The organism is Streptomyces sp. NPDC005263, assembly GCF_042872365.1.
Classification (GTDB): domain Bacteria; phylum Actinomycetota; class Actinomycetes; order Streptomycetales; family Streptomycetaceae; genus Streptomyces.
The window spans coordinates 229,055-332,770 of record NZ_JBIAKJ010000010.1; the positions used below are offsets into that span (position 1 = coordinate 229,055).

Here is a 103,716-nt window from a genome sequence, read left to right on the forward strand (position 1 = left end):
GACGCCGGACGCCGTCGTACTCGACGAGATGGTGCAGCTGGCGAAGGAGTTCTCCACCGACGAGTCGCCCTCGTTCGTCAACGGACTGCTCGGCCGGCTCAAGGACATCAAGCCCTCACTGCGCCGGGACGAGGCGTAAGGCACGACAGCCACTAGCGCGCCACAGGCACGAGACGCCCGAGGGCCCGCAGCGAGACCGCTGCGGGCCCTCGGGCGTGCGGGGAGACTCACGGAGACCCATGGGGACCCCGGAGGTCACGGAAGGGCGCACAAAGCCGCCGGGGTGGCGGGAACCGTGAAGTTCCAGCCACCCCGGCGGCACGTTTCTGCTGGGAAGGGGAGCGGTTCAGCTCTCCTCGTGGGACGCCACCGCACGGCGCGCGTCCGCGTCCAGCACGCCCCAGCTGATCAGCTGCTCGGTGAGGACCGAGGGCGACTGGTCGTAGATGACGGCGAGTGTGCGCAGGTCGTCCTGGCGGATCGAGAGCACCTTGCCGTTGTAGTCACCGCGCTGGGACTGGATCGTGGCGGCATACCGCTGCAGCGGGCCCGCCTTCTCGGCCGGTACGTGGGCCAGCCGCTCCAGGTCCAGGACCAGCTTCGGCGGCGGCTCGGCGGCGCCGCCCGGCGTGGTGCCCGGCAGCAGCTCCTGCACGGGAACGCCATAGAAATCGGCCAGCTCGGCGAGACGCTGCACGGTCACGGCGCGGTCGCCGCGCTCGTAGGAACCGACCACGACGGCCTTCCAGCGCCCCTGGGACTTCTCCTCGACACCGTGGAGGGAAAGGCCCTGCTGGGTGCGGATGGCCCGGAGCTTGGCCCCGAGCTGTTTGGCGTATTCGCTGGACATATAGCTCCCCGGACACTGTGTCGACGCGGCTGGGTCTTTTCCGTGCCGCGCGGCTGGTAACTCACTGTGAGGTTACGCAGCGTTACTCTGCCGCGTCAAGCCGAATGGTCCGCACCGATGCTTCCGTGGTAACGGTCACCGATTGAGCCATAGGGGTGAATGAGAGGCGCCGTTCGGGCCTGCTACCGTGGATGGCGCAATTCCGACGTCCTTTAAGGTCCGTCCCGTGAGGCGGAGAAGGAGGTCCGTTTCATATGGACACCGAGCACGGCTCCCAGCACACCACCCACCCCTCCGATGCGCGGCCCGTTCTCGAAGGCCCCGACATCGCGCGGGTGTTGACCCGCATCGCCCACGAGATCGTCGAACGCGCCAAGGGTGCCGACGACGTGGTGCTCCTCGGCATCCCGACCCGGGGCGTTTTCCTCGCCCAGCGGCTCGCGGCCAAGCTGGAGCAGATCACCGAGCGCAAGATTCCCGTCGGTTCGCTCGACATCACCATGTACCGCGACGACCTGCGCATGCATCCGCCGCGCGCGCTGGCCCGCACCGACATCCCCGGCGACGGCATCGACGGCAAGCTGGTCGTCCTCGTCGACGACGTGCTCTTCTCCGGCCGCACCATCCGCGCCGCCCTCGACGCCCTGAACGACATCGGGCGCCCGCGTGCCGTGCAGCTCGCGGTGCTGGTCGACAGAGGCCACCGCGAACTGCCCATCCGCGCCGACTACGTCGGCAAGAACCTCCCCACGTCGTTGCGGGAGACGGTCAAGGTCCAGCTCGCCGAGGAGGACGGTCGCGACACCGTGCTGCTCGGTGCCAAGCGGACCGCTCCGGGCGCGCCGCACTAGCTCCCCGGCGTACGTCACTGTCGTACGCCCCGCTCCAGCGCCCCCGCCTGCCCGGATTCTCCCGAAACTGAACTGCCTTACGGAGCCTGAAAGATGCAGCGTCATCTCATCTCGGCCGCCGACCTCACCCGCGACGACGCCGTCCTGATCCTCGACACCGCCGAGGAGATGGCCCGGGTCGCCGACCGGCCGATCAAGAAACTGCCGACCCTGCGCGGCCGGACCGTCGTCAACCTCTTCTTCGAGGACTCCACCCGGACCCGGATCTCCTTCGAGGCCGCCGAGAAGAGGCTGTCCGCGGACGTCATCAACTTCTCCGCCAAGGGATCCAGCGTCTCCAAGGGCGAGTCCCTGAAGGACACCGCCCAGACCCTGGAGGCCATGGGCGTCGACGCCGTCGTCATCCGGCACGGCGCCTCCGGAGCGCCGTACCGCCTGGCCAACTCCGGCTGGATCGACGCGGCCGTCATCAACGCCGGCGACGGCACCCACCAGCACCCCACCCAGGCGCTGCTCGACGCCTTCACCATGCGCCGCCGGCTGGTCGGCCGGGACGCCGGCATCGGACAGGACCTCGACGGCAGGCGCATCACGATCGTCGGCGACATCCTGCACAGCCGGGTCGCCCGCTCCAACGTCGACCTGCTGCACACCCTCGGCGCCGAGGTCACCCTCGTCGCCCCGCCCACCCTGGTGCCGGTCGGCGTCGAGACCTGGCCCTGCGAGATCTCCTACGACCTCGACAGCACACTGTCGAAGTCCGACGCGGTGATGATGCTGCGCGTGCAGCAAGAGCGCATGAACGCGGCGTTCTTCCCGACCGAGCGCGAGTACGCGCGGCGCTACGGCCTCGACGGCGAACGCATGGCGCGGATGCCCGAGCACGCCATCGTGATGCACCCCGGTCCGATGGTCCGCGGCATGGAGATCACCGCCGAGGTCGCCGACTCCGAGCGCTGCACCGTCGTGGAGCAGGTCGCAAACGGAGTCTCCATCCGGATGGCCGTCCTGTACCTGCTTCTGGGCGGCAACGAGCCCGCCGTAAGCCACGCCCGTACCGAGGAGAAGTAAGTCACATGAGCAAGATCCTGATCCGTGGTGCCAAGGTGCTCGGCGGCGAGGCGCAGGACGTCCTGATCGACGGAGAGGTCATCGAGGCCGTCGGTACGGGACTGTCAGCCGGGGGTGCCGAGGGCGCGGAGATCGTCGAGGCCGACGGCAAGGTGCTGCTGCCCGGTCTGGTCGACCTGCACACCCACCTGCGTGAGCCGGGCCGCGAGGACTCCGAGACGGTGCTGACCGGTACCCGCGCGGCCGCCTCCGGCGGCTTCACCGCCGTGTTCGCCATGGCCAACACCTTCCCGGTCGCGGACACCGCCGGTGTGGTCGAGCAGGTCTACCGGCTGGGCCGGGAGAGCGGCTACTGCGATGTGCAGCCGATCGGCGCCGTCACGGTCGGTCTGGAGGGCCGCAAGCTCGCCGAGCTGGGCGCCATGCACGAGTCGGCGGCCGGTGTCACCGTCTTCTCCGACGACGGCAAGTGCGTCGACGACGCGGTGATCATGCGCCGGGCGCTGGAGTACGTGAAGGCCTTCGACGGGGTCGTCGCGCAGCACGCCCAGGAGCCGCGGCTGACCGAGGGCGCCCAGATGAACGAGGGCGTCGTCTCCGCCCAGCTGGGGCTCGGCGGCTGGCCGGCGGTGGCCGAAGAATCGATCATCGCCCGGGATGTCCTGCTCGCCGAGCACGTCGGCTCCCGCGTCCACATCTGCCATCTGTCGACCGCGGGCTCGGTGGAGATCGTCCGCTGGGCCAAGTCCCGCGGCATCGACGTCACCGCCGAGGTCACCCCGCACCACCTGCTGCTCACCGAAGAGCTGGTGCGGACGTACAACCCGGTCTACAAGGTCAACCCGCCGCTGCGCACCGAACGGGACGTGCACGCCCTGCGCGAGGCGCTCGCCGACGGCACCATCGACATCGTCGCCACCGACCACGCCCCGCACCCGCACGAGGACAAGGACTGCGAGTGGGCCGCGGCCGCCATGGGCATGGTCGGCCTGGAGACCGCGTTGTCGGTGGTCCAGGAGACGATGGTGGACACCGGGCTGCTCGACTGGGCCCAGGTCGCCGACCGGATGTCCGTCACACCCGCGCGGATCGGCCAGGCCAGGGGCCATGGGCGTCCCGTCTCGGCAGGTGAGCCCGCCAACCTCACGCTCGTCGACACGGCATACCGTGGGTCCGTGGACCCCGCGGGCTTCGCCTCGCGCAGCCGCAACACCCCGTACCAGGGGCGTGAGCTGCCGGGTCGTGTCACGCACACGTGGCTCCGGGGCAAGGCCACGCTCGTCGACGGGAAGCTCACGTGACACCTGAAATCCTGCTGGCCGCCGAGAAGGAATCGGCCGAGGTCACCGACTGGGCCGCCCGGGTCGGCTGGCTCGTCGGACTCGCTCTCTTCGTGGCCCTGGTCTACTGGCTGATGCGCGAGGGCTGGAAATGGCGCGGCACGCTCCAGGGCGACCTGCCCGAGCTGCCCGCGGCGCCGGACGAGCCCGGCGAGGCCAGACTGACGATGAGCGGCCGGTACCACGGCTCCACCACCGCCGGACACTGGCTCGACCGCATCGTCGCGCACGGCCTCGGCACCCGCAGCCGGGTCGAGCTCACCCTGACCGACGCGGGACTGGACGTCGTACGACCTGGAGCGACGGACTTCTTCGTCCCGCTCGAGTCCCTGCGCGAGGCCCGGCTCGACAAGGGCATCGCCGGCAAGGTCCTCACCGAGGGCGGCCTGCTCGTGGTCACCTGGGCGCACGGCGACCGGCTGATCGACTCCGGGTTCCGCTCCGAACGCGCGGCCGAGCACAACGCGTGGGTCGACCTCATCAACTCCATGATCGAAACAACCACCACGGAAGGCGCCGAACGATGACGACCTCCATCCAGGGAGCCGCCTCGCAGAGGCGCAAAGCAACTCCCGCCGCACTCGTCCTGGAGGACGGCCGGGTCTTCCGCGGCCGGGCCTACGGGGCCGTGGGGTCGACCTTCGGCGAAGCCGTGTTCTCCACCGGCATGACCGGCTACCAGGAGACCCTCACCGACCCCTCGTACCACCGCCAGGTCGTCGTGATGACCGCCCCGCACGTGGGCAACACCGGCGTCAACGACGAGGACCCCGAGTCGGGGCGGATCTGGGTCGCCGGATACGTGGTGCGCGACCCCGCGCGCGTGCCGTCCAACTGGCGCTCCCGCCGCTCCCTCGACGAGGAGCTGCGCGAACAGGGCGTCGTCGGCATCTCCGGCGTCGACACCCGCGCGCTGACGCGCCACCTGCGCGAGCGCGGCGCCATGCGCGTCGGCGTCTTCTCCGGCGACGCGCTGCCCGACGAGGCCACCATGCTCGCCGAGGTGCGCCAGGCCCCCGAGATGAAGGGCGCCGACCTGTCGGCGGAGGTCGCCACCAAGGAGGCGTACGTCGTCCCGGCGATCGGTGAGAAGAGGTTCACCGTCGCCGCGATCGACCTCGGCATCAAGGGCATGACGCCGCACCGGATGGCCGAGCGCGGCATCGAGGTGCACGTGCTGCCCGCCACGGCGAGCGTCGAGGACGTGTACGCCGTCCAGCCCGACGGCGTGTTCTTCTCCAACGGCCCCGGGGACCCGGCCACCGCCGACCACCCGGTCTCCGTGATGCGGGCGGTCCTGGAGCGCGGCACCCCGCTCTTCGGCATCTGCTTCGGCAACCAGATCCTGGGCCGCGCGCTCGGCTTCGGCACCTACAAGCTGAAGTACGGCCACCGCGGCATCAACCAGCCGGTGCAGGACCGCACGACCGGCAAGGTCGAGGTCACCGCGCACAACCACGGCTTCGCCGTCGACGCCCCGCTCGACCAGGTCTCCGACACCCCCTACGGCCGCGCCGAGGTCTCCCACGTCTGCCTCAACGACAACGTGGTGGAGGGACTCCAACTCCTGGACCGGCCGGCCTTCAGCGTCCAGTACCACCCCGAAGCGGCAGCCGGCCCGCACGACGCCGCCTACCTGTTCGACCGCTTCACGTCTTTGATGAGCACCGTCCTGATGGAGGGCCAGCGTGCCTAAGCGCACCGATATCCAGTCCGTCCTGGTCATCGGCTCCGGCCCGATCGTCATCGGCCAGGCCGCCGAGTTCGACTACTCCGGCACCCAGGCGTGCCGCGTCCTGAAGGCCGAGGGCCTCAGGGTCATCCTGGTCAACTCCAACCCGGCGACGATCATGACCGACCCGGAGATCGCCGACGCCACCTACGTGGAGCCGATCACCCCGGAGTTCGTCGAGAAGATCATCGCCAAGGAGCGGCCCGACGCGCTGCTGCCGACGCTCGGCGGTCAGACCGCCCTCAACACCGCGATCTCCATGCACGAGCAGGGGGTGCTGGAGAAGTACGGTGTCGAGCTGATCGGCGCCAACGTCGAGGCGATCAACAAGGGCGAGGACCGCGACCTCTTCAAGGACGTCGTCGAGGCCGTCCGCGAGAAGATCGGGCACGGCGAGTCCGCCCGCTCCTACATCTGCCACTCGATGGACGACGTGCTGAAGGGGGTCGAGCAGCTCGGCGGCTACCCCGTCGTCGTGCGCCCCTCCTTCACCATGGGCGGCGCCGGCTCCGGCTTCGCCCACGACGAGGAGGAACTGCGCCGCATCGCCGGCCAGGGCCTGACCCTCTCGCCGACCACCGAGGTGCTCCTGGAGGAGTCCATCCTCGGCTGGAAGGAGTACGAGCTGGAGCTGATGCGCGACAAGAACGACAACGTCGTGGTCGTCTGCTCCATCGAGAACTTCGACCCGATGGGCGTCCACACCGGCGACTCGATCACCGTCGCGCCCGCGATGACGCTGACCGACCGCGAGTACCAGCGGCTGCGTGACATCGGCATCGCGATCATCCGCGAGGTCGGCGTCGACACCGGCGGCTGCAACATCCAGTTCGCGGTGAACCCGGACGACGGCCGCATCATCGTCATCGAGATGAACCCGCGCGTCTCGCGCTCCTCGGCCCTCGCCTCCAAGGCGACCGGCTTCCCGATCGCCAAGATCGCCGCGAAGCTCGCCGTCGGTTACACCCTCGACGAGATCCCGAACGACATCACGGAGAAGACGCCCGCGTCCTTCGAGCCGACCCTCGACTACGTGGTCGTCAAGGCTCCGCGGTTCGCCTTTGAGAAGTTCCCCTCGGCCGACTCCACGCTGACCACGACCATGAAGTCGGTCGGCGAGGCCATGGCCATCGGCCGGAACTTCACCGAGGCCTTCCAGAAGGCGCTGCGCTCCCTGGAGAAGCAGGGCTCGCAGTTCACCTTCGTCGGCGAGACGGGCGACAAGCAGGAGCTCCTGGAGGCTTCGGTCCGCCCCACCGACGGCCGGATCAACACGGTCATGCAGGCGATCCGCGCCGGTGCCACGCCCGAGGAGGTCTTCGCGTACACGAAGATCGACCCCTGGTTCGTGGACCAGCTCTTCCTGATCAAGGAGGTGGCGGACGAACTCGCCGCCGCCGAGCGCCTGGACGCCGAACTGCTCGCCGAGGCCAAGCGGCACGGCTTCTCCGACCAGCAGATCGGCGAGATCCGGGGCCTGCGCGAGGACGTGGTGCGCGAGGTGCGACACGCGCTGGGCGTACGCCCGGTGTACAAGACGGTCGACACCTGCGCCGCCGAGTTCGCCGCGAAGACGCCGTACTTCTACTCCTCCTACGACGAGGAGAGCGAGGTCGCCCCGCGCGAGAAGCCGGCCGTCATCATCCTGGGCTCGGGACCCAACCGCATCGGCCAGGGCATCGAGTTCGACTACTCCTGCGTCCACGCCTCCTTCGCGCTGTCCGACGCCGGGTACGAGACGGTGATGGTCAACTGCAACCCGGAGACCGTCTCCACGGACTACGACACCTCCGACCGCCTGTACTTCGAGCCGCTGACCCTCGAGGACGTGCTGGAGATCGTCCACGCGGAGTCGCTGGCCGGTCCGATCGCGGGTGTGGTGGTGCAACTCGGCGGCCAGACCCCGCTGGGCCTGTCGCAGGCGCTGAAGGACAACGGCGTGCCGGTCGTCGGCACGCCTCCCGAGGCGATCCACGCCGCCGAGGACCGCGGCGCCTTCGGCCGTGTCCTCGCCGAGGCGGGCCTGCCGGCCCCCAAGCACGGCACCGCCACCACCTTCGCGGGCGCCAAGTCCATCGCCGACGAGATCGGCTACCCGGTGCTCGTCCGGCCGTCGTACGTCCTCGGCGGGCGCGGCATGGAGATCGTCTACGACGAGACCCGGCTGGAGGCCTACATCGCCGAGTCGACCGAGATCAGCCCGTCCCGGCCGGTCCTGGTCGACCGCTTCCTCGACGACGCGATAGAGATCGACGTCGACGCGCTCTACGACGGCACGGAGCTCTACCTCGGTGGCGTCATGGAGCACATCGAGGAAGCCGGAATCCACTCCGGCGACTCCGCCTGCGCGCTCCCGCCGATCACTCTCGGCGGCTTCGACATCAAGCGCCTGCGGTCCTCCACGGAGGCCATCGCCAAGGGCGTCGGGGTGCGCGGACTGATCAACATCCAGTTCGCGATGGCGGGCGACATCCTGTACGTCCTCGAAGCCAACCCGCGTGCCTCCCGCACCGTCCCCTTCACCTCGAAGGCGACCGCGGTGCCGCTGGCGAAGGCCGCCGCCCGGATCTCCCTGGGCGCGACCATCGCCGAACTGCGCGCCGAGGGACTGCTCCCGGCGGCCGGCGACGGCGGCGAACTCCCGCTCGACGCGCCGATCTCCGTCAAGGAGGCCGTCATGCCGTGGTCCCGCTTCCGTGACGTCCACGGCCGCGGCGTCGACACGATCCTCGGCCCGGAGATGCGCTCCACCGGCGAGGTCATGGGCATCGACTCCGTCTTCGGCACGGCGTACGCCAAGTCGCAGGCGGGCGCCTACGGCCCGCTGCCGACGAAGGGCCGCGCCTTCATCTCGGTCGCCAACCGCGACAAGCGCTCCATGATCTTCCCGGCCCGCGAGCTGGTCGCGCACGGCTTCGAGCTGCTCGCCACCTCCGGCACGGCCGAGGTCCTCAAGCGCAACGGGATCAACGCCACCGTGGTGCGCAAGCAGAGCGAGGGCACCGGCCCCAACGGCGAGAAGACCATCGTCCAGCTCATCCACGACGGTGACGTCGACCTCATCGTCAACACCCCGTACGGCACCGGCGGCCGCCTCGACGGCTACGACATCCGTACGGCGGCCGTGGCGCGGTCCGTGCCGTGCCTCACGACGGTCCAGGCGCTCGCCGCGGCCGTCCAGGGCATCGACGCCCTCAACCACGGCGACGTGGGTGTCCGTTCGCTCCAGGAACACGCGGAACGTCTGATCGCGGCCCGCGACTAGCAGCCCTGAGGGGGACACCGGAAACGGTGTCCCCCTCTTCATGAGGACCCCTGTCCTCATGAGGACTCCCGAGGACTTCTGAGGACTCCCGAGATGTACAAACAATTCTTCCGCCTGGTTTTCACCCGGATGGACCCGGAACAGGCCCACTACCTGGCCTTCCGCTGGATCCGGCGAGCCGTCCGCGTCCCCGTGCTGCGCACCTTCCTGGCCGCCGCCCTCGCACCCCGGTACCGGGAACTGCGTACGGAGGCGTTCGGGCTGCGGATGCACGGCCCCTTCGGGCTCGCCGCGGGCTTCGACAAGAACGCCCTCGCCGTCGACGGCATGGCGATGCTCGGCTTCGACCATGTCGAGATCGGCACGGTCACGGGCGAGCCGCAGCCGGGCAACCCCAAGAAGAGGCTGTTCCGCCTCGTGCAGGACCGTGCGCTGGTCAACCGCATGGGCTTCAACAACGAGGGCTCGCTGGCCGTCGCCGCGCGCCTGGCGTCCCGTACGCCCGTCTTCAGGACCGTCGTGGGCGTGAACATCGGCAAGACCAAGGCCGTCCCGGAGGCCGAGGCCGTCGGCGACTACGTGAAGTCGACCGAGCGGCTGGCGGCGTACGCGGACTACCTGGTCGTGAACGTGTCGTCGCCGAACACACCCGGGCTGCGGGATCTGCAGGCCACCGAGGCGCTGCGCCCGCTGCTGAGCGCCGTGCGCGAGGCCGCCGACCGTACGGTCACCTCGCGCCGGGTGCCGCTGCTGGTGAAGATCGCACCCGACCTCGCCGACGAGGACGTCGACGCGGTCGCGGACCTGGCCGTCGAACTCGGTCTGGACGGGATCATCGCCACCAACACCACCATCGCCCGCGAGGGCCTCGGCCTGACGTCCGAGCCCTCGCTGGTGAAGGAGACCGGCGGCCTCTCCGGAGCACCCCTGAAGGCACGCTCCCTGGAGGTCCTGCGCCGCCTCTACGCCCGCGTGGGCGACCGGATCACCCTGGTGGGCGTCGGGGGCGTCGAGGACGCCGAGGACGCCTGGCAGCGCATCCTGGCGGGCGCCACGCTGGTCCAGGGGTACAGCGCCTTCATCTACCAGGGGCCCTTCTGGAGCCGCGCCATCCACAAGGGCCTCGCCGCCCGGCTGAGCGCGAGTCCCTACGCCACCCTCGCCGACGCGGTCGGCGCGGACGTGAGGAGGACGGCATGACCGAGCCCTTCGGCGCGCGCCTGCGCCGCGCCATGGACGAACGCGGCCCCCTGTGCGTGGGCATCGACCCGCACGCCTCCCTGCTCGCCGAGTGGGGCCTGGACGACGACGTGAGGGGCCTGGAGCGGTTCAGCCGCACCGTCGTGGAGGCGATGGCCGACCGGGTCGCCGTGCTCAAGCCGCAGAGCGCGTTCTTCGAGCGTTTCGGATCACGCGGGGTGGCCGTCCTGGAGACGTCGGTCGAGCAGGCCCGGGCGGCCGGCGCGCTGGTCGTGATGGACGCCAAGCGCGGAGACATCGGCTCCACCATGGCCGCCTACGCCGAGTCCTTCCTCCACCGGGACGCCCCGCTGTTCTCGGACGCCCTGACCGTCTCGCCGTACCTCGGCTACGGGTCGCTGTCGCCCGCGGTGGCGCTGGCGCGGGAGAACGGCGCGGGCCTGTTCGTGCTGGCGCTGACCTCCAACCCGGAGGGCGGGGAGGTCCAGCACGCGGTCCGCGCGGACGGCCGGACCGTCGGTGCCACGATGCTGGCCCATCTGGCGGCCGAGAACGCGGGGGAGCGGCCGCTGGGCTCCTTCGGGGCGGTCGTCGGCGCCACGCTGGGCGACCTGTCGTCGTACGACTTGGACATCAACGGTCCGCTCCTGGCTCCGGGCATCGGAGCTCAGGGGGCGACTCCGGCGGACCTGCCCGAGGTCTTCGGGGCCGCGGTGCGCAATGTCGTCCCCAACGTCAGCCGGGGTGTTCTACGTCACGGTCCCGACGTCACGGCGCTGCGAGCGGCCGCGGACCGGTTCGCGGAGGAGATCCGGGCTGCTGTGGACGCCACCTGAGGGTTTCCCGTCCTTCGGTTCAGACCTCCGATGAGTGCTTGGAGGACCACTTGAGTCTGAATACATGCTCAAATCCGGGGCAGTATGTTCGAAATGTCCGACCTGGCAAAGGCTGACCAGGACTTTTCCGCTGTTCTCGCTGACTCTGGCGGACTTGCCCGCTAGTCTCCGACGAGAGTCAACGGGCAAGCGTGTTGCTCGTAGCTCCCCAGGTGTGGGGCGAATAGGTTCCTCACCGGTCCGTATCCGACAGTTCGACATCCGAGGTGACGTAGGCGTGGCTCTTCCGCCCCTTACCCCTGAACAGCGCGCAGCCGCGCTCGAAAAGGCCGCCGCGGCTCGCCGGGAGCGGGCCGAGGTCAAGAATCGACTCAAGCACTCCGGCGCCTCCCTGCATGAGGTCATCAAGCAGGGCCAGGAGAACGACGTCATCGGCAAGATGAAGGTCTCCGCCCTGCTTGAGTCCCTGCCTGGCGTGGGCAAGGTCCGCGCCAAGCAGATCATGGAGCGACTCGGCATCTCCGAGAGCCGCCGCGTGCGTGGTCTCGGTTCCAACCAGATCGCCTCCCTGGAGCGTGAGTTCGGCAGCACCGGTTCCTGAAACCCGGGTGCTCGGGACAGGGCGTCCCGGGCACTCCGGGACAGCTGGAATAATCGCTGCATGAGTGAACGTCCTCGGCTGACCGTGCTCTCCGGCCCCTCCGGGGTCGGCAAGAGCACGGTCGTCGCCCATATGCGCAAGGAACACCCCGAGGTCTGGCTCTCGGTGTCGGCGACGACCCGCAGGCCCCGCCCCGGCGAGAAGCACGGAGTCCAGTACTTCTTCGTCACCGACGAGGAGATGGACAAGCTGATCGCCAACGGCGAGCTGCTCGAGTGGGCCGAGTTCGCCGGCAACCGGTACGGCACGCCGCGTGCGGCCGTGCTGGAGCGCCTGGAGGCGGGGGAACCCGTCCTGCTGGAGATCGACCTCCAGGGCGCCCGGCAGGTCCGGGAGTCCATGAAGGAAGCCCAGCTGGTGTTCCTGGCTCCGCCCTCCTGGGAGGAGCTCGTGCGCAGACTGACCGGCCGGGGCACCGAGCCGCCCGAGGTGATCGAGCGGCGTCTGGACGCGGCGAAGGTCGAACTGGCGGCCGAGCCGGAGTTCGACGTGACCCTGGTCAATACCTCCGTCGAGGACGTGGCGCGTGAGCTGCTAGCCTTGATGGATGTTGTGTGATCGCTCTTGATGTGATCACTGCCGATCTTTTCCCATCCATCGGAAGGTAGAGCGTGTCCTCTTCCATCTCCGCGCCCGAGGGCATCATCAACCCGCCGATCGACGAGCTCCTCGAGGCCACCGACTCGAAGTACAGCCTCGTGATCTACGCGGCCAAGCGGGCCCGCCAGATCAACGCGTACTACTCGCAGCTCGGCGAGGGCCTCCTCGAGTACGTCGGTCCGCTCGTCGACACCCACGTCCACGAGAAGCCGCTCTCGATCGCCCTGCGCGAGATCAACGCGGGTCTGCTGACGTCCGAGGCCATCGAGGGCCCGGCGCAGTAATATTTTCGGCTTGCAGTTGACTTTTCCACAGGCCCGGCAGCGCGACTGCCGGGCCTGTGGTGTGCTCGGGGTGCGGGGATCGGCCCCGCGATGATGATGCAGCATGGAGCCGAACGCCGGGATTCACGGCGTACCTGTTCCGAGGTCCGGGGAGAGACGGTGGACAAGCCCAAGGTCGTTCTGGGGGTCAGTGGCGGTATCGCCGCCTACAAGGCCTGTGAGCTGCTGCGCAGACTGACCGAGTCGGGGCATGAGGTGCGCGTCGTCCCCACCGCCTCCGCCCTGCACTTCGTCGGCGCCGCCACCTGGTCCGCCCTCTCCGGCAACCCCGTCTCCACCGAGGTCTGGGACGACGTGCACGAGGTCCCGCACGTTCGCATCGGCCAGCACGCCGACCTGGTCGTCGTCGCCCCCGCCACCGCGGACACGCTGGCGAAGGCCGCCCACGGCCTCGCCGACGACCTCCTCACCAACACCCTGCTCACCGCCCGCTGCCCGGTCGTCTTCGCGCCCGCCATGCACACCGAGATGTGGGAGCACCCGGCCACCCAGGAGAACGTGGAGACATTGCGGCGCCGCGGCGCGGTCGTCATCGAACCGGCCGTCGGCCGCCTCACCGGCGTCGACACCGGCAAGGGCCGGCTGCCCGACCCCGCCGAGATCTTCGAGGTCTGCCGTCGCGTCCTGGCCCGGGGCGTCACCGGTCCCGACCTCTCAGGCAAGCACGTCGTCGTCAGCGCCGGCGGCACCCGCGAGCCCCTCGACCCGGTCCGCTTCCTCGGTAACCGCTCCTCCGGCAAGCAGGGCTACGCCCTCGCCCGCACCGCCGCCGCGCGGGGCGCGCGGGTGACGCTGGTCGCGGCGAACGCCGGGCTGCCGGACCCGGCCGGAGTGGATGTGGTTCCGGTCGGCACGGCGGTGCAGTTGCGGGAGGCGGTCCTGAAGGCCGCCGCGGACGCCGACGCGGTGGTGATGGCCGCGGCGGTCGCCGACTTCCGCCCGGAGACCTACGCGGCCGGGAAGATCAAGAAGAAGGACGGTCAGGACCCGGACCCGGTCGTGCTCGTACGGAATCCCGACATCCTCGCGGAGATCTCCGCCGACCGTGCCCGCCCGGGCCAGGTGGTCGTCGGTTTCGCCGCCGAGACGGACGACGTGCTCGCCAACGGTCGCGCGAAGCTGCGGCGCAAGGGCTGCGATCTGCTCGTGGTGAACGAGGTGGGGGAGCGCAAGACATTCGGCTCCGAGGAGAACGAGGCGTTGGTCCTGGGGGCCGACGGCAGCGAGACGCCGGTCCCGCACGGGCCCAAGGAAGCCTTGGCCGACATCGTGTGGGACCTGGTCGTCGAGCGCCTGAACTGAGGGTTTGTCTCTGCTCGGAAATCGCTGAGACCTCGCACATTGGGGCGTGGCGCCGCTGGCCAAGTCCGCTCGGGATTGGGCAGAATGCCCGTGCCGCAGGTCACAGCACTCCCGAGAGGCGAGACAGGGGGCCCGCTGGCATAGTGCGACCGATAAACTGTTCTCGGACGACGCCGGGCGCAGCCCCCGTCCCGTCCGCCAATGATCAGCCAGCAGCCGCTGCAACCCCAGGGAGCGTTGTGTCCCGTCGCTTGTTCACCTCGGAGTCCGTGACCGAGGGCCACCCCGACAAGATCGCTGACCAGATCAGCGACACCATTCTCGACGCGCTTCTGCGTGAGGACCCGACCTCCCGGGTCGCCGTCGAGACGCTGATCACGACCGGCCTGGTGCATGTCGCCGGTGAGGTCACCACCAAGACCTACGCCCCCATCGCGCAGCTCGTGCGCGACAAGATCCTGGAGATCGGCTACGACTCCTCGAAGAAGGGCTTCGACGGCGCCTCCTGCGGCGTGTCGGTGTCCATCGGCGCGCAGTCCCCGGACATCGCCCAGGGCGTCGACACGGCCTACGAGAACCGCGTCGAGGGCGACGAGGACGAGCTGGACCGCCAGGGCGCGGGTGACCAGGGTCTGATGTTCGGCTACGCGACGGACGAGACCCCCACCCTGATGCCGCTGCCGATCTTCCTGGCGCACCGGCTCTCCAAGCGCCTGTCCGAGGTTCGCAAGAACGGCACCATCCCCTACCTGCGCCCGGACGGCAAGACGCAGGTCACCATCGAGTACGACGGTGAGAAGGCGGTCCGTCTCGACACGGTCGTGGTCTCCTCGCAGCACGCCAGCGACATCGACCTGGAGTCGCTGCTGGCCCCCGACATCCGCGAGTTCGTGGTGGAGCCGGAGCTGAAGGCGCTGCTCGACGAGGGCATCAAGCTGGAGACCGAGAACTACCGTCTCCTGGTCAACCCGACCGGCCGTTTCGAGATCGGCGGCCCGATGGGCGACGCCGGCCTGACCGGACGCAAGATCATCATCGACACGTACGGCGGCATGGCCCGCCACGGCGGCGGTGCCTTCTCGGGCAAGGACCCGTCCAAGGTGGACCGCTCCGCGGCGTACGCGATGCGCTGGGTCGCCAAGAACGTCGTGGCCGCGGGTCTTGCCTCGCGCTGCGAGGTCCAGGTGGCGTACGCGATCGGCAAGGCCGAGCCGGTCGGCCTGTTCGTGGAGACCTTCGGCACCGCCAAGATCGACACCGACCGGATCGAGAAGGCCATCGACGAGGTCTTCGACCTGCGTCCGGCCGCCATCATCCGCGACCTCGACCTGCTCCGCCCGATCTACGCCCAGACCGCGGCGTACGGCCACTTCGGCCGTGAGATCCCCGAGTTCACGTGGGAGAACACGGACCGTGTGGAGGCGCTGCGGAAGGCTGTGGGTCTGTAGACCCACCGCTCGCCGCGAGGCCCGGTCCCCTGGTGGGGGCCGGGCCTCGGTCTGTTTCCCTCGCGGCCCCAGGTGCTGAGCCGGCCGCGGGCAAAGGGGGAGCCACCGCGGAGCCCCGGGCCCGGTCGAATGTCAGTGGGGTCTGGTACCAATGATGCTGTGAGCAGCGAGAACGAGGGTCCGGAGCGTGCGGCGCAGGACGCGCCGCCCGAGCAGCTCGCGCTCATCCGGGAGAGCGTGCGCAGGGGCAAGGCGCCGCGGGCGAAGCCACGGACCTGGCGGGGGGCCGCGCTGGCCACCGAGCTGCCCGTCGCCCGGGTACTGGTGGACAAGGGGGTGCTGCACCTCGACCGGTACTTCGACTACGCGGTGCCCGAGGAACTGGACGCCGACGCACAGCCGGGGGTGCGGGTGCGGGTGCGGTTCGGGGCCGGGCGGCATCGGGTGCGGGACGGGCGGCGTGAGGGCGGCGGGCTGATCGACGGGTTCCTCGTCGAACGGCGCGCCGAGTCCGACTACTCCGGGCCGCTGGCCGCACTGGCCCAGGTGGTGTCCCCCGAGCCGGTGCTCGACGAGGAACTGCTGGGGCTGGCCCGGGCCGTCGCCGACCGGTACGCGGGCAGTCTCGCCGATGTGCTGCAACTCGCCGTGCCGCCGCGCAACGCGCGAGCCGAGCAGCGGCCCTCGCCCGCTCCGCTGCCGCCCCCCGGCGCGCCGGACGTGGGGACCTGGGGGCGGTACGAGCGCGGGGCCGCGTTCCTCCAGTCGCTGGCCGCCGGAGGCGCCCCGCGCGCGGTGTGGAACGCGCTGTCGGGGCCGGAGTGGGCTGACGAGCTGGCGCGCGCCGTGGTGGCGACGTTGGCCTCCGGACGCGGTGCGCTGGTCGTCCTTCCCGACGGCAGGGCGGTCGCACGCGTCGACGCCGCGCTGACAGAGCTGCTGGGGGAGGGGCGGCACGCGGTGCTCACCGCCGACGCCGGGCCCGAGAAACGGTATCGGGAGTGGCTGGCGGTGCGGCGCGGGAGCGTGCGGGCGGTCGTGGGGACCCGGGCTGCCATGTTCGCCCCGGTGCGGGACCTCGGTTTGGTCGCCATGTGGGAGGACGGCGACGACAGCCACAGCGAGCAGCATGCGCCCCAGCCGCATGCGCGGGAGGTGCTGCTGCTGCGGGCCGCTCAGGACAAGTGCGGCTTCCTGCTCGGAAGCTGGAGCTGCACGGTGGAGGCCGCACAGCTCGTGGAGAGCGGGTGGGCGCGGCCGCTGGTCGCCGGGCGGGACCAGGTGCGGGCCGCCGCGCCGCTGGTCAGGACCGTGGGAGACGGGGACCTCGCGCGGGACGAGGCGGCGCGGGCCGCGCGGCTGCCGACCCTCGCCTGGCAGGCCGTCAGGGAGGGCCTGCGGCACGGGCCGGTACTGGTGCAGGTGCCCCGGCGGGGGTACGTCCCGAGGATGGCGTGCGCCAGTTGCCGGGCGCCCGCGCGGTGTCGGCACTGCTCCGGGCCCCTGGAGGCACAGGAGTCCGGGGCCGCGCTGCGCTGCGGGTGGTGCGGCCGCGAGGACGGCGCCTGGCACTGTCCGGAGTGCGGGGGGTTTCGGTTGCGGGCGCAGGTCGTCGGGGCGCGCCGCACCGCCGAGGAGTTGGGGCGGGCGTTTCCGGCGGTGCCGGTGCGGACGTCGGGACGCGAGCATGTGCTGGACACGGTGCCGGCGGCGCCCGCCCTGGTGGTGAGCACACCGGGGGCCGAACCCGTCGCCGAGGGGGGCTATGCGGCGGCTCTGCTGCTGGACGGGTGGGCCATGCTCGGGCGGCCGGACCTGCGCGCCGGTGAGGAGGCGCTGCGGAGGTGGATCGGGGCGGCCGCTCTGGTACGCCCGCAGGGCGCCGGGGGCACCGTCGTGGTGGTCGCCGAGCCGACACTGCGGCCCGTGCAGGCGCTGGTGCGGTGGGACCCGGTGGGGCATGCGGTGCGGGAGCTCGCCGAGCGGGCCGAGCTGGGTTTCCCGCCGGTGTCGCGGATGGCGGCCGTGTCGGGGAGCGCGGAGGCGGTCACGGAGTTTCTGCGGGCGACGGAACTGCCGCCGGACTCCCAGGTGTTGGGGCCCGTACCGCTGCCCGTGGTGGCCGCGGGCCGCCCGCGCAGGGCGGGCGGGCCGCCTCCCGGGGAGCACTGGGAGCGGGCGTTGATCCGGGTGCCGCCGGGAAGCGGGGCGGCGTTGGCGTCCGCGCTGAAGGCGGCGCAGGCGGCGCGGATGGCGCGCGGGGGTGCGGAGGCGGGGGTCCGGGTGCGGATCGATCCGCCCGACATCGGGTGAGCGGGAGATCGCGGTCAGGCCCGGCCCGGCGACCGTCCTGAGGACGCTGTGGGCGGCGGCCACCGGGAAGTCGCTGTGCAGGTCGGGCGTGGCCGTGGCAGGAGGCCGGTCGCCCGCCCGGTGGCGTGCTCGCCGGAGTCGTCGGTCGGCCGGGACCGTGTGACCCGGTGTCACCCCCGCGGCCCGCTCGGTGGATCGCGGTGGCATACGTCTGCCCTCCCGGAGACGTGCCGGGAGGGCAGGGGGAAGGGGGCGGAACGGGTCAGCCGTTGCGGGGGGCCGGGAAGGCGGTGGGCCTGGGTTCCTCGCGGAGGGACGGGCTGCCCGCCGTCGGCTGGGTCGGCATGGAGCGGGCGGCGGGCACGGTCGGCACCGCGGAGATGCCGGAGCCCACGTTGACCGTGCGGGAACCCGTGGATTCCGTGGCCCGCTCGGTCTCGGCGGCCGCCTGGGCGGCGGCACGGCGGGCTCCGTAGCGGCGGTGCACCGCCTGCTTGGTGACGCCGAGGGCGGATCCCACGGCGTCCCACGAGAAGCCGAGTGAACGGTCGAAGTCCACGGCGGCCGTCACCAGGGTCTCGACACTGTCCCGCAGTTCCTGGGCGAGACGGACCGTCGGGGCGGGGGCGCGTCCGTAGACGACGAAGCCCGTGGAGGGGCCGGAGCGGCGCGGGCGGTAGACGTTGCCCAACTGGGCGGTGAGGGTGCGAAGTGCGTCCACCTGCCGGCGGACCCGCTCGATGTCCCGCACCAGCAAGTGCAGGCTGGCCCGTGCCTGGGCGTCGTGGGTTGCGTGGTCGGCCATGAACAAGCCTCTCGAACCGGCGTTGAAAAGGATCGGACCGCGTGCGTGCGGCCCATTGCGGTCAACTCTTTCTTGACCAACGCGGATTCGCTCCGCTGGTCACGCATCGGGGGCGTGTACGCATATTCGTACGCCCCTGGAGGCAGGGATCGCGCCTCGACCCTGGGTCTCGGACGCGTTTCCCGCCCTGTTCCCCACCCGCGCCCCGGTCGTCGTCAGTTGACCGCGGACCGGCCTCGGCTGTGGGGTGCCGACCGTCGGCGGCTGTTCCGTACGAGGTCATAGACTGGGGCGTTGGCCGTGTCCGCCCCCCGCCCGAGAGGCCCCACCCCACCCATGAAGCTCGTCTTCGCCGGTACCCCAGAGGTCGCCGTTCCCGCTCTGGACGCTCTGCTCGCCTCCGGGCGGCACGAGGTGGCCGCCGTCGTCACGCGACCCGACGCGCCGGCCGGGCGTGGGCGGAGGCTGGTCGCCTCTCCCGTCGCCGAGCGGGCCGAGGAGGCCGGGATCGAGGTGCTGAAGCCCGTCAAGCCGCGGGATCCGGACTTCCTGGAGCGGCTGCGCGAGATCGCCCCGGACTGCTGTCCCGTCGTCGCCTACGGAGCCCTGCTGCCCCGTGTGGCCCTGGACGTCCCCACCCACGGCTGGGTCAACCTGCACTTCTCGCTGCTGCCCGCCTGGCGCGGCGCCGCTCCGGTGCAGCACTCCGTCATGGCGGGCGACGAGATCACGGGGGCGACCACCTTCCTCATCGAGGAGGGCCTCGACTCCGGCCCCGTCTACGGGACGTTGACCGAGACCGTCCGGCCCACCGACACCAGCGGGGACCTGCTGACCCGGCTGGCTTTCGCAGGCGCCGGCCTGCTGACCGCCACCATGGACGGGATCGAGGACGGCTCCCTGAAGGCCGTACCGCAGCCGGCCGAGGGCGTCACCCTGGCCCCGAAGATCACCGTCGAGGACGCCCGGGTGGACTGGCACGCGCCCGCGCTGCGGGTCGACCGGGTGGTGCGCGGATGCACCCCGGCCCCCGGCGCCTGGACCACCTTCCGCGGTGAGCGGCTCAAGCTCGTCCAGGTCCGGCCCGTCCCCGAGCGCACCGACCTCGCACCCGGGGTGCCGGCCGTCGGCAAGAACGACGTCCACGTGGGCACCGGCTCCTACGCCGTCGAGCTGCTGTGGGTGCAGGCCCAGGGCAAGAAGCCGATGAAGGCCGCCGACTGGGCCCGGGGCGTACGCATCGGCGACGGCGAGACCCTCGGCGCGTGACGTGAGGCCGCGGACTTAGGCTTGGCGCGTATCCCTACCCGTAATCCGGAGCACCTTTTTCGTGAGTGACCAGCCCCGTCGGCCCGGCAGGCCCGGCAAGACCGGCAAGCCCTACCGTCGGCCCCAGAAGGACCCCGTCCGCATGCTCGCCTTCGAGGCGCTGCGGGCCGTGGACGAGCGGGACGCGTACGCCAACCTCGTCCTGCCGCCCCTGCTGCGCAAGGCGCGGGAGAAGGGCGGCTTCGACGGGCGGGACGCGGCCCTCGCGACGGAGCTGGTGTACGGGACGCTGCGGTGGCAGGGGACGTACGACGCCGTCATCGCGGCCTGTGTCGACCGGCCGCTGCGGGAGGTCGACCCCCCGGTGCTCGACGTGCTCGGTCTCGGCGTGCACCAGCTGCTGGGGACGCGGATCCCCACCCATGCCGCGGTGTCCGCCTCCGTCGAGCTCGCCCGGGTCGTGCTCGGCGACGGGCGGGCCAAGTTCGTCAACGCGGTGCTGCGGAAGGTCGCGCAGGACGACCTGGACGGGTGGCTCCAGAAGGTCGCCCCGCCCTACGAGGACGACCCCGAGGACCATCTGTCCGTCATGCACTCGCACCCCCGCTGGGTCGTCTCCGCCTTGTGGGACTCGCTCGGCGGCGGGCGGGCCGGGATCGAGGACCTGCTGGAGGCCGACAACGAGCGGCCCGAGGTGACCCTGGTCGCCCGGCCGGGGCGGTCCACCACGGAGGAACTGCTGCGCCAGGACGCGGCGCTGCCGGGGCGCTGGTCGCCGTACGCCGTGCGGCTGGCCGAGGGCGGCGAGCCCGGTGCCGTGGAGGCCGTACGGGAGGGCAGGGCCGGGGTGCAGGACGAGGGCAGCCAACTCGTCGCGCTGGCGCTCGCGAACGCGCCCCTGGAGGGGCGGGACGAGAAGTGGCTCGACGGATGCGCCGGGCCGGGTGGCAAGGCCGCGCTGCTCGCCGCCCTCGCCGCGGAGCGCGGGGCCTTCCTGCTCGCCTCCGAGAAGCAGCCGCACCGGGCCGGTCTTGTGGCCCGGGCGCTCACCGGGAACCCCGGGCCGTACCAGGTAATCGCCGCCGACGGGACCCGCCCGCCGTGGCGGCCCGGGTCCTTCGACCGGGTGCTGATGGACGTGCCGTGCACCGGGCTCGGCGCGTTGCGGCGGCGGCCCGAGGCGCGGTGGCGCAGGCGGCCCGAGGACCTCGACGGGTTCGCGCCGCTGCAGCGCGGCCTGCTGCGGACCGCCCTGGAGTCGGTCCGCGTCGGCGGGATCGTCGGCTACGCCACCTGCTCGCCGCACCTCGCCGAGACCCGGGCCGTCGTCGACGACCTGCTCAAGCAGCGGACCGATGCCGAACTCATCGACGCCCGCCCGCTGTTGCCCGGAGTGCCGGATCTCGGCGAGGGTCCCGACGTACAGCTGTGGCCGCATGTGCACGGGACCGACGCGATGTACCTGGCGCTCATTCGGCGGACCGGCTGACGCCCGCCTGAAGCGACTCGGATGCCGGTGGCTCGCCGTCCTGCCGGGACAGCGGGTGCGGCCACCACACCGTCGGGCCGACGTCCAGGAACAGGGACGGGACCAGCACCGACCGCACCACGAAGGTGTCGATCAGCACGCCGAGGGCCACCGCGAAGCCGATCTCCGCGAAGGCGACCATGGGGAGGGTGCCGAGGGCGGCGAAGGTGCCGGCCAGGACCAGGCCGGCCGAGGTGATGACCGCGCCCGTCGTCGCGAGGCCCGTCACCACACCCCGGCGGGTCCCCTGACGGGCCGCCTCCTCGCGGATCCGGGTGGTCAGGAAGATGTTGTAGTCGATGCCCAGGGCGACCAGGAAGACGAACACGAACAACGGGAAGTCGGTCGACTCGCCCGCGTAGTCGAACAGGTGGCGGAACGCGAGCGCGCTGAGGCCGAGTGCTGCCGCGAACGACAGGATCACCGTCCCGATCAGCAGCAGCGCGGCGACCAGTGCACGCAGCAGCAGGCCCAGGATCAGCAGCACGACGAGCAGCACCAGCGGGATGATCAGCAGGTTGTCGTGGGTGGTCGCCTGGTCCGCGTCCAGCAGGGCGGCCGTGCCGCCGCCCACCTTCGCGTCCGCGTCCGGCACCGCGTGCACGGCGTCCCGGACCCGCTCCACGGTCTGTTTCGCCGCCTCGCTGTCGGCCGGGTCGCTCATGGTGGCCTCGAACAGCACCTTGCCCTCGAGGAAGGGCTTCGTGCCCGGTGGCCGGCCGAGCGAGGTGGGGACCACGCCCCGGGTGGCGGCGACCGTATCGGCGACCTGCCGGGCCTGTGCCTGGTCGCTGACGACGACCAGGGGATCGCCGCTGCCCGCCGGGAAGTAGCGTGCCGAGACCTCCTGGCCGACGATCGAGTCCGGTTTCCCGGTGAAAGCGTCCGCGTTGCTGATGCCCTCCGCGCGCAGCTGGATCAGGCCGAGCGAGCAGAGCGCGAGCACCAGCGCCGTCACGCCCCAGATCATGCGCGGACGCCGGGCCATCCGGCGGCCCAGCCGGGCCCACACGCCCCGCTCGGTCGGGTCGGGGGCGCCGAAGTGCGGGATCACCGGCCAGAAGATCCAGCGGCCGAAGATCACCAGCAGCGCGGGGAACAAGGTCGTCATCGCCAGCAGGGCGACCGCCACGCCGATCGCGGCGACCGGGCCGAGACCGCTGGTCGAGTTCATCTCGGCGGCCAGCAGCATCAGCATGCTCAGCACGACCGTCCCGCCCGAGGCCAGCACCGCCGGACCGGCGCGGTGCAGCGCCAGCGCCATCGCCTCGTGCCGGTCCTCGTGACGGCGCAGCTCTTCTCGGTAGCGGGCCACGAGCAGCAGCGCGTAGTCCGTTCCCGCGCCGAAGACGAGGACGGTGAGAATGCCGGCGCTCTGGCCGTTGACGGTCAGGCCCGCGTGCTGTGCCAGCAGGTAGATCAGCGCCTGCGCGGTGAACAGGGCGACGATCACCGACACCAACGGGACCAGGATGAGGGTGGGGCTGCGGTAGGTGAGGAGCAGCATCACGATGACGACGCCCATCGCCGAGACCAGCAGCGTGGAGTCGATGCCCTCGAAGGCCTTGGAGAAGTCCGCCGAGGTGCCGCCCGGGCCGGTGATGTGCACGGCGAGGCCTCCACCGCTCTCCCCGACGACGTCCCGGATCGAGTCGACGGCGGGCGCGATCCGCTGCCAGCCCTTCTCGTCCATCGTGATCGGTACCAGGATCTGGGCGGCGCGCGGATCGGTCGGCCGGTCGTAGACCGGGCCCCGGGTCTCGGCGCCGCGGATGCCGTGGTCCGTCAGCTGCCTGAGCCGGGCCGCGTCCGCGGTGATCCGCGCCCGGTCCTGGGCGTTCAGGCCGCTCTCGCGGGCGTACACGACGGCGGCCGGGATCTGCTCCGGCCTGAAGTCCTCGGAGATCTGCAGGACTTGGGTCGACTCGGCGGAGCCGGGCAGCCAGGAGGCCGCGTCGTTGTCCTGGGCGTCGGTCAGCTTCTGGGCGAGCGGTGCCGTCAGGAACAGCGCGACCAGCCACAACACCAGCACCAGCCACTTGGCACGCCGCCCGCACACCAGGTGCGCGACGCCTCGCCTCCCGTTCATCGGCGACCCTGGAATTCCGTTCATCGGCGACCCCGGAAAAGGGCCGCCGACCGTGCCCGGGACCGGACACCGGACGGGGCGCGGGACGCGGTTGGGTGCGGCCCGCTCACACCGGCGCGCCCAGCCACGCACGGTGCGCGGCGTTCATCCGACGGTATCCACATCGGACCGATGCCACCGACCCCCACCGGGCATGGCAGGCTTGGGGCATGGCCGCGCAGATCAACCCCAGCATCCTGTCCGCCGACTTCGCCCGTCTCGCGGACGAGGCGAAGGCGGTCGAAGGAGCCGACTGGCTTCATGTCGACGTCATGGACAACCATTTCGTCCCGAACCTCACGCTCGGTGTGCCGGTCGTGGAGTCGCTGGCCCGTGCGACGGACACTCCGCTGGACTGCCATCTGATGATCGAGGCTCCCGATCGGTGGGCGCCTCAGTACGTCGAGGCGGGGGCTTCTTCGGTCACCTTCCATGTGGAGGCGGCCGCCGCTCCGGTCCGGCTCGCCCGGGAGATCCGCGCCAAGGGCGCCCGCGCCTCCATGGCGCTGAAGCCCGCGACGCCCATCGAGCCGTACGAGGATCTGCTTCCCGAACTCGACATGCTGCTGATCATGACGGTCGAGCCGGGCTTCGGGGGACAGGCGTTTCTCGACATCATGCTCCCCAAGATCCGCCGCACCCGCGAGTTGATCAGCAAGCACGGTCTCGAGCTGTGGCTCCAGGTGGACGGCGGAGTCTCGGCCTCCACCATCGAGCGCTGCGCGGACGCGGGCGCCGACGTGTTCGTCGCGGGGTCGGCGGTCTACGGGGCATCGGACCCGGCCGAGGCGGTACGTGCATTGCGCACCCAAGCTGAGGGGGCGGCCGCCGGGGCGAGCTGGGCGTGCGACCACTGAACCAAGGGAACGTGAACGGCTCCCATCAGGGCCGATCGAGTGCGCCGGATCTGCAAGGATGAAGGCGAATCCAGAATGTGAACAGTGAACAGCAGTGAGGAGATCGCCGTGTCGGGTATGTCGGCGGGCCGGTCAGCCATGCGGATGGGGCCCGCTGAGCTGGTGCAGGCGGCGGCCATGGCCCGCCGTTTCTACCTTGAGGGCAAGTCCAAGATCCAGATCGCGGAGGAGTTCGGCGTCAGCCGCTTCAAGGTGGCCCGGGTCCTGGAGACCGCTCTCGAAAGGGATCTCGTACGGATCGAGATCCGGGTGCCGGCCGAACTGGACGCGGAGCGCTCCGACGCGCTGCGCGCCCGTTACGGCCTCAGGCACGCCGTCGTGGTGGAGTCCCCGGCCGAGGCCGAGGAGACACCCGACCCGGAGAACCTGGGAGAAGTGGCCGCCGAACTGCTCGGCGAGCTGCTGAACGAGGGCGATGTGCTGGGCCTGGCCTGGGGCAGGTCCACCATCCACATGGCGGCGGCGCTGGACCGGCTGCCGCCCTGCACGGTCGTGCAGCTGACGGGTGTGTACGACGCCGGGACGGCGGAACGCGGCTCGGTCGAGGCCGTCCGTCGCGCCGCCCAGGTGTCCGGCGGCGACGCCCACCCCATCTACGCGCCGATGCTGCTGCCGGACGCGGCCACCGCCCAGGCGCTGCGCCACCAGACCGGGATCGCCCGGGCCTTCGAGTACTTCGACAAGGTCACGGTCGCCTGTGTCTCCATCGGTTCCTGGGAACCGGGCATCTCCACGGTGCACGACATGCTCAGCGACGAGGAGCGCTCGCACTACGCCTCGCTCGGTGTCGCCGCCGAGATGTCGGCGCACCTCTTCGACGCCGAGGGCCGCCGGGTCGGGCGGGACCTGGGGGAGCGGTGCATCACCGTCAAGGCCGACCAGCTCCGCCGTATCCCGGAGGTCGTCGCGATCGCGGGCGGGCAGCGCAAGGCCGCGGCCATCGACGCGGTACTGCGGTCGGGACTCGTCACCAGCCTGGTGACGGACACCTCGGCGGCGGACTACCTGCTGGCGGCGGGGCCGACGCCGAAGTCGGCCTTCAACCGGACCGATCCCGACGGGATCTGATCAACCGTCACCGTGGGCGGCCGTGGCGGCACAACCGCCGCGGCCGCCTTCCGCGTGGTGGAAATGCCCCGCACCGGCGTGCGCCCCTGTGGCGCCCCCTTGGAGGTTCCTCCCAAAGGCCCTCTGACCTGCCTGGACGATTCGACCGGGGACCGCTTTCCAGCCGACATGGGACAATGAGGTACGTGCTCTTCCCCCTGGCTGACCTGTCCGGGGCCACCTCTGATCGACTGGGATGTGCAGCACGTGCGTTTCCTCAACGACATCCAGCCCCCGTACGACCTGACGTACGACGACGTGTTCATGGTGCCGAGCCGCAGCGCGGTCGGCTCCCGGCAGGACGTGGACCTCAGCTCCCCGGACGGTTCGGGCACCACGATCCCGCTGGTCGTCGCCAACATGACCGCCATCGCCGGGCGCCGCATGGCGGAGACGGTCGCCCGGCGCGGCGGTCTGGTCGTCATCCCGCAGGACATCCCGATCGAGGTCGTCGCCGAGGTCGTCTCCTGGGTGAAGAGCCGCCACCACGTCCTGGACACGCCGATCGAGCTGGCCCCGCACCAGACCGTCGCCGACGCGCTGTCCCTGCTGCCCAAGCGCGCGCACAACGCCGGTGTGGTCGTCGACGGGGACCGGCAGCCGATCGGTGTGGTCACCGACCGGGACCTGGCCGGTGTGGACCGCTTCACCCAGCTCGAAGTGGTCATGTCCAAGGACCTGTTGCTGCTCGACGCGGACATCGACCCGCGCGAGGCCTTCAACCGGCTGGACGCGGCCAACCGCCGCTACGCGCCCGCCGTCGACCGGGACGGCCGCCTCGCGGGCATCCTCACCCGCAAGGGCGCCCTGCGCGCCACGCTCTACACCCCGGCCGTGGACGCGCGCGGCGGGCTGCGCATCGCCGCCGCCGTCGGCATCAACGGCGATGTCGCGGGCAAGGCCGAGGAACTGCTCGACGCGGGCATCGACGCCCTCGTCATCGACACCGCGCACGGCCACCAGGAATCGATGATCAGCGCGATCAAGCTGGTGCGCGACCTCGACCCGCGGGTGCCGATCGTCGCGGGCAACATCGTCGCCGCGGAGGGCGTCCGGGACCTGGTCGACGCGGGCGCCGACATCATCAAGGTGGGCGTGGGCCCCGGCGCCATGTGCACCACCCGCATGATGACCGGCGTCGGCCGCCCGCAGTTCTCGGCGGTCCTGGAGTGCGCCGCCGAGGCACGCAAGTACGGCAAGCACGTGTGGGCGGACGGCGGCGTCCGGCACCCGCGCGATGTCGCCATGGCGCTCGCCGCCGGTGCCTCCAACGTGATGATCGGGTCCTGGTTCGCGGGCACCTACGAGTCCCCGGGCGACCTCCAGCAGGACGCCGACGGCCGCCCCTACAAGGAGTCGTTCGGCATGGCGTCCGCGCGTGCCGTCGCCCACCGCACGTCCGAGGAGTCGGGGTACGACCGGGCCCGCAAGGGCTTGTTCGAGGAAGGCATCTCCACCTCCCGGATGTTCCTCGACCCGGCCCGGCCGGGCGTCGAGGACCTGATCGACTCGATCATCGCCGGCGTCCGCTCCTCCTGCACCTACGCCGGCGCCGGCTCCCTGGAGGAGTTCGCCGAGAAGGCCGTCGTCGGTATCCAGAGCGCCGCCGGCTACGCCGAGGGCAAGCCCCTGCACGCCAGCTGGGGCTGAGCGGCTCGGCGCACGACCGTCCGCACGCAACGGTCGAAAGCCCCCGCGCAACGAACATCCGCCCAGCCCCGAGGAACGCAATGATCTTGCGTGGGTGCGCAAAGTTGCCACAGTACACGGGCAACGCCATCCCATAGGGTCATGCCCTGTACATGGCGTGGCGGGGACCCCGCTCGGTGGGCCCCTGCTGTCAGGGGTGTGCCACCGGTCCCCGTCGCACCGACAGGCAGCTACAAAGGAGCCAGCGCGTGCTCGACCAAGGCGCACCCCCGCACAACCGTGGCCGTACAGCCCCCTCGTCCCCCGGCCTCGGTACGCGTCTGATGCGTCGCAAGCCGGTGGAGAACCTGGTCGCCGAGGGCGGCCAGGGCGAGGGCGGCAGCCTCCGCCGCTCCCTCGGGCTGTGGCAGCTGACCATGATCAGCATCGGGGCCACCCTCGGCACCGGCATCTTCGTGGTCCTCGGCGAGGCCGTTCCCAAGGCGGGCCCTGCGGTCACCCTGTCCTTCGTGATCGCGGGTCTCACCGCGGTGTTCTCGGCGCTGTCCTACGCCGAACTGGCGGGCACCATCCCGGTCGCCGGCTCCTCGTACTCGTACGCATACGCAACGATGGGCGAACTGGTCGCCTGGGTGTGCGGCTGGTGTCTGGTCCTGGAGTACGGCGTCTCGGTCGCCGCCGTGGCGGTCGGCTGGGGCGAGTACCTGAACGAGTTGCTCGACGGGACGATCGGCGTCACCATCCCCGACGCGCTGTCCGCCCCGCCCGGCGACGGCGGCGTCTTCAACCTGCCGGCACTGATCGTCGTCCTGCTCGCGATGGCCTTCCTGCTGGGCGGTGCCCGCGAGTCGGCCCGCGCCAACACCGTCATGGTCACCGTGAAGATCGCCGCGCTGGTGCTGTTCTGCGCCATCGGCCTCCAGGGCTTCCGCTCGGGCAACTACGACAACTTCATGCCGCTCGGCATGGCCGGCGTCAGCGCCGCGGGCGCCACGCTCTTCTTCTCGTACATCGGCTTCGACGCCGCCTCCACCGCCGGTGAGGAGGCGAAGAACGCACAGCGCGACCTGCCGCGCGCGATCATGCTCTCGCTGGTCGTCGTGACCGCCCTGTACGTCCTGGTCGCCGCCGTCGCGGTCGGTGCCAAGCCCTGGCGGCAGTTCACCGACTCCGAGGCCGCGCTCGCCCAGATCATGCGCGAGGTCACCGGGCAGGGCTTCTGGGGCACCCTCCTCGCGTTCTGCGCGGTCGTCGCCATCGCGAGCGTCGTCCTGACCGTCCTGTACGGCCAGACCCGCATCCTCTTCGCGATGTCCCGGGACGGCCTGGTGCCCAAGGTGTTCGCCCGCGTCCACCCCAGGACCGGCACGCCCCGCGCCAACACGCTGATCGTGTCCCTGTTCTGCGGTGTGCTGGCCGCCGCCGTGCCGCTGGGACAGCTCGCCGACGCCACCAGCATCGGCACGCTGTTCGCCTTCGCGCTGGTCAACGTGGCCGTGGTCGTCCTGCGGCGGACCCGACCCGACATGTCCCGCACCTTCCGGGTACCGCTGTCGCCCGTCCTGCCGATCGTGGGCTTCGGCCTGTGCGTCTGGATGATGGGCAGCCTGTCCGCCGTCACCTGGGTCGTCTTCGGGGTCTGGATGGCCGTCGGGCTCGTGGTCTACTTCGGGTACGGCCATCGCCGCTCCCGTCTCGCCACGCCCGGAACGAAGTGAACCACCCGCAGTGCTGAACGATCTCGACGAACGCATCGTCCACGCCCTCGCCGAGGACGCCCGCCGCTCCTACGCGGACATCGGCCAGTTGGTCGGCCTCTCCGCGCCGGCGGTGAAACGGCGGGTCGACCGGCTGCGCGCCACCGGCGCCATCACCGGCTTCACCGTCCGGGTGGACCCGGCGGCGCTCGGCTGGAAGACCGAGGGGTTCGTCGAGATCCACTGCCGCCGCAACACCTCGCCGGAGACCATCCAACGAGGCCTGGAGCGTTACCAGGAGGTCGTCGCCGCGTCGACCGTCACCGGCGACGCGGACGCGATCGTCCAGGTCTTCGCCTCCGACATGCGGCACTTCGAGCGGGTCCTGGAGCGGATAGCGGGGGAGCCGTTCGTGGAACGGACCAAGTCCGTGCTGGTGCTGTCGCCACTGCTGCGCCGCTTCTCGTCGGGCTCGCCGACCTAGGGCGTGTTGCGAAAGTCCCGCCTGCCTCGCGACGCCATGCACGCACTCTCGCCGCACCGGGCGAAAGCCCAAGTACATCCAGTACGAGGCCTTCCGCCCGGCACGCCGAGAGCACGCACCTGACGCCGCGAGGCCCGCCCTTCGGGCGAACGACGAGACTTTCGCAACACGCCCCAGCCGCGCTACTCGGCGTCGCGCCGGACGGCCGAGAGCAGCCGCCGTACCGCGGCCGCGTGCCCGCCCGTACCGATGACCAGCAGCCGGTAGGGGCGGCCCAGCGGGCCGGGGAACCTCGCCCGGGTCTCGGCCCGCAGCCGGGTCCGCCCCGGCCCGGCCTCGTCGAGGCGGAAGACCAGGGCGTACGTCGAGAAGCGGTGGCGTCCGACGAGGACCAGTTCCCGGCCCGGGTGCGCCGAGGCCACGCGGAGCCCCGTGAACGTCGAGCCCTCGGCCACCGGGCGCGGCCCGGACGCCGTGCGGTCGGCACTGCCGAGCAGGCGCCCGTAGCGGGCCGCCCGGCCGCTCCCGAACGACCGGTCCAGGGCGTCACCGAGACCTCGCCAGACGGCGGCGGGCTCCGCCGCGACGACCGTCGTGTGCTCGTCCACGTGTGGTAACGCGGCGATCTCCATACGTCCTCCCCGGTTCGGCGATGACTTCCACCGTAACCGCGGCGGGCCGACGGGCCGATGGGGCGCCGACGGGTAATCCACTCGGCCCCACGCCCCACCCCGACTACCATCGGTGGCATGACCTGGCGACATTGATCCACCAGCCGTGCCTCCCGAGGGCCACCTCGGACGCCGCACCTCCGGCGTCCGATTCGTCCCTTCGGGAAGGCCTCATGACACTCTCACCTACGCGTGTGCCCGCCACCGGCGTCCGTCGCCTCACGGCCACGCTGTACGGCTACGCGTTCCTCGACGACTTCGTCCTGCTCTACCCGGTGTACGCGCTGCTGTTCGCCGACACCGGCCTGTCGATCTGGCAGATCTCCTCCCTGTTCGCCCTGTGGTCCCTCACCGGCGTGCTGCTGGAGGTCCCCTCCGGCGCCTGGGCGGACGCGGTCTCCCGCCGGCTGCTGCTGTGGCTCGGCCCGCTGCTCACCTCGGTCGGCTTCGCCCTGTGGGTCCTGGTCCCGTCGTACTGGGCCTTCGCGGTCGGCTTCGTGCTGTGGGGCGTGCGCGGAGCGCTGGGCTCCGGTGCGCTGGAGGCCCTGCTGTACGAGGAACTGGTCCGGCTGGGCGCGGGCGACCGGTATGCCCGCCTCATGGGCCGGGCCAGGGCCGCGGGACTGCTGGCCGTGATGGCTTCGATGGCGGCCGCCGGGCCCGTGTTCGCCTTCGGCGGCTACCTGGCGGTCGGCGCGGCGAGTGTCCTGGCCTGCCTGCTCTCCGCGGTGACCGCGACCCGGTTCCCGGAGCACCGGACACCGGGAACCGGCGGTGACAGCTGGGCCGCGACCCTGCGGGACGGACTCGCCCAGGCCCGCGGTGACCGGTCGCTGCGCCGGGCGCTGCTGTTGGTCCCGGCCGTCGGCGCCGTGTGGGGCGCGCTCGACGAGTACACGCCACTGCTGGTCCGGGACACCGGCGTACCGGACCGGATGGTCCCGTATCTGCTTCTGCTGGTCTGGGCGGGTGCCACGGCCGGGAGCCTGCTGTCCGGTCCCGCCGAGCGGCTCGGCAGCCGCGGGCTGGGACTCCTGCTCGGGGGCGCCGCGCTCGCCCTGGCCGTGGGCGCGGGTGCGCGGACACCGACCGGCCTGGTCCTGGTGGCGCTCGCCTTCGGCGGTTTCCAGCTGGCGACCGTGCTCGCCGACGTCCGCCTCCAGCACCGCATCGAGGACACCGGGCGGGCCACCCTGACCTCGGTCGCGAGCCTGGGCACCGAACTGGCCACCGTCGCCGTGTACGGCGCGTACGCGACCCTCGCCCAAAAGGCCTCCCACGGCACCGTGTTCGCGCTGTTCGCGGTGCCGTACCTGGTCACGGCCCTGCTGCTGACCAACGGCACGCGGACGGCCACGACGCGAGGGTGGCCCGGCCGGTGAGTTGAAGTGAAGTGAGGTGAGGTGAAGGGCCGGGCCGTGTGGTCGGCTCAGGGCGGTGGCCGACCGGGGCACGCAACGAATCGCCGCCGTTCGCCCCCAGCGCGCAACGATCGGCGCAGGAGCGCGCAACGGCTGCTCCTTGTCGGGCCGAGCGCGCCGCCCGTACCGTCTACGTGGCCCCCACAACCACCCTTCCGCCCGGTGAGGAACACGCATGCGCACCGCCCTGCTCCAGAGCTCCGGCCGCCCCGGCTCGATCGCCGCGAACCTCAAGGTTCTCGACGAGGCCGCGGGCCGCGCCGCCGCCGCGGGCGCCGGGCTGCTGGCCGCGCCGGAGATGTTCCTCACCGGGTACGCGATCGGCGACGACATCGGCCGCCTCGCCGAGCCCGCCGACGGCGACACGGCGGACGCGGTCGCGGAGATCGCCACCCGGCACGGCCTCGCCCTCGCCTACGGCTACCCCGAGCGGGCCGGCGAGGCCGTCTTCAACTCCGCCCAGCTGATCGCCGCCGACGGCACCCGACGGGCCAACTACCGCAAGACCCACCTCTTCGGCTGCTTCGAACGCGACCACTTCACGCCGGGCGACCAGCCCGTCGTACAGGCCGAACTGAACGGCCTCCGCGTCGGCCTGATGATCTGCTACGACGTGGAGTTCCCGGAGAACGTCCGGGCCCACGCCCTCGCCGGTACCGACCTCCTCGTGGTGCCGACCGCGCAGATGCACCCGTTCCAGTTCGTCGCCGAGTCGGTCGTGCTGGTGCGGGCCTTCGAGAACCAGATGTACGTCGCGTACGTCAACCGGGTCGGTCAGGAAGGGGAGTTCGAGTTCGTCGGGCTCTCCACCCTCGCCGGACCCGACGGCATCGCCCGCACCCGGGCCGGCCGCACCGACGAGCTGCTGCTCGCGGACGTCGACCCCGCCTTCCTCGCCGCCTCCCGCGAGGCCAACCCGTACCTGCGGGACCGGCGGCCCGGCCTGTACGGGGCCCTGGTCCGAAACCCCTGAACTTCCCCGAGTTCCTCCCGCTTCTCTCACCTCCCCCGAGTTCTTACGCGCAAGGAGTCCGTACCCCATGACGTCCACCGTGCCCAACGCCGTCGAGCACGTAGACGAGCAGCAGCCGCCGATCACCATGTTCGGCCCGGACTTCCCGTACGCGTACGACGACTTCCTCGCCCACCCGGCGGGCCTCGGTCAGATACCGGCGACCGAGCACGGCACCGAGGTCGCGGTCATCGGGGGCGGGCTGTCCGGCATCGTGGCCGCGTACGAACTGATGAAGATGGGCCTCAAGCCCGTCGTCTACGAGGCCGACCGGATCGGCGGGCGGCTGCGGACCGTCGGTTTCGACGGGTGCGACCCGTCCCTCACCGCGGAGATGGGCGCGATGCGCTTCCCGCCGTCCTCCACGGCCCTCCAGCACTACATCGACCTCGTGGGCCTGACGACCCGGCCCTTCCCCAACCCCCTGGCGGAGGTGACCCCTTCGACCGTCGTCGACCTCAAGGGCGAGTCCCACTACGCCGAGACGATCGACGACCTGCCCCAGGTCTACCGGGACGTCGCCGCGGCCTGGAACACGTGCCTCGAAGAGGGGGCCGACTTCTCCGACATGAACCGCGCCATCCGGGAGCGGGACGTGCCGCGCATCCGGGAGGTCTGGGCGAAGCTCGTCGAGAAGCTCGACAACCAGACCTTCTACGGCTTCCTCTGCGACTCCGAGGCGTTCAGGTCCTTCCGGCACCGTGAGATCTTCGGCCAGGTCGGCTTCGGCACCGGCGGCTGGGACACCGACTTCCCCAACTCCATTCTGGAGATCCTGCGCGTCGTCTACACCGAGGCCGACGACCACCACCGCGGCATCGTCGGCGGCTCCCAGCAGCTGCCGCTGCGGCTGTGGGAGCGCGAGCCGGAGAAGATCGTCCACTGGCCGTACGGGACCTCGCTCGCCGCCCTGCACGTGAACGGCGAGCCCCGCCCGGCCGTGACCCGGCTGCACCGCACCGCGGGCGACCGGATCACCGTCACCGACGCGGACGGCGACATCCGCACCTACCGGACGGCGATCTTCACCGCCCAGTCCTGGATGCTGCTGTCGAAGATCGACTGCGACGACTCGCTCTTCCCGATCGACCACTGGACGGCGATCGAGCGGACGCACTACATGGAGAGCTCGAAGCTGTTCGTCCCGGTCGACCGGCCGTTCTGGCTGGACGAGGCCGTCGACGACCGGGGAAACCCGACCGGCCGGGACGTCATGTCGATGACCCTCACCGACCGGATGACCCGCGGGACCTACCTCCTCGACGACGGCCCCGACAAACCGGCCGTCATCTGCCTCTCGTACACCTGGTGCGACGACAGCCTGAAGTGGCTGCCGCTCTCCGCGAACGAGCGGATGGAGGTCATGCTGAAGTCGCTCGGCGAGATCTATCCGAAGGTGGACATCCGCAAGCACGTCATCGGGAGCCCGGTGACGGTGTCCTGGGAGAACGAGCCCTACTTCATGGGCGCCTTCAAGGCCAACCTGCCGGGTCACTACCGTTACCAGCGGCGCCTGTTCACCCACTTCATGCAGGACCGGCTGCCCGAGGACAAGCGGGGGATCTTCCTCGCCGGCGACGACATCTCCTGGACGGCCGGCTGGGCCGAGGGGGCGGTGCAGACCGCGCTCAACGCGGTCTGGGGCGTCATGCACCACTTCGGAGGGACGACCGACGCGACCAACCCGGGTCCGGGAGACGTGTACGACGAGATCGCGCCGGTCGAACTGCCCGAGGACTAGCAGGATTCGGTGGACCCGGGAGGTTCAGTAGGTCCGGTAGGTCCAGGACCTGTCACCGGTCGGGCAGCGGGGTGAGCAGCATCCGCCCCGCGAGGCCGACCGCCGCGTCCAGCCGTTCGGTGAACTCGCCCGCGACATCGGGGAGTCCGCGCAGCGCCCACAGGGCCCGGGCCGCGGTCCAGGTGGCGTCCCGGGCCCGCTCCAGGCTCCACGAGCCGAGCAGATGGGTGAGCGGGTCGGCGATCTGGAGGAGGTCGGGGCCCGGCATCAGCTCTTCGCGGATGCTCTCCTCCAGCGAGACGAGGAGATCGCCCACCCGGTCGAACTCGTCCTCCACCTCGGCGGGTTCGCAGCCGAGCGTACGACAGGTGTCCACGACGGCGAGCGCCAGATCGTGCCCGATGTGCGCGTTGATGCCCGCGAGCGCGAACTGCAGCGGTCGTACGCCGGGATGCCGGCGCATCTGGAACAGGGGCCGCCAGCAGGCGGGCGGCCGCCGCTCGTCCCGCACCGTCTCCACGGCGGCCAGATAGCGCTCCGCGAACCGCACGTCCAGCGTGATCGCGGCCCGCGCGTCCTCGAAGTGGCCGCTGTCGATACGCCGGTCGACCGCCTCCGTGACGGCGAGGTAGACACGGTTGAAGACGGCGACCCCGTCGGCTGCCGGGAGCGTCGCGTCGAGCGCGCGCATACGGGAGATGACCGCGTCCACAGGGGTGGTGAATTGTTCGCATTGCACCATGGGGGCAGGGTCGCAGCTTTAGTCTGACCCGGGTACCGGTGGGCCCGGCGCTTCCCCAGAACGGGGGAACGCGCGCCCGCCGTGGGGGAGGGGGAGCACGACCGTGTCAGGCTTACGGGCCAGGCGGCAGGCGGCGCACCGGGCCGTGCGCGGGCGGACCGCGCGGCGCGGTGTGATGGTCGCCGCGGCATCCCTCGTCGTCGCGATCGGCACGGCGGCCGGGATGCTGACCGCCCTCGACGACCGGCGCGTCCACGGCGAGGCCAGGCCCGAGGCGACCGCCACTGCCTACCTGGCGTCGCCCGCCGTACCGACGCCGTCCGCCTCAGCGAGCCCGAGCGTCTCCGCCTCCCCGAGCCTCTCCGCCTCGCCGTCCCCGAGGGAGACACCGAGGGCCACGCCCACGCCGACGTCCACAGCGACGGAGCAGAAGGAGCCGGACCTGAGCGCCTTCGAGTCCACCCGGATCTACCGTCACCCCGAGTCCCAGGTGCTCGACTGGGTGCGCGCCAACGGCGCGGACCCGCGGCGGGCGGTCATCGAGTCCCGGATCGCCGACCGGCCCGCGGCCCTCTGGTTCGCGGACTTCACGCCGTCGACCATCACCTCCCGGGTCCGCGCGGTCACGTCGGGCGGCGCCGCCCAGGGCCGGGTCCCGGTACTCGTGGCGTACACGATCCCGGGCCGCGACTGCGGCGGCGCCTCCGAGGGCGGGGCGCCCGACCTCGACGCCTACGACGCCTGGATCGACGCCTTCGCCGCCGGGCTGGGCTCCGGCGAGGTCGTGGTGATCCTGGAGCCGGACTCGGTCGCGCAGGCCGACTGCCTGTCCGCGGGCGAACGGTCCCGCCGCTTCGCCTCGTTGGCCCGCGCGGGCCGGGTCCTCAAGGCCGCCGACCCCAGGGCGCGCGTCTACTACGACGCAGGCCACTCCGGCTGGAACCCGGCCGCGAAACAGGCGAGTTGGCTCAGGCAGGCCGGTGCCGCCTCGGCCGCGTCCTCCGACGGTGTCTTCAGCAACGTCTCCAACTTCCACCGCACGTCCGACGAGATCGCCTACGACCGACGAGTCCTCGACGCGCTGGGCGGCCCGCCCGGCCTGGGCGCCGTCATCGACACCAGCCGCAACGGCAACGGTGCCCCGGCGGACGGCGAGTGGTGCGACCCGCCCGGCCGCGGGATCGGCCGGGCGCCCACGCTCAGCACCGGGCAGGACCGGATCGACGCCTTCCTGTGGGTGAAGCTGCCGGGGGAGTCGGACGGCTGCAAGGGCTCGCCCGGGACGTTCTCGCCGTCCTACGCCTACGAGTTGGCGCGCTGACCGTTCTCGTCGTAGGTACTGGTGCCCTCGTCGAGCAGGGGCCGCCCCGCCTTGAGATGGGCCGGCGCGAACACCCGCAGCGCGTGGTAGCCGGTGATCACGACGACGGTGCCCAGCGCGATGCCGCTCAGCGAGAAGGTGTCGGTGAACTTCATCGTCACGTCGCCGATGCCGATGATGATGCCCGCCGCGGCCGGTACCAGGTTGAGCGGGTTGCGCAGGTCCACCCCGGCGTTGAGCCAGATCTGGGCGCCGAGCAGGCCGATCATGCCGTACAGGATGACGGTGATGCCGCCGAGGACTCCGCCCGGGATCGCGGCCACCACCGCCCCGAACTTCGGGCACACGCCGAACAGGAGGGCGAAACCGGCGGCGGCCCAGTACGCGGCCGTCGAGTAGACCCGGGTCGCGGCCATCACGCCGATGTTCTCGGAGTAGGTGGTGTTGGGCGGGCCGCCGACCGCGGTGGAGAGCACGGAGCCGATGCCGTCGGCGGAGATCGCCGTACCGAGCCTGTCGTCCAGCGAGTCGCCGGTCATCTCGCCGACCGCCTTGACGTGCCCGGCGTTCTCGGCGACCAGGGCGATCACCACGGGCAGCGCGACCAGGATCGCCGACCACTGGAAGGACGGCCCGTGGAAGGACGGCAGCCCGACCCAGTCGGCCCGGCCGACGCCGGACAGGTCGAGCCGCCAGTGGTCGGTGAGCTTGCCGCTCGCGTCCACCGAGTGGATCCGCCCGAAGATCCGGTCGAACGCCCAGGAGACGCCGTAGCCGAAGACCAGGCCCAGGAAGATCGCGATCCGGGACCAGAACCCACGCAGGCAGACCACGGCCAGCCCGGTGACCAGCATGACCAGCAGGGCCGTCCACTGGTCCTGCGGCCAGTACGTGGTGGCGGTGACCGGGGCCAGATTGAAGCCGATCAGCATCACCACCGCGCCGGTGACGACCGGCGGCATCGCCGCGTGGATGATCCGCGCACCGAACCGCTGCACGGCGACACCGACCAGGAACAGCGCGACACCGACGACCAGGACCGCGCCGGTCACCGTGGCACTCGTCCCGCCCTGCGCCCGGATGACCGCGGCGACACCCACGAAGGACAGCGAGCAGCCCAGGTAGCTGGGCACCCGGCCGCGGGTGGCGAGCAGGAAGATCACGGTTGCCACGCCCGACATCATGATCGCGAGGTTGGGATCAAGACCCATGAGGACGGGCGCGACGAACGACGCACCGAACATGGCCACCACGTGCTGAGCGCCGAGACCGACCGTGCGGGGCCAGGAGAGCCGTTCGTCGGGGCGGACCACCGCTCCCGGTTCCGGAGTCCGTCCGTCGCCGTGCAGCTTCCAGCCGACGCCAAGATCCATGGTGCGGTTTCGCTTTCGTCGTGCCTGCGGTTGTTCGAGGTGCCCGGGGTTCGGGGGCGGGTGCCCCGCTCATTGTCCAGGGAACGGACGCTGAGCCTCCGCTCAGGGTGGGGAGGGTGGTCCCACCCAGGCACTCCGTTCAGGGCGGGGAGGTGACCGTCCCACCCTGAGCGACCCGTTCAGGCCCGCGGGCTCGTCGCCGCAGCGGTCTCGGCACTCAGCTTCGGACGGTCCCGGTCGCCCGCCCGCAGCACGCCCGCGAAGGCCACCAGCCCACAGGCCAGTACCGTCACCAGACCGAAGGACGCCGTCAGGCTGGTGGCCTGGGCGAGGCCGCCGATGGCGCTCGGCGCGACCAGACCCGAGGTGTACGTGATGGTCGCGACGCCCGCGATGGCCAGGCTGGGGTTCGGGCCGCTGCGACCCGCCGCGGCGAAGCACAGCGGTACGACGACGGCGATGCCCAACCCCATCAGCGCGAACCCCGCCATGGCCACCGCCGGATGGCCCGCCACCACGACCAGCAGCCCGCCCAGGGCGGCCAGCACCCCGCCCACCCGGACCGTGTACACCGAGCCGAACCGGTCCACCACCTTGTCGCCGACCAGCCTCGCGATCGCCATGGTGAGCGTGAAGCCCGTGGTGCAGGCGGCCGCCAGCCCCGCCGAACTGTCCAGCCGGTCGCGCAGATAGACCGCCGACCAGTCCAGGCTCGCGCCCTCGGCGAACACCGCGCAGAACCCGACCGCACCGATCAGCAGCGCCGACTTCGGGGGCAGCGCGAACCGTGGCGGCGGCTCCTCGTCGTCGGCCGGCTGGATGTCGAGAACCCAGGTGCACGCGGCAAGGCCCAGCACGGTCAGGACGGCGGCGGCCAGCGCGTGGTGCAGCCGGGCGTCCGATCCGAGGTGCGCGGCGAGTGTGCCCGCCGCCGAGCCGACCAGGGCGCCCGCGCTCCACAGACCGTGCAGGCCGGACATGATCGACCGTCCCAGCCGGTTCTCGATCTCGACGCCCAGCGCGTTCATCGCCACGTCTGCCATGCCCGCCGAGGCGCCGTAGACGAACAGCGCCCCGCACAGGGCCCACAGGTTCGGGGCGAGGGAGGGCAGGATCAGCGACAGCGTCCACAGGGCGATCAGGCCGCGCAGGGCGTTGCGCGCGCCGAAGCGGTGACTGACGCGGCCCGCCAGCGGCATCGCCACGGAGGCGCCGAGCGCGGGGAAGGCCAGCGCGAGCCCCAGTTGACCCGCACCGACCGAGGCGTGCTCCTGGATCCACGGCACGCGGGTCGCGAACGAGCCGGTGACGGCACCGTGCACGGCGAACACGGCGGCCACGGCGTACCGGGCCCGTCGCACCTCGCGTCGGTCATAGACCACATCGCTCATTCTCCGGCCCCTCCAGGTCTCCGGGTCCCCGCCCGCGACGGCGTAAACTATCAGGAACCCTGCCTGATAGAAAGCGCTTTACCGGCCGCCCGCCGTGCGGCCCCGCCGATCTGGAAGGATCCCGGCATGCCCGCATCCCCGAGCACCGCCCGGGCCATCAACGACCGGCTCGCCCTGCGCCTGCTCCAGGAGGAAGGGCCGCTGACGGCAGGGCGGTTGAAGCAGCTCACCGGCCTGTCCCGGCCGACCGTCGCCGACCTCGTCGAGCGCCTCACCGCCTCCGGTCTGATCGAGGTGGTCGGGGAGTCGGGCGAGCAGCGACGCGGGCCCAACGCCAAGCTGTACGGGATCGTCGCCGAGCGCGCCCATCTGGCCGCCCTCGACGTCCGCACCGAGGGCGTCGCCGTGGTCGTGTCCGACCTGCTCGGGCGGGTGCTCGCCGAGGCGTCCGTGCCGATCGACGACGACGCCGGGACCGGGCCCGCGGTCGAGCAGGCGGTCACTCTGGTCGAGCGGGTGGCGAAGGAGGCGGGGGCGGACCGGCTGCACACCGTCGGCATCGGCGCGCCCGGGCTCATCGACCCCGCCGGCGGCGAACTGCGCGACTCCTCCGGGCTGCCCGCCTGGCATCGGCGCCTGGTGGCGGCCCTGCAGGAGCGGCTCCCCGAGGCCCGGTTCAGCGTGGAGAACGAGACCAACCTCGCCGCCCTCGCCGAACAGCGCGACGGTGCCGCCCGAGACCGGGACACCTTCGTACTGCTGTGGCTCGGCATGGGCATCGGCGCCGCGTTGGTCCTCGACGGGACGCTGCGCCGGGGGGCTTCCGGCGGCGCGGGCGAGATCGGCTTCCTGCCGGTGCCGGGGACCGCCGGGCTCCCGTCGGCGACCGGCTGCGACGGAGGCTTCCACTCCCTCGCCGCGGCCGGGGCGATCGCCGCCCTGGCGGCGGAGCACGGTGTGACGGCCACGGCGGCGGCGCACGAGCCGCACGCGGCGGCGCTGGTTCGGGCGGCGGTGACGCGGACGGCGGTGGTGCCGGAGACTTCGGGCGGCGTGCGTCGGGAGGCCCCCGCCGAGGGCGGTCCCGCCGCCCCGCGCACCCACCCGGATCCCGCCACCCCGCACACCGACCCGGACCCCGCCGCCGACCGTTTCCTCGACGTCCTCGCCGACCGGGTCGCCCTCGGTGCCGCCGCCGTCGTCTCCGTCCTGGACCCGGGCTGTGTGGTGCTGGCCGGCGAGATCGGCCGTGCGGGCGGCGACACCCTGGCCCGGCGCGTCCAGGACCGCCTGGCCCGGCTGTCCCCCCTGCCCACGGAGGTGCGGCCCAGCGCGCTCGGCGGGGGAGCGGTGCTGCGCGGGGCGCTGCTCACGGCCCGAGACCGGGCGCAGGACGACCTGTTCGCGCCCCGGAGGACGAGCTAGCCCGGTACCGAAGCGTGGCCGGTCACGGGGGAAACGGGTTGTGTGTCCGCGCGTGCCCCGCCGCCAACTCGGCTGACCGTTCGGCCACTTGCGTGCGGACGCCGGAGCGGAGACCCGGCGGCGGGCAAGGGCCGTCGTCACCGCCACCGGGTCCGTCCCTACGGGTGACCACGCAGGCCGACCCTAAAAAGGCCTAGACCAATACGTCAAGGGTGCGGACCGGTGCAACAACGCGCCCAGCGGCGCGGGTTGGGGCTGTCGCGGCCCACACGAGAAGTCCATCGGCACTCCCTGTGAGCCACCCCACACCGTTCACCCGTATGGTCGCCGATCGGGCGTGGCACACTGACCATGTACCAGAAGCAGCGCACTCCGGGGTCGGTGAAAGTCCGAACCGGCGGTTACAGTCCGCGACCCGGTCACTTCCAGTGGCCGGTTGACCAGGTGAAATTCCTGGACCGACGGTTAAAGTCCGGATGGGAGGCAGTGCGCGGCGGGCGGGCATTCGTGCGCGCCGCCGTATCGGTTCGTCCATGGGGCGAACCCTGTTCGGCGTCGCCCCCGGTGTTCTCGCTCGTACGTTCTGTCGTCATCGACAGCCCCGGAGTCCGTGCCCGAAGAGGCAGGAGGACCCGGGAAGTGTTCACCGGAATCGTCGAAGAGCTGGGTGAGGTCACCGCCGTCGAGAACCTCGGCGACGCCTCCCGCTTCCGGCTGCGCGGCCCCGTCGTCACGGAAGGCGCGAAGCACGGCGACTCCATCGCCGTCAACGGTGTCTGTCTGACCGTCGTCGACCACGAGGGCGACGAGTTCACCGCCGATGTGATGGCCGAGACCCTGAACCGTTCCAGCCTGGGCGTCCTCGCCGTGGGCTCCCGCGTCAACCTGGAGCGCCCCACCGCCGTGGGCGCCCGCCTCGGCGGCCACATCGTGCAGGGGCACGTCGACGGCACCGGCCGGGTACTGGAGCGCAAGCCGTCCGAGAACTGGGAGATCGTCAAGATCGAGCTCCCCGCGGACCTCACGCGCTACGTCGTGGAGAAGGGCTCCATCACCGTCGACGGCATCAGCCTCACCGTCGTCGACGCCGGCCCCGACCACTTCACCGTGAGCCTCATCCCCACCACCCTCGACCTGACCACGCTCGGCCGCAAGCAGCCCGGCGACCCGGTCAACCTCGAAGTCGACATCATCGCCAAGTACGTCGAGCGGCTGCTGACCAGTCAGGGGGCGACCCGGTGAACTGGCTGAACTCCGAGGCGTTCGTCCTCCTCGACCAGCACATCCTCTGGTCCGACATGGTCGGCAACATCTTCGGACTGATCGGCCTCGCGCTCGGCTGGCGCCGCTCCATCTGGAGCTGGCCGGTCCAGTTCGTCTCCGGCCTGATCCTCTTCGGTGCCTTCTTCGGCCACCTGACCGGCAGCGCCGGCAAGCAGGCCGTCGTGATGGTCGTCGCCCTGTACGGCTGGTGGCAGTGGAACCGCGGCAAGGACGGGGCCGGCGACGGCCACATCACCCCGCGCTTCGCCACCTGGCCCGAGCGCGCGGCGATGGTCGCCGCCGCCGCCGTCGGCACGGTCGCGGTGGCCCTGCTCTTCAAGGCGTACCCGACCCTGTCCTGGGACCCCTGGCCCGACGCCTACATCTTCGTCGGCACCGTCGTCGCCATGTACGCGCAGGCCCGCGGCATGGTCGAGTTCTGGTTCGCCTGGCTCCTCGTCGACCTCGTCGGCGTCCCCCTGAACTTCGCCAACGGCTACGCCTTCTCCGGCTTCGTCTACGTCATCTACGGCGCGCTCGTCCTGTGGGGCATGCGCGACTGGTGGCTGCGCTCCCGCAAGGCCTCGCAGCCCTTCCTGGAAGGAGCGCCGGCATGACGGCGGCACCGATCCTGTACAGCACCGAAGGACCCGAGGAGTTCACGCTCGACCCGATCGAGCAGGCCATCGCGGACATCGCGGCCGGCCGGCCGATCGTGGTCGTCGACGACGAGGACCGGGAGAACGAGGGCGACCTCGTGGTCGCCGCGGAGAAGGTGACCCCCGAGATCGTCGCCTTCATGATGAGCGAGTGCCGCGGCCTGATCTGCGCCCCCATGGAGGGCGACGAACTGGACCGGCTCCAGCTCCCGCAGATGGTCGACGCCAACACCGAGCAGATGAAGACCGCGTTCACCGTCTCCGTGGACGCCTCCGCCGCGCACGGCGTGACCACCGGGATCTCGGCCTCCGACCGCGCGGCCACCCTGCGGCTCCTCGCCGGCGGTACGGCGCAGCCGTCGGACCTGGTCCGTCCCGGCCACATCTTCCCGCTGCGCGCCAGGCCCGGCGGTGTGCTCGTCCGCGACGGCCACACCGAGGCCGCCGTCGACCTCGCCCGTCTCGCAGGCCTGCGCCCGGCCGGCGCCATCGTCGAGATCGCCGGCGAGGACGGCAGCATGCTGCGGCTGCCCGAACTGATCCCCTTCGCCCGCAAGCACAACCTGACGATCATCTCCATCGAGGACCTGATCGCCTACCGGCGCTCGTCCGAGCCCACCGTCCGCCGCGAGGCCCAGACCCGGCTGCCCACCTCCCACGGCGAGTTCACCGCGTACGGCTACCGCTCCACCGTCGACGGCGTGGAACACGTCGCCCTGGTGCACGGCGAGATCGGCGACGGCGAGGACATCGTCGTCCGTGTCCACTCCGAATGCCTCACCGGCGACATCTTCGGCTCCGCGCGCTGCGACTGCGGCCCCCAACTGGACGCCTCCCTGGACCGCGTCCAGGCCGAGGGCAGGGGAGTGGTGGTCTATCTGCGCGGCCACGAGGGGCGCGGCATCGGCCTGCTGTCCAAGCTGCGCGCGTACGAGCTCCAGGAGCAGGGCCACGACACCCTCGACGCCAACCTGGAGCTCGGCCTGCCCGCCGACGCCCGGGACTACGGCGCCGGCGCGCAGATCCTCCAGGACCTCGGCGTCCGCAGCCTGCGCCTGATGACCAACAACCCGGACAAGACCGACGCGCTCGTCCGGCACGGCCTCAGGGTCACCGGCCGGGAGCCGATGCCGGTCCACGCGGGCGAGCACAACCTCCGCTACCTGCGCACCAAGCGGGACCGGATGGGGCACGACCTGCCCTGGCTGGAGACCACCCCCGTCTCCACCTGCGGCAACCAGTAAGAAAGACCATCGAGGAGATACGAGACGTGAGCGGCAAGGGTGCACCGGAACTGTCCGTGCGAAACGTCGGGGACCTCAGGGTCGCCGTCATCGCGGCGCAGTGGCACGAGAAGGTGATGGACGGTCTGGTGGACGGCGCCCTGCGCGCCCTGCGCGACCTGGGCATCGACGAGCCGACCCTGCTGCGGGTCCCCGGCAGCTGGGAGCTCCCGGTCGTCGCCAAGGTCCTCGCGGGCCGCGGCTACGACGCGATCGTCGCCCTCGGCGTCGTCATCCGCGGCGGCACCCCCCACTTCGAGTACGTGTGCCAGGGCGTCACCCAGGGCCTCACCCAGGTCTCCGTCGACACCGGCGTGCCCGTCGGCATGGGCGTGCTCACCTGCGACACCGAGGAACAGGCCCTGGACCGGGCCGGCATCGAGGGCTCCAACGAGGACAAGGGCCACGAGGCGGTGACGGCGGCGGTGGCTACGGCGGCCACCCTCCGCTCAGTATCCGAACCGTGGCGATGAGCCGCCCGGCACACGCGTAAAGTGGGCGCCACCATGTCCAATAAGACGTTCGAGGAGCTCTTCGACGAGCTCCAGCACAAGGCCGCCAACGGCGATCCCGCCACCTCCCGCACCGCAGAGCTGGTCGGCAAGGGCGTCCATGCCATCGGCAAGAAGGTCGTCGAAGAGGCCGCCGAGGTATGGATGGCCGCCGAGTACGAGGGCAAGGAAGCCGCCGCCGAGGAGATCTCGCAGCTGCTCTACCACGTCCAGGTGATGATGGTCGCCCGCGGGATCTCGCTGGACGACGTCTACGCCCACCTCTGAGCCGTAACCCGAACCCCACCACGTACGCACGAACCGCCGTACGTACGAACCACAGTACGCACGAACGAAGGAAGCCGACCTCATGCTGCGCATCGCCGTCCCCAACAAGGGTTCCCTGTCAGGACCTGCGGCGGAGATGCTGCATGAGGCCGGCTACCAGCAGCGCCGCGAGTCCAAGGAACTGCGGATCGTCGACCCGACCAACGAGGTCGAGTTCTTCTACCTCCGCCCCCGTGACATCGCGATCTACGTCTCCTCCGGCAAGCTCGACATCGGCATCACCGGCCGCGACCTGCTGATCGACTCGGGCGCCAACGCGGAGGTCATCCTCCCGCTCGGCTTCGCCCGCTCCACCTTCCGCTTCGCCGCCAAGCCCGGCACCGCGAGCGGCATCGCGGACCTGGCCGGCATGACGGTGGCCACCTCGTACGAGGGGATCGTCGCCAAGCACCTCGCCGACAACGGCATCGACGCCTCCGTCGTCCACCTCGACGGGGCCGTGGAGACCGCGATCGAACTGGGCGTCGCCGAGGTCATCGCGGACGTCGTCGAGACCGGCACCTCGTTGCGCAACGCGGGCCTCGAAGTGTTCGGCGACCCGATCATGAAGTCCGAGGCCGTGGTCATCCGCCGGGTCGGCGCCGAGGCCGAGGAGACCAAGGTCCAGCAGTTCCTGCGCCGCCTCCAGGGCGTCCTGGTGGCCCGGACCTACGTGATGATGGACTACGACTGCCGCGTCGAGCAGCTCGAGAAGGCCGTCGCCCTCACCCCCGGCCTGGAGTCCCCGACCGTCTCCCCGCTGCACAACGAGGGCTGGGTCGCCGTCCGCGCGATGGTGCCGTCCAAGGAGGCCCAGCGGATCATGGACGACCTGTACGAGATCGGCGCCCGGGCCATCCTGACCACGGCCATCCACGCCTGCCGTCTCTGACAGCCGTACGAGAGCCGAAGACCATGTCGGACCTGCCCCCGCTCCCCGTCACGTTCCGGCCGAGCCGGACCCGTGCCGTTCTGCTGACCGCCGGTGTCGCGATCTTCGTGGTCATCACGACGGTCGCGATGCTGCTGGAACAGCTCAGCCCCGGCGAGCGCCTCAGCTTCGTCTTCACCGCGGCCCTCCTGGCCGGCGTGCTGTTCCTGCTGTCCCGGCCGAAAGTCGTCGCCGACGAGACCGGTGTCACAGTCGTCAACATCGCCGGCCGGCGCCGTCTGGACTGGGCCGAGATCATCCAGGTGAACCTCCGTCCCGGTGATCCCTGGGTGTTCCTCAACCTCAGCGACGGCACCAGCCTGCCGGCCCTCGGCATCCAGCCGGGCATCGCCAAACAGCGCGCCATCGCGGACGCCCGAGCCCTGCGAGCGCTCGCCGAAGCGCGCTCCACAGCCCGCTCCGACGAAGATCAGAACTGACTCGGGGCTGTCCACCCTGCCGCACAAGCGGCAGTCTTGATTAATCTGGTGGCGGAGGCGTATTCGCTGCGCCTCCGCCCCTGCGCGCCGACCGGCGAGGCAGGGGTTCCAGCTACGCGAGGAGTGAACCTCTCCGGCGATGGACGGATCGTCCTGTAGTACCTGCGCCGCCCCCTGCCGACATACCGCGGACCCGCTCCGCGTGTGCGCTCAGGCGGCGGCATCATGACCACCCCCCTGCTGCTCCTCGGAGCGGCGTTCCTGCTGATTCTCGCCAACGGATTCTTCGTGGCGGCCGAGTTCGGCCTGGTGACGGTCGAGGCGACCGACGCCGAGAAGGCCGCCGCCGAGGGGGACCGACGGGCCCGCACGGTCGTCGAGTCCCTCAAGGAGCTGTCCTTCCAGCTCTCCGGCACCCAGCTCGGCATCACCATCACCTCACTCGTCGTCGGCATGCTCGCCGAACCGGCGCTCGCCGAGCTGCTGAACGGCCCCATCACCGCGACCGGCATCCCCGAGGGCGCCGTCTCCGGTGTCGCCGTGATCGTCGGCATGCTGCTGGCCTCCGCCGTGCAGATGGTGATCGGCGAGCTGGTGCCCAAGAACTGGGCCGTGTCCAAGCCCCTGCAGGTCGTGCGCTTCGTCGCGGGCCCGCAGCACGCCTTCGCCCGCCTCTTCCACCCGGTGATCGCGGCCCTGAACGCGGTCGCCAACCGGCTCGTGCGAGCCCTGGGCATCGAGCCCGCCGAGGAGCTGGCCTCCGCCCGCACCCCCGGCGAACTCGTCTCCCTGGCCCGGCACTCCGCGCGGGCCGGCGCCCTGGAACAGGACACCGCCGACCTCTTCGTACGCACGCTGTCGCTCGCCGAGCTGACCGCACAGCACGTCATGACCCCCCGGGTGCGGGTCAGCGCCCTGCAGTCCTCGGCGACCGCCGAGGACGTGGTGAACCTGACCCGCGCCACCGGCCTGTCCCGCTTCCCCGTCTACCGCGAGCGGATCGACGAGGTCGTCGGCATGGCGCACCTCAAGGACGCGCTGGCCGTCCCCGTGCACGACCGGCTGCGCACCCCCGTGGTGCGCATCGCCCGCCCGGCGCTGCTGGTGCCCGAGACCCTGCCGGTGCAGCCCCTGCTCGCGCAGCTGCGCAGTGAGCAGCCCATCGCCGTGGTCGTCGACGAGTACGGCGGCACGGCCGGCGTCGTCACGCTGGAGGACATCGTCGAGGAGATCGTCGGCGAGGTCCGTGACGAGCACGACGGTCACGACCTGCCGGAACTCGCCGCCGCCCTGCCGGAGGACGGCCGGCCCGCCTGGGAGGCCGACGGCAGCTGCCGCGTCGACATCCTCCGGCGCATCGGCCTGAACGTGCCCGAGGGCCCCTACGAGACCGTCGCCGGCCTGGTCGCCGATCTGCTCGGCCGTATCCCCGCCGTCGGGGACCGGGCCGAACTGCCCGGCTGGCGGCTCACCGTGCGCCAGGTCGGGCACTACCGCGCGGAGCGGGTACGACTCGTGCGCATCGCCCCCGTCGTGGTGGAGGCCGCCCGATGAGCGTCCTGCAACTCCTCTTCGCCGCGCTGCTCGTCCTCGCCAACGGGTTCTTCGTCGGCGCCGAGTTCGCGCTCGTCTCCGTGCGCCGCAGCCAGATCGAACCGCTCGGCACCGCCCGGGCCCGCCAGGTCCTGTACGGCCTGGAGCGGCTGCCGCAGATGATGGCGGCCGCGCAGTTCGGCATCACGGTCTGCTCGCTGACCCTGGGCGCGGTCGCCGAGCCGACCGTGGCGCGGCTGCTGGAGCCGGTCTTCGAATGGGTCCACCTGCCGCACGGCATGATCCACCCGCTCGGCTATGTGATCGCGCTCGCCGTGGTCGTCTTCTTCCACCTCGTCATCGGCGAGATGGTGCCCAAGAACCTCGCGATGGCGGCACCGGAGAAGGCCGCGCTGTGGCTCAGCCCGGGCCTGGTCACCTTCGCCCGCCTGTGCAAGCCGATCACCGTGGCCCTCGGCGCCTGCGCCCGGGGCATCCTGCGGCTCTTCCACGTCGAACCCAAGGACGAGGTCGAGGCGGTCTTCACCAGCGAACAGCTCAACCGGCTGGTGGAGGACTCCGGCCAGGCCGGTCTGCTCGACCCCGAGGAGCAGGAACGCCTGGAGGACGCCCTGGAGCTGGGCTCCCGTCCGGTCACGGACGTCCTGCTGAGCCGCGAGTCACTGGTGACGGTCAGTCCCTCGGTCACCCCGGGCCAGATCGTCGAGCTCACCGCCCGCACCGGCTACTCCCGCTTCCCGGTGGCGGCGGAGAACGGGGCCTTCATGGGCTACCTGCACGTGAAGGACGTACTCGACGTGGAGGACTCCGAGCGGGCGGTGCCGCAGCAGGTGTGGCGGCCGATGACGACCCTCAGGCCCGAGCTGCCGCTCGACGACGCGCTCACCGTGATGCGGCGGGCCGCCACCCACCTCGCCCAGGTCGCCGACGCGTCCGGCAAGGTGCTGGGGCTGGTGGCGCTGGAGGACGTACTGGAGCTGCTGGTCGGTGAGGTACGCGACCCCGCGCACCGGGAGGTGCCGGAGGTGAGGGTCACGGAGCCGAGGACGAGCGGGGCGCCGGAGGAGGCGTTGGCGAGCTGACGCGGAGCGCGCGGCCGCGGGACCCGTCAGATCGCCGACGGATCCTGCGGCCCCCGCCCCGACAGCACCTCTCCGTACGCCTGCATCAGATCCGGCAGGCGCAGCGTCGACAAATCGTCCCGCGTCAGCGTCCCCGGGTACGTCGACAACCGGAGATCCCGGTACGCGCAGCTCTTCTCGTACAGGGTCCGCAGGAACCGTCCGTTGCCCAGTTCGTCGATCCACCCCTGGTCGACCACGTGTCCGGCGATCGAGCGCACCTCGTCCAGTGCCTCCTCGTCCCAGACGTCACCGTTCTCCGCGGCGAGCACCTCGCCGATGGAGGTGAGTTCGAGGGGACGGTAGGAGGGGAAGTCGACGCGGGTGGTGAAGCGGGAGGACAGCCCGGGGTTCGCGGCGAGCAGGCGGTCCATGCCCTCCGGGTACCCGGCCAGTATCACCACGAGGTGGTCCCGGTTGTCCTCCGCGCGCTTCAGCAGCACCTGCAAGGCCTCGTCGCCGTACGCGTCGCCCTTGCCGTAGCCGGAGTTCGACAACGAGTAGGCCTCGTCGACGAAGAGGACACCGCCGAGGGCGGAGTCGATCAGCTCGTTGGCCTTGACCGCGGTCTGGCCGAGATACTCGCCGACGAGGTCCGCCCGCTGCGCCTCCACCAGATGGTCGCCGCCGAGCAGCCCGAGAGCGTAGAAGACCCGGCCGAGGATGCGGGCCACCGTGGTCTTGCCGGTGCCGGAGGGGCCGGAGAAGACGAAGTGCCGCTTGGGCGGCTGGACCGGCAGACCCTGCCCGGCGCGCAACCGGGCCATGTTCAACTGCGCGGACAGCGCCTTCACCTGGCGCTTCACCGGCTCCAGCCCCACCATGCGCTCCAGCTCGGACAGCGCCTCGTCGAGCAGCCCCGGATCGGTGGGCCCGGCGGGCAGCGACGGGGAGGGCACGAGCCTCTCGCGCACCGCCGGGCCGGTCAGCGGCGGCAGCGGGCCGGCGGCCGGCGGATCCGGCTCCGGGAGTCTCAGCTCGCGTCCCTCGACGCCGAACAGCGGGTCGAAGCCGTCGGGTCCGTCCACGGTGTCCTGACCGGCCCCGGTGAGGGTGAGCGCCGCCAGGTCGGTCGACTCGTCGTACCCGTCGCCCTCGGCGATCGCGGCGAGCCGGGCCGAGGTGTCCATGAACGCGGGATCGACGCGGTGCACGGCCCGGTACAGGGGCAGCGCCGCGGCGCTGCGGCCGGTGCCCTCGTGGGACCGGGCCAGCCAGTAGCGCAGCTCCTTGCGCTGAGGCTGCTCGCTGCGGCACCTCATCAGGGCCGACGACAGCAGTGGCTCGGCCTGCCCGTACATCTCGAGCCGGACCCGGGCCATCCCGCCGAACAGACCGGCCTCGATGCCCAGCAGGGGGTCGTTGATCAACGGGTCGGTGTTGCGGATGAGCTGTTCCCAGTCCTTGACCAGGTAGGCGCGGCAGGCGTGCAGGAAGCGGACCTGGGGGTCGGCGTCCACGGGCGGCAGGCCCGCGAGGGCCCGGTCGAGTTCCGGGACGTGCCGTCCGTCCAGCCAGTGCGAGGCGTGCGCGAGGAGCAGGTCACGCGGGCTCTCCAGCACCGGTTGCACCCACCAGCCCAGCCAGTACCAGGAGTTGAGGGTGCGGCGGTGCCGGGCGCGCTGTTCGCCGAAGCGGTCCCGGTGCCGGAACATGCGCAGCAGCGCGGTCGTCGTGTCCAGGCGCAGCGCGTGCAGTCCGAGCCAGCCGTCGGCCATCCCGGGATCGATCCGCACCGCGGTACGGAACTCCTCCTCCGCCTGCGGATAGGCGCCCATCGTGTAGGCGTCGACGCCTCGCAGCCAGGCGAGGTCGGCCGGGGCCTCGGGGCCCTGCGTGCCGAAGTCCATCACGTCCCCCACAAACCATGCCCCCGGTGGTTCGTCGACGGGCCGGTGCCCGTCGGCGTCCTTGGTCCAACCTCTGTGCCGCGGACCGGAGTTGCGACGGTGCGCGGAGCAGCCGTCCGCAGGTCGCACCGAGGGCATCGTACCTGCGGGGGCGTCGCCCACCGAAGGGTGCCGCACGGGCCGTTTCACGAGGTGGGAGCAGATGCGCGGAATCCGCATGGTGACCGAGGGTGAGCGAATCGTGTCACGTGGCGCCCGAAAAGTGGCTTCAGGGCAGAACGAAGCCCCCGATCACGGGGGAACAATCGGGGGCTTCGCGTCGTCGGGCGGCCTTGGAACGACCGCGCATTCAGAACGTAAGTCCTGTACGGCCCCTCGGTCAAGCCGAGTTGGGGCACCGCCGCAAGTTGTCCGGCGTGACCTTCACGGGTTCAGCACACCGCGGATGATCAATCACCGTGCGTGACGATCTGGTGGGGCCCGCCGGCCCGTCGGGCCCCGGCAGGGCCTGGAACTGCCTCATATCCCTCGGCGCCCTGCCGTACCAGGAGGTCGGCGAAGGGCCGGGAGGGGTCCTCGGCGAAGTGCTCTCGTTCCGCCCGGACCCACCCGTCCCAGAACTCCCGCTGTTCCTCCCCGTCCCGCGCCCTTCCGCGCGCCCACGCCTCGTCCCGGGCCAGCTCCATCCACAGCAGGTGGGCCAGCCGGGGGCGCAGTGCGCGTCGGCCCGCGCCGACCCCCTCCACGAGGATCACCGGGGCGGGGGCCAGCGGGCGGGGCGGCCCGAAGCGGCGGGCGTGCCAGTCGTAGAGGGCGTAGTGCGCGGTATTGCCCCGGCTCAGCGGCTCGATCACCTGGGTCAGCAGGCGCCCGGTCCAGTCGAACAGCTCGTCGTGGCCGGAGATGTCGTCGAGGCGCAGCACCGGAGCGTCGTCCAGCGCGCGGGACAACCGTCCGGCGAACGTCGACTTCCCTGAGCCGGCGTGGCCGTCGATCCCGATCAGGCGGACCGGGCCGCAGGACGGGGGCAGACGGCGCAGCAGGGCGGCGAGCTCGTGGATGACGGTTCCTGGGGCGATCGGGAGGGGACTCGGGAGGCGGACTCGGAAGCGGACTCGGATGCGGGAACCCCAGGCTACGCCGCCCGTCCGCCGGACTCTCGGGGTCGACCGCGGCGCCTACGGGCGAAAACGAGATCGGTGAGCGCGGCACGGGCGGGGGTGCTGGCGGGAGCAGGTGGGCTGCTCCATAGTGGGCGCACAGCCGTGCACTGGACCACCTCGGCTCGGACACCTCGACTCACTCGACCGTGACACCTGGGGGTCATCCCGCCATGAGCAGATCCGAACAGCCGTCCCGTAGGAGCGTGCTGGCAGCCGTGGTCGCCGCCGCGGTGGCCGGCGCCGGGGGCCCGGCGGCCGCAGCCGAGGCCGAGGCCGACACCGTGGATCCGATGAGGGCTCCGGCCCGCCCGGTCGACAACCGCGCCTGGACCACGTACGCCGAATGGCACGGCGGTACCGCGCGGGGCACCCGGGCCGTCGCCGGCGCGCGGCCGGGCGTGGTGATCGGCACTCCGGCGGGCACCACCCCGTACACCGACCCGCACACCGGCAAGACCGCCACCTGGGAGTACGGAACCTGGACGGGTCCGGTCCACACCCTCGCCGTCCCCGCGACCGAGCTGATCGCCTCCTGGAACGCGCGCACCCCGGCGGGTACCTGGATCCAGGTCGAACTGAAGGGGACGTACTCCGACGGCACGGACAGCCCCTGGTACGTGATGGGCCGGTGGGCGTCCGGCGACCAGGACATCAGCCGGACCTCGGTCGACGACCAGGGCGACGGCAGGAGTGCCGTCTGGACGGACACCGTCGCGATCGGCGACCCGGCGACCGGCCTCCGCCTCATCTCCTACCGTCTCCGGCTCACCCTCCATCGCAAGCCGGGCACGAAAGCCACGCCCACCGTCTGGCGGATCGGCGCGATGGGCTCCGACGTCCCCGACCGGTTCACCGTCCCGGCCTCGACGCCGGGCGGCCCGGCCGCGGAGCTGGTCGTGCCGCGCTACTCGCAGGAGATCCACGCCGGCCAGTATCCGCAGTACGACAACGGCGGCGAGGCCTGGTGCAGCCCCACCTCCTCGCAGATGATCATCGAGTACTGGGGCGGCCGGCTCACCCCCGAGCAGCTGGCGTGGGTCGATCCGGCGTACGCCGACCCCCAGGTGTGCCACGCGGCCCGGTACACCTACGACCACCAGTACGCCGGCTGCGGCAACTGGCCGTTCAACGCCGCCTACGCGGCCACCTTCGAGGGCATCCAGGGCGTGGTCACCCGGCTCGGCTCGCTGACCGACCTGGAGACGCTGATCGCGGCCGGGATCCCCGCCATGACGTCGCAGTCGTTCCTGAAGGAGGAACTCACCGGCGCCGGTTACGGCACCTCCGGCCACCTGATGACCGTGATCGGCTTCACCGCCGACGGCGATGTGATCGCCAACGACCCGGCCTCGTCCGGCGACGAGGCGGTGCGGCGCGTCTACCGGCGGCGGGAGTGGGAGAACATCTGGCTCAGGACCAAGCGGTACAACGCCTCCGGCAAGGTCGTCTCCGGCTCCGGCGGCGTCTGCTACCTGTATTTCCCGGCCCGCCCGACTCCGCGCCAGCGCGCGGCGCTCGCGGCCGTGGGAGTCCGCTGAGCGCCGGAGCACATCCCGGGCCGGGCCTCTTAGGGGTGATCGCGCTGCTCATCACCCGGCCCGGCCTGCTGTGAGGTGCCCCATGCCCGACCTGGCATACTGCGGCTGTCCCGACCGCCTGTTGAGACCAGGGTCCGAATTGAATATCAGTCAACAGCGCGACGGCGTCCGCCCACGGGCGCGCGGCACCGAGCGTTCCATCGCGCGCCGTGCCGAACTCATCGCCATCGGACGGAAGTTGTTCGCCGACACGTCGTACGACGCGCTGTCCATGGACGACATCGCCCGACAGGCACATGTCGCCAAGGGGCTGATCTACTACTACTTCCACTCCAAGCGCGGCTACTACCTGGCCATCATCCAGGACTCCGTCGCCGACCTGGTCACCTATGCGGCGAGCGGCCTCGAACTGGGGCCGGTGGACCGGGTCCACCGCACCATCGACAGCTATCTGCGCTACGCCGAGCACAACCATGCCGCCTACCGCACGATCGTCAGCGGCGGCGTCGGCTTCGACACCGAGGTGCACGCCATCCGGGACGGCGTGCGCGAGGCGATTGTCGCGACCATCGCGGACGGGGCGTACGGCCGCAGCGACATCGGCCCGCTGCCCCGCATGGGGCTGCTCGCCTGGGTGTGCAGTGTGGAGGGCGCCACCCTCGACTGGATCGGCCGCCCCCAGCTCACCCGCGACGCGATGCGCGAACTGCTGGTGAAGACACTCGGCGGTTCGATGCGGGCCATCGAGGAGATGGACCCCGCGTATCCGGCTCCGGAGCCGGCCCGCCGCGGCAACGGCTGACGACACACGACTTGAGGCGGAGGCTCGTGGTCCTCCGCCCCAAGTCCCCTTCGGGAACGGTTAGTTGATCGCCTTGATCAGCTCACCGTTCGCGGTGTCCCCGCTCAGCTCCCAGAAGAACGTGCCGCCCAGGCCCTGCGCGTCCTTGTACTTCATCTTCCCCTTGATCGTCTTCGGGGTGTCGTAACTCCACCAGTCGCTGCCGCACTTGGCGTAGGCGGTGCCGCCCACGGTCCCGGTCGCCGGGCACTTGGTCTTCAGCACCCGGTAGTCCTCGCTGCCGGCCTCGTACGTGCCCGCCGCCGGCCCGGTGGCCGTGCCGCCCGGCTTCGCCTGCGTGACGCCGGTCCAGCCCCGCCCGTAGAAGCCGATGCCGAGCAGCAGCTTGGAGGAGGGGATGCCGAGGCTCTTGAGCTTGGCGATGGTGGCGGCGGTGTCGTAGCCCTCCTTCGGAATGCCCGGGTAGGACGTCAGCGGGGAGTGCGGCGCCGTCGGGCCGGTGGCGTCCCAGGCGCCGAAGTAGTCGTACGTCATTGGGTTGTACCAGTTGACGTACCGCGCCGCGCCCGCGTAGTTCGCCGCGTCGATCTTGCCGCCGCTGGTGGGGTCGGCGGTGATCGCCGCGGTGATCAACTGCCGCTTGCCGAACTTGGCGCGCAGCGCGGCCATCACGTCCCGGAAGGCATCCCGGCCGCTGGTGTCGCAGGTCAGGCCACAGGCGTTGGGGTACTCCCAGTCGATGTCGATGCCGTCGAAGACGTCCGCCCACTTCGAGTTCTCGACCAGGTCGTAGCAGGACTGGGCGAAGGCCGCGGGGTTCTTGGCCGCCTCGGTGAAGCCGCCCGACCAGCTCCAGCCGCCGAACGACCAGATGACCTTGAGGCCGGGATGCAGCTTCTTCAGCTTGCGCAGCTGGTTGAAGTTGCCGCTCAGCGGCTGGTCCGCGGTGTCGGCGACACCGTCCACGGACTCGTCGGCGGTGAACGGCCTGTCGGTGTCCGCCCAGGCGTCGCCGAGGGCGCACTTGCCGTCGGTGACGTTGCCGAAGGCGTAGTTGATGTGGGTCAGCTTGTCGGCGGAGCCGGAGGTCTCGATGTTCTTGACGTAGTACTGGCGGTCGTAGATGCCCCAGTCGGTGAAGTAGCCGACCACCTTGGAACCGGCCGCGGTGGTGGAGGGCGCCTCGTCGGGGCCGGCGGTGGCGGTGGCGGTGCCGGCACCGACGAGCAGACCGGCGCCCAGGGCGGCGCAGCACGAGGCGGACAGGAGGGCCCGGAAACGGGCGCGGGAGTGGAGCGGGGTGTGCATCGGGTGTCTCCTCGCAGGGACAGGGAGGGGATCGCACGCCGATCGGCATGAACGCGGGGAAGCGTTGGAGCGAAACAGTAAGAGGACTAGACCAATAGGTCAATGGTTCGGACCAATTCCGGGTCGCAGGTCCGCGGGTTTCTTGAAGTAAGCGGTCGTTAACTGGTGACGGGATGCCTCCGATCGGGCATACTCACAGCCCACAGCCGCTGGTCAGCAGCTTCCGCGACCCGGGAGTGCGAGCATCGGTCGGCACCCAGTGAGACCCGGCGAGCCGCCCCCACGACGGGTGGGTCCGCCAGATCCCGATCAGGGAGGAGAGCGTCGCCATGTCCGATCGCGCCCCGCAGCCGGTGGAACGGCACCTGCCCACCGACGAGGCCCGGGACCTGATCTCGCTCGTGCGTGACATCGCGCAGCACGAGGTCGCCCCGAAGGCGGCCGAGGAGGAGGACGCCGGACGCTTCCCGCGCGAGGTCTTCACCCTGCTCTCCGCGTCCGGCCTGCTCGGCCTGCCGTACGACTCCGAGTACGGCGGCGGCGACCAGTCGTACGAGATCTACCTCCAGGTCCTCGAAGAACTCGCCGCCGCCCGTCTCACCGTCGGTCTCGGCGTCAGCGTGCACACCCTGGCCTGCTACGCGCTCGCCGCCCACGGCACCAAGGGGCAGCAGGTCGAGCACCTGCCCGCGATGCTCGGCGGTGGCCTGCTGGGCGCGTACTGCCTCTCCGAACCGTCCTCGGGCTCGGACGCGGCCTCACTGCGCACGAAAGCCGTGCGGGACGGCGACCACTGGGTCATCACCGGAACCAAGGCGTGGATCACGCACGGCGGAGTCGCCGACTTCTACACGGTCATGGCGCGCACGGGCGAGGGGGGGCCGCGCGGGATCACCGCGTTCCTGGTGCCCGGCGACGCGGACGGCCTGAGCGCGGCGCAGCCCGAGAAGAAGATGGGCATGAAGGGCTCTCCGACCGCCCAGGTCCACCTCGACGGCGTGCGGGTGTCCGACGACCGCCGCATCGGCGAGGAGGGGCAGGGCTTCGCGATCGCCCTGGCCGCGCTGGACTCGGGACGGCTCGGCATCGCGGCCTGCGCGATCGGCCTGGCCCAGGCGGCACTGGACGAGGCGGTGGGATACGCCACCGGACGGCGGCAGTTCGGCCGGCCGATCGCCGACTTCCAGGGGCTGCGCTTCATGCTCGCCGACATGGCCACCCAGATCGAGGCCGGCCGGGCGCTGTATCTGACGGCGGCACGGTTGCGGGACGCGGGCCGGCCGTTCGCCAAACAGGCGGCCATGGCCAAGCTGCACTGCACCGACACCGCGATGAAGGTGACCACCGACGCCGTCCAGATCCTCGGCGGGTACGGCTACACCGCCGACTTCCCGGCCGAGCGGTACATGCGCGAGGCCAAGGTCCTGCAGATCGTCGAGGGCACCAACCAGATCCAGCGGATGGTCATCGCCCGTCATCTAGCGGGTCCCGAGACCCGCTGAACTGGCCCGCCGTCACCTGGGGCGCCGCCAGCCGGACCCACTCCGGGTCGGGGCGCCCCGGCAGCGTGCGGCCGCGGTCGGCCCAGGTGCGCAGCAACTCGCGGTAGATGGGCGGGTCCTGAACGGGCGTCGGCGGAATTGATTTTGCTGCCCCGGCGACCGGAGCGGGAACGAAGAGCCGGCGCTGACGCCCGGTCGCTGTGTAGGTGGGGGGCATACCAGGGCAACGCGGAGGTCACCGGACAGGTCACCGGTCCCGGGAATCGGGCGTGCGTTCACGGTCGTCCGGGGCGCCGTCCGGCGGCGGGCAGGGCCCGGGGGCCGCGTCGGGGCTCGGGCAACGCGGGCTTGGCCGTTCGGTGTCCGGACGTGCTGACGACCCGCACCGCGGCAGCCTGAGGGCCGTGGTGCGGGTCGATCAGGGAGATGGAGCGGACCGCGCGCTCAGGCGGCCTGGCGGCGTCGCAGGACGGGCACCCGGATGGGGCGCGAGCCCGGGCCGCCGACGTGCGAGAAGGGCTGCGTCCGCCAGTCGAGGCCTTGAGGGAGCGTCAGCAGGAGCGCGGTGTCCTGCTCCTGGGGCTCCACCGACTCGTCGGCCGGCTTGGCGTCGGACGCCCTGCGGCCGGTGCCGGCGCAGACCGTCAGCCCGAACGGGTTCCACGGCGAGGCGCACAGCGCGTGCTCCGGCAGGACCTCCTCGTCCGCCAGCAGGGCGATGGGCTGCGCGCAGTCCGGGCAGGTCACCCGGTACATCTCGAAGGTGTCGTACGCGTCGAACTCCTCGTCGAAAGCGTCGGGTTCGACGCCCTCCGGCTCGGGCTCGACGACCAGCTGCGGCCGCTTGGGCGCGGTGCGACCAGGGCGCTTAAGACTCTGCATTGGATTCTCCCCCTCGGGCTGGGCCGTGTCGGCACTGAGGCCTCGACCACAGCAAGCACTTCCCGTCCCGTCTCGGCGGTAATCGCGAGAGCATCACGGAGCCTCCCCACGGCGTGTGGTCTTCGTCACATGCCATCCGCAGGTGCCCGACGCGTTCGCTTTGTCCCCTCCCGGGAGCCCCGTCGGCTGCCTCCGGCCACATCACGAAGCGGGTATGACCTGCGCCGCTCAGGTATCCGATGAGGTCAGGTGCACTGTAGGTTCTTGCGCCATGGAGGAGCTCGACCGACAGATCGTGCAGCTGCTCGTCAAGGACGGGCGGATGAGCTACACAGACCTGGGCAAGGCCACCGGCCTGTCCACGTCGGCCGTGCACCAGCGGGTGCGCCGGCTGGAACAGCGGGGGGTGATCCGCGGGTACGCCGCGGTCGTCGACCCGGAGGCCGTCGGGCTGCCGATGACCGCGTTCATCTCGGTGAAACCGTTCGACCCCAGTGCCCCCGACGACATCGCCGAACGCCTCGCCGGAGTCCCCGAGATCGAGGCCTGTCACAGCGTCGCGGGCGACGAGAACTACATCCTCAAGGTGCGCGTGTCCACACCGCACGAGCTGGAGGAACTGCTGGCCCGGCTGCGCTCGCTGGCGGGAGTGTCGACCCGGACCACGGTGGTGCTCTCGACGCCGTACGAGGCGCGACCGCCGCGCGTCTGACCCCTCGCGTGCCGGACTTCGCGCGCCGGGCCGACCTGGGTGCGAGGCGGCGCGCGTGAGGCGCGAAACTGTCCCCCATGAGTGAACGCACCGCCGAACCGACCACCGTCCTGCTGCGCCGCGGCGAGGTCCACAGCCCTGCCGACCCCTTCGCGACGGCGATGGTGGTGGAACGAGGGCACGTCGCCTGGGTCGGCTCCGAGGGCGCCGCCGACGCCTTCGCGGACGGCGTCGACGAGGTGATCGACCTCGACGGCGCCCTCGTCACCCCCGCGTTCACCGACGCACACGTGCACACCACCTCCACCGGTCTCGCCCGCACCGGCCTCGACCTGTCCGACGCCCCGTCCCTGGACGCGGCCCTCGCCCTCGTACGGGACTTCGCGACCGCCCGGCCGCACGATCGCGTCCTGCTCGGTCACGGCTGGGACGCCTCCCGCTGGCCGGACGGCCGCCCCCCGACCCGAGCCGAGCTCGACGCGGCCACCGGCGGCCGACCGCTCTACCTCAGCCGGATCGACGTGCACTCGGCGGTCGTCACGACGGCCCTGCTCGACCTGACTCCCGGTCTCGGCGCGGTGGACGGCCCGCTCACCGCTGACGCCCACCACGCGGTCCGTGCCGCCGCCCTCGCCGCCGTCACGCCCGAGCAGCGCGTCGAGGCCCAGCGCACCGCCCTGGCCCGGGCGGCGTCCCTCGGCATCGGAACCGTTCACGAATGCGCAGGGCCGGAGATCTCCTCCGAGGACGACTTCACCGGCCTGCTGCGCTTGGCGGCCGAGGAGCCGGGCCCGCGGGTGGTCGGTTACTGGGCCGAGCGCGACCTCGGCAAGGCCCGGGAACTCGGCGCGGTCGGCGCGGCCGGAGATCTGTTCGTCGACGGTGCCCTCGGCTCGCACACCGCCTGTCTGCATCAGCCGTACGCCGACGCCGGCCACACCGGCACCGCCTACCTGGACGCCGCCGACGTCGCGGCCCATGTCACCGCCTGCACCGAGGCGGGCCTCCAGGCGGGCTTCCACGCCATCGGGGACGCGGCCGTGACCGCCGTCGTCGACGGCGTGCGCGCCGCCGCCGAGAAGGTCGGTCTCGCCCGTGTCCGCGCCGCCCGCCACCGGGTGGAGCACGCCGAGATGCTCACCCCGGAGACGATCGCGGCCTTCGCCGAACTCGGCCTCACCGCCTCCGTCCAACCCGCCTTCGACGCGCTGTGGGGCGGCGAGGACGGCATGTACGCCCAGCGCCTGGGCGCCGACCGGGCCCGCACCCTGAACCCCTTCGCGGCTCTGCTGCGGGCCGGTGTCCCGCTGGCCTTCGGCTCGGACAGCCCCGTCACGCCCCTCGACCCGTGGGGCACGGTCCGCGCGGCGGCCTTCCATCGGACCCCCGAGCACCGCGTCTCGGTGCGCGCCGCGTTCACCGCGCACACGCGGGGCGGCTGGCGGGCGGTCGGACGGGACGACGCGGGCGTCCTGGTGCCGGGAGCGCCCGCGGACTTCGCCGTGTGGCGCACCGACGAACTGGTCGTCCAGGCCCCGGACGACCGGGTCGCCCGCTGGTCGACCGACCCCCGTTCCGGCACCCCCGGCCTGCCCGACCTGACACCGGGCCACGATCTTCCGGTCTGCCTGCGCACCGTGGTGGGCGGGCGGACGGTGTTCGTACGCCCGGGCGAGTGATCTCCGGGGGTGGCGCACCCCCGATCGGCCCGCGACGCGCCGTGGCGGGACCCGCGTATCCGCCGCCCTGACCAGGGCTTTGACGGAAGATGCGCAGGTCATACGGCTGTTGACAGCCGACGGCTGCGGGCCGGTAGGTTCGGCCGAGTCCACCACCGGACGCCCGACCGGGGAACGTCCACGCACGCGTCGTGGCGCCGCTGGGTCAGGGACGGTGTGCCGCACGGGGCACCGTCACTGGGAGCCAGGCTCAGCGCCCGTGCCACGACGCGGGAACGTTCCGGCCGGTCGGGGAGGTGTGACCCGGGTGGGGCCCGGGCGCTCAGTAGACAACGGCTTTCGGTCGATTCGCAGCCAGCGGGTCCCAGGTCGGCCCGAAGGGCGCCGGGCCCCCATCCGCTGTACGCACGGCCCCGAATACGGCACGTACCGCACGCAAAAGGCGATTCTTACCCCGCTTTTGTGGAAACGACACCACCATACGATTGTTTTGTCACGTCACCCCAGGCCGTGGCCATTAAGGTGGACCTCTGCGTACGGAGATGAAGGGGGAGTAGTGGACGACGGTGACGGGACCCTCGCGGCACAGGAGCGGGGGAGGCGGTTCGGGCCGCTCGGTACGGCATTGGTGATCATCCCGACCTACAACGAGGCGGAGAACATCAAGGCGATCGTCGGCCGGGTCCGCAAGGCCGTCCCGGAGGCGCACGTGCTGGTCGCCGACGACAACAGTCCGGATGGCACGGGCAAGCTCGCCGACGAACTGGCCGCCGGTGACGACCACGTCCAGGTGCTGCACCGCAAGGGCAAGGAGGGCCTCGGCGCCGCCTATCTGGCCGGCTTCCGCTGGGGCCTGGAGAAGGGCTACGGCGTCCTGGTCGAGATGGACGCGGACGGCTCCCACCAGCCCGAGGAACTGTCCCGGCTGCTGACCGCCCTGAAGAGCGCCGACCTGGTCCTCGGCTCCCGCTGGGTACCGGGCGGCCGGGTCGTGAACTGGCCCAAGTCCCGTGAGTACATCTCCCGGGGCGGCAGCCTCTACTCCCGCATCGCCCTGGACCTGCCGCTGCGCGACATCACCGGCGGTTACCGTGCCTTCCGCCGCGAGACCCTCGAAGGTCTCGGCCTCGAAGAGGTCGCTTCCCAGGGCTACTGCTTCCAGGTCGACCTCGCCCGTCGCGCGGTCAAGGCCGGCTACCACGTCGTCGAGGTGCCCATCACGTTCGTCGAACGCGAACTCGGCGACTCGAAGATGAGCCGGGACATCCTGGTGGAGGCGCTGTGGCGGGTCACCACCTGGGGTGTGGGGGAGCGTTTCGGCAAGATAGTGGGCCGCACCAAGCCGTCGGGGTCGTAGATCCGACATCTCACAGCCGCGGTTGATCCTCCCCTTATGCCGTGCTGAGCCGGTTCCAGGCACACTGGACGCATGACGACTGGAGCTCCGACCCCCACCTACCCCACCAGGCCCCGGCGCTCCCGGCTGCGCACCTTCCTGCCGCTGGGCGTCGCCGCCTGGCTCGTGCTGGAGATCTGGCTGCTCACCGTGGTGGCCGGCGCGGCGAGCGGGTTCGCGGTCTTCCTGCTGCTGGTCGCCGGCTTCGTGCTCGGTTCGGTGGTCATCAAGCGGGCCGGCCGGCGCGCCTTCCAGAACCTGAACGAGGCGCTGCAGCGCGGCGGGGCCCCGTCGGACTCGTCGAACGGCGGCGGCAACGGCCTGATGATGCTGGGCGGGCTGCTCCTGATGCTCCCCGGCCTGATCTCGGACGCGGTGGGTCTGCTTCTGCTGCTCCCGCCGGTCCAGAGGACCGTCAGCCGCTACGCGGAGCGCACCGTCGAGCGCAAGCTCCGTGAGGCGGCCCCGGGCACCCTGTCAGGCGCGTTCCAGCAGGCCCGTATGCGCCAGCCGGACGGGAAGGTGGTCCAGGGCGAGGTCATCAGGGACGAGCCGGAAGACGCACCGCGGGACCCGCGCCCGCCGCTGACGCACTGAGCCGGTGACGGCGGGCGCATCCGGCGGGGGCGCCGCCCCTGCCGGACCTCGCCTCGGCCATCAGTATCGCGGGCACACAAAACCGCGGGCGCCGTACGTGAAAGCTCACGTACGGCGCCCGCGGTTACTTGTGTGCTGTATCCCGCTCAAGCCTTGCCGGGATTATGCCGACTTCCGGCTGTCCCTCGGATGAACAGCGATGTTCATCGCGCCGGAGCGCAGAACGGCCAGGCGCTCCTCAAGGACCTCTTCGAGTTCCTCGCGGGTGCGCCGTTCCATCAGCATGTCCCAGTGCGTACGCGCGGGCTTGGCCTTCTTTTCCTCAGGGCCATCGCCGTCGACGAGGAGTGCCTGGGCCCCGCAGACCTTGCACTCCCACTCCGGCGGAATCTCCGCCTCGACCGAGAAGGGCATCTCGAACCGGTGCCCCTTCTCACATGCGTACTCCACGGCCTGGCGCGGGGCCAGGTCGATACCGCGGTCCGTCTCGTAGCTGGTCACCACGAGGCGCGTGCCGCGAAGAGCTCGCTCACTCATGAATCGTGCCTCCCGGGCTTGTCGCCCACAGGACAGGTGTCGCTGTCGTCGTCATCCGGTCAACGTCCGGTCGGCGGTAAAGATTCCCGATCCGGGTCTCGTTCCGGGTCATGCGTCGCCGTCGTAGCCGCCCCTTGTTGTACCCACCAGCGCCCGGTTTGTCACATCTGCTAGCACATGTGACACAGCGTTCGGCATCTTTGACGCGCAGTAACGGTACGCCTGGCAGGCCAAACGCGTACACTACAGCGCTTTCCTCCGGAACGCTAAATCGTCTCCGGAACCTGATTGCCCGCGTCGCTGATCGCCCGCCGTACCGGAACCCTCGCCAGCAGCACGAACCCGATGACGAAGAAGGCCACCAGCGAGATGATCGCGTCCCGATAACTCCCGGTCACCTGGTAGGTGATCCCGAACAGCAGCGGGCCCAGCCAGCTCATGCCCCGGTCGCTCATCTCGTACGCGGAGAAGTACTCGGCCTCCTTGCCGGGCGGGACGAGGTGCGAGAACAGGGACCGGGAGAGCGCCTGGCTGCCGCCGAGCACCAGCCCGATCCCGGCGGCCAGCCCGAAGAACCACACCGGAGCGCCGGCCGGCAGGAAGTACCCGGCCGCCAGTGTCACCGTCCACGCGACCAGCGAGCCCAGGATCGTGCGCTTGGCTCCGTAGACCCGGGCCAGCCGTCCCATCCCCAGTGCGCCGGCCACCGCGAGCACCTGGACCAGCAGGACCGCCGCGATGAGGGTCGACTGTCCGAGGCCGAGTTCCTCGGAGCCGTAGACGGACGCCTGGGAGATCACGGTCTGGATGCCGTCGTTGTAGACGAGGTAGGCCAGCAGAAAGGCGAGGGTCCGTGGATGACGGCGCATGTCACGGACGGTCGCGGCGAGTTGACGGAAGCCGGGAGCCGTCGTGTCCCCGGCGCGCCGCGCGGTGGAGCGACGGTCACGCAGGCGACGCAGCGGGACGAGGGTGAAGGCGCCCCACCACAGGCCGGCCGAGGCCAGACAGACGCGGACCGCGGCGCTCTCCGAGAGGCCGAAGGACTCGTGACTCGTGTACAGGACGAGGTTCACGACCAGGACCAGCGAACCGGCCGCGTACCCGAAGGCCCAGCCCCGAGAGGAGACCGCGTCACGTTCCTCGGGCAGGGCGATCTGCGGCAGGTAGGAGTTGTACAGCATCATCGCCACGGACTGCGCCGCGTTCGCCACGATCAGCAGCACACCGCCGAGCAGATAGCGGTCGCCGTCGAGGAAGAACATGGCCGTGGTCGCCGCCGCGCCGGTGTACGCGGCGGCCGCCAGGAGGGGCTTCTTGCGTCCGGTGCGGTCGGCGGCGGCGCCCACCAGGGGCATCACCAGGACCGCCACGATCACCGACAGGGACACCGTGTACGCGAAGAAGGACCCGGCCCGCACCGGGACCCCCAGGGGGTGCACGAAGCCGTCCGGGTCCGCCGCCGACGAGGCGACCGACGTCAGATAGGGGCCCAGGAACACGGTGAGCACGCTCGTCGAGTAGACGGAGCACGCCCAGTCGTAGAAGTACCAGCCGCGCTGTTCGCGCCGCCGGCCGGCCTCGTCGACCGGTTCCGTGCGCACGGTGTCGGTGCCCACCCGCGCCCCTCGCTTCCCCGTGAACGTGTCGCGCGCGGGCGGCGGGCGGCGGCCCGGGTCAGACCCAGACGCCCCGGTCCTCCATGACCTTGCGCAGTGTGTCGATGTGATCGGTCATGATGCCATCGACTCCCAGGTCCAGGAGCCGGTGCATGCGCTCGGGTTCGTTCACCGTCCACACGTGCACCTGGAGTCCGAGCGCGTGCGCGGTACGCAGGAAACGGTGATCCACCACTGGTATGCCGGACTGCTCCTCCGGTACCTGCGCGGCGACCGCGGACCGGCGCACCACGGCCGGCAGACCCCAGGAACGCAGCCGCAGGTTGAGCACCCCACGGGTGCCGTACGACGTCGCCAGCCGCGGCCCGGCCAGCCGCTGGGCGCGGACCACGCGGGCCTCCGCGAACGAGCCGAGGCATATCCGGCCCCAGGAGTCGGTGCGTTCGATCAACTCCAGGAAGGGGAGGAGGGCGGGCTCCGCCTTGACGTCCACGTTCCAGCGCGCCTCGGGGAAGGTCTCCAGGAGTTCCTCGAACAGCGGCACCGGCTCCTGGCCCGCCACCCGCGCGTGCCGTACGTCCTCCCACGGCAGGTCGGCGATCCGGCCCGCCCCGTCCGTCACCCGGTCCAGGGTCGCGTCATGGAACGCGACGAGCCTGCCGTCCGCGGTGGCGTGGACGTCGGTCTCCAGGTAGCGGTAGCCCGCCTCGACCGCCCGCCGGAACTGCGACGTGGTGTTCTCCAGGCCGTCGGCCGCTCCGCCGCGATGGGCGAAGGCTATGGGGCCGGGGTGGTCGAGATAGGGGTGGCGTGTCCGGGTGCTCACGGTCGCAGTATTGCTCGCCGGGGTAGCCCGGTGGCAACGACCGTACTGCCGGTTTCCGAGGGGACGGCGAACACCCGCAGGAAGAGCTGGGCGAGCGGGCCGATGGACACCGCGTACAGCAGCGTGCCGACGCCGACGGTGCCGCCCAGGAGGAACCCGGTCGCCACCACCGCCACCTCCACGCCCGTCCGCATCAGCCGGATCGAACGGCCGGTGCGCCGGTGCAGACCCGTCATCAGGCCGTCCCGGGGGCCGGGCCCGAACCGGGCGGCGATGTAGAGACCGGTGGCCGCCCCGTTGAGCAGGATGCCGCAGAGGAGAAGGGGGATCCGTACCGCCAGGGTATGCGCCTCGGGGACCGCGGCGAGGGTGCCGTCCATGGCGATCCCGACCACGAAGACGTTGGAGACCGTGCCCAGCCCGGGGCGTTGGCGCAGCGGGATCCACAGGAGCAGCACCGCCGCGCCGACGATGATCGAGACCACCCCGATCGTCAGGCCGGTGAGCTCGGCCAGGCCCTGGTGCAGCACGTTCCAGGGCTCCATGCCCAGGCCCGCCCTGACGAGGAGGGCGGAACTCGCCCCGTACAGCGCGAGACCGACGTACAGCTGGATCAGTCGTCGTCCGACGCGGCCCGGGCTGTTCCTGGACAAGTGGTCCCCCTGTGGTGGTAGTGGCCTGGCTCATGACACCCTGGGGCTCGAGTGGAAATGCCATCCATGGCCAATTCGGGGAAGGTGGACTGATTTCCATGGCGCAGTGGACCTCGGCGATGGGTGCGGTGCAGCTGGCCCGGCTGCTCAACTCCCAACAGGACCGCCCGGCCGGTCCCGGCACCCGTCGCCCGCCCGCCTACCGTGCGCTCGCCGACGGCATCCGGCTGCTGGTCCTCGAAGGACGGGTGCCGGTGGCCGCCCGGCTGCCCGCCGAACGCGAACTGGCGCTGGCCCTGTCCGTCAGCCGTACGACGGTCGCCGCCGCCTACGAGGCGCTGCGCGCCGAGGGATTCCTGGAGTCCCGGCGCGGAGCCGGCAGCTGGACCGCGGTCCCGGCGGGCAACCCGCTGCCCGCCCGTGGCCTGGAACCCCTGCCGCCCGAGGCACTCGGCTCGATGATCGACCTCGGCTGCGCGGCCCTTCCCGCGCCCGAGCCGTGGCTGACCCGTGCCGTGCAGGGTGCCCTGGAGGAGCTGCCGCCGTACGCCCACACGCATGGCGACTATCCGGCCGGGCTGCCCGCGCTGCGCTCGATGATCGCCGAACGGTACACCGCGCGCGGGATCGCGACGATGCCCGAGCAGATCATGGTCACGACCGGAGCGATGGGCGCCATCGACGCGATCTGTCATCTGTTCGCGGGGCGCGGCGAGCGCATCGCCGTCGAGTCGCCGTCGTACGCCAACATCCTGCAACTGATGCGGGAGGCGGGCGCCCGGCTGATTCCCGTCGCCATGGCGGAGGGGCTGACCGGGTGGGACGTGGACCGCTGGCGGCAGGTCCTGCGGGACGCCGCGCCCCGGCTGGCGTACGTCGTCGCCGACTTCCACAACCCGACCGGGGCGCTGGCCGGCGAGGGGCAGCGGCGCCAGCTGGTGGAGGCGGCCCGGTCCGCGGGCACGGTGCTGGTCGCCGACGAGACGATGAGCGAGCTGTGGCTGGACGCGGACATCGCGGGCGCCATGCCCCCGCCGGTCTGCTCGTTCGACCCGGCCGGGTCCACGGTGATCACCGTCGGATCGGCCAGCAAGGCGTTCTGGGCGGGGATGCGGATCGGTTGGGTGCGGGCCGCGCCCGACGTCATCCGCAGCCTGGTCGCCGCTCGGGCCTACGCCGACATGGGCACGCCGGTCCTCGAGCAGCTGGCCGTGAACTGGCTGTTCAGCACGGGAGGGTGGGCGAACGCCGTGGAGGTGCGGCGCGACCAGGCGCGGGAGAACCGGGACGCGCTGGTGGCGGCGGTGCGCAGGGAGCTGCCGACGTGGGAGTTCGAGGTGCCGCAGGGCGGGCTGACGTTGTGGGTGCGGGCCGGTGGGCTGTCCGGGTCGCGGCTCGCCGAGGTGGGGGAGCGGGTGGGCGTCCGCGTGCCGTCCGGGCCTCGGTTCGGGGTCGACGGCGCCTTCGAGGGGTACGTCCGGCTGCCGTTCACGGTGGGGGGCGCGGTCGCCGAGGAAGCGGCGACGCGGCTGGCCGCGGCGGCACGGCTGGTGGAGAACGGGGGGTCCGCGGGCGGGGAGACGCCTCGTACGTTCGTCGCCTGAGCAGCGGGACTTTCGCGGACCGGCCCTACGGCGTCTGGGCGGTCTCCGCGGTCAGGGGTTCCGCCGATTCCGCCGGCGGAGTCTCCGACAGGTTCTCCTCGTCCGCCGGTGTGGTCCGCGGCGGCAGCAGCGCCAGTACCGCCTGCCGGTCCGCGTCGCTCGTCGCGTCGTCGTACGGGTCCGGGGTCGCCGGGACCTGGAGACGGTGCACGGGGCCGACGCCCAGGCGGGCGTAACCACGTCCGGGCGGGACATGGGTGACGGGGGTGGTGGTCGGGCGGACACCGAGGACCGCTTCCAGCTGGGTTCCCGTCGCCGGACCGAGGACCACGCGGGCGCGGGTGTGCTGCCGTACGGCGTCGCTGAGGGCGTCCGCGCCGTCGAACTGGTCGGCCACCACCACCGTGACGTTCGCCGCGCGGCCGTGCCGCAGAGGCACCTGGAGAAGTGACTGCGGGTCCTTGCGGCCGTCGGCGGCGGCGATGTGGGCGAACGCGCTCGGGCGGTCCAGGAGGACCCACAGCGGACGCCGGGTGTCCTCCGGAAGGGGCCGGCCCGCTTGACGCGCGTGGTTCGCGGCGATCAGGCGGCGCTCGGTCTCCGTCGTCACCCACTCCAGGCTGGCCAGCGCTCCGGCCAGCCCGCACTCGACCGCGAGGACACCGTCCCGGCCGGTGAGGCAGGCGTACTCGCCGGTGCCGCCGCCCTCGACGATCACCACGTCGCCGTACCGCAGGGCCTGCAGGGCGATCGAGCGGAGCAGGGTGGAGGTACCGCTGCCCGGCTGTCCCATGACCAGGAGGTGCGGCTCGGTGGAGCGGGGGCCGGTGCGCCAGACCACGGGGGGCACATCGCGCTGCTCCTCCCCGTAGGTGAGGGGAAGGGTGCGCTGGACCTCGGAGTGGTCGGTGATGCCGAGCACGGTCTCGCCGGGGGTGGTGACGAAGTGCTGGGCGGTGATGTGGCTGGGCAGCGGCGGCAGCACGGAGACCGAGAGCTGGTTGGCCTCCTCATCCCAGGCGAAGTGGTACTCGCGGCCGCGGCCCGACTTGGCGGCCAGCAACTGTTCGATGCGGGCCCGTGGCTCGGCCTCGCCGTCGGTGAAGTACGCCGGGTAACGGATCACGAGATGGGACGTGCGGCCCGTCTCGTCGAACTCGTAGGCGGGGAAGGCCTGCTCCCAGTCGCCGCCGTGCGCGTAGAGCGGGGCCGGGTCCTCCGGCTTCGAGAAGTAGGGGACCAGGGCCTCGTACAAGGACTGGAGCCGCTGGGCCTGCGACTCGTCGGGGCCCTCGGGCTCCGCCGGCCCGCGCTCCCGGCCCTGCCAGGCCGCCGCCGCCATCAGGGTGATGACGGCGAGCAGCGGACCGTACGGAACGAGCGCCACGACCAGGATCGCGGACGCCACCAGGAAGAGCAGCGGTCCGCGACTGTCCTTGGGGGTGCCGACCCACCTGCGCCGCCCGGCCGCTGCGAGCCGGCGCAGCCCGCGGGTGATCGTGATCAGCGGGTGCAGGACGTCGGTGGCGCTGTCGGCCGCCGTCCGGGCCAGCTCCCGGCCCCGGGCGATCTGTGCGCTGCCTGTGCTCAGGATGCGGGGGAGGGGGCGCCGGGCCACTGCTGTCTCCTGATCGTGCGTACGGACGTGGGGAGCTTCAGAACTTGATTCCGCCCAGGAGGCTCGCGAGGCTCTCGCCGCCGGCCTTGATGCTCGGCGCGATGGCGGTACTCGAGAGATAGAAGCCGAACAGGGTCGCGACCAGGGCGTGCGAGCCCTTGAGGCCGTCCTTGCGGAAGAAGAGGAAGACGACGATGCCGAGAAGGACCACGCCTGACATGGACAGGATCATTGGGGATCTCCTGGTTCGCGGGGACAGTCACCATGAGTACTTCCAGGATCACAGGATGTATCCATACGATAAAAGGTGCAACTAGGTGAATTACTACTGATTTCGCCCAGCCGGCGGAGCGGTCTTGGCCCGGTCGGGTCCCGGTGCGGCAAAGGTCCGGGTCTGCGGTGATCTTTACCTCCGGCACATCGGGTCATGTGCGGCGCGAGCCAGTACCCTGGCGATTCACCTGAACGGTTGCATGGAGAGGCGGTCCGGCCGATGAGTGAAGCCCCCGACCCCGAGGTCGTGGAGCTCGCGACCAAGGTCTTCGACCTGGCCCGGCAGGGGCCGGCCGAGGCGCTCGTGGCGTATGTGGACGCCGGGGTTCCGGCCAACCTGACCAACGACCGCGGCGACTCCCTGCTGATGCTCGCCGCCTATCACGGCCACGCCGACGCCGTACGCGCCCTGCTCGCCCGGGGAGCCGAGGCCGACCGGATCAACGACCGGGGCCAGACCCCGCTCGCCGGAGCCGTCTTCAAGGGTGAGGAAGACGTCATCAAGGCCCTTCTGGAGGGCGGCGCCGACCCGGCGTCCGGCACGCCGTCGGCCGTCGACACGGCCCGGATGTTCGGCCGGACACACCTGCTCGAACTGTTCGGCACACACTGACGCACCTGCCCTGAGCAGGGCAGACGCAGAAAACGGGGGAGGCGGTGACAGACCGCCGAAATTTCGGTCGCGGCGGATGGAACTGCCGGGTCATCATGACGTCGTGATTCACGGACGCGATGGCCGGGCAGATGACGCCGCACCGCGCGCACCGTGAAACGGTCCGCATGGGCCACCGACGAGAGGCAGAGGAAGATGGCTTACAGCAAGCAGGAAACGGCGGGCGCCCCGACGTGTTGTCACGCGGCCAGGTAATGCAGGTCCCCGGTTGCGTCGACGCTTGATGTGAGGCTGTTTCCCATGTTCGATCCGGTCATAGCGCCCAGCGGTACGCTGCTCGGCCTGCTCCAGCGGGGCCGCGGCGACGGCACACTGCACGCACTCACCGCACCGCGCGCGGAAGCGCTCGCGGCGCTGAACCACTGCGTGCTGCGCGATCCCCGCCACGACTGGCAGGTGGAGAACCGCTCCCTCTACTACGCCCGTCTCTTCCTCGACCTGAACGGCGAGCTGGACGAGATCCAGGCGCACCTCTTCGACGTCGAGGACGTACTCGACACCGAGGAGTCACGCACCGGCCTGGCCCTGGCGGTCCTCGGCCATCTCGCCTCGTACGGCAGGCGGGACGCCCTGGAACTGCTGCGCCGATACGCCGGCTCCGGCTCCAACTGGGCCTGGGCCCTGGACGAACTGGCGCTGCGCGACGACGACGCCGGGCTGCGTGCCCTCGCCGCCCCCGTCCTCGCGCGGTTCACGACCGACCCCGAGGGCGAGGCCCAGCTGGCGGCCGTCGTGCGGGACGCCTTCGAGCCGCGGCCCTGGCGGCTGTGGGCCGACGACCCGCGCGAATCGATCGCCACGCGCGTGCGGGCCGCCCACGAGACCGGTCATTTCGACCGCTGGCAACGTCAGATGCGACCCGGCGGGCCCCGTCCGGGGTGGAGCGTGCGGGCCGTCTTCGAGTGGGCCCAGCAGGGGATGGATCGCGGTGTCGCCCTCCATGTCCCCGCCGCCCGCTGTCTGGTGGCCGTCGCGGGACCCGAGGACCGGCCGGAGATCGTCCGAGCCGCCCAGGACGGTACCGACGGCGCCCGCTGCACCGCGCTGCGCTATCTCGCCGACAGCAACGATCCGGACGCCCTCGACCTGATCGAGGCAGCGGTGGCCACCGGTACCACGGCCGTCGTGGACGCCGCGGTGGACGCCTTCGAGCGCATGCGCAGTGTCGCCGCCGTCGACCGGGCGCGCGGCTGGGCCCGCCGCCCCGATCCCCTCGGCGCGGCCTCCGGCCGCGTGCTCGCCTGCCTGGGCGGGGCCCAGGACAACGAACACGTCCTCGCGGCACTCCGGGAGGCCGTACGGGGCGAAGGGCCCGACGCGCCGACCCTGTGGACCCTCGTCGACGGCACCGGGCGGCTGGGCATCGACTGCGCGGCCCCCGTCCTGCGCCACATCTACCGGGAGACCGCCTCCTCCCACCTGCGCGGCCGGGCCGCCCGTGCCCTCGCCGCCACCGACCCCTCCTTCGCCACCGGCTTCGCCGTCGAGTGCCTCTGGGACTGCGAGGAGTCCACCCGCGAGATCGCCGCCCGGCACGCCGAGACCGGTGACGCCCGGGTCGTGGAGCGATTGCGCCGGCTCGCCGCCGATCCGGCCGAGGAAGCCGAGGTCCAGACCGCCGTCCGTAGCCGCATCGGACCGGACGCGACCGCCATGTGAACGACCGGCTTCCGGGTGCGCCCGCTCCTGATCACAGTCGGCTCAGATACGACCATCGGCGAGATGTCCGGGCTCGGGCGCGCACCCCCTGGGTGAACTTCGGGTGACTCGCGGGTCAGGCGGGCGTGGACGCCGTCTGACCTGCGCGGGTGCGCAGCGCAACGCTCACGGGACGTTCCTCGTCCGGAAAGATCCACGTTGACGCGGGCACGTCCAGTACGGCGACAACACGAGTATGCGTGTCGTCATCGTGACCGAATCCTTTCCCCCCGATGTGAACGGCGTGGCCCACTGCGCGTTCCAAACCGCCCGGCACCTCGTAGATCGCGGTCACTCTCCGCTCGTCGTCGCGCCGGCCACCGCCGCCGGCACCGGGCCCGGGGTCGACGCCCTGGCGCCCTGCCCTGTCGTCCGTGTCCCCTCCCTACCGCTTCCGGGCTATCCCCAGGTCCGTGTCGCCCTCCCCAGCCGACGTGTGGCCGCGGCGATCGCCGAGCACCGTGCCGATGTCGTCCACCTGGCCAGTCCCTTCGTCCTCGGCGTCCGCGGCATGGCCGCCGCCACCCGGCTCGGCATCCCCGCCGTGGCCGTCTACCAGACCGACCTCGCCGGATACGCCCGCACCTATGTCCACGCCGGCGAGGCCGCTGCCTGGCGTCGCATCCGCTCCGTCCACTCCGCCGCCGACCTCACCCTCGCCCCCTCCAGTCCGGCCCTGCACGACCTGGAGGCGCACGGTGTGCCCCGGGTACGGCTGTGGGCGCGGGGCGTGGACACCGCCCGTTTCCGCCCCGAGCTGCGGGACGAGGCGCTGCGCCGCGAACTCGCCCCGAACGGGGAGGTGATCGTCGGCTACGTCGGCCGACTGGCCCCCGAGAAGCAGATCGAGCTGCTGTCGGGAGTGTGCGGCCTGGACGGCGTCCGGGTCGTGATCGTCGGTGACGGGCCGAGCCGCCCGAGCCTGGACCAGGCACTGCCGAACGCGGTCTTCCTGGGCCGCCGCACCGGCGACGAACTGGCCAGGATCTTCGCCTCCTTGGACGTCTTCGCGCACACCGGCCCCTTCGAGACCTTCTGCCAGACCGTGCAGGAGGCCATGGCGAGCGGCGTGCCCGTGGTCGCCCCCGCCGCCGGTGGCCCGCTGGACCTCGTCGCCCACGGAGGTACCGGGTTCCTGGTCCCACCGCGCGACGCGGCCGCCGTACGGGACGCCGTCCGGGTCCTGGCCGCCGACCCGGGCCTGCGCACGGCGTTCGGCGTCGCCGCGCGGGTGACCGTCGAGGGGCGCACCTGGGCCGCCGTCGGCGACCAGCTGATCGAGCACTATGCGAACGTGCTCGCCGCCCGGAAGACGGCGGTGGCGGCATGACGTCGTTGCGCATCGTGCGGCTGGCCAACTTCGTCGCGCCGTCCTCCGGTGGCCTGCGCACCGCGCTGCGCGAACTCGGCGCGGGCTACCAGGCCGCAGGGCACCAGCCCGTGCTGATCGTGCCGGGTGAGCGCGCGGGCGACCGCGAGACCGAGCAGGGCAGGGTGATCACCCTGCCCGGTCCGTCGCTGCCCGGCACCGGCGGCTACCGCGTCCTCACCGACCGGCGGCGGGTGTCCGCGCTCCTGGAGGAACTGGCCCCCGACCGTCTGGAGGTCTCCGACCGGACGACCCTGCGCTGGACCGGCAAGTGGGCGCGGCGCGCCCGGGTCCCGGCCGTGATGGTCTCCCACGAGACGGCCGACGGCGTGCTGCGCACCTGGGGTGTGCCGGAGCAGACGGCCCGGCGCGCCGCCGACGCCCTCAACGTCCGTACGGCCCACACCTATGCGCGCGTGGTGTGCACCACGGAGTTCGCCGAGCGGGAGTTCGTGCGGATCGGGGCGCGGAACGTCGTACGGGCGCCGCTCGGCGTCGACCTGGTGCAGCGGCACCCCGCGCTGCGTGACCCGGGCCTGCGGGACCGGCACGCGCGCGCGGACGAGGTGCTCCTGGTGACGTGCACCCGGCTGTCCGTGGAGAAGCGGCCGGGGACCGCGCTGGACGCCCTGGAAGCGCTGCTGCGGCGAGGCAGGCGGGCGGTGCTCGTGGTGGCCGGGGACGGACCGCTGCGGTCCCGGCTCGAACAGCGGGCGCGGGAACGCGGACTGCCGGTGACGTTCCTGGGGCACGTCCGCGACCGTGGTCTGCTGGGCGCCCTCCAGGCGTCCGCCGACGTCTGCCTGGCACCGGGGCCCGCCGAGACGTTCGGGCTCGCCGCCCTGGAGGCGATGGCCTGCGGCACCCCGGTGGTCGCCAGTGCCTCGTCGGCCCTGCCCGAGGTGATCGGTTCCGCCGGAGCCGTCGCGACGGACCACGGGGGCGCCTTCGCGGACGCCGTGGAGCTGCTGCTGGCCCGGCCCGTGGAGGAACGCCGGGAGGCCGCACGCGCGCGTGCGGAGTGCTTCGGGTGGGACGCGGCGGTCGCGGCCTTCCTCCGGGCGCACGACGCGGTGACCTCCGTAGGGCCCGGCGTGTCCGGGGGCGGCCCGGGCGGGCCCTTCGTGCCCGGAGGCGTGGCATGAGACCGCTGCGGTTCGTGGCGCTCGGTGACTCGCTGACCGAAGGCGTGGGCGACCCCGTCGGCGACGGGTGGCGCGGCTGGGCCGCACTGCTCGCCGACGGGCTCGCGGCGGGTCCTGGTGAGGAGCTCGCGGAGTTCGGTGAGTCCCATGAGCCCGTGCAGCCCTCGGAGTTCGGTGCGCCCGTGACGTCCTCGGCGTCCGTGGAGTTCACCAACCTGGCGGTGAGCGGTTCACAGACGCGTGACGTGCTGGAACGGCAGTTGCCCACCGGGCTCGCGCTGCGGCCCGATGTCGTCTCGGTCGTCATCGGGGTCAACGACACCCTGCGCTGCACCTTCGACATCCAGGCCGTGGCAGCGCGCCTCGACACCGTCTACTCCGCCTTCACCGAGCAGGGCGCCGTCCTGCTCACGGCCTGTCTGCCCGACCCCGGCGCGATGCTGGGGCTGCCGGGTGCCCTGGCGCGTCCACTGGCGCGGCGGCAGCGGGCCGTCAACGCCGTGGTGCACGCGCTGTCCGAGCGGCACGGGGCCGTGCACCTGCACGCCTGTGAGGGCGCGTGGCTCACCGACCGCGCGATGTGGAGCGCGGACCGGCTGCACCCCGGCGAGCGGGGTCACCGGCAACTGGCGGTGCGGTTCCACGCGTTGTTGACGGAGCGGGGCCTGGCGACGGGCGTCGCGCCCTCGGCCGAGCCCGAGTTCCCGGTGCCCACCAGGTCGGCGAGCATGTGGTGGCTGGCCACCGCGGGCACCGGCTGGGTGGCCCGGCGGTGCACCGACCTGCTGCCGCAGCTCCTGACGCTCGCCGTCGACGAGATGCGGCACCGCGCGCGGGGGACGAGCGCCCGGCTCGATCTGCGGGCTTCGGCGGCCGTGTCCGCGGCACTCACCGCGGTAGGAGATCGTTGAACGATTCCTCCATACTCATGTTGTCTCGTTCTGGTGGCTGCGGTTGAATTCCGGGCATGGAGGAGCAACTGGAGCAACTGGCGCAACTGGCCGACGACCGTGCCCTGCTGGGCCGTACCAGCACCGCGGAACGGGTCGCGGACATCCTCAGGAGCCGTATCGCCGAGGGGTACTTCCCGCCCGGGACCCGGTTGTCGGAAGACAGCATCGGCGGTGCGCTCGGGGTCTCCCGCAACACGCTGCGGGAGGCCTTCCGACTGCTCACCCACGAACGCCTGCTCGTCCACGAGATGAACCGGGGCGTCTTCGTCCGGGTCCTGAGTGTCGAGGACGTCGAGGACATCTACCGCACCCGCGACCTCGTGGAGCGCGCCGTCGTACGCGGCCTGGGCGAGCCCCCGTACGGGCTGGACCTGCTCGCCGGGGCGGTCGCCGAGGGCCGTCGGGCGGTGCGTGAAGGTGACTGGAAAGGGCTCGGTACCGCCAACATCCACTTCCACCGGGAGCTGGTCGCACTCCGCGGCAGCGAGCGCACCGACGAACTGATGCGCGGCGTCTTCGCCGAACTGCGCCTCGCCTTCCACGTCGTGGACGACCCGAAGGCGCTGCACGAGCCGTACCTGGCCCGCAACCAGACGATCCTGGAGGCGCTGCGGGCCGGAGACAGGCAGGACGCGGAGGAACAGCTGGCGGTCTACCTCGCCGACTCGCTGGAACGCGTGGTCGAGGTGTACAGGCGACGGGTCGGGGAGGACATCTGAGGGGGGCGGGCAACCGCGCGCCAGGCAGGAGGCGGACCGCGGACGGCACATCACCGGTGGCCGCCCGGCCACCGGAGGCGATCCGCGTCGTTTGGGTCGTTGTCAGACCGAGGACCTAGTCTGTGCACCGTGACTTCGCCTGCATCGACGGACAGTGTTCCGCCCCAGCTCAACGCGGGGCCGCGCCCCGCACCGGGGCCGGCCGCCGACGAGGGCCTGGCGCGCCGGCTGCGCGCGCTCGCCTGCACCGCGCCGCTGCACGACCTGGACGCGCGCAAGGCCAACCTCGCCGGCGAGTACTCGGTGTACGGCATGGCGGAGGTGGCTCTGGCCGTCATCGACCTGGTCACCCTGAACATGGACTTCGACACCGGCGCCGACCACGACCAGATAGTCGCCCGGCTCATCCCGCGTATCGCCGCCCAGGCCCCGCAGCGTCCGGTCCCGGAACACGAGCGCGTGGCCCGCTGGGTCCTGGAGAACCTGATCAACGTCGGCAGCGTCGATCGCGGCTTCCGGGCGGTGTACGGCACGTTCGCCTCGGACGGCACCTATGTGCGCCGCGACTACGACTTCAAGCTGATCGAGGAAGTGCCCGGCCCCGGTGGCTCGGTGTACCTCCGGACGACCGACGAGGCCGTCAACGTCCTGGTGGGCGCCCTCGACACCGACGTCACCAGCGCGCAGATCGCCGCCGAGGTCAAACTGGAGGTGCTGATCAGCCGGGGCCGTCTCGCGGACGCCCAACTGGCCGCCGAGCAGGCCCGGTACCGCACGGTCCAGTACTCGGAGACCCTGCGGCGGGCCCTGGACGCCACCCGGCGCAACGTCCGGGCGGTGGACTGGCTCAACACCGTCCCCGACATGATCGCCGAGGCCCTCGACCACGTGGCGGACCGGTACCGCCACGAGAACGCGATCCTCACGAACATCCGCAAGGCACGGGACGAGTCCGAGGACGCGGAGCAGAAGCGTCGCGCCGCCGAACTGGTGGACATCGTGAAGGACTGCATCCGCCGGCACACGCAGTTGCAGTCCCGCCTGCTGGAGGCCGGCCCGCTGTTCCGTGCCGAGCAGGACCGGCAGGCCTTCGCCACGCCGATGACGACGTCCGGCACGGACCTGTACGGGCATCTGCTCGCGCCGGTCCTGCCGTTGGCACTGGAGCGGGCGGTCCGGGTCACCGACGCGTTCTTCGCCCACGGGACCGGGCTGCGCACCCCGGTGTCGGTGCGGGTGGGCGACCTCGTCGACATACTGCTGACGCCGCCGATGGAGCGGGAACACCTGGGTGCGGAGATGCCGGAACCGGATCTCATCGCCACACCGGACGACAGCCGGTTCAGCGAGGAGCAGTTGGCGGCGGCGAGGCGCCTGCTCGACCTGCCGGCGGACGCACCCCGCCGACTTTCCGGACTGCTCGCCGACGCGCGCAAGCAGGACCCCGATCTGCCGTACCTGGTGGCCCTGTTGGCGGTGCACGCCGCCAGCCCCCCGGTCGGCACGGCCTACCGGCAGGGCGAGGAGAAGCTGTTGTTCTCCGTGGACGACGGAACGGAGCTGGACGACCCGGAGTTCGGTGGGGCCGACCTGATCGTGGGGACGGCCCTCCTGGACGCGGCGGGGATGGCGGCGGACCGGACGGAGGCTGCGTAGGCGTGACGTACCTCTCCATGGGCCGCCGCGGCAGGGACCGCCGCGGCACTCATCCCTGCGACATGAACCACGGCGGCAGGGACCGCCGCGACACGGACCGCCGCGGTACGAGCCACCCCGGCACCGACCACCGCCATTTGCACCACCGCCACTTGCACCACCGCCACAGGAACCACCACCACATGAACCACCCCGACAAGGAGCCCCAACCGTGACCGAGCACGCCGAGTGGAGTGAGCCGGAAGCCGGCCCCGCGCCGGCGACCGCCGCCGTCACCCCCGCCGACGCCGCCGACGCGGCGCGGCTCGTCGCCTTCGGGTTGCAGCCGAAGTTGCAGCCCGCGCGGGACCAGGAGTACACGGAGCTGCTGCGCCGCTACCGCGAGGACCCGCCGTTCGCGCGGCTCGCCGACGCCGTGGCCGCCGGGCTCGGGCTGGTGGTGCTGGAGGTGTCCCCGCGTGCCGGGATGGCGGTGACGGCCGCCGAGGACTCGGTGTTCGCCGTACGGATGGGTGACTACGCGCGCCGGACGTCCGCCGACGGCGGGGACCGGTTCCTGCACGGACTGGCGCATCTCGCCGTCGCCGCCATGGCGTTCCCGCGTCCCGAGGACCTCGCCGACGACGGGTACATCGGGCGCGTCTCCGTCAACGGCGTCGACGCGTTCGTACGACAGGCCTGCCGGCGCCTGGAGGAGCGAGCCGAGGAACAGGGCGAGAACACCGACCCGGCCACCGACGCGCCCGCACTCGAGGCCGCCTGGCGGGTCTGGGTCAGGCGCAGCGCGACCGGTGCCACCAAGGACGCGCGCCGCCTCGCCGGTTCCACCACCGGCATCGTCGGCAAGGCCGTCGCGTTCCTCACCGACTCCGGGTTCCTGCAGCGCACCGGCGACGACAACGGCGGCACGTACCGGACCACCGCCCGCTACCAGCTCCAGGTGCGGGACATGGCCGGGACCGCCGCCATGGCCGAGCTGCTCGAACTGGGCGTCGTGCCCGTGACCGACGGCACGCCGACACTGCTGCCCGCCGAGGACACCGACGAACTGGACCTGGTGGCCGACGCCGGGCTGCCCTTCCACGCGCCTTCGTCGTCCTGACCCGCCCTGCCCCCCTTCCCCCCTGATCTGACGAAGACTGACGAGAGTCCGCCATGTACGAGCTGTCCCGGGTCCGCCTCTACTCCATCGGACCCGCCGGTGCACGCTACGCCGACACCGTGCTTGACCTGCGGGGCGTGGGCGCGCCCGTGCCCGACCCCGCGCCCGCCCAGGCGGAGTTCTTCGAGGAGGAGCCCGTCGGCCCGCCGCGCCGGCCCGCGCCCGCCGGTGTGCTCTTCCTGGAGAACGGCGGCGGCAAGTCCGTCCTGCTCAAGCTGATCTTCTCCGTGATGCTGCCCGGCCACCGCAACACCCTCGGTGGCGCCAGCTCCGGTGTGCTGCGGAAGTTCCTGCTCGCGGACGACTGCGGTCACGTCGCCCTGGAGTGGCAGCACGTGCTCACGGGGGAGTGCGTGGTCGTCGGCAAGGCCAGCGAGTGGAGGGGACGACAGGTCTCCAACGACCCGCGGAAGTTCGCCGAGGCCTGGTACTCCTTCCGGCCCGGCCCCGGCCTCAGCCTGGACAGCCTGCCCGTCGCGGAGTCCACCGCCGTACGGCCGTCCGCCGAGGGCCAGTCCGGTGCACAGGGGCGGCGGCGGACCATGAAGGGCTTCCGGGACGCCATCACCGAGGCGGGCAAGGCCTACCCGCACCTGGAGGTGCACTGGGAGGAGATCCACGACCGCTGGATCGAGCACCTCGGGGACCTCGGCCTCGACCCCGAACTCTTCCGCTACCAGCGGGAGATGAACGCCGACGAGGGCGAGGCGGCCGGCCTCTTCGCGGTGAAGAAGGACTCCGACTTCACCGACCTGCTGCTGCGCGCGGTGACGGACACCCGTGACACCGACGGCCTCGCCGACCTGGTCAGCGGCTTCGGCAACAAGCTGGGCCGACGCGCCGAACTGATCGCCGAACGCGACTTCACCGCCGGGTCCGTCGACCTCCTCGGGCGGATCGTCGAGGCAGCCGAGGCCCGCTCCCGCGCACGGGACATCCACACCGGGGCCGAGCGCCGCACGAGAACCCTGGCGCGCCGGTTGTCCGCCCGCGGCGCCCGGGAGCGGGTGCGGGCCGCCGACCTCGCCCAGCGGGTCACCGCCGCGGCGGACGCCGTCACCCACACCGAGGCGGCCCGGGACCGCAGCGCACTGATCGCCGCCGAACTCGCCTACCGGCACGCCTCGTTGGCGCTCGCCGCGGCCGAGAAGTCGGCCGCGGCACAGAAACGTGAACTCGCCGACGCGCGCACCCTGCACTCCGCCTGGCAGGCCGCCGAGGCCGTGCTGCGGCATCGTGCCGCAGCCGACCGGGTGGCACGGGTGGCCACCGCGATCCAGGAGGCCGAGCGGGACGCGGCCCCCGCGCTCGCCGCCCGCACCAAGGCCGCCGTCGATCTCGTCCGCGCCCTGCACGCCGCGGCCCAGAGCGCCGAGAGCCTCGCCAACGAACAGGAGGAGCGGTCCGCCGCCCTCCAGGAGGTCGGCGAGTCGGCCTACCGGGACTCCACCTCCGCCGCCACCGAGGCGCAGCGCGCCCGCAGCGAGATCGGACATCTGCGCCAGCGCCTGACCGAGGTGGAGCAGGAGACCGCCGAGGCGGTCCGCGCGGGCTGGCTCGACGACACCGCCCCCGACGCCGACCCGGCGCGCGCGGCCCTCGCGGCCAGCGACGCCGAGAAGACGGCGGTCGCCGCCTGGGACCACGCGCGTGAGGCGTCACGCCGGGCCACCGAGCACGCCCGCGAGGCGGCCGCCGCCGAGTCCCGCGCGGAGCTGACAGCGGCCCGCGCGGAGGACGCGGCCACGGCGGCGGAACGGTCCTACGAGGCCGAACGTCGGCTCGCCGAGGCGCTGGCCCGCGAGGAGCGACTGGCGGAGCTGCTGAGCCTGACCGGCGGCGACGCTCGCCCGTCGGCGATTCCCTCACCCCGTCAGGACACCGACACCGACCCCCGGGACGGTCTCACCCCGGAGGACCTGGACCGGTTCGCCGACGAACTGCGCGAACTCCTCGACGACGCCGTCTCCTCCGCCGAGCGGCAGCTGTTCGAGCTGCGGACGGCCGCCGCCGACGACTCCCGCATCCTCGGCGCGCTCGGTGACGGCGGGCTGCTGCCGCCCGGGCCCGACGTACTGGCCACCGTGGAGTTCCTCGGTGAGCAGGGCATCCCGGCCCTGCCCGGCTGGCGCTACCTCGCCCAGGCCGTCGACCCGGCCGACCACGCGCGCGTCCTGGCCGCCCGGCCGGAACTGGTCGACGGGGTGATCATCACCGACCCGGCCACGCACGCGCGGGCCCGCGCGGCCCTGAGCGACGCCGCGCTGCTGCCGCGGTCCGCCGTGGCGGTCGGCACGGCCGCCGCCCTGCTCGCACCGACCCCGGCGCCCGACGCGGACGGCGGTGACGTCTTCCTCGTACCGCCGAACCCGGCCATGCACGACGAACACGCCGCCGACGAGGAGCGTCAGGCGCTGCGTGCCCGAGCCACCGAGCGGGACGAGGAGATCCGGGGCCTGGCGGCGCGGCTCGGCAAGGACCGGGAGCTGGCGGCCCGGCTCTCCTCCTGGCGCACCGGCTGCCCGGCGGGACGGCTGGTGGAGCTGTCCCGGGCCGCCCAGGACACGCGTGTCTTCGCCCAGGAGTCCGAGGCCGAACTGACCGAGGCGCGGACCGTGCGGGCCGAGGCCGACGAGGCCGCCGCCGAGGCCGCGCAGGTCCGCGACGAACGGCAGGAGACCGCCCAGAAGGCCCGGCGGGCCGCTGACGCTCTCGCCGGGCTCGCCTTCCGGCTGCGGGAACGGGCCGGCTGGCAGGTCAAGGTGCGTGAACTCGCCGACGAGGCGGCCGAGTCGGAAGCCCGAGCCCAGACCTGCCTGGACCGTGCCCGCGCCGCCGACGAGGACCGGCGTGCCGCCCAGCGCGCCGCCGACGACGCCCGCCGCACGGCCCGGGTGCTGCGCGCCGAGCGCTCCGAGATCGCCGGTGCCCCCGACGACGTGTCGCAGGGCGGTTCGGACGAACCCGGGACGTCCCTGCCCGCTCTCCGCGAGGCCTATCGGGCCGCCTCCCAGGTGTACGAGAAGGTCGGCGTCGGCGCCGATCTGCGCACCGAGCAGGCCCGGGCGGAGAGCGACGAGAGCGCCGCGCGGTCCGACCTGGACCGGCTGACCAACAAGGTCCGCACGCGCGCGGAGCAGCTGCTCCAGTCGCCCGACGGCTCCGACGGGCCGTCCCGGCAGGCGGCCGTGGCGCGCGCCGACGAACTGGTGCAGCTCCTGGAGACCCGGATGTCCAGCGCGAGCGAGCAGCTCGGACGGCTGCGGGGCGAGGCCGAGCGGCACGCTCCCGAGGACGGCGACGCGCACACCGAACTGCCCGAGGAGCAGCAGCCCCGCGACGCCGAGCACGCACAGGCGCTGCTGCGCACCGCCACCGCCGAACTGGCCTCGCGCACCGAGGCGTTGGGCCAGGCCCGGGACGCGCACGCCGAACTCCTCGACGCGCACCGGGCCGCCGAGGACGCGGTCGGCGGCTTCGACGAGATCGCCGCGATGCTCCGCGACCTGCTGCGCGAACACACAACGGAGGAGGAACCGGAGGAGCCCGAGCCGTACCCGGGCAGCCTGGAGGAGGCACGGCAGTCCGCCGCCGAGGCCCGCCGGTCCCTGCGCGGCTGCGCCACCGACCTGTCCGCCGCCGAGGGCGCCGTGCGCGAGGCCAGTGACATCCTCGTCCGCCACGCCAACTCCACCCGCTACGAGCAGGTCCGCACGCCCGCCCGGCAGCAGATCCGTGAGCTGCCCGCGTCCGCGCTGCCCGAGCACGCCCAGAAGTGGGCCGACGCCTTCGCGCCCCGGCTCCGGGTCCTCACCGACGAGTTGGCTCAGCTGGAGCGGAACCGGGACTCGATCGTGGACCGGCTCCGGGGGCTGGTGGAGTCGGCGCTCGCCACCCTCCGATCCGCGCAGCGGCTGTCGCGGCTGCCGGAGGGGCTCGGCGAGTGGTCGGGGCAGGAGTTCTTGCGTATCCGCTTCGACGAGCCCGACCAGGCCACCCTCACCGAGCGGCTCGGCGAGGTCATCGACGAGGCGACCCGCGCGGCCGTCAAGAAGAACTCCGACCTGCGGCGTGACGGCATGTCCCTGCTGCTGCGCGGGGTCGCCGCGGCGCTCCAGCCCAAGGGAGTCGCCGTCGAGATCCTCAAGCCGGACGCCGTACTGCGCGCCGAGCGGGTGCCCGTCGGGCAGATGGGCGACGTGTTCTCCGGCGGTCAGCTGCTGACGGCGGCCATCGCCCTGTACTGCACGATGGCCGCGCTGCGCTCGAACGACCGGGGGCGCGACAAGCACCGGCACGCCGGCACGCTGTTCCTCGACAACCCGATCGGCCGCGCCAACGCCACCTACCTGCTGGAGCTCCAGCGAGCCGTGTCGGACGCGCTCGGTGTCCAGCTCCTCTACACCACCGGCCTCTTCGACACGACCGCGCTGGCCGAGTTCCCGCTGGTCATCCGGATGCGCAACGACGCCGACCTGCGGGCCGGGCTGAAGTACATCAGCGTGGAGGAACACCTCAGGCCGGGACTGCCCGAGGCTCCCGCCGGGGAGGACACGCACAGCGAGATCACGGCGACACGGATGTTCAAACGTCCGGCGCCGACAGCACCCTGAGAGGCGCGGGGCGGGTGCGGGACCGGCCACAACCGGTCCCGCACCCGCCCCGCGACCTTGACCACGGACTCCTCAGGCATCGGCTTCCAGCAGATCCGCGAAGGGTGTGCCGGCCGTGACGCGGGTCAGCCGACCAACCCCGCGAGGCCGGGGCCGTGTTGCGCCAGATGCGCTGCTCCTCAGGCGGGCGCGGCGGCGTACGACTGCCGGGTGATCCGTGAACCGCCGTGGCCGGAGCCGCGGTTGTGCACCGGACCGAACTTCTCCAGGCCGAGCACCCGGGCACCGCGCGCGGACAGGTGATGGGCGGCGGCGCTGCCCATGCCGCCGAGACCGATGACGATCACGTCGTATGTGGGGGACATTCCAAGCCTCCTGAGGGGGGGCGCGTCAGCAGCGGATGCGGGTCATGGCCGAACTCCCACCATCTGTGGGCCCAGTTCGGGCCGCATCTGTGGGAACCCTTGACGCGACGGTTGTCCCGCCCGGATTCTGTTGCGCACAGCGCTCGCGCACGCGCGATGTGAAACATCATGTATCGAAGCGTCAAGTGCCCGGAAGGGGCCGGACAGCCCGGACCGACGCGGGGTCGGCACCTTCCGACTTGCTGGACCAGTGCCGCCCCAGCACACCCTGACCTCTGGACCGACACCGGTCCGACTCGCTGTTCCCGCCTGGACCACACAGCGTCCGGACCGAGTGTCCCGGACCGAGAGGGGCGCCCGTGATACCTGTCTGCCGCCTCGAAGACCTCCCCGAGGGCGAGTCCGTCCGCGTCGAGACGACACCGCCCGTCGCCGTGTTCCGCACGGACGACGGCGAGCTGTACGCCATCGACGACACCTGCACCCACCAGGACGCCTCCCTCTCCGAGGGCTGGCTGGAGGGCTGTCTGATCGAATGCCCGCTGCACGCGGCTTCTTTCGATCTCCGTACGGGCCGGCCGACCTGTCTGCCGGCCCGGCGGCCCGTGCGCACCCACCGCGTGACCATCGACGACGGCGTCGTCCACGTCCACCTCACCGCCGAGGAGGGGACAGCCGCCTGAGGACCCTGACCGTCGTCGGCGCTCTTCTCGCCGGTCTGTACGTGGCCCGGGAGCTGGAAGGGCGGCCGGGTTGCATGGTCCCCTTTGCCGGCGCCCACAGACGGCGTCCATGGGGACCACGGACCTCCTACGGGTGCGCCACCTGCCCGGTGCGCTCCCGCCGGCGTATCCGCTCCTGGGCCCGCTCGGTGACCCGCGCCTGGCGCCGGGCCTTGCGCCGCTCGCGCCGCAGGGCGCGCGCGGTGCTGCTGGGCGTGGACACCACTCCGTTGCGCTGGTTCCACACCTGCCGGGTCACCCAGACGTCGAGCACGGCCCAGGTCGCCAGCACGGTGCTGGCCACACCGCTCAGCACCATCGGGAACGCCAGCCAGGAACCGGCCATGGTGCACAGGAAGGCCACCATCGCCTGGATCAACGTCACCGAGATGATCAGTACCGCCCGGACCGCCGATGTCCGCACGGGATCGGGCAACCGGCGACGCCGCGCCCGCTCCTCGACCCACAACGGCCGGTAGGACGGCTGCTCTTCGGCTACGTCACTCGCTCCGGCCGCGCTCTCCCGCTCCGCCGGGCCGTCCGCCGAGGCCGTTCTCCCCACGGGCCCGCCCCTCGCCCCTGGTCCGTCCGCCGGAATGTCGTGATCCGACGCCTCGAGGGCCGGTCGTGCCGTCAGATGTGCCACCACGTCGTCCGACCCGCCGTCGGACGGCGCCTCGTGCCGCTCCGCCGTGCCCATCAACATGTCACTCCCCACCGCCAGCAGACCGCTCGCCCCGCGTCCGAAGACCCGGCTCCCCAGTGGCTGCCCGGCTTGCGCTCTTTTACGCCGCCCGGGTTACGGGATGCGGCTCCTGTGGCCGATTCCGCCCCCAACTCCCACAGAGAAGGACGAACAATGCGCCGCCAAGATTCCCAAGGAACGTAAAAATCCAGCCAACTGGCCATCCGACCCGCTCCGTCCATCCCGCCCGAGGTCAGGAAAGGGCAGGGGACGATCTCCCTCAATGACGGGACAACTCCCCATGATTCGCCGCAGGTGCGGAAGTTCGAGGTCCGGACCGGCCTTCGAGTTAACTGGCCGTCGGTAGTAGGCTCGCGCCGTTTGTTGACGCACATGTGTACCCCCTGTCGAGAGGGGGTCGAGCTGGGGGAGGCCATGCGCTTTCGCGGGAAATCGATCCGCCGGAAGATCGTGGCGCTGCTCCTTGTGCCGCTGGTGTCCCTGATCGCGATCTGGGGCTTCGCCACGGTACTCACGGGCCGGGAAGTGGCCCAGCTGTTCCATGTCTCGTCCATCGTCGAGAAGGTCGGCTACCCCACCGAGGACACCGTCCGCGTCCTGCAACAGGAACGCCGCCAGACACTCGTCTACCTCGCCGATCCCCGGGCGTCCGACGCGCTGTCCGCGCTCCGCACCACCCGGAACGCCACCGACGACGCCGTCACCAAGCTCCGTGCGAACGCGAAGGACCCGGACCTCCGCGACAGCCTGGACGCGGACGACGACGCACGCGTCACCGCCGTCCTGGACGCCTTCAACGGCATCGACTCGCTGCGGCGCAGCGTCGAGGAGGGCACCGTGACCCGGTCCCAGGCCCTCGACCTGTACAACCGACTCGTCGATCCGTGCTACGCCCTGCTGGCCTCGCTCGACGGCGTCGACAGCGTCGAGCTGGACAAACAGGCCCGGGCTCTGGTGAACATCACCCGCGCCCGCGAACTGCTCTCCCGTGAGGACGCTCTGCTCGGTTCCGCCCTCGTGGTCGGGAAGCTCTCCCGCGAGGAGGTCCGGGACGTCACCGACCTCGTCGCCCAGCGCACCCTGCTGTACGACATCAGCCTGCCGGTGCTGCCCCCTGCGGAGCGTGAGCGCTACGAGAGCTTCTGGAAGAACGCGAACTCCGCCCCCCTGCGGTCGGCCGAACAGGCGGTCATCACCTCCGATCCCGGCACCGCGGGTTCCGTCACCGCCAAGAACTGGGACGCGGCCGCCGGCAGCGCGCTCGACGACCTCTCCACCCTCGACGACCAGGCCGGCGACCGCTATCAGGACCGGGTCCGCCCGAACGCCATCGGTGTCATCGTCAAGGCGTCCGTCGCCGGGGCCCTCGGTCTCATCGCCCTGCTGACCTCGCTCGTCCTCTCGGTGCGCGTCGGCCGCACCCTCATCCGCGACCTGCGGCAGCTGCGCCTGGAGGCCCACGAGGCGTCCGGGGTACGGCTGCCCAGCGTGATGCGTCGCCTCTCCGCGGGGGAACAGGTGGACGTGGAGACCGAGGTCCCGCGGCTGGAGTACGACAAGAACGAGATCGGCGAGGTCGGCCAGGCCCTCAACACCCTGCAGCGTGCGGCTGTCGAAGCGGCCGTCAAGCAGGCCGAACTCCGGGCCGGTGTCGCCGAGGTCTTCGTGAACCTCGCCCGCCGCAGCCAGGTCCTGCTCCACAAGCAGCTCACCCTGCTCGACAGCATGGAACGCAGGACCGAGGACACCGACGAACTCGCCGACCTGTTCCGCCTCGACCACCTGACCACCCGGATGCGCCGGCACGCCGAGGGTCTGGTGATCCTCTCCGGCGCCGCCCCCTCCCGGCAGTGGCGCAAGCCGGTGCAGCTCATGGACGTCGTCCGTGCCGCCGTGGCCGAGGTCGAGGACTACGAGCGCATCGAGGTCCGACGGCTTCCCAGGGTCGCCGTCACCGGCCCGGCCGTGGCGGACCTCACGCACCTGGTCGCCGAACTCCTGGAGAACGCCACGGTGTTCTCCCCGCCGCACACCGCCGTCCAGGTCCTGGGCGAGCGCGTGGCCAACGGCTTCACCCTGGAGATCCACGACCGCGGCCTCGGCATGGCGGCCGACGCGCTCCTGGACGCCAACCTCCGGCTCGCCGAGACGCCGGAGTTCGAACTGTCCGACACCGACCGGCTGGGCCTGTTCGTGGTCAGCCGGCTCGCCCAGCGACAGAACGTCCGGGTCTCCCTGCAGCCGTCGCCGTACGGCGGCACGACAGCCGTCGTCTTCATCCCGGACACCCTGCTCACGGACGACGTGCCGGACACCAACGGCATCGGCTTCCGCCTCGACCGGTCCCACCCGTCCAAGGAAGCCGAACTGGAAGAGGCCCGTCGCGCCCCGCTCTCCGCGGCGCCGACGCACTCGCCGGGGTTGGCTCCCGCGGTCCTGAACGGCCCGGTCGAGCTGGAGGCCCCCGTCGACCTGGACGCTCTGGACGACTTCCCGGGCGCTCTCGAGGACGAGGACAGCGAACGCGGCGGACTGTTCCGCCCACGCCGGTCCGCGCGTACCGACGACACCACGGTGGGCCGCCGGGGCGAGGAGCACGAGAAACCGCACGAGACCACCGGTTTCGGCGGTACGCGATCGGTCGACACGGACGATGTGGACGCCCCAGCTCAGCTGCCCCGCCGAGGCACCCCCAAGCTGGTCAGCTCGCACGGACGTCCGGTCACCGAGCAGCGGTCGCGCCGCGAGGAGATGGACGAGCAGGACCCGACGGGCCCGAGCAGGTCGCGCTCGCAGGCGCCGCCGCCGCTGCCCGCCCGCCGTCGCGGTGCAGGCCAGCCACTGCGTGCCACCGGCGTCGCCGACCGCCTGGACGAACAGCGCACCGAGTCCTCCACGTCTGCGGCGTCCCCGAGCCGGGAGCGCGGCACTTCGCCCGAGGCGCCCGCGCTCCCCAGGCGCACCCGCCGTAGCGAGATCGCGTCGAGCGGCCCGAGCAGCCTGGGCGCACCGAGCGAGACCTCCCGCGACCCCGACGGCCGCGCGGCGGCACGGGAACCCGGCGCCGGATCCGCCCGGCCAGGGTTGGGTTCCGACCCGGCGAGAATGGGTTCCGGTCCTGGGAGGCAGGTCCCGGCTCCCGGGCCGGGGGACGCCCCGTCCGGCACGGCCCCGCTGCCGCGCCGGGTCCGGCAGGCCAACCTGGCTCCGCAGCTGAGAAAGGGCCCCGAGCCGCGCACCGACGACCGGTCCCGGCTCGACGAACGGGACGCCGACGAGGTACGCAGCCGCATGGGCTCGCTCCAGCGTGGCTGGCAGCGCGGCCGTGAGGAGAACGCCGCGGGTGATGACACCCAGAGCGGCACAGCACCACAACGAACGACAAAGGGGGACGGTCGATGACCGCACCGAAGCCGACCGGCCACACCGCGATCGAGAGGTCCGGCGAGCTCAACTGGCTCCTGGACGACCTGGTGGACCGCGTCGCGAGCATCCGCAAGGCTCTCGTGCTGTCCGGCGACGGGCTGCCGATCGGGCTTTCCGCCGACCTGACCCGCGAGGACAGCGAGCATCTGGCCGCCGTCGCCTCCGGGTTCCACAGCCTCGCCAAGGGAGTGGGCCGCCACTTCGAGGCGGGCAGCGTCCGGCAGACGGTGGTGGAGCTGGACGAAGCCTTCCTGTTCGTCACCGCAGCCGGCGACGGCAGCTGCCTGGCCGTGCTCTCGGACGCCGACTCGGACGTGGGTCTGGTCGCCTACGAGATGACGCTCCTGGTGAAGCGGGTCGGCGCGCATCTGAGTGCCGCTCCGCGCACCGATCTGCCTCAGGGCGGGTAGTGGGATGGCATGAGCACAGACGGTCAGGGAAGAAGTCACTGGTTCGACGACGAGGCCGGACCGGTCGTCCGTCCGTACGCCATGACGCGGGGCCGCACCACCAGTGCGGCCCAGCACCGCCTCGACCTCATCGCGGTGGTCGTCACGGAAAGCCACGCGGACGACCCGGAAGGCGACCACACGCTCTCCCCGGAGCACGTGGACATCGTCGACCTGTGCCGTGACGCCCCGCAGTCGGTCGCCGAACTGTCCGCCGAACTCAACCTGCCCATCGGAGTGATACGGGTCCTCATAGGGGACCTGGTGGACGCGGAGTTCGTCCACGTGAACCGGCCCGTGCCGCCGGCGGAACTGCCGGACGAGAGCATCCTGCGCGATGTGATCAACGGCCTCCGGGCGCTGTGACCGGGCTCCCCGTCCCGAAGGAGGCGGTTCTGTGAGCGCCGTGAGGCGCTCACAGACGGCCGTCGGGGAGATCGTGTGCAGGGTGGCAGACAATCGGTCAGGAACCGGTCCGCCGAGCGGAATCCGCCGGTCCGGACCGGGCGTCGAACCGACGCTCCCGATATGATCTGACTGATCGTCGACAACCGTCCGCGGCAGCCCGACCGGCAGCCCACGGACACGGTGCCCAACAGCGCGACCGGGGAGACGGACGTGAGGACATCAAGCCCCCATCAAGCAGGAGAAGAGATCGATGATCTTCGGGCGTTCTGAGCGCGGCAAGCCTCCGGTCGAGCCCGTCACGTTCAAGATCCTGGTGGCCGGCGGCTTCGGCGTGGGCAAGACGACCCTCGTCGGAGCGGTCAGCGAGATCAGGCCGTTGCGCACCGAGGAGTACCTCACCGAGGCCGGCCGCCCCATCGACGACCTCAGCGGTGTGGAAAGCAAGCACACCACCACCGTGGCGATGGACTTCGGCCGCATCACGCTGCGCGAGGACCTCGTGCTGTACCTGTTCGGAACTCCCGGACAGGAGCGGTTCTGGTTCATGTGGGACGAGCTGTCGGAGGGCGCACTCGGCGCCGTCGTGCTCGCCGACACCCGCCGCCTGGAGGACTGCTTCGCCGCCGTCGACTACTTCGAACGGCGTTCCATACCCTTCGTCGTCGGCGTCAACTGCTTCGAGGGATCCGTCCGTTACCCGCAGGACGACGTACGCCAGGCTCTCGACCTCGACGACGACGTACCGGTGCTGCTGTGCGACGCCCGTGACCGGGGGTCGGTCAAGGAAGTCCTCATCGGTGTCGTCCGGCACGCGATGGCCTACACGGCGCAGCACCGCCAGACCGTCACGACCTGAGGTGGGCGCGGCCCCCGACGGCCCGCCCCGCCCCTCACCGCACCGCGACCACCGCCGACCCGTGACCGAACAGCCCCTGGTTCGCCGTGATCCCCACGCGCGCGCCCTCGACCTGCCTGTCGCCCGCGACTCCCCGCAGCTGCCAGGTCAGTTCGCAGACCTGGGCGATCGCCTGGGCCGGAACGGCCTCACCGAAGGAAGCGAGTCCCCCGCTGGTGTTGACGGGTATGCGCCCGCCGAGCGCCGTCGCGCCCTCTCGCAGCAACTTCACGCCCTCGCCCTGCGCGCACAGCCCCAGGTCCTCGTACCACTGCAACTCCAGGGCGGTGGACAGGTCGTACACCTCGGCGAGGGAGAGATCCTCGGGTCCGAGGCCTGCCTCCTCGTAGGCCGACCGCGCGATGGAGGCCCGGAACGGCTCCGTGGGGGGCTCGACCGTGGCCGCGGAGTCCGTCGCGATGTCGGGCAGGTCCAGCACCGTGTTGGGGTAGCGCGGCGTCACCGTGGACACGGCCCGGATCCGCACCGGCTCCGCCACCCCCTGCCGACGCGCGAACTCCATGCTCGACAGCACCACGGCCGCCCCGCCGTCCGAGGTCGCGCAGATGTCGAGCAGTCGCAGCGGATCGGCGACCACGGCGGAGGCGGCGACCTCCTCGGAGCTGACCCGCTTGCGGTAGCGCGCGTACGGATTCAGCGCGCCCAGTGCCGCGTTCTTCACCTTGACCTGCGCGAAGTCCTCCGTGGTGTCCCCGTACAGGGCCATCCGCCGACGCGCGTACAGCCCGAAGTACGTCGGATTGGTGGCCCCCAGCGCCCGGAAGCGCAACCAGTCCGGGTCGTCGGGCCGGTCCCCGCCCGCGGGCCGGAAGAAGCCCTTGGGCGCGGCGTCCGCCCCGACCACGAGCACCACGTCCGTCAGACCCGAAAGGATCTGCGCACGCGCGGCGTCGATGGCCTGCGCTCCTGACGCGCATGCCGCGTACACGCTCGCGACCCGCGCTCCCTGCCAGCCCAGCGCCTTCGCGAAGGTCGCCCCGGCCACATAGCCCGGGTAGCCGCCGCGCACGGTGTCCGCGCCGACGATCGAGCCGACCTCCCGCCAGTCCAGTCCGGCGTCGACGAGCGCGGCGCGCGCCGCCACGACGCCGTACTCGACGAATCCGCGGCCCCACTTGCCCCATGGATGCATGCCGGCGCCGAGCACCGCCACCTCTCGAGTCATGCCGTCGCCCCCGTTGCCCCCGTCGCCCTCGTCGGCCGCCACTGCCACGTCGTCCAGGTGGTCGTCGCGTCCTCATGGAGCACGCCACGCACCACCTCCACCTCCATGCCCACCGCCAGATCGCTGACGGTGACCCCGGGAACCGCCTGTCCCACCACCACCATCCGTTCTGCCGCCAGCTCCACAGCGATCAACGCGTACGGCTCCCAGGGAAGTTCCGGGTCGGTCACATAGGGTGACGGAGGCCGGTAGTGCGCATCCGTGTACGACCAGATCCGCCCGCGCCGGGAGAGAGGCGTTTCCTCCAGGTCGCCGCCGAGGCACCCGGGATTACGGCAATGGGTGTCCTCGCGAGGGAAGAACACCGATGAACAGACGCGGCAGCGGGTGCCCAGGAGCCGGAAGTCGTCCCCGTCGCCGGTGAACCATCCGGCGACCACGGGCGTCGGTGTGCGCGGCAAGGTCCCTCCCCATCAACAGACCTGACGGAACGTCAGAAGTGTGCCACGAGCGTCACTCCATGGGCAGGCCCGCCGTCGAAGCGCCTTTCGAGGGGGATCTCGAGGAGAACACACCCGATCACTTCCCCGCGGGAACGCATACCTGATAAACGCAGGAGACATGACACGACTCTCCAGCGCATTACGCGGTCCCGTCACCACGTTCGCCGCCCTGCTGATCGTCACCGCCGTCACCGCCGTCACCGCCCCCGCTCGTGCGAGCGCCGAGCCGAAGGCGCCGGCGGAGTTCGTGGCGCTGCGAAGGGTGGATCCGACGATCATCCAGGAGATGCGTTACGTCACCCCGCACAACTTCGTCGGTGAGCGCGTCGACGGCTACCAGCAGCCTCTCTGCATCCTCACCCGGCCAGCCGCGCAAGCGCTCCACCAGGCGCAGAGCGAGCTCCTGCGCAAGGGGTACACCCTCAAGGTCTACGACTGTTACCGCCCACAGCGCGCCGTGGACCACTTCGTCCGCTGGGCCGAGGACCTCGACGACCAGACCATGAAGGGCGAGTTCTACCCGGACGTCGACAAGACCCGCCTGTTCGACGACGGTTACATCGCCGAGAAGTCCGGCCACAGCCGCGGCTCGACCATGGACCTGACGCTGGTGAAGCTCCCCGCCAAACCCACCAGGCCGTATCGGCCCGGAGAGTCCCTGGTCCCCTGTCACGCGCCCAAGAGCGAGCGCTTCCCGGACAACTCCGTCGACATGGGCACCGGATACGACTGCTTCGACACGCTCTCCCACACCCTCGACCCCCGCGTCCAGGGTGAACAGCGGGCCAACCGCCTGCTCCTGAAGAGCGTCCTGGAGGGCCGCGGCTTCACCAACCTCGCCGAGGAGTGGTGGCACTACACCTTCAAGCCCGAGTCCTACCCGGACACCTACTTCGACTTCCCGGTGTCCGAGAAGTCGCTGACCACCCATGACTGAGCCGCCTCCGGAAAACGCCCTTCCGATGATCGGATACAGTCCGCCGCGTGTCCGAAACTCAGTTCCCCACCCGCAACTCCGCGCCCGGCTCCCACTGTTCGAGCTGTGGAACTCCTTACGGAGAGGGCGTCTCCGGCTGGCCCCGCACCTGCCCGGCCTGCCACACCGTGGCCTACCGCAATCCACTCCCGGTGGCGGTGGCCCTGCAGCCCGTCTACGACACCCAGGGCACCGCTCTCGTGGTCATCACCCGAACCGTGGCCCCCGCGCGCGGAGGCATCGCGCTGCCCGGCGGCTTCGTCGACGACCGCGAGGACTGGCGGCACGCCCTGATCCGTGAGCTCAGGGAAGAGACCGGCATCGAAGCGGCGAGCCGTGACGTGCGGCTCGTCGACGCGCTGAGCTCGCCCGACGGACACCTCCTGCTGTTCGGGGTCCTGCCGGAGCGCCCCGCCGACGGCCTGCCGCCCTCCGCGGCCACCGACGAGACGGAGGGCTGGCAGCTGCTGCGCAGGCCGGAGGAGCTCGCCTTCCCCCTGCACACCCTGGCAGCCCGGGCATGGTTCGAGGGCCGGTACGCCTGACGTCAGCTCGCCCCGAGCCCTCGTACCCGGGCCGGGACCGGATGAGGCGACTGGCCCGGGCCCCCCTCGCCCTCCCGCTCGACGACCACCCGGTCGCCCTCCCAGCGGGCGAGGTAGCGCTCGACCTCCGGCTCGGACCTACCGTCGCCCACGTCGTGCACCACCGTCCCGCCCCCGGTGCGTCCGGGGGCGGGCGCCCAGACCTCCAGTTCCAGCCCGCCGTCCTCCCCGCGCACCGGAATGACGGCACCCGCGCGCGCGAACACCGGAACACGTGCCAGGGGCGCGTCCACGAGGATCTGCCCCGGCCCCTCGTGGACCCGCTCGGTGGCCGTGTCGTACCAGCGGCCCCGGGGAAGCTGCACCGCCCGCCGTTCCGTCGCCGGATCCAGCACCGGCGCCACCAGCAGGCAGTCGCCCAGCAGGAACGCGTCCTCGCAGTCGCGCAGCGCGCGGTCCTCGGGCGCCGCCCACCACAGCGGCCGCACATAGGGCGCCCCCGTACGCCGGGCCAGATGGGCCAGGGTCACGAAGTACGGCAGCAGCCGCCGGCGTTCGACGAGCGCCGCGCGCGCGTGCTCCAGCACCTCGGCACCGAACTCCCAGGGCTCCCTGCGTCCGGCTCGCGGACTCGCGTGCGTACGGAACAGCGGCAGGTACGAGCCCAGCTGGAACCAGCGCAGATAGAGCTCGGGCGACGGACTCCCGTCGAAGCCGCCCACGTCCGGCCCCGAGTACGGCACCCCGCACAGCCCGAGGCCCATGACCAGCGACAGCGACGCCCGCAGCCCGGGCCAGCCCGTGGCCACGTCACCGGACCACGTACCGCCGTAGCGCTGCATGCCCGCCCAGCCCGAGCGGGAGAAGACGAAGGGGCGTTCCTGGGGAGTCAGACCCGAGAGCGACTCGTAGGCGGCCTGCGCCATGCAGAGGGCGTAGACGTTGTGCGCTTCACGATGGTCGCCGCCCCTTCCCTCCAGGGAGTGCCGGGCCGAGCGGGGCAGGGTCGACTCCCCGAACGCGGTGAACGAGGTCGGTTCGTTCATGTCGTGCCAGAATCCCGAGAACCCCTGAGCGACCCGCTCCGCGTAGAGGCGGCCCCACCACTGCCGCACCCGCGCGTCGGTGAAGTCCGGGTAGGCGGCCTCCCCGGGCCAGACGACTCCGCGCACGAGCCGTCCCGACGCGTCCCGTACGAACGCGTCCTCGGCACTCCCGCTGTCGAACACGTCGTTGCCCGGTTCGGCCTTCACCGCCGGATCGACGACCGACACCAGGCGGATCCCGTCCCGCCGTAGGTCCTCGGCGAGCTGAGGCAGCTTCGGGAAGCGCTCGGTGTCCACCGTGAACACCTGGTGGGCGTCGTAGTGGTCGATGTCGAGATGGACCGCGTCGAGCGGAAGATCGCGCTCCAGGTAGCCCGAGACGATCCGGCGCACCTCCTGCTCGTCGCCGAAGCCCCACCGGGCGTGATGGTGGCCGAGCGCCCATGTGGGCGGCATGGCGGGCGCCCCGGTGAGCGAGGCCCAGGCGAGCAGCACCCGCGCGGGAGTGCCCACCATGACCCAGCAGCGCAACGGACCGCCGTCCATGCGCAGCTCGGACATGCCCTCGTGGTCGTGGCCGGACCCGGCGCCCTCCTCGCCCTCCCGCAGGGTCACCGTGCCGTCCCACGAGGTGTCGTGGAACACCAGATGCGTCGCCGCGTCGGCGACCACCAGCTGCACCGGCATGGTGACGTACAGCGGATCGTCGCCCGGGCCGAAGGGCCGTCCGGGGTCGGTGTTCCACAGCCGGTACGTCCCGTCCCGCAGTCGAGGACCCGATGCCCGTCCGCCGAGCCCGAAGAACCGCGCGTCGGCGGCCACCTCGGAGCGCTGCATCCAACGCGCCGGACCGCCCCCCACCGGCTCCCACCAGCGCGGCGGCAGATCCCGGCGCAGCACCATCCCGCCGGGTGTGAGCACCTCGATCGCGCCGTGCCGCGAGACGACGACCGTCACCCGCTCGGCCACCACCCGCCAGCCGCCGTCCTTGTCCGGCTCCAGCACCGCCCTGGGGTCGGGCTCCGGGCAACGGCCGGCGAGCGCGTAGGACGGCTCCGGGCCCGCCCCGTCCCATCCCCAGAAAACAGCCCCGTTCACCGCCACGGTGATCCGCAGCTCCGAGCGGTTGAACCGGACGACACCGCCCCCGGGCCCCGGCTCCACGTCCCGCACGGGACCGGGCACCCGCGCCCGCTCGGCCCCCCGCCGGGGCAGCCCGGCCGCATCGACACGCCTCCTGCGCCACGCGGCCCGTACGGTGCGCACCCGCTGGGCCGCCCCCGCCGAACCGACTGCCTTTATCGAACGCACCAGGTCACGACCGTCCATGCTGTTCAGCCTGCCATTGACCGGTCTGCATGTAAGTGTTGTTCAACTTCCGTTCACCCGTGCCGGGACCACATCTTCACGACACGGACTATGTGGGGCACGCCCTGGTGTAAGGATCGATCACATGGCATCGTCCGTGTCAGCCGCGCCACGCGCACACCCCAGCCCGTGCGCGGAGGACGCACACGACGCGCAGAGTCCGGGAGCCGCCCCATGTCGACCGAGAACCCCCAGCCGCTCTGGCAGCCCGATCCGGAACGTATCGACCGGGCCCAGATCACCGCATTCCAGGCCTGGGCCGCGCAGCACCACAACGCCCCCGCCGAGGGGGGCTATCCCGCACTGCACCGCTGGTCCGTCGACGAACTGGACACGTTCTGGAAAGCCGTCGCGGAGTGGTTCGACGTACGGTTCTCGACTCCCCCCACGCAGGTGCTCGGCGACCGTTCGATGCCCGGTGCCCAGTGGTTCCCGGGATCGACGCTGAACTACGCCGAGCACGCCTTGCGCGCCGCCGCCACCCGCACGGACGAACCCGCCCTCCTGTATGTCGACGAGACCCACGAGCTCACTCCGGTGAGCTGGTCCGAGCTGCGCCGCCGGGTCGGCTCCCTGGCCGCCGAGCTGCGCGCCCTCGGCGTACGGCCCGGCGACCGCGTCAGCGGCTACCTGCCCAACATTCCCGAGGCCGTCGTCGCCCTGCTCGCCACAGCCGCCGTGGGCGGCGTCTGGACGTCCTGCGCCCCGGACTTCGGCGCCCGCAGCGTCCTGGACCGCTTCCAGCAGGTGGAACCGGTGGTCCTGTTCGCCGTCGACGGCTACCGCTACGGCGGCAAGGAGCACGACCGTCGCGAGACGGTCGCCGAACTGCGCCGTGAACTGACCACCCTGCGCGCGGTCGTCCACATCCCCCTCCTGGGCACCGAGGCCCCCGAAGCCGCCCTGGAGTGGTCGGCCCTGACGAGCGCCGACACCGAGCCCGTCTTCGAGCAGGTTCCCTTCGACCATCCCCTGTGGGTGCTCTACTCCTCCGGCACGACCGGCCTGCCCAAGGCCATCGTCCAGTCCCAGGGGGGCATCCTCGTCGAGCACCTCAAACAACTCGGCCTGCACTGCGACCTCGGCCCGCAGGACCGCTTCTTCTGGTACACGTCCACCGGCTGGATGATGTGGAACTTCCTCGTCTCCGGCCTCCTCACGGGCACGACGATCATCCTCTACGACGGCAGTCCCGGATACCCGGACACCGCCGCCCAGTGGCGGATCGCCGAACGCACCGAAGCCACCCTCTTCGGCACCTCCGCCGCCTACGTCATGGCGTGTCGCAAGGCCGGCGTGCACCCCGGCCGCGACCATGACCTCTCCCGGGTGCGGTGCGTCGCCACCACGGGGTCCCCGCTGCCGCCCGACGGGTTCCGCTGGCTGCACGACGAGGTCCGGGACGATCTGTGGATCGCGTCCGTCAGCGGCGGCACCGACGTGTGCTCCTGCTTCGCCGGAGCGGTACCGACCCTCCCGGTCCACATCGGGGAACTCCAGGCGGCCGGCCTGGGCACGGATCTGCAGTCCTGGGACCCGAGCGGCAATCCCCTCGTCGACGAGGTCGGTGAGCTCGTGGTCACCAACCCGATGCCGTCGATGCCGGTCCGTTTCTGGAACGATCCCGACGGCAGCCGCTACCGGGAGAGCTACTTCGACACCTATCCCGGAGTGTGGCGCCACGGCGACTGGATCACCGTCACCGCGCGCGGCTCGGTCGTCATCCACGGCCGCTCCGACTCGACGCTCAACCGCCAGGGCGTGCGCATGGGGTCGGCCGACATCTACGAAGCGGTCGAACGCCTGCCGGAGATCAGGGAATCCCTCGTCATCGGCATCGAACAGCCCGACGGCGGCTACTGGATGCCCCTCTTCGTGCACCTCGCCCCCGGAGCCGTCCTCGACGAGGCCCTCCTGAACCGCATCAAGCAGGCCATCCGCGACCAGCTCTCCCCCCGCCATATCCCCGACGAGGTGATCGAGGTGCCCGGCGTTCCGCACACCCTCACCGGAAAGCGCATCGAGGTTCCCGTGAAGCGCCTCCTGCAAGGCACCCCCTTGGAGAAGGCGGTCAATCCCGGCTCCGTCGACAACCTCGACCTGATGCACTTCTACGAGGACCTGGCTCGCAAGCGCGCCTGACCGGCACCCCAGGGGCGGTCAACCGCCATAGGTGGCCTCGGACTCGCCGAGCACCCCGGCGAAGTCCGAGGCCAGCCGCACCGCGTCAGCCGGTTCCAGATCCGACACGGAGATCCGCACGCCGGGGCCTGCCGCCGTCCGGAACCGGGCGCCCGCCGCGACCCACCAGCCGTGCGACCGCAGCCCGTTCACCACCGCCGACTCGTCCCGCACGGGCACCCACAGGTTCATCCCACTCGCCCCGTGCGCCTCGATGCCACGCTCTCGAAGCTCCCGGAGGGCAGCGCTCCGACGTACCCCGTACCGCTCCTCGGCGCGCGCCACCAACGCGCGGGTGTCCTCGTCGGTCATCAAACCGAGCACCGTCTCCTGGAGCAGATGACTGACCCAGCCGGAGGTCAGCAGCAACCGCCGGTCGTGCCGCGCCAGCGTCGTCGCATCGCAGGCCGCCGCCGCCCACCTCAGGTCGGTCCCGAGGAACTTGCTGACCGTCCGCACATGCACCCAGCGCGGCAGCCCGTGCCCGGCCAGGGTCCGCAGGGGCGCCTGGGCCACCGCGGAGGCGTGGTCGTTCTCCACGACCAGCACATCGGGCCGGTCCCGCAGCACGGCGACGAGCTCGTCGCGGCGCGCGGTGGAGAAGCGGCCGCCGTACGGGTTCTGCGCGCGCGGACTGCACACCAGCGCACGCACACCCGCGTGCAGCGCCTCTCGGAGCTCGTCGGGGCGCACGCCCTCGTCATCGACGGCCACCGGGACGACCCGCAGCCCCAGGGCCGCGACCAGATCCAACAGATGGTGATATCCGGGATCCTCCATGGCCACGCCGTCACCGGGCCGCAGTTCCACGGAGAGCAGCCGTCCGATCAGATCCAGGGCCCCGTGCGCGAACGTCACGTTGTCCACGGGCACGCCCTCGGGCCGCAACCACTCCCGCACGGCGTCCTCCAACCGCGCCAGCCGTGGTGTCGAACGATGCGACCGAGCCCAAGGGGGAGCAGTGCATCCGATACGCCGCGCAACCACATGGTCCAGAGGTATACCGGGCGGGCGTGACGGACGCAGAATGCTCGGGGTGGCCCTCGTCGACCGCGTCGGCAGCGGTCTGTGGGCGTCGGTGTCCGTCCTCTACCTCACCTACGTCTCCGGCCTCTCCCTCACCGAGGTCGGCACACTCGTCGCCGTCGCCGGGGCCGTCGGAATCGTCGGCGCACCGATCGGCGGCCGTATCGCCGACCACGTCCCGCTCACCCGCGTCCTGCCCGCACTCCAACTCCTGCGCGCCCTGGCCTCCATCGCCCTGATCGCCACGGACGACTACGTCCTGCTCCTCGTCTTCTCGGCAGTCGGCAGCCTCGGCGACCGCGCCGCGAACGTCCTCACCAAGCTCTACGCGACCCGGGCCGCGGGACCGGAACGCGTCCGCTACCAGGCCCTCCAGCGAACCGTCGCCAACGCCGGCTGGGCCCTGGGCGGCCTCGCCGCCGCAGCCGCGCTCACTCTCGACACCACGGCCGCATACCAATGGCTCCTCGTCGGCGACGCCCTGTCCTTCCTCGCCACCGCACTCCTCACCCTCCGCTGCGCCGAACCCGCGTCCACGTCCCGCACCGTCGCCACATCGCGGAACCCCGAACCCCCGGCCGCACCGACGAGCCCCTGGCGCGACCGCACTTATCTCGCTTACGTCGCCACCGAGACTGTCCTCTTCCTGGACGACGCCGTCTTCAAGGTCGGACTACCCCTGTGGATCGCGCACGCGAGCAACGCACCGCACGGCCTCGCACCCCTGCTGCTCGTCCTCAACAACGTGATGGTGGTGGCCCTGCAGGTCCCCCTGGCCCGCTACGGCACCACCACGGCAGCCGCACGCAACCTGCTTGTCCCGCACGCGGCCGCCGTCGCTCTGGGCGGCATCACCATGGCGCTCTCGGCCACCGGCGGCCCCCTCACCGCCACGCTCCTCCTCACCGCCGCGGCCGCCGCCTTCACCGTGGCGGAGATGCTGCACGCCACCGTGTCCTGGGAACTCTCCGTCGCCCTCGCCCCCGACACCTCCCTGGGCTCCTACCTCGGCGTCCACGGCCTCGCCCAGTCCGCCCAGCGCAGCATCGGCCCACTCACCGTCACCGCGGCCGTCGTGACAGGCCCGATCGGCTGGACCGCCTTCGGCACCGCCATCGCCCTGACCTGCATGATCCAACGCGGACTCGTCCGGGACCGCCTCACTCCGGGCCCGTTGTCAGTGCCGCCCGTTACTGTGAGTGAGCATTGATCGACCGTGCACAGGGGGAAACATGGCGCACACCGACCACCAGACCATGCGACGCGTCCTGCGCCGCGAAATCGCCGGCACCATCGGCCTGCTCACCGACGAGCACGACTTCCGGGCGATGCGGCGCTACCGCACCTTCACCTTCGACGACCATCCCACCTATCTCCGACAGGTCGAAGACCTCCTCAGGACCCGCGCCGCACAAGGCAGCCACACCACCGTCGCCCTCTTCGACCCACTGGAGTACGCCGAATTCTGCGCGGAAGCGGGCCTGGACCCCGACTTCCCGGCGAGCCGCACACGCTTCACAGCGGAACTGGCCGCCACCGGCCCGACCATCCCGTACGACGGCCAGTCCCTGACCGACCTGGTGCCGGCCCTCGTGGACGAAGCCGTACGACAGGCCACCTGGGAGTACGCGAGCACCTTGCTGGCCCGCCTCGGCGCGTGTGCCTCCTGCGGTGAGGACGTCGGCCGCGCGGCCTTCGTGCGAGCCTCGCACCTGCTCGTCCGCGTCCTGGACACCGCCGACCCGGGCAACCGCCACCTTGTCTGCAGCGTCACCGGCACCCCGGAGACCCTTCTCTCCGTGCTCCACGCCGACGAGGACATCGACGGCGCCACCCACCTCGACGAGGCCGAGGCCCTGGAGTTCACCACGGTCCTCGCCCTGGGCCTCGCCACCCACAGTCCCGGCGGCCTCGTCATGCGCACCAGCGCCCCCGGCGCCCCGGACCGCGTCTACGGCTGGCGCCTGCGCGGCGAAGGCCTCGAACCACTCACCGCCGCAGAGGTCTTCGACGCCTACTGCACCGACGTCGACTCCGGCGACCTCGTCTCTCCCGAACCCGACGTCGACTACTGCGTACCCCCGGACCTCGGAGACACCGGGCAACCGATGGGGCACCACCACTGAACGCCGGAGGGGCGCCCCACTCACAGGTGGCGCGCCCCTCCGGGACAGCGGACAAACCGCTCAGGAACGGCTACTCGCCGGACAGCACGGCCTGAGCGGCGTCGCGCGCCTCCTCGGCACTGTCCGCGGCCCGCGCGGCAGCCGCGGCCCGCTCGCACTGCGCCAGGGTGAACTTCGCCAAGGTCGCCCGGACATACGGAATCGAAGCCGCCCCCATGGAAAGCGAGGTGACACCCAGGCCGGTCAGCACACACGCGAGCAGCGGGTCGGACGCCGCCTCACCACACACACCGCAGCTCTTGCCCTCGGCCTTGGCGGCCTCAGCCGACAGGGCCACCAGGTCGAGCAGCGCGGGCTGCCACGGATCCTGCAGACGGGACACCGCACCGACCTGACGGTCCGCGGCGAAGGTGTACTGCGCGAGGTCGTTGGTCCCCAGCGACAGGAACTCGACCTCCTGCAGGACCGAGCGCGCCCGCAACGCCGCCGACGGGATCTCCACCATCGCGCCGAACTTCGCCCGCAGCCCCGCCTCGCGGCACGCGTCGGCGAAGGCCTTGGCGTCAGCGCGGTCCGCCACCATCGGAGCCATGACTTCCAGGTAGACCGGCAGCCCCTCCGCGGCCTTGGCCAACGCGGTCAGCTGAGTGCGCAGCACCTCCGGATGGTCCAGCAGCGTCCGCAGACCACGCACGCCCAGAGCCGGGTTGGGCTCATCGCCCGGGGTGAGGAAGTCCAGCGGTTTGTCGGCACCGGCATCCAGGACCCGCACCACGACGCGGCCCTCGGGAAACGCCTCGAGGACCTGTCGGTAGGCCTCGACCTGCTTCTCCTCCGACGGCGCGTTCTTGCTGTCGTCGAGAAACAGGAACTCGGTACGGAACAGACCGACACCCTCGGCCCCGGCCTCGACGGCCGCGGGCACGTCCGCCGGACCGCCGACGTTGGCGAGCAGCGGCACCTTGTGACCGTCGGACGTGGCACCGGGCCCCGTCGACGCGGCCAGCGCGGCCTTGCGCTCGGCCGCTGCCGCCGCCATCCGCGTCTTCTTCTCCGCGCTGGGGTTCACGAAGATCTCACCGGTGCTGCCGTCGACGGCGATCACCGTGCCCTCGGCCAGCTCCCCGGCACCGGGGAGCGCCACCACGGCCGGAACCCCCAGCGCCCGCGCCAGAATCGCGCTGTGGCTGGTCGGCCCGCCCTCCTCGGTCACGAACCCGAGCACCAGAGCCGGGTCCAGCAGCGCCGTGTCGGCCGGCGCGAGGTCACGCGCGATGAGGACGTACGGCTCGTCGCTGTCCGGCACACCCGGCATCGGAACCCCGAGCAACCGGGCGACGATACGATTCCGCACGTCGTCGAGGTCCGCCACGCGGCCGGCGAGATACTCACCGGCACCGGCCAGCAGGGCACGGTAGGCGGCGAAGGCGTCGTACACCCCTCGCTCGGCCGTGCTGCCCACAGCGATACGCCGTTCCACGTCCGCCATCAGCTCGGGGTCCTGAGCCATCATGGCCTGCGCCTCAAGCACCGCTTGGGCTTCGCCCCCCGCCAGGTTGCCCCGCGCCATCAGGTCGGCAGCCACGGCCTCCACGGCCTTGCGGGCGCGCCCCTGTTCACGCTCCGCATCCTCAGCCGGGATCTGCTTGGCGGGCGGTTCGAGCACCGCCGTTCCCATGTGCCGAACCTCGCCTATCGCCACACCGTGGCTGACGCCGACGCCTCGCAGCGTTGTCTCCATCTCACCGTCTCCGTAGTGCGGCGGTCCCGCCACCGCGATGGTTGTCCTATGTGCCGTCACCGACGGCACCGATGTCACTTCCAGAGGAAGAGACTGTCGCCCACCTTCACATCGCCGTCCTCACGGAGCTCGTCGAGAGCCTCGGCCGTCGCTTCGAGCGCTACGACGGGGCAGATCGGAGACTTGCCGGAGGCCTCGACCGAGGCGGGGTTCCACCGCACCACACCTTGACCGCGAGTGACAGAGTCGCCCTTGTTCACGAGCAGCTCGAAACCCTCGCCGTTGAGCTGCACCGTGTCGATGCCGAGGTGGGTGAGGACACCATGGCCCTCCTCGTCGACCACGACAAAGGCGTGCGGATGCAGCGAGACGATGACGCCGTCGACGGGCGCCACCGCTTCGGAGGGCTCACGCACCGGGTCGATGGCCGTGCCCGGGCCGACCATGGCCCCGGAGAAGACCGGGTCCGGCACTGCGGCCAGTCCGATGGCGCGCCCGGCAAGAGGGGACTGGACGGTGGTCATGGGAAGCCTCCCGGGGGTGGAGATTCATTGGGGCCGTCACTGCCTGTCCCGGACGGCGCACTGTTCAGCAGGGTATGTCACGTGTAGTAACGGTTCCCCATGAGAGCCTACGGATTAGTGGTCTAGACCACAACCCCAATCAATTTGCCCCTGCCTCACGGCCCCGTGTACAGTCGTGCTCCTGCCCGGGGCAGAGCGGCGCACTCGCGTCCTTGCCTGGCAGCACCAAACTTGTCAGATCCTATCTCGGGGTCATCTTCTGCATGCCTGCAGGACGGTGGTCAGAGAGTCGGAAAAACACTGATAGAGTTTGGAACACCGAAGGGAAGCGCCCGGAGGAAAGCCACGAGAGAGTCTCTCGGGTGAGTACAAAGGAAGCGTCCGTTCCTTGAGAACTCAACAGCGTGCCAAA

At 71.6% G+C, this 103,716-nt stretch carries 87 protein-coding genes, 1 pseudogene and 1 riboswitch (1 of these 89 running past the window's edge); of the genes and pseudogenes, 63 read left to right on the forward strand and 25 right to left on the reverse strand.

Annotated features, from left to right (window positions below):
• Positions 1–139: the 3' portion of a transcription antitermination factor NusB gene (nusB, locus tag ACFYRY_RS35790; RefSeq protein ID WP_389155401.1), read on the forward strand. 296 nt of this gene lie to the left of the window's left edge; only the last 139 of its 435 coding nucleotides appear in the window; its start codon lies beyond the left edge, outside the window; its stop codon occupies positions 137–139.
• A 207-nt stretch (positions 140–346) separates the two neighbouring features.
• Here nusB and bldD read toward each other — a convergent pair whose 3' ends face one another.
• Positions 347–850 carry a transcriptional regulator BldD gene (gene bldD / locus ACFYRY_RS35795; protein WP_030038549.1) on the reverse strand — a complete coding sequence of 168 codons (504 nt, stop codon included), beginning with the start codon at positions 848–850 and terminating at the stop codon, positions 347–349.
• Positions 851–1,104: 254 nt separating this feature from the next.
• On the opposite strand from bldD, the gene pyrR reads away from it, so the two are divergent.
• The 14 genes from pyrR (at position 1,105) to ACFYRY_RS35865 (ending at position 17,813) form a co-directional block, all read left to right on the forward strand.
• Positions 1,105–1,701 (forward strand): bifunctional pyr operon transcriptional regulator/uracil phosphoribosyltransferase PyrR, encoded by a 597-nt coding sequence (pyrR, locus tag ACFYRY_RS35800; protein ID WP_389155404.1) that lies wholly within the window; start codon positions 1,105–1,107, stop codon positions 1,699–1,701.
• A gap of 93 nt (positions 1,702–1,794) precedes the next feature.
• On the forward strand, positions 1,795–2,772 hold the full coding sequence (locus ACFYRY_RS35805; protein WP_389155407.1) for an aspartate carbamoyltransferase catalytic subunit: 978 nt from the start codon (positions 1,795–1,797) through the stop codon (positions 2,770–2,772).
• A gap of 5 nt (positions 2,773–2,777) precedes the next feature.
• The gene (locus ACFYRY_RS35810) at positions 2,778–4,073 is read left to right on the forward strand and encodes a dihydroorotase (RefSeq protein ID WP_389155409.1); all 1,296 of its coding nucleotides are present in this window, start codon (positions 2,778–2,780) and stop codon (positions 4,071–4,073) included.
• Positions 4,070–4,639 carry a hypothetical protein gene (locus ACFYRY_RS35815; RefSeq protein ID WP_389155412.1) on the forward strand — a complete coding sequence of 190 codons (570 nt, stop codon included), beginning with the start codon at positions 4,070–4,072 and terminating at the stop codon, positions 4,637–4,639. The genes ACFYRY_RS35810 and ACFYRY_RS35815 overlap by 4 nt, the downstream gene beginning before the upstream one ends.
• A complete protein-coding gene (gene carA, locus ACFYRY_RS35820; protein ID WP_389155414.1) occupies positions 4,636–5,808 on the forward strand; it encodes a glutamine-hydrolyzing carbamoyl-phosphate synthase small subunit in 1,173 nt (390 codons plus the stop codon). The genes ACFYRY_RS35815 and carA overlap by 4 nt, the downstream gene beginning before the upstream one ends.
• Positions 5,801–9,109, forward strand: a complete 3,309-nt coding sequence (gene carB, locus ACFYRY_RS35825; RefSeq protein WP_389155417.1) for a carbamoyl-phosphate synthase large subunit — start codon at positions 5,801–5,803, stop codon at positions 9,107–9,109. The genes carA and carB overlap by 8 nt, the downstream gene beginning before the upstream one ends.
• A 93-nt stretch (positions 9,110–9,202) precedes the next feature.
• Positions 9,203–10,309: a quinone-dependent dihydroorotate dehydrogenase gene (locus ACFYRY_RS35830; protein ID WP_389155421.1), complete on the forward strand. Its 1,107-nt coding sequence runs from the start codon at positions 9,203–9,205 to the stop codon at positions 10,307–10,309.
• Complete coding sequence (pyrF, locus tag ACFYRY_RS35835; RefSeq protein ID WP_389155424.1) at positions 10,306–11,145, forward strand: orotidine-5'-phosphate decarboxylase; 840 nt, start codon at positions 10,306–10,308, stop codon at positions 11,143–11,145. Before ACFYRY_RS35830 ends, pyrF begins: the two co-directional genes overlap by 4 nt.
• 277 nt (positions 11,146–11,422) lie before the next feature.
• Complete coding sequence (locus ACFYRY_RS35840) at positions 11,423–11,746, forward strand: integration host factor (RefSeq protein WP_003977346.1); 324 nt, start codon at positions 11,423–11,425, stop codon at positions 11,744–11,746.
• Between the two features lie 60 nt (positions 11,747–11,806).
• Positions 11,807–12,364, forward strand: coding sequence for a guanylate kinase (gene gmk, locus ACFYRY_RS35845; RefSeq protein ID WP_356774736.1), 558 nt, complete (start codon positions 11,807–11,809; stop codon positions 12,362–12,364).
• Positions 12,365–12,417: 53 nt separating this feature from the next.
• Positions 12,418–12,690: a DNA-directed RNA polymerase subunit omega gene (gene rpoZ / locus ACFYRY_RS35850; protein ID WP_003977348.1), complete on the forward strand. Its 273-nt coding sequence runs from the start codon at positions 12,418–12,420 to the stop codon at positions 12,688–12,690.
• A gap of 159 nt (positions 12,691–12,849) precedes the next feature.
• Positions 12,850–14,052, forward strand: coding sequence for a bifunctional phosphopantothenoylcysteine decarboxylase/phosphopantothenate--cysteine ligase CoaBC (gene coaBC, locus ACFYRY_RS35855; RefSeq protein ID WP_389155427.1), 1,203 nt, complete (start codon positions 12,850–12,852; stop codon positions 14,050–14,052).
• Positions 14,053–14,291: 239 nt separating this feature from the next.
• A complete protein-coding gene (gene metK / locus ACFYRY_RS35860) occupies positions 14,292–15,500 on the forward strand; it encodes a methionine adenosyltransferase (RefSeq protein WP_389155429.1) in 1,209 nt (402 codons plus the stop codon).
• Positions 15,501–15,629: 129 nt separating this feature from the next.
• Entirely contained in the window at positions 15,630–17,813 is a 2,184-nt protein-coding gene (locus ACFYRY_RS35865; RefSeq protein ID WP_389155431.1) for a primosomal protein N', read from the forward strand.
• A gap of 262 nt (positions 17,814–18,075) precedes the next feature.
• Here ACFYRY_RS35865 and ACFYRY_RS35870 read toward each other — a convergent pair whose 3' ends face one another.
• On the reverse strand, positions 18,076–18,618 hold the full coding sequence (locus ACFYRY_RS35870) for a hypothetical protein (RefSeq protein ID WP_389155434.1): 543 nt from the start codon (positions 18,616–18,618) through the stop codon (positions 18,076–18,078).
• Between the two features lie 336 nt (positions 18,619–18,954).
• On the opposite strand from ACFYRY_RS35870, the gene fmt reads away from it, so the two are divergent.
• Complete coding sequence (gene fmt / locus ACFYRY_RS35875) at positions 18,955–19,887, forward strand: methionyl-tRNA formyltransferase (RefSeq protein ID WP_356774744.1); 933 nt, start codon at positions 18,955–18,957, stop codon at positions 19,885–19,887.
• 61 nt (positions 19,888–19,948) lie between these two features.
• The gene (locus ACFYRY_RS35880) at positions 19,949–21,376 is read left to right on the forward strand and encodes an RsmB/NOP family class I SAM-dependent RNA methyltransferase (RefSeq protein ID WP_389155437.1); all 1,428 of its coding nucleotides are present in this window, start codon (positions 19,949–19,951) and stop codon (positions 21,374–21,376) included.
• Here ACFYRY_RS35880 and ACFYRY_RS35885 read toward each other — a convergent pair.
• Positions 21,357–23,504 carry an MMPL family transporter gene (locus ACFYRY_RS35885; protein WP_389155440.1) on the reverse strand — a complete coding sequence of 716 codons (2,148 nt, stop codon included), beginning with the start codon at positions 23,502–23,504 and terminating at the stop codon, positions 21,357–21,359. The two genes, ACFYRY_RS35880 and ACFYRY_RS35885, sit on opposite strands and share 20 nt — an antisense overlap.
• A gap of 209 nt (positions 23,505–23,713) precedes the next feature.
• Between ACFYRY_RS35885 and rpe the strand changes: the two genes are divergently transcribed.
• The 5 genes from rpe (at position 23,714) to ACFYRY_RS35910 (ending at position 29,398) form a co-directional block, all read left to right on the forward strand.
• Positions 23,714–24,400, forward strand: a complete 687-nt coding sequence (gene rpe, locus ACFYRY_RS35890) for a ribulose-phosphate 3-epimerase (protein WP_389155443.1) — start codon at positions 23,714–23,716, stop codon at positions 24,398–24,400.
• Positions 24,401–24,484: 84 nt separating this feature from the next.
• The gene (locus ACFYRY_RS35895; protein ID WP_356774800.1) at positions 24,485–25,528 is read left to right on the forward strand and encodes a sugar-binding domain-containing protein; all 1,044 of its coding nucleotides are present in this window, start codon (positions 24,485–24,487) and stop codon (positions 25,526–25,528) included.
• A 246-nt stretch (positions 25,529–25,774) separates the two neighbouring features.
• A complete protein-coding gene (locus tag ACFYRY_RS35900; protein WP_389155617.1) occupies positions 25,775–27,217 on the forward strand; it encodes a GuaB1 family IMP dehydrogenase-related protein in 1,443 nt (480 codons plus the stop codon).
• 248 nt (positions 27,218–27,465) lie between these two features.
• On the forward strand, positions 27,466–28,935 hold the full coding sequence (locus ACFYRY_RS35905) for an amino acid permease (protein WP_389155446.1): 1,470 nt from the start codon (positions 27,466–27,468) through the stop codon (positions 28,933–28,935).
• Between the two features lie 10 nt (positions 28,936–28,945).
• A complete protein-coding gene (locus ACFYRY_RS35910; protein ID WP_356774804.1) occupies positions 28,946–29,398 on the forward strand; it encodes an Lrp/AsnC family transcriptional regulator in 453 nt (150 codons plus the stop codon).
• Between the two features lie 182 nt (positions 29,399–29,580).
• Here ACFYRY_RS35910 and ACFYRY_RS35915 read toward each other — a convergent pair whose 3' ends face one another.
• Positions 29,581–30,030, reverse strand: a complete 450-nt coding sequence (locus ACFYRY_RS35915; RefSeq protein ID WP_389155448.1) for a hypothetical protein — start codon at positions 30,028–30,030, stop codon at positions 29,581–29,583.
• 212 nt (positions 30,031–30,242) lie between these two features.
• On the opposite strand from ACFYRY_RS35915, the gene ACFYRY_RS35920 reads away from it, so the two are divergent.
• The 3 genes from ACFYRY_RS35920 to ACFYRY_RS35930 all read left to right on the forward strand — a co-directional run bounded on the left by ACFYRY_RS35920 (position 30,243) and on the right by ACFYRY_RS35930 (position 34,243).
• Complete coding sequence (locus ACFYRY_RS35920; RefSeq protein WP_389155451.1) at positions 30,243–31,451, forward strand: MFS transporter; 1,209 nt, start codon at positions 30,243–30,245, stop codon at positions 31,449–31,451.
• Positions 31,452–31,665: 214 nt separating this feature from the next.
• On the forward strand, positions 31,666–32,463 hold the full coding sequence (locus ACFYRY_RS35925) for a carbon-nitrogen hydrolase family protein (RefSeq protein ID WP_389155454.1): 798 nt from the start codon (positions 31,666–31,668) through the stop codon (positions 32,461–32,463).
• A gap of 67 nt (positions 32,464–32,530) precedes the next feature.
• Positions 32,531–34,243, forward strand: coding sequence for a flavin monoamine oxidase family protein (locus ACFYRY_RS35930; protein WP_389155457.1), 1,713 nt, complete (start codon positions 32,531–32,533; stop codon positions 34,241–34,243).
• 52 nt (positions 34,244–34,295) lie between these two features.
• On the opposite strand, the gene ACFYRY_RS35935 is transcribed toward ACFYRY_RS35930, so the two are convergent.
• Positions 34,296–34,985: a DUF5995 family protein gene (locus tag ACFYRY_RS35935; RefSeq protein WP_389155460.1), complete on the reverse strand. Its 690-nt coding sequence runs from the start codon at positions 34,983–34,985 to the stop codon at positions 34,296–34,298.
• Positions 34,986–35,160: 175 nt separating this feature from the next.
• Here ACFYRY_RS35935 and ACFYRY_RS35940 point away from each other — a divergent pair, with 175 nt between their 5' ends.
• Complete coding sequence (locus tag ACFYRY_RS35940) at positions 35,161–36,306, forward strand: glycoside hydrolase family 6 protein (protein ID WP_389155620.1); 1,146 nt, start codon at positions 35,161–35,163, stop codon at positions 36,304–36,306.
• Here the strand turns inward: ACFYRY_RS35940 and ACFYRY_RS35945 are convergent.
• Together ACFYRY_RS35945 and ACFYRY_RS35950 are read right to left on the reverse strand one after the other, a co-directional pair.
• Complete coding sequence (locus ACFYRY_RS35945; RefSeq protein ID WP_389155464.1) at positions 36,288–37,679, reverse strand: uracil-xanthine permease family protein; 1,392 nt, start codon at positions 37,677–37,679, stop codon at positions 36,288–36,290. The genes ACFYRY_RS35940 and ACFYRY_RS35945 overlap by 19 nt on opposite strands.
• A 179-nt stretch (positions 37,680–37,858) precedes the next feature.
• Positions 37,859–39,070 (reverse strand): MFS transporter, encoded by a 1,212-nt coding sequence (locus ACFYRY_RS35950; protein WP_389155467.1) that lies wholly within the window; start codon positions 39,068–39,070, stop codon positions 37,859–37,861.
• 126 nt (positions 39,071–39,196) lie between these two features.
• On the opposite strand from ACFYRY_RS35950, the gene ACFYRY_RS35955 reads away from it, so the two are divergent.
• The 10 genes from ACFYRY_RS35955 (at position 39,197) to ACFYRY_RS36000 (ending at position 48,525) form a co-directional block, all read left to right on the forward strand.
• Entirely contained in the window at positions 39,197–40,495 is a 1,299-nt protein-coding gene (locus ACFYRY_RS35955) for an ROK family transcriptional regulator (RefSeq protein WP_389155470.1), read from the forward strand.
• Between the two features lie 363 nt (positions 40,496–40,858).
• A riboswitch (FMN riboswitch) is annotated at positions 40,859–40,989 on the forward strand.
• A 145-nt stretch (positions 40,990–41,134) separates the two neighbouring features.
• Complete coding sequence (locus ACFYRY_RS35960; protein WP_356774822.1) at positions 41,135–41,737, forward strand: riboflavin synthase; 603 nt, start codon at positions 41,135–41,137, stop codon at positions 41,735–41,737.
• Positions 41,734–42,375, forward strand: coding sequence for a nicotinamide riboside transporter PnuC (locus tag ACFYRY_RS35965; RefSeq protein WP_389155472.1), 642 nt, complete (start codon positions 41,734–41,736; stop codon positions 42,373–42,375). Before ACFYRY_RS35960 ends, ACFYRY_RS35965 begins: the two co-directional genes overlap by 4 nt.
• Positions 42,372–43,661 carry a bifunctional 3,4-dihydroxy-2-butanone-4-phosphate synthase/GTP cyclohydrolase II gene (locus ACFYRY_RS35970; protein WP_389155475.1) on the forward strand — a complete coding sequence of 430 codons (1,290 nt, stop codon included), beginning with the start codon at positions 42,372–42,374 and terminating at the stop codon, positions 43,659–43,661. The genes ACFYRY_RS35965 and ACFYRY_RS35970 overlap by 4 nt, the downstream gene beginning before the upstream one ends.
• Before the next feature lie 26 nt (positions 43,662–43,687).
• Positions 43,688–44,173, forward strand: coding sequence for a 6,7-dimethyl-8-ribityllumazine synthase (gene ribH, locus ACFYRY_RS35975; RefSeq protein WP_329444289.1), 486 nt, complete (start codon positions 43,688–43,690; stop codon positions 44,171–44,173).
• A 33-nt stretch (positions 44,174–44,206) separates the two neighbouring features.
• On the forward strand, positions 44,207–44,479 hold the full coding sequence (locus tag ACFYRY_RS35980) for a phosphoribosyl-ATP diphosphatase (protein ID WP_143635302.1): 273 nt from the start codon (positions 44,207–44,209) through the stop codon (positions 44,477–44,479).
• A gap of 82 nt (positions 44,480–44,561) precedes the next feature.
• Positions 44,562–45,410, forward strand: coding sequence for an ATP phosphoribosyltransferase (gene hisG, locus ACFYRY_RS35985; protein ID WP_389155479.1), 849 nt, complete (start codon positions 44,562–44,564; stop codon positions 45,408–45,410).
• 23 nt (positions 45,411–45,433) lie between these two features.
• Positions 45,434–45,889: a PH domain-containing protein gene (locus tag ACFYRY_RS35990; protein ID WP_389155482.1), complete on the forward strand. Its 456-nt coding sequence runs from the start codon at positions 45,434–45,436 to the stop codon at positions 45,887–45,889.
• Positions 45,890–46,114: 225 nt separating this feature from the next.
• On the forward strand, positions 46,115–47,443 hold the full coding sequence (locus ACFYRY_RS35995; RefSeq protein ID WP_389155485.1) for a hemolysin family protein: 1,329 nt from the start codon (positions 46,115–46,117) through the stop codon (positions 47,441–47,443).
• Positions 47,440–48,525, forward strand: coding sequence for a hemolysin family protein (locus tag ACFYRY_RS36000; protein WP_389155487.1), 1,086 nt, complete (start codon positions 47,440–47,442; stop codon positions 48,523–48,525). The genes ACFYRY_RS35995 and ACFYRY_RS36000 overlap by 4 nt, the downstream gene beginning before the upstream one ends.
• Before the next feature lie 26 nt (positions 48,526–48,551).
• Here ACFYRY_RS36000 and ACFYRY_RS36005 read toward each other — a convergent pair whose 3' ends face one another.
• Positions 48,552–50,414 carry an AAA family ATPase gene (locus ACFYRY_RS36005; RefSeq protein ID WP_389155623.1) on the reverse strand — a complete coding sequence of 621 codons (1,863 nt, stop codon included), beginning with the start codon at positions 50,412–50,414 and terminating at the stop codon, positions 48,552–48,554.
• Between the two features lie 449 nt (positions 50,415–50,863).
• Positions 50,864–51,535: a uridine kinase gene (locus ACFYRY_RS36010; protein WP_389155626.1), complete on the reverse strand. Its 672-nt coding sequence runs from the start codon at positions 51,533–51,535 to the stop codon at positions 50,864–50,866.
• 212 nt (positions 51,536–51,747) lie between these two features.
• Here ACFYRY_RS36010 and ACFYRY_RS36015 point away from each other — a divergent pair, with 212 nt between their 5' ends.
• Entirely contained in the window at positions 51,748–53,115 is a 1,368-nt protein-coding gene (locus ACFYRY_RS36015) for a peptidase C39 family protein (protein ID WP_389155490.1), read from the forward strand.
• A gap of 139 nt (positions 53,116–53,254) precedes the next feature.
• Entirely contained in the window at positions 53,255–53,917 is a 663-nt protein-coding gene (locus ACFYRY_RS36020; protein ID WP_389155493.1) for a TetR/AcrR family transcriptional regulator, read from the forward strand.
• A gap of 60 nt (positions 53,918–53,977) precedes the next feature.
• Here the strand turns inward: ACFYRY_RS36020 and ACFYRY_RS36025 are convergent, their stop codons facing one another.
• Positions 53,978–55,225, reverse strand: a complete 1,248-nt coding sequence (locus ACFYRY_RS36025; protein ID WP_389155496.1) for a glycoside hydrolase family 18 protein — start codon at positions 55,223–55,225, stop codon at positions 53,978–53,980.
• A 329-nt stretch (positions 55,226–55,554) separates the two neighbouring features.
• Between ACFYRY_RS36025 and ACFYRY_RS36030 the strand changes: the two genes are divergently transcribed.
• Positions 55,555–56,727 (forward strand): acyl-CoA dehydrogenase family protein, encoded by a 1,173-nt coding sequence (locus tag ACFYRY_RS36030; protein WP_389155499.1) that lies wholly within the window; start codon positions 55,555–55,557, stop codon positions 56,725–56,727.
• 444 nt (positions 56,728–57,171) lie between these two features.
• Here ACFYRY_RS36030 and ACFYRY_RS36035 read toward each other — a convergent pair whose 3' ends face one another.
• Positions 57,172–57,609, reverse strand: a complete 438-nt coding sequence (locus ACFYRY_RS36035; protein WP_356775595.1) for a hypothetical protein — start codon at positions 57,607–57,609, stop codon at positions 57,172–57,174.
• A 271-nt stretch (positions 57,610–57,880) separates the two neighbouring features.
• Here ACFYRY_RS36035 and ACFYRY_RS36040 point away from each other — a divergent pair, with 271 nt between their 5' ends.
• The 4 genes from ACFYRY_RS36040 to fxsA all read left to right on the forward strand — a co-directional run bounded on the left by ACFYRY_RS36040 (position 57,881) and on the right by fxsA (position 61,993).
• The gene (locus ACFYRY_RS36040; protein ID WP_389155501.1) at positions 57,881–58,321 is read left to right on the forward strand and encodes an Lrp/AsnC family transcriptional regulator; all 441 of its coding nucleotides are present in this window, start codon (positions 57,881–57,883) and stop codon (positions 58,319–58,321) included.
• A gap of 77 nt (positions 58,322–58,398) precedes the next feature.
• The gene (locus ACFYRY_RS36045; protein WP_389155503.1) at positions 58,399–60,000 is read left to right on the forward strand and encodes an amidohydrolase; all 1,602 of its coding nucleotides are present in this window, start codon (positions 58,399–58,401) and stop codon (positions 59,998–60,000) included.
• Positions 60,001–60,556: 556 nt separating this feature from the next.
• Entirely contained in the window at positions 60,557–61,357 is an 801-nt protein-coding gene (locus ACFYRY_RS36050; protein WP_389155506.1) for a polyprenol monophosphomannose synthase, read from the forward strand.
• Between the two features lie 72 nt (positions 61,358–61,429).
• A complete protein-coding gene (gene fxsA / locus ACFYRY_RS36055) occupies positions 61,430–61,993 on the forward strand; it encodes an FxsA family membrane protein (protein WP_389155509.1) in 564 nt (187 codons plus the stop codon).
• A gap of 162 nt (positions 61,994–62,155) precedes the next feature.
• On the opposite strand, the gene ACFYRY_RS36060 is transcribed toward fxsA, so the two are convergent.
• The 4 genes from ACFYRY_RS36060 to ACFYRY_RS36075 form a co-directional block, all read right to left on the reverse strand.
• A complete protein-coding gene (locus tag ACFYRY_RS36060; RefSeq protein WP_003977404.1) occupies positions 62,156–62,530 on the reverse strand; it encodes an RNA polymerase-binding protein RbpA in 375 nt (124 codons plus the stop codon).
• A gap of 266 nt (positions 62,531–62,796) precedes the next feature.
• Positions 62,797–64,149 (reverse strand): MFS transporter, encoded by a 1,353-nt coding sequence (locus tag ACFYRY_RS36065; RefSeq protein WP_389155512.1) that lies wholly within the window; start codon positions 64,147–64,149, stop codon positions 62,797–62,799.
• Between the two features lie 58 nt (positions 64,150–64,207).
• Positions 64,208–64,975: a glycerophosphodiester phosphodiesterase gene (locus ACFYRY_RS36070; protein WP_389155515.1), complete on the reverse strand. Its 768-nt coding sequence runs from the start codon at positions 64,973–64,975 to the stop codon at positions 64,208–64,210.
• Complete coding sequence (locus ACFYRY_RS36075; RefSeq protein WP_389155518.1) at positions 64,972–65,628, reverse strand: YitT family protein; 657 nt, start codon at positions 65,626–65,628, stop codon at positions 64,972–64,974. Before ACFYRY_RS36075 ends, ACFYRY_RS36070 begins: the two co-directional genes overlap by 4 nt.
• Positions 65,629–65,726: 98 nt before the next feature.
• On the opposite strand from ACFYRY_RS36075, the gene ACFYRY_RS36080 reads away from it, so the two are divergent.
• Positions 65,727–67,232, forward strand: coding sequence for a PLP-dependent aminotransferase family protein (locus ACFYRY_RS36080; RefSeq protein ID WP_389155521.1), 1,506 nt, complete (start codon positions 65,727–65,729; stop codon positions 67,230–67,232).
• A gap of 25 nt (positions 67,233–67,257) precedes the next feature.
• On the opposite strand, the gene ACFYRY_RS36085 is transcribed toward ACFYRY_RS36080, so the two are convergent.
• Entirely contained in the window at positions 67,258–68,850 is a 1,593-nt protein-coding gene (locus tag ACFYRY_RS36085) for a hypothetical protein (protein ID WP_389155524.1), read from the reverse strand.
• A gap of 37 nt (positions 68,851–68,887) precedes the next feature.
• Positions 68,888–69,082: a hypothetical protein gene (locus tag ACFYRY_RS36090; RefSeq protein ID WP_389155527.1), complete on the reverse strand. Its 195-nt coding sequence runs from the start codon at positions 69,080–69,082 to the stop codon at positions 68,888–68,890.
• Between the two features lie 261 nt (positions 69,083–69,343).
• Between ACFYRY_RS36090 and ACFYRY_RS36095 the strand changes: the two genes are divergently transcribed.
• The 9 genes from ACFYRY_RS36095 (at position 69,344) to ACFYRY_RS36135 (ending at position 83,111) form a co-directional block, all read left to right on the forward strand.
• Positions 69,344–69,736 (forward strand): ankyrin repeat domain-containing protein, encoded by a 393-nt coding sequence (locus ACFYRY_RS36095; RefSeq protein ID WP_389155530.1) that lies wholly within the window; start codon positions 69,344–69,346, stop codon positions 69,734–69,736.
• Positions 69,737–70,036: 300 nt separating this feature from the next.
• The gene (locus ACFYRY_RS36100) at positions 70,037–71,455 is read left to right on the forward strand and encodes a HEAT repeat domain-containing protein (RefSeq protein ID WP_389155533.1); all 1,419 of its coding nucleotides are present in this window, start codon (positions 70,037–70,039) and stop codon (positions 71,453–71,455) included.
• Between the two features lie 235 nt (positions 71,456–71,690).
• A complete protein-coding gene (locus ACFYRY_RS36105; protein ID WP_389155536.1) occupies positions 71,691–72,824 on the forward strand; it encodes a glycosyltransferase family 4 protein in 1,134 nt (377 codons plus the stop codon).
• Positions 72,821–74,008, forward strand: coding sequence for a glycosyltransferase (locus ACFYRY_RS36110; protein WP_389155539.1), 1,188 nt, complete (start codon positions 72,821–72,823; stop codon positions 74,006–74,008). The genes ACFYRY_RS36105 and ACFYRY_RS36110 overlap by 4 nt, the downstream gene beginning before the upstream one ends.
• Positions 74,005–74,919 (forward strand): SGNH/GDSL hydrolase family protein, encoded by a 915-nt coding sequence (locus ACFYRY_RS36115; protein WP_389155542.1) that lies wholly within the window; start codon positions 74,005–74,007, stop codon positions 74,917–74,919. The genes ACFYRY_RS36110 and ACFYRY_RS36115 overlap by 4 nt, the downstream gene beginning before the upstream one ends.
• A 56-nt stretch (positions 74,920–74,975) precedes the next feature.
• Complete coding sequence (locus tag ACFYRY_RS36120) at positions 74,976–75,680, forward strand: GntR family transcriptional regulator (protein WP_389155545.1); 705 nt, start codon at positions 74,976–74,978, stop codon at positions 75,678–75,680.
• A gap of 129 nt (positions 75,681–75,809) precedes the next feature.
• A complete protein-coding gene (locus ACFYRY_RS36125) occupies positions 75,810–77,336 on the forward strand; it encodes a hypothetical protein (protein ID WP_389155548.1) in 1,527 nt (508 codons plus the stop codon).
• Between the two features lie 211 nt (positions 77,337–77,547).
• A complete protein-coding gene (locus ACFYRY_RS36130) occupies positions 77,548–78,438 on the forward strand; it encodes a hypothetical protein (RefSeq protein ID WP_389155551.1) in 891 nt (296 codons plus the stop codon).
• A 53-nt stretch (positions 78,439–78,491) separates the two neighbouring features.
• A complete protein-coding gene (locus ACFYRY_RS36135) occupies positions 78,492–83,111 on the forward strand; it encodes a hypothetical protein (RefSeq protein ID WP_389155554.1) in 4,620 nt (1,539 codons plus the stop codon).
• Between the two features lie 182 nt (positions 83,112–83,293).
• Here ACFYRY_RS36135 and ACFYRY_RS36140 read toward each other — a convergent pair.
• A pseudogene (locus tag ACFYRY_RS36140) lies at positions 83,294–83,476 on the reverse strand (FAD-dependent oxidoreductase); the annotation flags it as partial.
• Between the two features lie 359 nt (positions 83,477–83,835).
• Between ACFYRY_RS36140 and ACFYRY_RS36145 the strand changes: the two are divergent.
• Positions 83,836–84,159 carry a bifunctional 3-phenylpropionate/cinnamic acid dioxygenase ferredoxin subunit gene (locus ACFYRY_RS36145; protein ID WP_389155556.1) on the forward strand — a complete coding sequence of 108 codons (324 nt, stop codon included), beginning with the start codon at positions 83,836–83,838 and terminating at the stop codon, positions 84,157–84,159.
• Positions 84,160–84,286: 127 nt separating this feature from the next.
• Here the strand turns inward: ACFYRY_RS36145 and ACFYRY_RS36150 are convergent, their stop codons facing one another.
• Positions 84,287–84,898, reverse strand: coding sequence for a hypothetical protein (locus tag ACFYRY_RS36150; protein ID WP_389155628.1), 612 nt, complete (start codon positions 84,896–84,898; stop codon positions 84,287–84,289).
• A gap of 420 nt (positions 84,899–85,318) precedes the next feature.
• Here ACFYRY_RS36150 and ACFYRY_RS36155 point away from each other — a divergent pair, with 420 nt between their 5' ends.
• The 4 genes from ACFYRY_RS36155 (at position 85,319) to ACFYRY_RS36170 (ending at position 90,043) form a co-directional block, all read left to right on the forward strand.
• Positions 85,319–88,306, forward strand: coding sequence for a nitrate- and nitrite sensing domain-containing protein (locus ACFYRY_RS36155; protein ID WP_389155559.1), 2,988 nt, complete (start codon positions 85,319–85,321; stop codon positions 88,304–88,306).
• Positions 88,303–88,740 carry a roadblock/LC7 domain-containing protein gene (locus ACFYRY_RS36160; RefSeq protein ID WP_389155562.1) on the forward strand — a complete coding sequence of 146 codons (438 nt, stop codon included), beginning with the start codon at positions 88,303–88,305 and terminating at the stop codon, positions 88,738–88,740. The genes ACFYRY_RS36155 and ACFYRY_RS36160 overlap by 4 nt, the downstream gene beginning before the upstream one ends.
• 9 nt (positions 88,741–88,749) lie before the next feature.
• Positions 88,750–89,145, forward strand: a complete 396-nt coding sequence (locus tag ACFYRY_RS36165; protein ID WP_389155565.1) for a DUF742 domain-containing protein — start codon at positions 88,750–88,752, stop codon at positions 89,143–89,145.
• Between the two features lie 292 nt (positions 89,146–89,437).
• A complete protein-coding gene (locus ACFYRY_RS36170; RefSeq protein WP_389155568.1) occupies positions 89,438–90,043 on the forward strand; it encodes an ATP/GTP-binding protein in 606 nt (201 codons plus the stop codon).
• Positions 90,044–90,077: 34 nt separating this feature from the next.
• Here ACFYRY_RS36170 and ACFYRY_RS36175 read toward each other — a convergent pair whose 3' ends face one another.
• Together ACFYRY_RS36175 and ACFYRY_RS36180 are read right to left on the reverse strand one after the other, a co-directional pair.
• Positions 90,078–91,268 carry a lipid-transfer protein gene (locus ACFYRY_RS36175; RefSeq protein WP_389155571.1) on the reverse strand — a complete coding sequence of 397 codons (1,191 nt, stop codon included), beginning with the start codon at positions 91,266–91,268 and terminating at the stop codon, positions 90,078–90,080.
• The gene (locus ACFYRY_RS36180) at positions 91,265–91,708 is read right to left on the reverse strand and encodes a Zn-ribbon domain-containing OB-fold protein (RefSeq protein ID WP_389155631.1); all 444 of its coding nucleotides are present in this window, start codon (positions 91,706–91,708) and stop codon (positions 91,265–91,267) included. The genes ACFYRY_RS36175 and ACFYRY_RS36180 overlap by 4 nt, the downstream gene beginning before the upstream one ends.
• A 181-nt stretch (positions 91,709–91,889) precedes the next feature.
• Here ACFYRY_RS36180 and ACFYRY_RS36185 point away from each other — a divergent pair, with 181 nt between their 5' ends.
• Both ACFYRY_RS36185 and ACFYRY_RS36190 read left to right on the forward strand, forming a co-directional pair.
• On the forward strand, positions 91,890–92,708 hold the full coding sequence (locus ACFYRY_RS36185) for a M15 family metallopeptidase (RefSeq protein WP_389155574.1): 819 nt from the start codon (positions 91,890–91,892) through the stop codon (positions 92,706–92,708).
• 47 nt (positions 92,709–92,755) lie between these two features.
• A complete protein-coding gene (locus ACFYRY_RS36190; protein ID WP_389155577.1) occupies positions 92,756–93,292 on the forward strand; it encodes an NUDIX domain-containing protein in 537 nt (178 codons plus the stop codon).
• A gap of 2 nt (positions 93,293–93,294) precedes the next feature.
• Here ACFYRY_RS36190 and ACFYRY_RS36195 read toward each other — a convergent pair whose 3' ends face one another.
• Positions 93,295–95,667: a TIM-barrel domain-containing protein gene (locus ACFYRY_RS36195; RefSeq protein ID WP_389155579.1), complete on the reverse strand. Its 2,373-nt coding sequence runs from the start codon at positions 95,665–95,667 to the stop codon at positions 93,295–93,297.
• 213 nt (positions 95,668–95,880) lie between these two features.
• On the opposite strand from ACFYRY_RS36195, the gene ACFYRY_RS36200 reads away from it, so the two are divergent.
• On the forward strand, positions 95,881–97,848 hold the full coding sequence (locus ACFYRY_RS36200) for an acetoacetate--CoA ligase (RefSeq protein WP_389155582.1): 1,968 nt from the start codon (positions 95,881–95,883) through the stop codon (positions 97,846–97,848).
• 18 nt (positions 97,849–97,866) lie between these two features.
• Here the strand turns inward: ACFYRY_RS36200 and ACFYRY_RS36205 are convergent, their stop codons facing one another.
• Entirely contained in the window at positions 97,867–98,874 is a 1,008-nt protein-coding gene (locus tag ACFYRY_RS36205) for an aminotransferase class I/II-fold pyridoxal phosphate-dependent enzyme (RefSeq protein ID WP_389155585.1), read from the reverse strand.
• Positions 98,875–98,914: 40 nt separating this feature from the next.
• Here ACFYRY_RS36205 and ACFYRY_RS36210 point away from each other — a divergent pair, with 40 nt between their 5' ends.
• Positions 98,915–100,123, forward strand: coding sequence for an MFS transporter (locus ACFYRY_RS36210; RefSeq protein ID WP_389155588.1), 1,209 nt, complete (start codon positions 98,915–98,917; stop codon positions 100,121–100,123).
• A gap of 22 nt (positions 100,124–100,145) precedes the next feature.
• Positions 100,146–101,039, forward strand: a complete 894-nt coding sequence (locus ACFYRY_RS36215; RefSeq protein ID WP_389155591.1) for a hypothetical protein — start codon at positions 100,146–100,148, stop codon at positions 101,037–101,039.
• 70 nt (positions 101,040–101,109) lie between these two features.
• Here the strand turns inward: ACFYRY_RS36215 and ptsP are convergent, their stop codons facing one another.
• Both ptsP and ACFYRY_RS36225 read right to left on the reverse strand, forming a co-directional pair.
• On the reverse strand, positions 101,110–102,780 hold the full coding sequence (gene ptsP, locus ACFYRY_RS36220) for a phosphoenolpyruvate--protein phosphotransferase (RefSeq protein WP_389155594.1): 1,671 nt from the start codon (positions 102,778–102,780) through the stop codon (positions 101,110–101,112).
• 74 nt (positions 102,781–102,854) lie between these two features.
• Positions 102,855–103,304: a PTS glucose transporter subunit IIA gene (locus ACFYRY_RS36225; protein WP_389155597.1), complete on the reverse strand. Its 450-nt coding sequence runs from the start codon at positions 103,302–103,304 to the stop codon at positions 102,855–102,857.
• Positions 103,305–103,716: the final 412 nt, after the last annotated feature.

What these genes read in the sequence shown, in the direction of transcription:
- bldD (WP_030038549.1), bottom strand. Translation starts at nt 850, where the DNA reads ATGTCCAGCGAATACGCCAAACAGCTCGGGGCCAAGCTCCGGGCCATC.
- pyrR (WP_389155404.1), top strand. Translation starts at nt 1,105, where the DNA reads ATGGACACCGAGCACGGCTCCCAGCACACCACCCACCCCTCCGATGCG.
- ACFYRY_RS35805 (WP_389155407.1), top strand. Translation starts at nt 1,795, where the DNA reads ATGCAGCGTCATCTCATCTCGGCCGCCGACCTCACCCGCGACGACGCC.
- ACFYRY_RS35810 (WP_389155409.1), top strand. Translation starts at nt 2,778, where the DNA reads ATGAGCAAGATCCTGATCCGTGGTGCCAAGGTGCTCGGCGGCGAGGCG.
- carA (WP_389155414.1), top strand. Translation starts at nt 4,636, where the DNA reads ATGACGACCTCCATCCAGGGAGCCGCCTCGCAGAGGCGCAAAGCAACT.
- ACFYRY_RS35830 (WP_389155421.1), top strand. Translation starts at nt 9,203, where the DNA reads ATGTACAAACAATTCTTCCGCCTGGTTTTCACCCGGATGGACCCGGAA.
- pyrF (WP_389155424.1), top strand. Translation starts at nt 10,306, where the DNA reads ATGACCGAGCCCTTCGGCGCGCGCCTGCGCCGCGCCATGGACGAACGC.
- gmk (WP_356774736.1), top strand. Translation starts at nt 11,807, where the DNA reads ATGAGTGAACGTCCTCGGCTGACCGTGCTCTCCGGCCCCTCCGGGGTC.
- ACFYRY_RS35865 (WP_389155431.1), top strand. Translation starts at nt 15,630, where the DNA reads ATGTCAGTGGGGTCTGGTACCAATGATGCTGTGAGCAGCGAGAACGAG.
- ACFYRY_RS35870 (WP_389155434.1), bottom strand. Translation starts at nt 18,618, where the DNA reads ATGGCCGACCACGCAACCCACGACGCCCAGGCACGGGCCAGCCTGCAC.
- fmt (WP_356774744.1), top strand. Translation starts at nt 18,955, where the DNA reads ATGAAGCTCGTCTTCGCCGGTACCCCAGAGGTCGCCGTTCCCGCTCTG.
- ACFYRY_RS35885 (WP_389155440.1), bottom strand. Translation starts at nt 23,504, where the DNA reads ATGAACGGGAGGCGAGGCGTCGCGCACCTGGTGTGCGGGCGGCGTGCC.
- rpe (WP_389155443.1), top strand. Translation starts at nt 23,714, where the DNA reads ATGGCCGCGCAGATCAACCCCAGCATCCTGTCCGCCGACTTCGCCCGT.
- ACFYRY_RS35915 (WP_389155448.1), bottom strand. Translation starts at nt 30,030, where the DNA reads ATGGAGATCGCCGCGTTACCACACGTGGACGAGCACACGACGGTCGTC.
- ACFYRY_RS35920 (WP_389155451.1), top strand. Translation starts at nt 30,243, where the DNA reads ATGACACTCTCACCTACGCGTGTGCCCGCCACCGGCGTCCGTCGCCTC.
- ACFYRY_RS35925 (WP_389155454.1), top strand. Translation starts at nt 31,666, where the DNA reads ATGCGCACCGCCCTGCTCCAGAGCTCCGGCCGCCCCGGCTCGATCGCC.
- ACFYRY_RS35930 (WP_389155457.1), top strand. Translation starts at nt 32,531, where the DNA reads ATGACGTCCACCGTGCCCAACGCCGTCGAGCACGTAGACGAGCAGCAG.
- ACFYRY_RS35935 (WP_389155460.1), bottom strand. Translation starts at nt 34,985, where the DNA reads ATGGTGCAATGCGAACAATTCACCACCCCTGTGGACGCGGTCATCTCC.
- ACFYRY_RS35940 (WP_389155620.1), top strand. Translation starts at nt 35,161, where the DNA reads ATGGTCGCCGCGGCATCCCTCGTCGTCGCGATCGGCACGGCGGCCGGG.
- ACFYRY_RS35945 (WP_389155464.1), bottom strand. Translation starts at nt 37,679, where the DNA reads ATGGATCTTGGCGTCGGCTGGAAGCTGCACGGCGACGGACGGACTCCG.
- ACFYRY_RS35950 (WP_389155467.1), bottom strand. Translation starts at nt 39,070, where the DNA reads ATGAGCGATGTGGTCTATGACCGACGCGAGGTGCGACGGGCCCGGTAC.
- ACFYRY_RS35955 (WP_389155470.1), top strand. Translation starts at nt 39,197, where the DNA reads ATGCCCGCATCCCCGAGCACCGCCCGGGCCATCAACGACCGGCTCGCC.
- ACFYRY_RS35970 (WP_389155475.1), top strand. Translation starts at nt 42,372, where the DNA reads ATGACGGCGGCACCGATCCTGTACAGCACCGAAGGACCCGAGGAGTTC.
- ACFYRY_RS35980 (WP_143635302.1), top strand. Translation starts at nt 44,207, where the DNA reads ATGTCCAATAAGACGTTCGAGGAGCTCTTCGACGAGCTCCAGCACAAG.
- hisG (WP_389155479.1), top strand. Translation starts at nt 44,562, where the DNA reads ATGCTGCGCATCGCCGTCCCCAACAAGGGTTCCCTGTCAGGACCTGCG.
- ACFYRY_RS35990 (WP_389155482.1), top strand. Translation starts at nt 45,434, where the DNA reads ATGTCGGACCTGCCCCCGCTCCCCGTCACGTTCCGGCCGAGCCGGACC.
- ACFYRY_RS35995 (WP_389155485.1), top strand. Translation starts at nt 46,115, where the DNA reads ATGACCACCCCCCTGCTGCTCCTCGGAGCGGCGTTCCTGCTGATTCTC.
- ACFYRY_RS36000 (WP_389155487.1), top strand. Translation starts at nt 47,440, where the DNA reads ATGAGCGTCCTGCAACTCCTCTTCGCCGCGCTGCTCGTCCTCGCCAAC.
- ACFYRY_RS36005 (WP_389155623.1), bottom strand. Translation starts at nt 50,414, where the DNA reads ATGGACTTCGGCACGCAGGGCCCCGAGGCCCCGGCCGACCTCGCCTGG.
- ACFYRY_RS36015 (WP_389155490.1), top strand. Translation starts at nt 51,748, where the DNA reads ATGAGCAGATCCGAACAGCCGTCCCGTAGGAGCGTGCTGGCAGCCGTG.
- ACFYRY_RS36025 (WP_389155496.1), bottom strand. Translation starts at nt 55,225, where the DNA reads ATGCACACCCCGCTCCACTCCCGCGCCCGTTTCCGGGCCCTCCTGTCC.
- ACFYRY_RS36030 (WP_389155499.1), top strand. Translation starts at nt 55,555, where the DNA reads ATGTCCGATCGCGCCCCGCAGCCGGTGGAACGGCACCTGCCCACCGAC.
- ACFYRY_RS36035 (WP_356775595.1), bottom strand. Translation starts at nt 57,609, where the DNA reads ATGCAGAGTCTTAAGCGCCCTGGTCGCACCGCGCCCAAGCGGCCGCAG.
- ACFYRY_RS36040 (WP_389155501.1), top strand. Translation starts at nt 57,881, where the DNA reads ATGGAGGAGCTCGACCGACAGATCGTGCAGCTGCTCGTCAAGGACGGG.
- ACFYRY_RS36045 (WP_389155503.1), top strand. Translation starts at nt 58,399, where the DNA reads ATGAGTGAACGCACCGCCGAACCGACCACCGTCCTGCTGCGCCGCGGC.
- fxsA (WP_389155509.1), top strand. Translation starts at nt 61,430, where the DNA reads ATGACGACTGGAGCTCCGACCCCCACCTACCCCACCAGGCCCCGGCGC.
- ACFYRY_RS36060 (WP_003977404.1), bottom strand. Translation starts at nt 62,530, where the DNA reads ATGAGTGAGCGAGCTCTTCGCGGCACGCGCCTCGTGGTGACCAGCTAC.
- ACFYRY_RS36080 (WP_389155521.1), top strand. Translation starts at nt 65,727, where the DNA reads ATGGCGCAGTGGACCTCGGCGATGGGTGCGGTGCAGCTGGCCCGGCTG.
- ACFYRY_RS36090 (WP_389155527.1), bottom strand. Translation starts at nt 69,082, where the DNA reads ATGATCCTGTCCATGTCAGGCGTGGTCCTTCTCGGCATCGTCGTCTTC.
- ACFYRY_RS36095 (WP_389155530.1), top strand. Translation starts at nt 69,344, where the DNA reads ATGAGTGAAGCCCCCGACCCCGAGGTCGTGGAGCTCGCGACCAAGGTC.
- ACFYRY_RS36100 (WP_389155533.1), top strand. Translation starts at nt 70,037, where the DNA reads ATGTTCGATCCGGTCATAGCGCCCAGCGGTACGCTGCTCGGCCTGCTC.
- ACFYRY_RS36105 (WP_389155536.1), top strand. Translation starts at nt 71,691, where the DNA reads ATGCGTGTCGTCATCGTGACCGAATCCTTTCCCCCCGATGTGAACGGC.
- ACFYRY_RS36110 (WP_389155539.1), top strand. Translation starts at nt 72,821, where the DNA reads ATGACGTCGTTGCGCATCGTGCGGCTGGCCAACTTCGTCGCGCCGTCC.
- ACFYRY_RS36115 (WP_389155542.1), top strand. Translation starts at nt 74,005, where the DNA reads ATGAGACCGCTGCGGTTCGTGGCGCTCGGTGACTCGCTGACCGAAGGC.
- ACFYRY_RS36120 (WP_389155545.1), top strand. Translation starts at nt 74,976, where the DNA reads ATGGAGGAGCAACTGGAGCAACTGGCGCAACTGGCCGACGACCGTGCC.
- ACFYRY_RS36135 (WP_389155554.1), top strand. Translation starts at nt 78,492, where the DNA reads ATGTACGAGCTGTCCCGGGTCCGCCTCTACTCCATCGGACCCGCCGGT.
- ACFYRY_RS36150 (WP_389155628.1), bottom strand. Translation starts at nt 84,898, where the DNA reads ATGGGCACGGCGGAGCGGCACGAGGCGCCGTCCGACGGCGGGTCGGAC.
- ACFYRY_RS36155 (WP_389155559.1), top strand. Translation starts at nt 85,319, where the DNA reads ATGCGCTTTCGCGGGAAATCGATCCGCCGGAAGATCGTGGCGCTGCTC.
- ACFYRY_RS36160 (WP_389155562.1), top strand. Translation starts at nt 88,303, where the DNA reads ATGACCGCACCGAAGCCGACCGGCCACACCGCGATCGAGAGGTCCGGC.
- ACFYRY_RS36165 (WP_389155565.1), top strand. Translation starts at nt 88,750, where the DNA reads ATGAGCACAGACGGTCAGGGAAGAAGTCACTGGTTCGACGACGAGGCC.
- ACFYRY_RS36170 (WP_389155568.1), top strand. Translation starts at nt 89,438, where the DNA reads ATGATCTTCGGGCGTTCTGAGCGCGGCAAGCCTCCGGTCGAGCCCGTC.
- ACFYRY_RS36175 (WP_389155571.1), bottom strand. Translation starts at nt 91,268, where the DNA reads ATGACTCGAGAGGTGGCGGTGCTCGGCGCCGGCATGCATCCATGGGGC.
- ACFYRY_RS36185 (WP_389155574.1), top strand. Translation starts at nt 91,890, where the DNA reads ATGACACGACTCTCCAGCGCATTACGCGGTCCCGTCACCACGTTCGCC.
- ACFYRY_RS36195 (WP_389155579.1), bottom strand. Translation starts at nt 95,667, where the DNA reads ATGGACGGTCGTGACCTGGTGCGTTCGATAAAGGCAGTCGGTTCGGCG.
- ACFYRY_RS36200 (WP_389155582.1), top strand. Translation starts at nt 95,881, where the DNA reads ATGTCGACCGAGAACCCCCAGCCGCTCTGGCAGCCCGATCCGGAACGT.
- ACFYRY_RS36210 (WP_389155588.1), top strand. Translation starts at nt 98,915, where the DNA reads ATGCTCGGGGTGGCCCTCGTCGACCGCGTCGGCAGCGGTCTGTGGGCG.
- ACFYRY_RS36215 (WP_389155591.1), top strand. Translation starts at nt 100,146, where the DNA reads ATGGCGCACACCGACCACCAGACCATGCGACGCGTCCTGCGCCGCGAA.
- ptsP (WP_389155594.1), bottom strand. Translation starts at nt 102,780, where the DNA reads ATGGAGACAACGCTGCGAGGCGTCGGCGTCAGCCACGGTGTGGCGATA.
- ACFYRY_RS36225 (WP_389155597.1), bottom strand. Translation starts at nt 103,304, where the DNA reads ATGACCACCGTCCAGTCCCCTCTTGCCGGGCGCGCCATCGGACTGGCC.